77 protein-coding genes (1 of these 77 running past the window's edge) are annotated in these 83,218 nt (G+C 46.1%); 57 read left to right on the top strand and 20 right to left on the bottom strand.

Annotated elements, in window-relative coordinates:
- From glyS to M0P91_RS07100, 7 genes are all read left to right on the top strand, one after another.
- A protein-coding gene (gene glyS / locus M0P91_RS07070) for a glycine--tRNA ligase subunit beta (protein WP_295066062.1) crosses the window boundary here: on the top strand, positions 1-605 show its 3' end. It extends 1,432 nt beyond the left edge of the window; only the last 605 of its 2,037 coding nucleotides appear in the window; the start codon falls outside the window, past its left edge; its stop codon occupies positions 603-605.
- A gap of 192 nt (positions 606-797) precedes the next feature.
- On the top strand, positions 798-2,087 hold the full coding sequence (locus tag M0P91_RS07075; RefSeq protein ID WP_295066063.1) for an AAA family ATPase: 1,290 nt from the start codon (positions 798-800) through the stop codon (positions 2,085-2,087).
- A 7-nt stretch (positions 2,088-2,094) separates the two neighbouring features.
- Entirely contained in the window at positions 2,095-2,757 is a 663-nt protein-coding gene (locus M0P91_RS07080; protein WP_295066064.1) for a hypothetical protein, read from the top strand.
- A gap of 66 nt (positions 2,758-2,823) precedes the next feature.
- Positions 2,824-3,117, top strand: coding sequence for a DNA-binding protein (locus tag M0P91_RS07085; protein WP_295066065.1), 294 nt, complete (start codon positions 2,824-2,826; stop codon positions 3,115-3,117).
- 68 nt (positions 3,118-3,185) lie between these two features.
- Positions 3,186-3,500 (top strand): nucleotidyltransferase domain-containing protein, encoded by a 315-nt coding sequence (locus M0P91_RS07090; protein ID WP_295066066.1) that lies wholly within the window; start codon positions 3,186-3,188, stop codon positions 3,498-3,500.
- Positions 3,490-3,900: a HEPN domain-containing protein gene (locus M0P91_RS07095; protein ID WP_295066067.1), complete on the top strand. Its 411-nt coding sequence runs from the start codon at positions 3,490-3,492 to the stop codon at positions 3,898-3,900. The genes M0P91_RS07090 and M0P91_RS07095 overlap by 11 nt, the downstream gene beginning before the upstream one ends.
- Positions 3,890-5,017 (top strand): FAD-binding oxidoreductase, encoded by a 1,128-nt coding sequence (locus tag M0P91_RS07100; RefSeq protein WP_295066068.1) that lies wholly within the window; start codon positions 3,890-3,892, stop codon positions 5,015-5,017. The genes M0P91_RS07095 and M0P91_RS07100 overlap by 11 nt, the downstream gene beginning before the upstream one ends.
- On the opposite strand, the gene M0P91_RS07105 is transcribed toward M0P91_RS07100, so the two are convergent.
- Both M0P91_RS07105 and M0P91_RS07110 read right to left on the bottom strand, forming a co-directional pair.
- Complete coding sequence (locus M0P91_RS07105) at positions 5,008-5,472, bottom strand: hypothetical protein (RefSeq protein ID WP_295066069.1); 465 nt, start codon at positions 5,470-5,472, stop codon at positions 5,008-5,010. The genes M0P91_RS07100 and M0P91_RS07105 overlap by 10 nt on opposite strands.
- An 11-nt stretch (positions 5,473-5,483) precedes the next feature.
- Complete coding sequence (locus M0P91_RS07110; protein WP_295066070.1) at positions 5,484-6,257, bottom strand: C40 family peptidase; 774 nt, start codon at positions 6,255-6,257, stop codon at positions 5,484-5,486.
- A gap of 136 nt (positions 6,258-6,393) precedes the next feature.
- On the opposite strand from M0P91_RS07110, the gene hemH reads away from it, so the two are divergent.
- From hemH to M0P91_RS07145, 7 genes are all read left to right on the top strand, one after another.
- On the top strand, positions 6,394-7,341 hold the full coding sequence (hemH, locus tag M0P91_RS07115) for a ferrochelatase (protein ID WP_295066071.1): 948 nt from the start codon (positions 6,394-6,396) through the stop codon (positions 7,339-7,341).
- A gap of 201 nt (positions 7,342-7,542) precedes the next feature.
- A complete protein-coding gene (locus M0P91_RS07120) occupies positions 7,543-8,184 on the top strand; it encodes an HAD family hydrolase (RefSeq protein ID WP_295066072.1) in 642 nt (213 codons plus the stop codon).
- A 3-nt stretch (positions 8,185-8,187) separates the two neighbouring features.
- Positions 8,188-9,432 (top strand): hypothetical protein, encoded by a 1,245-nt coding sequence (locus M0P91_RS07125; RefSeq protein ID WP_295066073.1) that lies wholly within the window; start codon positions 8,188-8,190, stop codon positions 9,430-9,432.
- Between the two features lie 70 nt (positions 9,433-9,502).
- On the top strand, positions 9,503-10,213 hold the full coding sequence (locus M0P91_RS07130) for a DUF695 domain-containing protein (protein ID WP_295066074.1): 711 nt from the start codon (positions 9,503-9,505) through the stop codon (positions 10,211-10,213).
- Entirely contained in the window at positions 10,213-12,045 is a 1,833-nt protein-coding gene (locus M0P91_RS07135; protein ID WP_295066075.1) for an MFS transporter, read from the top strand. Before M0P91_RS07130 ends, M0P91_RS07135 begins: the two co-directional genes overlap by 1 nt.
- Positions 12,032-12,400 (top strand): diacylglycerol kinase, encoded by a 369-nt coding sequence (locus M0P91_RS07140; protein ID WP_295066076.1) that lies wholly within the window; start codon positions 12,032-12,034, stop codon positions 12,398-12,400. The genes M0P91_RS07135 and M0P91_RS07140 overlap by 14 nt, the downstream gene beginning before the upstream one ends.
- A gap of 59 nt (positions 12,401-12,459) precedes the next feature.
- A complete protein-coding gene (locus M0P91_RS07145; RefSeq protein ID WP_295066077.1) occupies positions 12,460-13,644 on the top strand; it encodes a saccharopine dehydrogenase family protein in 1,185 nt (394 codons plus the stop codon).
- Positions 13,645-13,713: 69 nt separating this feature from the next.
- On the opposite strand, the gene amrB is transcribed toward M0P91_RS07145, so the two are convergent.
- The 3 genes from amrB to amrA form a co-directional block, all read right to left on the bottom strand.
- Positions 13,714-14,526, bottom strand: coding sequence for an AmmeMemoRadiSam system protein B (amrB, locus tag M0P91_RS07150; protein WP_295066078.1), 813 nt, complete (start codon positions 14,524-14,526; stop codon positions 13,714-13,716).
- A 19-nt stretch (positions 14,527-14,545) separates the two neighbouring features.
- The gene (locus M0P91_RS07155) at positions 14,546-15,775 is read right to left on the bottom strand and encodes an EAL domain-containing protein (protein ID WP_295066079.1); all 1,230 of its coding nucleotides are present in this window, start codon (positions 15,773-15,775) and stop codon (positions 14,546-14,548) included.
- 71 nt (positions 15,776-15,846) lie between these two features.
- On the bottom strand, positions 15,847-16,395 hold the full coding sequence (gene amrA / locus M0P91_RS07160; RefSeq protein ID WP_295066080.1) for an AmmeMemoRadiSam system protein A: 549 nt from the start codon (positions 16,393-16,395) through the stop codon (positions 15,847-15,849).
- A gap of 139 nt (positions 16,396-16,534) precedes the next feature.
- Between amrA and M0P91_RS07165 the strand changes: the two genes are divergently transcribed.
- Both M0P91_RS07165 and nspC read left to right on the top strand, forming a co-directional pair.
- Positions 16,535-17,290: a D-alanyl-D-alanine carboxypeptidase family protein gene (locus tag M0P91_RS07165; RefSeq protein ID WP_295066081.1), complete on the top strand. Its 756-nt coding sequence runs from the start codon at positions 16,535-16,537 to the stop codon at positions 17,288-17,290.
- An 89-nt stretch (positions 17,291-17,379) separates the two neighbouring features.
- A complete protein-coding gene (gene nspC, locus M0P91_RS07170) occupies positions 17,380-18,525 on the top strand; it encodes a carboxynorspermidine decarboxylase (protein WP_295066082.1) in 1,146 nt (381 codons plus the stop codon).
- A gap of 2 nt (positions 18,526-18,527) precedes the next feature.
- On the opposite strand, the gene M0P91_RS07175 is transcribed toward nspC, so the two are convergent.
- The 4 genes from M0P91_RS07175 to tgt all read right to left on the bottom strand — a co-directional run bounded on the left by M0P91_RS07175 (position 18,528) and on the right by tgt (position 22,616).
- Positions 18,528-19,604 carry a PilZ domain-containing protein gene (locus tag M0P91_RS07175; RefSeq protein ID WP_295066083.1) on the bottom strand — a complete coding sequence of 359 codons (1,077 nt, stop codon included), beginning with the start codon at positions 19,602-19,604 and terminating at the stop codon, positions 18,528-18,530.
- 2 nt (positions 19,605-19,606) lie between these two features.
- Positions 19,607-20,533 (bottom strand): 4-hydroxythreonine-4-phosphate dehydrogenase, encoded by a 927-nt coding sequence (pdxA, locus tag M0P91_RS07180; RefSeq protein WP_295066084.1) that lies wholly within the window; start codon positions 20,531-20,533, stop codon positions 19,607-19,609.
- Positions 20,521-21,303 carry a pyridoxine 5'-phosphate synthase gene (locus tag M0P91_RS07185; RefSeq protein ID WP_295066137.1) on the bottom strand — a complete coding sequence of 261 codons (783 nt, stop codon included), beginning with the start codon at positions 21,301-21,303 and terminating at the stop codon, positions 20,521-20,523. The genes pdxA and M0P91_RS07185 overlap by 13 nt, the downstream gene beginning before the upstream one ends.
- 191 nt (positions 21,304-21,494) lie before the next feature.
- Positions 21,495-22,616 carry a tRNA guanosine(34) transglycosylase Tgt gene (tgt, locus tag M0P91_RS07190; RefSeq protein WP_295066085.1) on the bottom strand — a complete coding sequence of 374 codons (1,122 nt, stop codon included), beginning with the start codon at positions 22,614-22,616 and terminating at the stop codon, positions 21,495-21,497.
- A 109-nt stretch (positions 22,617-22,725) separates the two neighbouring features.
- On the opposite strand from tgt, the gene hemL reads away from it, so the two are divergent.
- Genes hemL through M0P91_RS07205 form a run of 3 tightly spaced genes read left to right on the top strand, consistent with a single transcriptional unit; the run spans position 22,726 to position 24,858 of the window.
- Complete coding sequence (gene hemL / locus M0P91_RS07195; RefSeq protein ID WP_295066086.1) at positions 22,726-24,009, top strand: glutamate-1-semialdehyde 2,1-aminomutase; 1,284 nt, start codon at positions 22,726-22,728, stop codon at positions 24,007-24,009.
- A gap of 41 nt (positions 24,010-24,050) precedes the next feature.
- A complete protein-coding gene (locus M0P91_RS07200) occupies positions 24,051-24,350 on the top strand; it encodes an AtpZ/AtpI family protein (protein WP_295066087.1) in 300 nt (99 codons plus the stop codon).
- Positions 24,328-24,858, top strand: coding sequence for a hypothetical protein (locus tag M0P91_RS07205; protein WP_295066088.1), 531 nt, complete (start codon positions 24,328-24,330; stop codon positions 24,856-24,858). Before M0P91_RS07200 ends, M0P91_RS07205 begins: the two co-directional genes overlap by 23 nt.
- Here M0P91_RS07205 and M0P91_RS07210 read toward each other — a convergent pair.
- Both M0P91_RS07210 and rpoD read right to left on the bottom strand, forming a co-directional pair.
- Entirely contained in the window at positions 24,833-25,519 is a 687-nt protein-coding gene (locus M0P91_RS07210; protein WP_295066089.1) for a hypothetical protein, read from the bottom strand. The two genes, M0P91_RS07205 and M0P91_RS07210, sit on opposite strands and share 26 nt — an antisense overlap.
- Positions 25,519-27,384: an RNA polymerase sigma factor RpoD gene (gene rpoD, locus M0P91_RS07215; protein ID WP_295066090.1), complete on the bottom strand. Its 1,866-nt coding sequence runs from the start codon at positions 27,382-27,384 to the stop codon at positions 25,519-25,521. The genes M0P91_RS07210 and rpoD overlap by 1 nt, the downstream gene beginning before the upstream one ends.
- A 185-nt stretch (positions 27,385-27,569) precedes the next feature.
- Between rpoD and M0P91_RS07220 the strand changes: the two genes are divergently transcribed.
- The 5 genes from M0P91_RS07220 (at position 27,570) to M0P91_RS07240 (ending at position 34,791) form a co-directional block, all read left to right on the top strand.
- Positions 27,570-27,752, top strand: a complete 183-nt coding sequence (locus M0P91_RS07220) for a hypothetical protein (RefSeq protein ID WP_295066091.1) — start codon at positions 27,570-27,572, stop codon at positions 27,750-27,752.
- A 3-nt stretch (positions 27,753-27,755) separates the two neighbouring features.
- The gene (locus M0P91_RS07225) at positions 27,756-28,577 is read left to right on the top strand and encodes a flagellar hook-basal body protein (protein ID WP_295066092.1); all 822 of its coding nucleotides are present in this window, start codon (positions 27,756-27,758) and stop codon (positions 28,575-28,577) included.
- Between the two features lie 13 nt (positions 28,578-28,590).
- Positions 28,591-29,379: a flagellar basal-body rod protein FlgG gene (gene flgG, locus M0P91_RS07230; protein WP_295066093.1), complete on the top strand. Its 789-nt coding sequence runs from the start codon at positions 28,591-28,593 to the stop codon at positions 29,377-29,379.
- 356 nt (positions 29,380-29,735) lie between these two features.
- Positions 29,736-32,714, top strand: a complete 2,979-nt coding sequence (locus tag M0P91_RS07235; RefSeq protein WP_295066094.1) for a chemotaxis protein CheB — start codon at positions 29,736-29,738, stop codon at positions 32,712-32,714.
- Complete coding sequence (locus M0P91_RS07240; protein WP_295066095.1) at positions 32,707-34,791, top strand: HD domain-containing phosphohydrolase; 2,085 nt, start codon at positions 32,707-32,709, stop codon at positions 34,789-34,791. The genes M0P91_RS07235 and M0P91_RS07240 overlap by 8 nt, the downstream gene beginning before the upstream one ends.
- Before the next feature lie 18 nt (positions 34,792-34,809).
- Here M0P91_RS07240 and M0P91_RS07245 read toward each other — a convergent pair whose 3' ends face one another.
- Together M0P91_RS07245 and M0P91_RS07250 are read right to left on the bottom strand one after the other, a co-directional pair.
- Complete coding sequence (locus tag M0P91_RS07245; protein ID WP_295066096.1) at positions 34,810-36,906, bottom strand: EAL domain-containing protein; 2,097 nt, start codon at positions 36,904-36,906, stop codon at positions 34,810-34,812.
- Position 36,907: 1 nt separating this feature from the next.
- Positions 36,908-38,395 (bottom strand): extracellular solute-binding protein, encoded by a 1,488-nt coding sequence (locus M0P91_RS07250; RefSeq protein ID WP_295066097.1) that lies wholly within the window; start codon positions 38,393-38,395, stop codon positions 36,908-36,910.
- A 233-nt stretch (positions 38,396-38,628) separates the two neighbouring features.
- Between M0P91_RS07250 and M0P91_RS07255 the strand changes: the two genes are divergently transcribed.
- The 9 genes from M0P91_RS07255 to M0P91_RS07295 all read left to right on the top strand — a co-directional run bounded on the left by M0P91_RS07255 (position 38,629) and on the right by M0P91_RS07295 (position 44,663).
- Positions 38,629-39,132 (top strand): 3-isopropylmalate dehydratase small subunit, encoded by a 504-nt coding sequence (locus M0P91_RS07255; protein WP_295066098.1) that lies wholly within the window; start codon positions 38,629-38,631, stop codon positions 39,130-39,132.
- Between the two features lie 2 nt (positions 39,133-39,134).
- Positions 39,135-40,211, top strand: a complete 1,077-nt coding sequence (leuB, locus tag M0P91_RS07260; RefSeq protein ID WP_295066099.1) for a 3-isopropylmalate dehydrogenase — start codon at positions 39,135-39,137, stop codon at positions 40,209-40,211.
- A complete protein-coding gene (locus tag M0P91_RS07265) occupies positions 40,199-40,447 on the top strand; it encodes a tetratricopeptide repeat protein (RefSeq protein WP_295066100.1) in 249 nt (82 codons plus the stop codon). Before leuB ends, M0P91_RS07265 begins: the two co-directional genes overlap by 13 nt.
- Complete coding sequence (locus M0P91_RS07270; protein WP_295066101.1) at positions 40,438-40,770, top strand: hypothetical protein; 333 nt, start codon at positions 40,438-40,440, stop codon at positions 40,768-40,770. The genes M0P91_RS07265 and M0P91_RS07270 overlap by 10 nt, the downstream gene beginning before the upstream one ends.
- A gap of 10 nt (positions 40,771-40,780) precedes the next feature.
- Entirely contained in the window at positions 40,781-41,620 is an 840-nt protein-coding gene (gene purU, locus M0P91_RS07275) for a formyltetrahydrofolate deformylase (protein ID WP_295066102.1), read from the top strand.
- Positions 41,621-42,091: a tRNA (cytidine(34)-2'-O)-methyltransferase gene (locus tag M0P91_RS07280; protein WP_295066103.1), complete on the top strand. Its 471-nt coding sequence runs from the start codon at positions 41,621-41,623 to the stop codon at positions 42,089-42,091.
- The gene (locus M0P91_RS07285) at positions 42,091-42,243 is read left to right on the top strand and encodes a hypothetical protein (RefSeq protein ID WP_295066104.1); all 153 of its coding nucleotides are present in this window, start codon (positions 42,091-42,093) and stop codon (positions 42,241-42,243) included. Before M0P91_RS07280 ends, M0P91_RS07285 begins: the two co-directional genes overlap by 1 nt.
- Positions 42,244-42,475: 232 nt before the next feature.
- A complete protein-coding gene (locus M0P91_RS07290) occupies positions 42,476-43,135 on the top strand; it encodes a LexA family transcriptional regulator (protein ID WP_295066105.1) in 660 nt (219 codons plus the stop codon).
- Between the two features lie 61 nt (positions 43,136-43,196).
- The gene (locus M0P91_RS07295) at positions 43,197-44,663 is read left to right on the top strand and encodes an SH3 domain-containing protein (protein WP_295066106.1); all 1,467 of its coding nucleotides are present in this window, start codon (positions 43,197-43,199) and stop codon (positions 44,661-44,663) included.
- Here the strand turns inward: M0P91_RS07295 and M0P91_RS07300 are convergent.
- Positions 44,653-44,958: a hypothetical protein gene (locus tag M0P91_RS07300; protein WP_295066107.1), complete on the bottom strand. Its 306-nt coding sequence runs from the start codon at positions 44,956-44,958 to the stop codon at positions 44,653-44,655. The two genes, M0P91_RS07295 and M0P91_RS07300, sit on opposite strands and share 11 nt — an antisense overlap.
- A 138-nt stretch (positions 44,959-45,096) precedes the next feature.
- The gene (locus M0P91_RS07305) at positions 45,097-46,296 is read right to left on the bottom strand and encodes a tetrahydrodipicolinate N-succinyltransferase N-terminal domain-containing protein (protein ID WP_295066108.1); all 1,200 of its coding nucleotides are present in this window, start codon (positions 46,294-46,296) and stop codon (positions 45,097-45,099) included.
- 153 nt (positions 46,297-46,449) lie between these two features.
- Between M0P91_RS07305 and mnmH the strand changes: the two genes are divergently transcribed.
- The 6 genes from mnmH to M0P91_RS07335 all read left to right on the top strand — a co-directional run bounded on the left by mnmH (position 46,450) and on the right by M0P91_RS07335 (position 51,061).
- Positions 46,450-47,460, top strand: coding sequence for a tRNA 2-selenouridine(34) synthase MnmH (gene mnmH, locus M0P91_RS07310; RefSeq protein ID WP_295066109.1), 1,011 nt, complete (start codon positions 46,450-46,452; stop codon positions 47,458-47,460).
- 127 nt (positions 47,461-47,587) lie between these two features.
- Positions 47,588-48,622, top strand: a complete 1,035-nt coding sequence (gene selD / locus M0P91_RS07315; RefSeq protein WP_295066138.1) for a selenide, water dikinase SelD — start codon at positions 47,588-47,590, stop codon at positions 48,620-48,622.
- A 47-nt stretch (positions 48,623-48,669) separates the two neighbouring features.
- The gene (locus tag M0P91_RS07320; RefSeq protein WP_295066110.1) at positions 48,670-49,761 is read left to right on the top strand and encodes a transglutaminase family protein; all 1,092 of its coding nucleotides are present in this window, start codon (positions 48,670-48,672) and stop codon (positions 49,759-49,761) included.
- On the top strand, positions 49,758-50,369 hold the full coding sequence (locus tag M0P91_RS07325; protein WP_295066111.1) for a mercuric transporter MerT family protein: 612 nt from the start codon (positions 49,758-49,760) through the stop codon (positions 50,367-50,369). The genes M0P91_RS07320 and M0P91_RS07325 overlap by 4 nt, the downstream gene beginning before the upstream one ends.
- On the top strand, positions 50,357-50,620 hold the full coding sequence (locus M0P91_RS07330; RefSeq protein ID WP_295066112.1) for a heavy metal-associated domain-containing protein: 264 nt from the start codon (positions 50,357-50,359) through the stop codon (positions 50,618-50,620). Before M0P91_RS07325 ends, M0P91_RS07330 begins: the two co-directional genes overlap by 13 nt.
- 102 nt (positions 50,621-50,722) lie before the next feature.
- A complete protein-coding gene (locus M0P91_RS07335) occupies positions 50,723-51,061 on the top strand; it encodes a hypothetical protein (RefSeq protein ID WP_295066113.1) in 339 nt (112 codons plus the stop codon).
- An 18-nt stretch (positions 51,062-51,079) separates the two neighbouring features.
- On the opposite strand, the gene M0P91_RS07340 is transcribed toward M0P91_RS07335, so the two are convergent.
- A complete protein-coding gene (locus M0P91_RS07340) occupies positions 51,080-52,003 on the bottom strand; it encodes a class I SAM-dependent methyltransferase (protein ID WP_295066114.1) in 924 nt (307 codons plus the stop codon).
- A 147-nt stretch (positions 52,004-52,150) separates the two neighbouring features.
- Between M0P91_RS07340 and nifN the strand changes: the two genes are divergently transcribed.
- The 6 genes from nifN to M0P91_RS07370 all read left to right on the top strand — a co-directional run bounded on the left by nifN (position 52,151) and on the right by M0P91_RS07370 (position 56,114).
- Positions 52,151-53,449: a nitrogenase iron-molybdenum cofactor biosynthesis protein NifN gene (gene nifN, locus M0P91_RS07345; protein ID WP_295066115.1), complete on the top strand. Its 1,299-nt coding sequence runs from the start codon at positions 52,151-52,153 to the stop codon at positions 53,447-53,449.
- Positions 53,439-53,990, top strand: coding sequence for a nitrogen fixation protein NifX (nifX, locus tag M0P91_RS07350; protein ID WP_295066116.1), 552 nt, complete (start codon positions 53,439-53,441; stop codon positions 53,988-53,990). Before nifN ends, nifX begins: the two co-directional genes overlap by 11 nt.
- 92 nt (positions 53,991-54,082) lie before the next feature.
- On the top strand, positions 54,083-54,529 hold the full coding sequence (locus tag M0P91_RS07355) for a NifX-associated nitrogen fixation protein (RefSeq protein WP_295066117.1): 447 nt from the start codon (positions 54,083-54,085) through the stop codon (positions 54,527-54,529).
- Between the two features lie 167 nt (positions 54,530-54,696).
- On the top strand, positions 54,697-55,212 hold the full coding sequence (locus tag M0P91_RS07360; protein ID WP_295066118.1) for a flavodoxin: 516 nt from the start codon (positions 54,697-54,699) through the stop codon (positions 55,210-55,212).
- Between the two features lie 37 nt (positions 55,213-55,249).
- Positions 55,250-55,624 carry a nitrogenase-stabilizing/protective protein NifW gene (locus M0P91_RS07365; RefSeq protein ID WP_295066119.1) on the top strand — a complete coding sequence of 125 codons (375 nt, stop codon included), beginning with the start codon at positions 55,250-55,252 and terminating at the stop codon, positions 55,622-55,624.
- Positions 55,581-56,114 (top strand): nitrogen fixation protein NifZ, encoded by a 534-nt coding sequence (locus tag M0P91_RS07370; protein ID WP_295066120.1) that lies wholly within the window; start codon positions 55,581-55,583, stop codon positions 56,112-56,114. Before M0P91_RS07365 ends, M0P91_RS07370 begins: the two co-directional genes overlap by 44 nt.
- Position 56,115: 1 nt before the next feature.
- Here M0P91_RS07370 and M0P91_RS07375 read toward each other — a convergent pair whose 3' ends face one another.
- Entirely contained in the window at positions 56,116-56,247 is a 132-nt protein-coding gene (locus tag M0P91_RS07375) for a hypothetical protein (protein WP_295066121.1), read from the bottom strand.
- A 48-nt stretch (positions 56,248-56,295) separates the two neighbouring features.
- On the opposite strand from M0P91_RS07375, the gene M0P91_RS07380 reads away from it, so the two are divergent.
- The 3 genes from M0P91_RS07380 (at position 56,296) to rpoN (ending at position 58,738) form a co-directional block, all read left to right on the top strand.
- Entirely contained in the window at positions 56,296-56,676 is a 381-nt protein-coding gene (locus tag M0P91_RS07380; protein ID WP_295066122.1) for a 2Fe-2S iron-sulfur cluster binding domain-containing protein, read from the top strand.
- A gap of 229 nt (positions 56,677-56,905) precedes the next feature.
- Positions 56,906-57,196, top strand: coding sequence for a 2Fe-2S iron-sulfur cluster binding domain-containing protein (locus M0P91_RS07385; RefSeq protein WP_295066123.1), 291 nt, complete (start codon positions 56,906-56,908; stop codon positions 57,194-57,196).
- Between the two features lie 276 nt (positions 57,197-57,472).
- On the top strand, positions 57,473-58,738 hold the full coding sequence (gene rpoN / locus M0P91_RS07390; protein ID WP_295066124.1) for an RNA polymerase factor sigma-54: 1,266 nt from the start codon (positions 57,473-57,475) through the stop codon (positions 58,736-58,738).
- 45 nt (positions 58,739-58,783) lie between these two features.
- On the opposite strand, the gene M0P91_RS07395 is transcribed toward rpoN, so the two are convergent.
- Together M0P91_RS07395 and M0P91_RS07400 are read right to left on the bottom strand one after the other, a co-directional pair.
- Positions 58,784-59,059: a plasmid stabilization protein gene (locus M0P91_RS07395; protein WP_295066125.1), complete on the bottom strand. Its 276-nt coding sequence runs from the start codon at positions 59,057-59,059 to the stop codon at positions 58,784-58,786.
- On the bottom strand, positions 59,043-59,291 hold the full coding sequence (locus M0P91_RS07400; protein ID WP_295066139.1) for a type II toxin-antitoxin system prevent-host-death family antitoxin: 249 nt from the start codon (positions 59,289-59,291) through the stop codon (positions 59,043-59,045). Before M0P91_RS07400 ends, M0P91_RS07395 begins: the two co-directional genes overlap by 17 nt.
- A gap of 96 nt (positions 59,292-59,387) precedes the next feature.
- Between M0P91_RS07400 and M0P91_RS07405 the strand changes: the two genes are divergently transcribed.
- Complete coding sequence (locus tag M0P91_RS07405; protein WP_295066126.1) at positions 59,388-59,519, top strand: hypothetical protein; 132 nt, start codon at positions 59,388-59,390, stop codon at positions 59,517-59,519.
- 159 nt (positions 59,520-59,678) lie between these two features.
- Here the strand turns inward: M0P91_RS07405 and M0P91_RS07410 are convergent, their stop codons facing one another.
- A complete protein-coding gene (locus M0P91_RS07410) occupies positions 59,679-64,637 on the bottom strand; it encodes a papain-like cysteine protease family protein (RefSeq protein WP_295066127.1) in 4,959 nt (1,652 codons plus the stop codon).
- 603 nt (positions 64,638-65,240) lie between these two features.
- Between M0P91_RS07410 and M0P91_RS07415 the strand changes: the two genes are divergently transcribed.
- The 8 genes from M0P91_RS07415 to M0P91_RS07450 form a co-directional block, all read left to right on the top strand.
- On the top strand, positions 65,241-65,543 hold the full coding sequence (locus M0P91_RS07415) for a hypothetical protein (RefSeq protein ID WP_295066128.1): 303 nt from the start codon (positions 65,241-65,243) through the stop codon (positions 65,541-65,543).
- Position 65,544: 1 nt separating this feature from the next.
- Entirely contained in the window at positions 65,545-66,837 is a 1,293-nt protein-coding gene (locus M0P91_RS07420; RefSeq protein WP_295066129.1) for a type II toxin-antitoxin system HipA family toxin, read from the top strand.
- Between the two features lie 129 nt (positions 66,838-66,966).
- Complete coding sequence (locus M0P91_RS07425) at positions 66,967-67,188, top strand: hypothetical protein (protein WP_295066130.1); 222 nt, start codon at positions 66,967-66,969, stop codon at positions 67,186-67,188.
- 265 nt (positions 67,189-67,453) lie between these two features.
- Complete coding sequence (locus M0P91_RS07430) at positions 67,454-68,782, top strand: hypothetical protein (RefSeq protein WP_295066131.1); 1,329 nt, start codon at positions 67,454-67,456, stop codon at positions 68,780-68,782.
- A gap of 102 nt (positions 68,783-68,884) precedes the next feature.
- A complete protein-coding gene (locus M0P91_RS07435) occupies positions 68,885-69,418 on the top strand; it encodes a transposase (protein ID WP_295066132.1) in 534 nt (177 codons plus the stop codon).
- A gap of 74 nt (positions 69,419-69,492) precedes the next feature.
- On the top strand, positions 69,493-71,478 hold the full coding sequence (locus M0P91_RS07440) for a Calx-beta domain-containing protein (protein WP_295066133.1): 1,986 nt from the start codon (positions 69,493-69,495) through the stop codon (positions 71,476-71,478).
- Complete coding sequence (locus tag M0P91_RS07445) at positions 71,475-72,461, top strand: ankyrin repeat domain-containing protein (RefSeq protein ID WP_295066134.1); 987 nt, start codon at positions 71,475-71,477, stop codon at positions 72,459-72,461. The genes M0P91_RS07440 and M0P91_RS07445 overlap by 4 nt, the downstream gene beginning before the upstream one ends.
- Before the next feature lie 13 nt (positions 72,462-72,474).
- Positions 72,475-83,218, top strand: a 10,744-nt coding sequence (locus M0P91_RS07450; protein ID WP_295066135.1) for a calcium-binding protein, incomplete at its 3' end; no start/stop codon positions are given.

Consider the following 83,218-nt stretch of genomic DNA (forward strand, 5'->3'; position numbering starts at 1 on the left):
CCGTCAACGGAATCATCAAAATCGCCGTCGCACACCAAATCCCGCTCAATTTCTCTACTCTGATCGATCAGCTATCGTCCCTGTATCCGCAAGGAAAAGAGTTTAAAAAGAACATTGAGACGTTTATCATCGAACGTCTAGCGGGAGCGTATGTCTGTGTTAATCCATCCATTATCCAATCGGTTATGGCGAAAGATGCTCACGTAGAGCTCGATGTTCTCGAAATCGACCGTAAAATCCGCGCCGTCAACACCATCGCATCCTCTGAGTCGTTTGTCGAAGCATTTTCCACCTTTAAACGGGTCAGCAATATTCTCAAAGACGAAGCGATGGACAAAGGGTTCAGCGTCAACGAAGCGTTGTTTGAAAACGATGCCGAACGCCATCTCTACGTATCGGCGAAAGCGGCTATGGATGCAGAGTATGAAACCCTCGAAGAGCGTTTGGATGCTCTCTTCGCCCTCAAAGCTCCGCTTGATACTTTCTTCGACAATGTTATGGTTAATGCCGAGGATTTGAGCATCCGTGCTAACCGTAAAGCGTTGGTCGGAATGATCTATGCAGAGATTTATTCGATTGCCGACATTAAAAATATTACCCTTTAATTCTTCGTATCATAGCTAAAGGGCGTAAGAATCTCGAAGAGGTTCCCGACTCGATCGGGAATCTAAAAAAATCATTTTTTTGCTATTATATGTATAAGTTTAGAAATATTTTTATTTTTGTCGTTAAAAAAACGTATAAAAAATCTTTTAAAGAATAAGCTTTGGATTTTAAAATGATTGAAAAGGATATACATGGCTAGTATTCAAGGATTTAGTGTAAAAAACTTTGGCCCACTAAAAAATATTAGTATGGGTAAACTTTGGAATACACAAAATGCAGAAGCGTTAACTCCTTTAACGGCTGTTATTGGCAAAAATGGAGTAGGTAAAAGTACCCTTTTTGATGTATTTGGATTCCTTTCGGATTGTTTAAAATACGGTGTTGAAGAATCATGTGATATGAATGGTAGAGGTGGTTTTGAAAAACTAAGATCACAAGGTAGTACTGAGCCAATTGAATTTCAAATTTATTATAAACAAGAAACCAATGCAAGACCTATTACGTATGAATTAGCAATTGATTTAGACAAGGAACTCAGACCATATATCAAATATGAACGTTTAAGACAAAGACGAAAAGGAGAAAAAACAGGAAGACCTTTTTCCTTTTTACTCTTAATTGAAGGAAAAGGATTTGTATGGAAAGGGGAACAGGGGGGACGTTTAATTACTGAAGATTCCAGTACTTTATCATTTGAATCACTTTTAAAATTATTAGAAGAAGACCAAAATGAAATCGAAGGTTCTGAAACGGAGTCAATTGAACTTTCTGACAAAAGGAAATTGGGTATTGCGACTTTGGGCTCACTGACACAACATCCAAGAATTTCTGAATTTAGAAAATTTATTGAAGATTGGTATTTAAGTTATTTTACCCCTGATGCGGCACGTAGTTTACCAATGGCAGGTCCGCAAAAACATTTGAATATACATGGTGACAATATTGGAAATGTTGTTCAATACATGGAGAGAGAGCACAAACCAAAATTTAAAAAAATTTTAGAACGTATTGCAAACAAAATTCCAGGTATTGAAAAAATTGACACTATAAAAACAGCAGATGGAAGATTATTGCTACGATTCAATGATAAAAATTTTGAAGATCCATTTTTTGCACAAAAAATGTCGGATGGTACACTCAAAGTTTTTGCATACCTTTTACTTATGGAGAATCCTACACCACCTCCCTTTATTTGTATTGAAGAACCTGAAAATGGTTTATATCATAAGCTTCTTGAAACACTTGCTGAAGAATTTCGAGAACATGCAACTGGTAAAAAAGGGGGATCGCAAGTATTTGTTACAACACATCAGCCGTATTTGGTTGATGCACTCAAGCCAAATGAAGTTTGGATACTGGTAAAAGGCAATGATGGGTTTTCGCGAATACATCGAGCGAGTGATAATGTATTATTGAATAATCTTGTTGAAGAAGGATTACCTCTTGGTGGGCTGTGGTACAGTGACTATCTGGAAGTATGAGTAAGCAATGCATATTGAAATTTTAATTGAAGATTTATCTGGTAAAAAAATGCTTGAAATTCTTATGCAGCGCCTTGTTGGTGCTGACATTACGTACGATATTCATAAATATAAAGGCATTGGTCATTTACCGAAGAATATATCTGATGCAAGAAATGCAGGATCAAAAGCTTTATTAAATAACTTGCCAAAGCTTTTAAACGGTTTGGGTAAAACATTCCAAGGATATGAAGAAAATTATCCAGCTGTTGTATTTGTAATTATGGATTTGGATAAAAATAATTTTTCAATATTTCGTAATCAATTATTAGAGGTTTTAGATGCTTGTGATACAAAACCAGAAACAAAATTTTGTATTGCCATAGAAGAGGGTGAAGCTTGGTTACTTGGTGATATAAATGCAATAAGAACAGCCTATCCAAATGCAAAAACTTCCATCTTAAATTCATATGAGAATGATAGTATCTGCGGAACATGGGAAGTGTTAGCTGATGCTATTCATCCATTAGGTTCATCTGGCTTAAAATCTGGAGGCATTCAAGTATCTGGTACTGCTAAATGTGAATGGGCCGAAAAGATAACACCTTATATGGATTTAGATAACAATCTATCACCAAGCTTTAATTATTTTTATTCCAAGATGAATGAAATAGTTAAAGATATATCCTAATTTAAGATGAATATTTTTCCAATCTGAACCGAAGCCGATTATGCAAAAGCACTATCTCGTATCGAAATGCTGATAGACGCGGAATATGGTACGCTAGAGGGGAATGAGCTCGATATTTTTACAACCCTTGTCGAGAATTACGAAACCAAACATTTTCCGATCCCCGCGTGTGATCCCGTTGAGGCGATCCGATTTCAGATGGAGCAGATGGGACTTGAGGCAAAAGACCTGATCCCCATTATCGGTTCGCGATCCAAAGTCTCTGAGATTTTAAACCATAAACATCAGCTCTCTATTTCTATGATTCATAACTTGCACGCTCAATTGAATGTGCCGTATGAATCACTGATCGGTGCGTAATTGGATATTTTCCAATATAAAACAAAGTTCATGTTATACTTTCTACAAAAAAAGAGGAGGGCGACAAAGTGATTAATATCAAAGAACTACAACCGCTGATCGTTGAGCGACTCCTCTCACTAAACCCTGAAAAAATCATCCTCTTTGGAAGCTACGCATACGGAACACCTCGTAATGATAGTGACATCGATCTGTTTTTAGTCAAAGATAACGCCGAAGAGAATATCGAAGCATCCGCATTGATGAAACTCAGAGATTTGATGAAAGAATACAAAATTGGGTTTGATGTTTTATCCGCTAGCAGCCGATTTTTATCGGAGAGAAGCGATCCGTTTTACAAAGAGGACATTTTGTCCAAAGGGTTAGTCATTTATGGCAAATAAGCCTCATGCGATAGAGTGGGTAGAAAAAGCGTACCACGATCTCGATTCGGCTAAAATTCTCTACGAAGCGGGTCATTTTACCGATACGATAGGGTATATTCTCCATCAAAGTATCGAAAAGCTGTATAAATCATGTTTGGCGTATGAAAACGTCGCTATTGTAAAAACGCATAACCTCGTTGAGTTAAACGAGCTTGTAGAGGATTGGATAGAATTGGTAGATGCTGAAATTCATCTCCTCGCCATCGCTACAACTTATCATACGAAGCAACGATACCCATCACCGCATAAACGCCTCCCCCCAAGAGAAGAGATAAAAGAGATATTGGATTTGAACATTCAACTATTTATGACTGTTTGTCAAAAATTAGGCATCGAAGCAGGTATGTTTGGAGTATGATGTCATCATCATCGGTGCGGGGATAAACGGCTGTTGTAGCGCCTATACGCTCGCCCAAGCAGGTTTAAACGTTGCTCTGATCGATCAGGACGGTATTGCCTCGGGTGGCAGCGGTGCGGCAGGGGCGTTTATCTCCCCGAAAATCTCCAAAGCCGGTGCGCTTAAAGAGATCATGGAGCGTGCGCACGCTGAAGCACTCGAATTCTACACGACCCGTTTTCCCCGATTTACCCTCACCAAGCCTCTTTTGCATATCGCAAATAGCCCCCAAGAATCTGACAAACTCGAACATTTTAAACGCGAAACCTCTTTGCAGCACTCACCGATTGATGATGCGTTACAGTCGCTCCTAACCGAGGAAGCGTCAAATGACAGCGCTGTGTATTTTACCGAAGGGGCGGTGGTCGATGCGCAGGGGGTTTGCCGCTCGATGGCGGAGGGGATCGATTTTTATCCACTTAAAGTAGAACAGCTGATCCATAGGGATGAAGTGTGGCAGGTCGGTGATTTGAATGCCAAACATCTTGTTCTCGCACTTGGTGCGTATCCGAAACTTTTACCCATTGATTACGTGGGATTACGGGGGATTTGGGGTCATCGGATCGATATCGAGACCTCTACCCACGTCCCCTGCATCCTGCACCACCATGTCTCTATCTCTCCGACGACCAAAGAGGGGATTGTCGCCATCGGTGCGACGCATGACGTCCATTACTCCCCCTTTTTAGGGGAATTGTACGACGTAGAGCAGGGGAGAGCGGTACTGTTGGAAAAAGCGTCCAAAACATTAACATTAAATAATATTAATATCATCAACGACTATACGGGGTTGCGGTCGGGTTCAAACGATTATCTCCCGATGCTCGGGAATTTGGTCGATGCGGATGCGACTTTGCTTTGTTATCCCCATCTGCGCCACGGAAAAGCGGTTGATCCGGCAGACTACGTCTATTATCCCCAACTGACGATGATCAACGGCTCCGGCGGATACGGATTCGTACTGGCGCCGTATCTGGCAAAACGGCTCAAAGAGTACCTTGTCGATGGAAAAGCGCTGAATCTTGCACTCTCTCCGTCACGCTTTTTTCCGCGATGGGCCAAAAAACATCAGTCGTAGACGACGACTCCGTAGTGGTCATCAATCCGGTAAAAACGGGAATCGGCCGTAATGATCAAATCATCCAGCCGTCCCAAACGGGCATAGTTGCTTTTTTCGATTTTAATCCCGTTTTCGAGAAAAAAACGTTTGAGATTGACGAATTTGATATCGTTGACAAATTTGTATTCAAACTGGTTGTACAGCCGCATCTTTTTATAGCTAAAAATATGACTGTCCATATTGAGCTGCGAAGCGGCGTATTGGGTCGGGAGATAGCCGGAGAGATCGGTAAGATCGTTTTGAATATGGGCGTATTTCGGAGGAAGGGTATTTTTTTCGATAAAAACATAACGGTTCACTTTAATATGATGACTCTCATTCCAGTAGGAATAGGCCGGAGCGCTGAGACCAAGCTTATGGCTCATCTCTTTCCAGAGCCAATGCTTATCCAAAAGTGAATAGAATGCGGACATCTTTGAAGAACCTATTCCATTCCTGCAGTATCATTAAATGCAAGCCGTTTGGCGTACAAAAAGCGCTGCTTATAATATCCTTTGTCGATGGAGTCGAATTGGACTTTTCGGGAGTTGTATGATGCATGGATAATTTGCCCCTCTCCCGCATAGATAGCAACATGGGAGGGATCGGATTTATAGGTTCGGTAAAAGAGGAGATCGCCTACCTGTAGATCGCCGAGCTCAACCTTCTCCCCGAGTTGAGCCTGTTCTGCAGCGCTGTGGGGCAAAGAGACACCGAATTGGCGATAAACTTGCTGGGTAAATCCGGAACAATCGGTACGACTGTCGTCTTTATCGCCGAATCCATAAGGCGTTCCGAGAAACTCTTTCGCCTTGGCCAGAAGATTTTCTTTGACGCTTTTGATATTCTTAAAGATGGTTTTTCGCTCAGCCGGTGCTTCGGCCGTTTTTTGGTCTGAACATAGATTCGGTGCGGGTGTCGGTTTGTTGATCACTAAAAAAGGGGTGCTGTCTGCACCAATCGTATCCTTATCGCTTACAACGGGTTTTTGCGGTAGCGGTTCTGTAGCAATGATGATTTTTGGAGGAGTGAGAGGTTTTACCGCAGTGATGGGAGCCATCAATTTTTTAAAAGCGGTTTCATCGATTTTTTGCGTTTCCGCTGAGCGTTTCAACTCTCGTTCATATTCTAAGAATAATGAAGGCTCACGCCTTTGCGTTTCCGCATGAGCGGAAAGGGTGAGTAAAATTAACGGTATGGGCATCCATGTTTTGACCATGCAGCCTCCTTACTTTTGTCTCTCTCTCAAGTATTATAGGTTAAAAAACTTTATGTTTTATTATAATCTTTCAAATTTATCGAAAGGATATGGTACACTTCTTTTAAAAACAGATAATGAATGGACGGTAATTTATATGCGTGAAGCAATCGTATTATTGAATATGGGAGGGCCGAACAATCTCAATGAGGTTGAGATGTTTTTGACCAATATGTTCAATGACCCGTATATATTGAGAATGAAGAGTAAGGCTTTGCGAAAATTTGTTGCCGGTCTGATCACCTGGACGCGTGTCGAAAAATCTCAGGAAATTTATCGTCAAATCGGAGGAAAATCTCCCCTCGTCGCCTTGACCCGTTCGCTCGTCGCCAAACTCAAAGAGGTGGTGGAGGAAGAGACTGCCGTCGATTTTGTCATGCGCTACACTCCGCCTATGGCCGAAGAGGTATGTCTGCGGTTAAAAGAGGGGGGAATCGATAAGGTGTATCTGATTCCGTTGTATCCGCAATATTCGTCGACGACTACCCAGTCGTCGATTGACGATTTCGAAATGACGGCACGCCGTATCGGATGGTCTCCGATTACGATCGAGATGAAACATTTTTTTACCAATGCCACGTATAACCGTTGTTTGTTGACGTTGATTCAGGATGCTCTCAAGAGCGATGATTCGCATGGATTCGAACTTATTTTTTCAGCACACGGTTTGCCGCAAAAAGTGGTTGATGAGGGGGATCCGTACCAACGTCATGTCATTGCCCATGTCGAATTGATGAAAGATCTGTTTCACGAAGAGGGGATCTATTTTCGGGGGGTCCATTTGGCGTATCAATCTAAAGTGGGGCCGATGCAATGGCTTGAACCTTCGTTGGAATCGATGCTCCGTTCCCTTAACGGGAAAAAAGTGATTATCGTCCCGATCGCTTTTTCCATCGATAATTCCGAAACCGATTTTGAGCTCTCTATTGAATACGCCGAGGTAGCCCATGAACTCGGTTTTGAAGATTATCGCGTATGCCGATGTCCGAACGACCATCCGTTGTTTGTTCAAACGCTCAAAGAGATTTATCAGAAGATGCGATAGTGAATCGTACACGGAGCAGTTTTAGTGTGAAACGTTTTTTAAAAATTTACCTTACGCACCTGATTTTAGCAAGTACGTCAAAGGGAGTTTTCTCCCGCATTCGACAGATGCGGGAAGCTTTAGGGGGTTGTAGGGACTTTAGTCCCTGCCACTTTCCGGGCTTTGCGCGAAAAGTGCGTAACATCAGTTAGGAACAGATAAATGGGCCGAATAGCTATTTTCGACATGGACGGGACATTGATCGATTCGGGACGGGATATCACCCTCTCGATCAATTATGTTCGGGAACGATGTTACGGTTTGCCTCCCCTTAGCATTACGGAGGTAGTAGATGCGATTAATGCCCCCTGTCGCAATCTCTCCGAAATTTTTTACGCGACGACGACGTATGAAGCATCCGCGCGCAACCGTTTTGAAGAGCACTACTACGATCAGTGTATCCAAAACGTCACTTCTTATGAGGGGATTGAGGATGTCTTGAAATATTTGACGCAGCAGGGATTTTCGATGGGGGTGGCTACGAATGCTCCTGGGATCTTTGCTAGACGGATGTTAAACCATTTAGGGCTGAGTGATTTTTTTTCATTGATTGTCGGTGCGGATGATGTCCAGACCCCTAAGCCTCATCCGCAGATGCTCCAAAAAATATTGGAGTATCACGCGTTTGATTCGGGTACGGATTATGCTTGGATGATCGGCGATAACTCCAAAGATATGGAAGCTGCCGAACAAGCGGGTATTCTGGGGATCTTTGCCGGATGGGGGTTTAGTTCGCAAGGGGCGGGGGATTATTTCGCCGAACATCCCAAAGAGCTGCTGCGCATCATCACAGAAGGGAAATAATTAATGTTTTTACCGGATATTTTATTCGTGATCGGAGTTATGTCTCTCCTTTTTTTACGCTACATTAATATTTACAAGGAGCGCACTAAAATCAATTATACCCCTATTGTTCTAGCTGTCGGTATGATCGGAGGGCTACTCCATTTTATCCTTTTTGCCGAAGAGCCCGTCTGGCTTCTAATACTCAAAGAGTCATTGATCCCCTTGTCGGTAGGGATTGTTTTATCCGCCATCATGACGGCAATGTATCAGGCTCAGAAGGGGATAAATTCTCAGGAAAATCAATTCCGTCTTGAGACGGTGGTAGAGGGCATCGAAGCGCAGGCCCATATGCTCAGAGAATATGATAAACATTTAGCGGCCATAGCGAGAATGGAAGACTCTACCCACGATCAGCTTCGCATTATCTTTAAAGAGGAAGTGGATGCCCTGCATGTGATCCAGAGCAATCAGAAACATTTCATCAGCAAGATTGAAGCACTTCTCGCCCAGCAACAGCTCTCTATGGAAAAATTTGAGGAGTTTACCCTCACCGAACTTCCGGGACTGGATAATATTGTTCACCGTCATATTGATTTACTACGGGTTGCGGAGCAGGACCATTTTAATCAATTGAAACTCGTGACAAAATCGACGTGCGAAGGGAATAAAGAGGTTTACGTACAATTGAAAGCCATGGAAGAAAGCATCCGCCTCCTCCGGCAAAATCAGGCTCCGGACCGGACCGTTGCGCTGTTGCAAAAAGAGCTCAATGCTATTATTACCGAGTTTGCACGCCATATACAGGCATTGGGGTCAAAAAGTGAAGGGATTATGACGACGCTGCTTGAAAATGATGCCCTTTTGAGAGGTTCGCGTGAACAAAGTGAATTGATTATGCAGCAAATGGTCCTCTCCTCGAAACAGATGCGAGAGATGAGCTTCCATTCCAAAGAACTGTATACCACTTTTAAGCCGCTTGGAACGATGTTTGCCTCTGCGGAAGAGCTGTATCGTGATTTTTTGGGGGCTCGCGGCAAATTGGGGGAGTTGATCGTAACGTTAGAGTCATATGAAAAGCAAGAGCATCGTGTTATGCGTGACAATCTGGAGCGTTTGGCATCCGAAGTGGGGCAGCAGCTCTCCCTTTTATCCCAGGCTCTTCCCAAACGTGAAAAATCGGAGCCGTTTGATCCCAGAAATATTCATGAACTTTCCGGAAAAGTAAAACTGCATCGGAGTTATATGGAAGATCTGAACGAACATTAAGGAGCTTTTCCCTTTTGAAGCCGTTGAAAACCCAATTTGGGTACAATGTCAAAAAATACAAAGGTGCGGCATGGTGGAATTTTACGAGATGCGCGATGATGAAAATACACCGTATCGATGCGAGGTTGAACTGGAGCTGATAGAGGAGGCTCCACTGGAAGAGAAACCGTGGCTTTTATGGTTTTTTGTTAAAAGCGACGAGCCCTTTGGGAGCCGTTTTAGCGCTTTCAGAGAAGAGCTGATCCAGACACTCGATAGCTCATTGAAGGCTCAATTTGCGGGGGCGCTGATCAAAGAGGGGTGGATAGAGTTTTATTTTTATGCCTCTTCCCCCAAACGATTTGAAAATTTAACCTCCGAAGTGCTTGCACGCCACGGCAACTATCCCTATGAGAGGGGCTCTTCCAAAGATGCCAAATGGGAGATGTATCTGGAGCGGCTCTATCCCGACGGTTATGCAATGCTCCGTATCCAAAACCGCCGCACGATTGAATCGCTGATGGAAGCGGGTGATGATTTGAGCCTGAAGCGTCCGGTAGAACATTACCTCTTTTTTCAGACGAAAAGTGCGATGGAGCGTTCGGTCTCCTTTTTGGCCGCACATGGTTTTGAACTCAAAGAGTCCCTTAAAGATGATGAGAGTGATTATGCCTACGGTGCTGTTTTGACAAAAGTAGACGCGATTATCCCCGAAGAGGTCGAAGAGACGACCGCCCTTATTTATGATAATTCTCTTCAGGAACACGGCCATTATGAAGGGTGGAGCACGGTACTGGGCTAATGGCGGGTATCTGGAGAGAAAAAGGGGTGATCCCTTATGTTATTGCCCTTTTTTTGAATGCCCTGACCGATTTGGGGCATAAAATCATTATTCAAAATACCGTTTTTAAAATTTACGACGATCAAGAGCAGATTATCTATACCGCTATTTTGAATGCGTTGATTTTACTCCCCTTTATCGCTTTGTTTACCCCCTCCGGATATCTATCGCACCGATTTTCAAAAGTACGGGTCATGCGCTACGGTGCTTTGGGTGCCGTAGTCATTACATTACTGATAACCGCTTCGTATTATCAGGGGTGGTTTTGGGGAGCATTCGCCCTTACGCTGGTATTGGCGGCTCAAAGTGCCCTCTACTCCCCCGCTAAATACGGATACATCAAAGAGCTGGCCGGAGAAAAAAAGATCAGTGCCCTGAATGCGATTGTTCAGTCGTTTACGACGGTGGCGATCTTGTCGGGGATTATTGTGTATACGGTATTGTTTGAAAACGCCCTCACTTCACCATACGCTAGCGAAGCCGATATCCTCTATCAGATTGCCCCGTTGGGATGGCTCTTGGTAGGGGGGAGTATTGTCGAATGTTTACTCCTTTTACGTGTCAAAGAGGTTGCGGCTTCATCGGACGTCACCTTCGATTTTCATAAATATCTTACAGGGCGATATTTCGGCAAAAACTGGCTTCTGCTCCGCCGAAAACGGGAAATTTTTGAAGCGATCCTCTTTTTGTCCCTTTTCTGGTCTATTTCTCAGGTCATTCTGGCCTCTTTCGGTGCCTATGCCAAAAGTACTTTGGGGATCCAGAATACGATTGTCGTTCAGGGGCTTATGGCGCTGGCTGCGGTGGGCATTATTATAGGATCGGTGATAGCGACTCGGATTTCACGCCATTATCTTCACAAAGGTCTTATTGTCCTGGGAGCGATGATCCTTACCGTGACATTGATGATTTTACCGAATACCCACGATTTGAGGATGATCGGCGCGACATTTTTTGGTTTCGGTATCGGGGGAGCAATGCTCATCGTCGCTTTGAACGCCTTGATCCAGTCGGATACGCCGAGTGCCCATTTGCCGTTTGTTCTGGCCGGGAACAATTGGGTCCAAAATGTCTGTATGGTCGCAGCCCTTCTTCTGACAACCCTGTCGGCGTATTTCGGATTTGAAGCACTCTGGATCTTTTATGGGATGCTGGGTGTTTCGCTTTTGCTGAGTATCGGGACCGTGATTCGGTACAAAGATTACTTTATCTGGCTCCTTTTTGAATGGCTCCTTGCGTTGCGTTACAACATCATTCCGCTCCACCCTCATAATGTCCCCCGGACGGGAGCCGTACTGATGCTGGGGAACCATATCAGCTGGATCGACTGGATACTGGTACAGGTAGGGGTAGAGCGGCGTATCCGCTACCTGATGGAGCGTTCCATTTACGAAAAGCCGTTTATCCGTCCGGTCATGAAAATCGGAGAGGTGATCCCCATCTCCTCTACCGGAGCAAAAGAGGCCTTTAAACATGCCCGTATCCGTTTGCAAAACCGTGATATCATTGCTCTGTTTCCCGAAGGGTCCATCAGCCATGACGGAGAGATCGGGAAAATATATCCCGGTTATCGGGTAATTGCCGCCCATCAGGAGGGGGTGATTGTCCCTTTTTACATCGACGGGATTTACGGAAGCGTTTTTTCACGATCAGCGCACCGCCATAGCCCCTCACGATCCTGGTTTCGGCGCAACGTTCGGGTCATTTACGGCGATCCGATTTCGATTCAAAGCGATCCGGAAACGGTGTATAATGCGATTATGACTCTAAAGGAGAGATATGGCACTCAATAAGCCCAAATATACGTTATTTAAAAACACCGGCTACGCCCTCGAAGGGTTGGTCGAAGTGACCCGAAATGAACCGTCGTTTCGTTTGCAGATTCTAGTATTTCTGGGGGGATTGGCCGCTGCATGGATTTTACCTTTGAGCTATATCCACAGTGCGGTTTTAACCGCCTCCCTTTTTATCCCCGTCATTGCGGAGATTATTAACAGTGCCATAGAGCGGACCGTCGATTTGGTGACCTTTGACCATCATGAACTGGCCAAGCGTGCCAAAGATGCGGGTGCGGGACTGGTCTTCATCGCGTTGGGGATGATGGCGACGATCTGGGGATTGACCCTTTACCACGCATTTTTTCTGTAACATTTTCGTAAGAGATTTTTACCTATAATTACACTATCTTTATTTTCAGGGGTTTTGCAATGGCAACAGCACTCATTATCGGCGCCGGCGGAGTAGGGCGCGTCGTGGCACATAAATGTGTCATGAACAACGATGTATTCGATCGTATCATTTTGGCAAGCCGAAGTATCGGACGCTGCGAAGAGATCCAAAGCGAATTGCCCGAAGGTGCACTCGAAATCACAACCGTAGATGCGGACAATACACAAGAGGTCATCGATCTTATCCATAAATTCAATCCCGATATTCTGATCAATGTCGCTCTTCCGTATCAGGATCTGACAATTATGGATGCGTGTATCGCGACAAAAACCCCTTATCTCGATACCGCTAACTACGAACATCCGGACGAAGCGAAGTTCGAATACAAACTCCAGTGGGAGAGAGACACCGCGTTCAAAGAGGCGGGAATCATGGGACTGCTCGGAAGCGGATTCGATCCCGGTGCGACGAACGTATTTTGTGCGTATGCCCAAAAACACTATTTTGACGAGATCCATACGATCGATATCCTCGACTGCAACGCGGGGGACCACGGCTACCCGTTTGCGACCAACTTCAATCCCGAGATCAATCTGCGCGAAGTGAGTGCAAAAGGGCGCTACTGGGAGAACGGCGAGTGGATCGAGACGGCTCCGATGGAGATCATGCAGGTGTGGGATTATCCCGAAGTGGGACCCAAAGACAGCTACCTCCTTTATCACGAAGAGATGGAGTCATTGGTCAAACATATCAAAGGGCTTAAGCGAATCCGCTTTTTTATGACGTTCGGACAAAGCTATCTGACCCATATGAAATGCCTTGAAAACGTCGGTATGCTAGGGATTGAGCCGGTCATGCACAAAGGGATGGAGATCGTTCCGATCGAATTTCTAAAAACCCTCCTCCCCGATCCGGCATCACTGGGCCCTCGTACCAAAGGGAAAACCAATATCGGTATCGTAGCCGAAGGGCTCAAAGAGGGCAAAAAGCGTAAAATCTACATCTATCAGGTGAAAGATCACGAAGCGTGCTACGCCGAAGTCAAATCGCAGGGGGTTTCGTACACGACCGGTGTCCCTGCGGTGATCGGTGCGAAGCTGATGGTCGAAGGAAAATGGAGCGGCATCGGTGTGTTCAATATGGAACAGATGGATCCCGATTTCTTTATGGACGAGATGAATACCCAGGGGCTCCCTTGGAACGTTATCGAGATGGACGTTTAAGCGTTCTTCTCCCCGCAGCGGTGTTGCACCGCTGATCTTCTTTCCTCCTCCCATTACTTTAAATCGTGATCACCACAGTTTTTCCTGAAACAACGCACTCATATACCCGACAACACGGGACGTCTCCCCGGAGGCATCGGCACTGGTGCGGTAATCAAGCACCGCACTTTCCAGATTCCCTTTTTGTGCCGCCAGCAGCATCGCTTCCACACCGATAATACCGCACGCTTCACACCCTTCGCCAAGCAGAGCGGTATCGATCCGCTCTACGGCGCTCAGACACCGCTGATCGATGACATTAGCCGTATGAAGCGGATGAAAATGGCTTAAATCGGTACTGATAACCACACCGTATTTTTGATATTGCAGCAGGTAGGAGATGATCGGTTCGATTAAAGCGGGATCGCAATCGCCGTAAACCAATTCCACTATCTTCACCTCCGGAAAATAGTGCCGGATAAAGGGCATTTGAACTTCGGTACTGTGCTCATGATGGGCTTGAGGATAGCTGATGACACCGAATCGCTCTTGCAATAATCCTACCAAATCACGGTCGACGTTCAAATCGCCCAGCGGAGTCTGATATTTATCGCTATCCGATACGCTGATCCCTCCGAATCCGACACGGTGGGAGGGACCGATAACGACAATGGTGTCCACCGGTGAACCGGCGAGGATCCGATAGGCTATGTTCGCGGTAAAGCCTGAGTAGACCCATCCGGCATGGGGGACGATAACGGCATAGGTGACGAGGGTATTATATCGCCATACCGCTTCTTGTGACTGCTCCAGAATGTGATTAAAACGGCGAATCATCTCTCCGATGGATTCCGTGTCGGCAGGGTAAAAGCTCCCGGCGACGCTCATGGTTCGATTTTTCATCAGTGTTCCTCCAATTGGTTTATGTCTCGACAACATAGCGGGTGGCATTCAAATAGATGGTATAAAGTTGCTGAGAGGTGAGATGGACTTTAGGGGCCAAATACTCGATAATCGTTTGAATTTTCTCACTGGTTTCCAATTTTTCGGTTACGCTCAGTAACCGTCCCAGATAGCCCTTATGCGATAAAAGGGCCTCATTGATCGGATGGCTGAGCTGGATATTTTCAATAATGGATTCCATGGGAATCTGCAAATAGGTATCGATCAAAGAGAGGCTTCCGGTCAAGAACGCCTCATCCGCCAATTCGGGCTTGCCGCAGGCCTTGGCCAAATCGTGCATCATTTTTGCTCTGAATTTGGCAGCATCAAAAATAGCCTCTTTAAAGAGCCGATTTTCGGTTCCGGCGTACAAAAACAGTCCCAGCCACGAGCGCAAACGTGAGGGGCCCAATAAGATGAGAATCTGTTTGATACTGGTAATCTCATGGGAAAAGAGGAAAGCCGCCGAGTTGACGTATCGTAATAGATTGAAGGTTACTTCAGGATAAAGCGAAAATTTATGGGTGAGGGTGTCGATATCGGAGGTATCATGAAAGGTATTGATCAGATCGATAACATTTCCCAAGGAGGGTTCGATTTTCTTGCCGGTGATAACGGTCGGCTTTTCAAAAAAATAGCCTTGATAATAATCGAATCCTGATTGCTTGCACCGCTCAAACATCTCCATGGTTTCAACTTTTTCGGCCAGCAATTTAACGTTATACGATTTAAACTGATTGACAATCTCCTCGATGCTGTAATCATGGATGAGCAATAGATCAATTTTAATAATATCAATGTAGGGAAAGAGGAGTTTGAAATACTCAAAGTTCTCACTCTTGCAGCAAAAATCATCCAAGGCGAAGCGGTACCCCATCTCATACAGACGCTGAACCTTTTCGACAATGGCTACGGACATTTTCGTATACTCTAAAATTTCAAAGATAAAGTTCTCTTTAGGGAGGGAGAGGAGGGCGTCACTGAGAATCGTATGGTCATCGATATTGATAAATCCAATTTTTTTCCCGATGATGGAGGAAAATCCCAAATTATGGATCAGATTGATGATCACGCGGGCCGTTGCTTTGGCATCATCCGAGATTACCGCGCTGTTTGACCCTTCGTTACGATAGAGAAGTTCGTATCCGAAACAGCTCCCTTCGTTATTGAAAATCGGTTGTCTCCCAAGAAAAACATCTGTTTCAATCATTATCAACCCTTATATATTGTCATTGTAGGTAAATATTTCTTAAAGCGACTTGCACCCTTGTTTTCTTTCGATCAATTTTCTTTTATCTTATCAACCTGATAGGTATAAATTTCCGGATGGTACGCTATCGGATTAGCATTTATCCCCGCTTTCATCCCCAGATGGGCAAAAAACGTTTCAAAATCATTTAGCTCTTCCCATACCTGCGGCAAGAAAGTGGCTTGATGATTTCCATACCGGAGTATAACGCCGTCAATTCCGGGTCGAATAATCTTTTTGAGTTCATCTTCATCCCGGTATTCTACCGATTGAGGATCAGTGAGAAGGGAAACTTCGATTTGTATCGCATCGGCTTCCGCTGAATTCAGAGGAGGGAACCTCGGATCATGAAATGCGGCAGACTCGGCATTGGAAATCAGATCGTCCAATAACGGGCGATGGGCTATCAGAGACCCGATGCATCCGCGCAAATGGCCATGGAGGGTCAGGGTGACAAAGGTGGCTTTTTTTTCAGAGAGTTCGGGATGGATAGAGAGGAGAGAACCTTTATCGATTTTTCGACCCTCCAAACAGGCTCCGATAGCATCTTTTGCGATTTGAATACAGTATTGAGGGACCATATTAGACCTTATTTAACGATTTTAGGTATGTGGGCTCTATTTTACACAATTTTTTCCCCATAATCGCTACAAATTAAGGTAATATTTTACGATATAGAATAAATTAGACAATTTTGATAGATAAAGAGCAACAGAAAAGATGGATAGACGATCATTTTTAGCCTACACCGCGCTATTTGGCAGCAGTATTGCCTTTGGGATGACGGAAGAGTTTGACGATACGATAGTACGCAGCGGAGCGACCCGAACAACCGTTTCGTTGTTGGATAAACTGAATACGGTCCAAGATCGGGTGGGGTACGTTCAGTTCAATGCGATCAGTTTTGATGAGATGCTGAAAGTGGCACACTATTGCAACAAGCCCCTGAACCAATCCGAAATCGGCTACATTGAAGCCATTTTTTACGGTGATCCCCGCCGTTACGGGTTTTACGGCGAACGTACAGTCCCCAGTCTCACCGCCGTCACCCCCAAAAGCGATTTGCAGTACATCAGTAAAACGGGCCATTTTCTCCTAAAAGGTGCCGCGATAGAGAAATATACGAGCATCAAAAAACTTCTGGGCAACGACGTCATTCTCACATCCGGGGTACGTGCACCGGTAAAACAGCTCTACCTTTTTATGAAAAAGATGGTCAATGAAGGGGGAGATCTGCGCGCCACTTCAACGTCCATTGCCCCTCCCGGATTCACTTTCCACAGCGTCGGGGATTTTGATATCGGCAAAGCGGGCTACGGACAGTACAATTTTACCGAACGGTTTCAAGAGACCGATGTCTTTAAAAAACTGTACGATCAGGGGTATATCACGATACGCTATACCAGCAACAACCCTTTCGGTGTCCGCTATGAGCCCTGGCATATCAAGGTGACCGGAGGAAATGAAACAGCCTGAAAAGCGTAAGCTCTCCTTTTTTCTGACTTCAAAGTTTCTGCCGAAATAACTCTATGGTACAATCACGCGAATAAAACAAGGATGAACCGATGAGTACCATTGATCTTACACAGTTACCCCACACGCCGTGCTATATTTGCGAAGAGGCTCTTTTAGAAAACAATCTTCAACTTTTACAGCGCGTGCAGCGCGAATCGGGAGCCAAGATCATCCTTGCGCTCAAAGGGTTCGCCATGTGGTCAACTTTTGATCTTATCGGCCAATATCTTCACGGATGCACCGCCAGCGGTCTTCATGAGGCAAAACTGGCCCGAGAGAAGATGAATAAAGAGGTGCACACCTATTCGCCGGCATTCAAAGATGAAGAGATTGACGAGATCGCCCGTATCAGCGACGATATCGTTTTTAATTCCCCCAGCCAGTTCCACCGCTATTATGATCGGGTTAAAGCGCTCAATCCGAAAATTTCGGTCTCGCTGCGCGTCAATCCGGAGTACTCCTCCTCTCCGGTCGATTTGTATAACCCTTGCGGACTTTTTAGCCGATTGGGGACAACGGCGGCCAATTTTGACCCCTCCATCGTCTCCAAGCTTGACGGATTAAATTTCCACGCACTGTGTGAACAAAATGTCGATGCACTGGAGGGGGTTTTGGCGGCGTTCGAGGAGAAATTCGGCGCTTATATCGATGGGATGAAATACATCAATTTCGGCGGAGGTCACCATATCACCCGAGCCGATTATGATGTGGAGCGTTTGATCGAAGTGATCCGGGAATTTAAAAAGCGGCATAACGATATTACCGTCTATCTGGAACCGGGTGAAGCGGTGGGATGGCAGACGGGGCCGCTGGTGGCATCGGTCCTGGATATCGTCCATAACGGGATGAGTGTGGCGATTTTGGATTCTTCAGCCGAAGCGCATATGCCCGATACGCTAGCGATGCCTTATCGGGCCGCCGTTCGCGGTGCCGGTGAGCCCGGAGAGAAACCGTACACGTACCGATTTGGCGGAAATACCTGTCTGGCAGGGGATATTATGGGAGACTACTCGTTTGATGCGCCGTTACAGGTCGGGGATAAAATTATTTTTGAAGATCAGATCCACTATACGTTTGTAAAAAATACGACGTTTAACGGGATCAAGCTCCCCTCCCTCGCCATCTGGACCAAAGAGGGGAGATTAAAGATGGTTCATGAATTCGGATACGAGGATTATCGAGACCGTCTCTCTTAAGGTTATACAATCTCATCGCGCAACATTTTGATGATTTCATGCTCTCTCTTGGCAATGTATTTGCCAAGCTCATCCTCTTGCTGCGGGGTGAGATTCATTTTAAAATGGTATTTGTACCCGCTCTCATAGGAAGATTTGAAAATAAACTTTCCGCTGATCGCATTGGCATGTCCCATTACCTCTTGAGGGAAATGGAGGATCACATTGGAATCTATCGCAAGGGGATAGAGCTCTTTTCCGATTGCGGCAAGACCGCCGAGTGAAATATCAAACAGCTCAAATTTGAGATGGGTGCCATTGGAGGTGAGGAGAATATCAAAAGGCTTTGAGGGCTGCACGCGGATGCTTTGCCGATGGAAGAGGGAGGTTTCAAGCTGATCAAAGCGGTTGAGTTCAAGAAACCGCTCCCCGTTGATCATCTTGGTGCTAACGGCGGCATACACATCATTCACAAACTGACCGTTTTTAAGGAGATAGATGCCGTTTTGCAAAAGGGCGGCTGTCTCCTGAATCGGATGCGTTTTAATAATAACGCTTTGGGTATCCGTATGGACAATTTTGGCTTTATATTGGATCGGAACACCGTAATAGGTATTTAACACCATAATCGGTTCATTGTGTTGCCGGAGCGTTTCCAAAGCATTGATAAGGGTGTCTTCAAAAATAAACAATGTCTCATCATGGCCGCTCTTATCGACAACATAGGCTATAAATCTTTCGATTGTATTGGTGAATGCGATAATTTTCCCCCATTCGCCGCCGGTACCGTAAAAAGATTTGACATAATAACTCAAGACAATGTAAAAAACATCGCTCAAAAACGGTTCGATCGCTTCAGAGGTTTGGAGGAGATTGTGAACCCCTTTCATCTCTTCTAAAATTTTTTTCTCTTTAGCAAAAAACAGGGCATCAAAGAGCGGCACTATGATGAGTTGAAACTCTTTGATGGGTACAGGATTCTTTACGGATTCAGTATACACTTTCCAGGCAGCTTTTATAAAAATACTCCGAAAGGTCTGTGTATCAAAATTCGGATGGACTAAATTCGTAAAAAAAGAGAACTCCCCGCTCTGTTCCATAGTTACTCCACTACCTGAAATGTAAGTGCTGCTTTAATCGCATTGGTATAACTTAGCCCGAGGGCTTTGTTCTGATACGCAATATCAAATGCCGTCCCATGATCGACGGAAGTTCGGATTAGGGGGAGCCCAAGCGATACATTGATCCCTTCGTCAAAATAGAGCGCTTTAAGCGGAGCAAGCCCCTGATCGTGGTACATCGCCACGACCGTTTTAAAATAGGCACGGCTTCTGGGGGTAAATGCGATGTCCGGAACGATAGGTCCCTGGAAAACCTCTTTTCCGATAGCGCTATTTGCCCGCTCTATCGCCTCCTCAATGAGACGCTCTTCATCTCCCAGCACACCGTTGTCTCCGGCATGGGGATTTAGGCCCAAAACCGCAACGGGGGAACGTTGAAGGGTACGGTTTAACCGGAGTAAAAAATCGTATAGTTTATCCGTCTGAATGTGCTGTGGAACCTCACGCAAAGGGATGTGTTCCGTAAAAAGGGCGACGTAAAGCTCTTCACATCCCAGCATCATGATCGCATCGGAGTGGAGTAAATCACGTAAAGCGTCGGTATGTCCGACATACGGGAGACCGGCCATCATCCACGCCTCTTTATGGATCGGAAGGGTAGTGATGGCGTCTGCTTCTCCCGAAGTGGCCAAAGCAATGGCACAGAGAAACGAATCATAGCTGTAACGGCCGCTTTGCGGACACACTACCCCCGGACGGATCGTAAACTCACCGGCAACCTCGTGACAAACAAAGGTATCCGGCAGCCCTCTTTCCAGTAAATGGGCAGCCTGCTGCGCCATTGCACGACTGATACAGTAGAGGGGACGGCACACTGCAAGGATAGTTTCATGCCCCTTTAAGAGTATTTCAAATCCTACGCCGTTGAGATCTCCGACGCTGATGGCGATGGTTTTTAACGTTTGCATAATACTTTCATATCTTTGATAGCAGTGGCGAGTCCGGTAAACACCGAACGCGCAATGATGCTCTGACCGATATTGAGTTCCTCGATCGTATCAATGCCGACAATGGCGGTGACGTTTTGATAATTAAGTCCGTGCCCTGCAGCTACTTTAAGCCCAAGCGAACGGGCATAATTGGCCGCTTCCACAATATCTCCGTACGCTTGTTCCAGCCGTCCATCCAACTCGGAGCGGCTAAGGTTCAGCGATTCGATCGCATGGTGGGAGTGGGGAAGAGAGCTGTGGCGCATCGCATAAAGATTTGCATAACTTCCGGTATGCAGTTCTACCCACTGAACCCCTAAGCGCTCCGATAACGTTATCGCATCACGTGTCGGATCGATAAACAGGGAGATCTCAATTTCTGAAGCTTTGAGCTTTTCGATCGCACCGGCTATGGCATCAAAACTCCCTGCGATATCAAGCCCCCCTTCGGTGGTTACCTCTTCGCGTTTCTCAGGGACTAGGGTGGCACGATGGGGACGTAATGCAGAGACGATATCGATGATAGAGGGATCAATGGCACATTCGAGATTGACCGGAAGGGGGGAAGAGGCGATGATCCGACGGGCATCTTCATCATGGATATGGCGGCGATCTTCGCGCAAATGGATCGTAATCTGATCGGCTCCGTTTTGGGCACAGATGGAGAGAGCCATTAACGGATCGGGATCATTGATTTTACGGGCTTCGCGCAATACGGCGATATGGTCGATATTGACTCCGAATAACATATTGGGGCGATGATTGGGCATGAGAATCCTTTGCTATATAGTTGATATGTCTAATTAAAACAGCTTATAGGTGTTGAGCCTATTATTGTACCCCAAAATAGATGATTCAGGAATTCAAAGAGGCCCGACCTGCTAAATCATAGGTGTTTTTATGATACGGCAGTTTCGTTTAAATAAAACCTAATCAAGGGCTATTTTCCCCGTTTTGCGTAAAACTCTTTTTTAAATTCGAGAAATTTTCCGGCAATGATCGCATCCCGTGCCTGAGCGACCAACGACAGGTAATAGTGGAGATTATGGAGCGATGCGAGGCGAAAATAGGTGATCTCACGCGATCGGAAAAGGTGGTGAAGATAGGCGCGGCTGTAGCGGCGGCAGGTGTAGCAGTCGCAGGCGGGATCGATCGGCTCGCTGTCGAACTTGTAGGCGGCCCCTTTGATGTTGACTTTTCCGAATGAGGTAAAGAGGGTACCGTTGCGGGCGTTGCGGGTCGGCATGACGCAGTCGAACATGTCGACCCCCCGCTCGATGTTTTCGACGAGGTCTTCGGGAGTTCCGACCCCCATCAGATAGCGGGGCTTATTGGTCGGCATCAGCGGCGTTGTATGCTCGACCGTGTCGTACATCAACTGATTTGTTTCACCGACGGAGAGTCCGCCGATCGCAAATCCGTCATAATCCATCGCACAGAGCTCTTCGGCGGACCGGGTACGGAAATTGAGATCGGTCCCCCCCTGAATGATCGCAAAAATATTTTGGTCGATCCCGATCCCCTTGGTCTGATTGTTACGATGGTAATCGATGGACTGCTTCGCCCACTGGGTCGTCCGCTCGATCGATTTTTTAATCCGTTCCTGCGTCGCGGGAAGGGCGACGAGATCATCGAGTATCATCATAATATCGCTGTTCAGGTTGTTTTGGATATCGATCACTTTTTCGGGGGTGAAAAAGTGCTTGCTTCCGTCGATGTGACTGCGAAACTCGATCCCCGTTTCGGTCGGTTTGGAGATATCGCTGAGGCTGAATGCCTGAAATCCCCCGCTGTCGGTCAGAAAGCTGTTCGGGTAGGTCGTATAGCCGTGCAGACCTCCCAGTTTGGCTACTGTCTCATCTCCGGGACGCAGGTACATGTGATAGGTGTTGGCAAGGATGATCTGGGTTCCGAGGATCTCGGTCATGTCGGCCATGTCGAGTGCCTTGACGCTCCCGACGGTCCCTACGGGCATAAAGATCGGCGTCTGTATCGTGGAGTGTGCCGTCGTGATGGTGCAGGCGCGCGCGTTGCCGCAGGTGGCGTCGATGTGAAATTCCATAAAGAACCTTCGTTTTTACGCAATTTTATCGTACATTGGCCATATAGGCAACTCCAAAGCATTTAGATATTATAATATCGAATAACTTTAACGTATCTAGGATTGTCTTATGAGCATTGAACACTCTCAGAGCGCTTTTGAAAAAGCCCAACAATTGATTCCAGGCGGCGTAAACTCCCCTGTTCGTGCCTTTAAAAGTGTCGGCGGTATCCCCCGCTTCATTGCAAGCGGAGAGGGTGGATATCTGATTGATATCGATAACAACCGTTATGTGGACTATGTTCAGAGCTGGGGGCCGTTGATTTTCGGTCACCGCGACGAAAGCATTGAAAATGCCGTTATTGATGCGGTTAAACGGGGATTGAGCTTTGGAGCGCCGACGGAAGCTGAGAGTGAGCTGGCCGAGTTGATCATCTCCATTTACGATTCCATCGAAAAAATCCGCTTTGTGAGTAGCGGTACCGAAGCGGTCATGAGTGCGATCCGTCTTGCGCGCGGTTTTACGGGGCGTGACGATATCGTGAAATTCACCGGGTGCTACCACGGTCACAGCGATGCGCTTTTGGTTCAGGCAGGTTCGGGGGCGGTGACGTTCGGTACGCCGAGTTCACCGGGGGTTCCGGCCGATTTTACGAAGCACACCCTGTTGGCCGAATACAATAACATCGACTCGGTTCGCCAATGTTTCGCCGACAGCCCGGGAATCGCCTGTGTTATCATCGAGCCCATAGCCGGGAATATGGGTCTCGTTCCGGCAACCAAAGATTTTCTCGCCGAGCTGCGCGCGGTGTGTAACGAATACGGTGCCCTTTTGATTTTTGACGAAGTGATGAGCGGATTTCGTGCCTGCTTGCACGGAGCCGAGAGCATCACGGGGACCAAGCCTGATCTTGTAACGCTGGGCAAAGTGATCGGCGGCGGTATGCCCGTCGGCGCATTCGGCGGCCGTCGCGACATTATGGCTCACCTCTCACCCGAGGGGGGGGTCTATCAGGCGGGGACACTCAGCGGCAATCCAGTAGCCATGGCGGCGGGGCTTGCGGCGATCCGCAAACTCAAATCCAACGCCCGCCTTTACACGGTTCTCGAAGAACGGGCCAAGCGGTTGACGGAGGGGTTTGCCAATGCGGCAAAAGAGAACGCCATCCCCTTACAAACCGATGTGCGCGGTTCGATGTTCGGATTTTTCTTCGCGGAAAATCATATTGCCAATTTTGCCGATGCACTGACGAGCGATACGGACCGTTTTGCCCGTTTTCATGCAGCGATGCTGGATGAAGGGTTTTATTTTGCCTGTTCGCAGTTTGAGACCGGATTCATCTGCAGCGCAACGACCGACGCAATGATCGAAGAGACCATTGCCGCAGCGGACAAAATTTTCAAAGAATTATAAAAGTGTCGGAACCTTGTTTCGACAGTGTATAAAGGATGTCAATGGAAAGTGAAGAACAAAAGCCGAGGATAAAACCGATCATCGAAGGGGCAGAGAGCCTCTCTCTGGGAATTTCGATGGTAGTGGCCGTATTGATCGGTGTGGCTATCGGCTTGGGATTAAAAAAACTTTTTGGTATCGACTGGTTATTGTGGATCGGTGTTGCCATCGGTATTGCCGCCGCATTTATGAATGTATTTAAAGCCTACAGCAAGCAGTACAAAGAGTTCGAAAAACTGGCTAAAGATCCGCGATACAATATGGGGAAAAAACAGGACGATGACGATGATGACGAGGATTAAAAAACCTCTTGCCCTTTTTCTAGGGGCACAGGGAGCCGCTTTGGCGCTGCTACTCCTTTCGACGCAAAGTTATCTCAATTTTACGGTAGCGATGATGTCGTCGATGCTTATCGTGGCCGGTTCACTCTACTCGTACCGGAATATGATCCGACAACGCACTGAAGAGGTCGATCTCGAAGATAACAAAGACATAATCGATATGATGGACGATCCTTACGATCTCTACGAAGAAGAGCGGATGGAAGAGATCACCGATATCAAAGCCATGATCAAAGCGGAAAAAGCCCGCCAAAAGGGCAACGTCATCCAAAATACGACAAAAAACGTTTCGGCATGGGTATCGGTTTACCGTCTGATTCCGTATGCGTTTTTAGTTTTGGGATTTATTGCGCTGCAAAACAATCATGCTTTATCGGTATTGCCCTATCTCGTAGGGCTTGCGGCGGGAATAGCCCTCGGTTACCTGATCGCGCGAGACCTTTTTATTTCACAATCATCGGAATATTGATCATAATTTTTGTCTCTTTGACATCGGTAAAGAGATTATTCTTTTCCGCAAGCTGGCTGATTTCGGAGAGGTATTTACGGTTGATGGATTCGGAAATCACCTCAATGGAGAAGAGGGAGTGTTTTTCCCCTTCATATTTAATATGCTCCCCGACACGGAAAAAGAGACGCGTAACGATCTTTTCATTTCCGGACATAGAGAGGTATATTTTGTTCAGCAGTTTGATGAACAGTTCCGTTTGAAGACGAATCTCCGGAATGGTCGGGTCAAGCTCTTTGGTGTATTTGGTTTGGCTTCCGATAGAGTTGGAGCTGATACACAGGTCGATTAGGGTGTAAATATTGACCAATTGCCCTTCGGGCTTTTGTTTGGTAAACTGAAAAGAGGGGAGCTGATAGAGACGGATTCCGATCTGCTCTTCGTCCTCGTAACCGACCGTTATCCCGAAAAACTTGAATCGGCCGAATTCCAGTTCCAGAAATGTGGTTTTAAAACCGAAGGAAGAGTTGGCATACGTCGTGGCAATCTTGTAAATCGCGGAGCCATCAATCGCACCGAGAAGATACTGTGCTTCGGTGTTGAGTGAGACAATTTTACCGCTTGAGTTAAATAGGATAAACGGATTGAAATCAAATTCAATCCATTGCTGATCGAATGTCATTAGTCCTCGATATAGTTTTTCAGTTTACGACCCACTTTCGGGTGTTTGAGTTTCTTAATCGCACTGCTTTCGATCTGACGAACACGTTCGCGGGTCACATTAAGCTCTTTGCCAATCTCTTCGAGGGTTCGGTCACTCTCGTCTTCCATAATTCCGAAACGCATTTTGATAACCGCTTTTTCCCGCTCGTTGAGCTGTTCGAGTACCCCTTCGATTTGTACCTTAAGGTCGTCTTTGAGTACGGCATCGGATGGAGAGATCGACATTTTATCTTCGATGAAATCCCCGAAACGTCCGTCTTCTTCATTTCCGATCGGGGCTTCAAGAGAGATCGGCTCTTTGGTTATTTTGATAACGTTTTTAACTTTCTCGACCGATAAACCGACCTCTTCCGCGATGGTTTCGACATCCGGCTCTTTTCCGTGTTCCTGGAGATGTTTGCGCATAATCTTGTTGATCCGGTTGATCGTCTCGATCATGTGAATCGGGATACGGATCGTTCGCGCCTGATCGGCGATGGCCCGGCTGATCGCCTGACGGATCCACCAGGTCGCGTAGGTCGAGAACTTGTACCCTTTTTGGTATTCGAACTTATCGACCGCTTTCATCAAACCGATGTTCCCCTCCTGAATTAGGTCAAGGAACGGAAGGCCTCGGTTCGTGTAGCGTTTGGCGATCGAGACGACGAGACGGAGGTTTGATTTCGCCATACGGGTTTTGGAAACTTCGGAGATGTTTTTCCCCCGTTTGATCTGCTCGAGGATATCGGCCAATTTCTCAGGCTCCATATTGAAGCCCCCCTTGGAAGCCTCTTTGGTCTGGATCAGCTTTTTGATCTCCATATAGGTGCTGACCATGGTGGCTTCGGGGACTTTGGTCGCGATCTCTTCTTTCGTCAAATCACAGATTTTGGCCAAAATCAGGGTGTGATTTTTTTTCAGCTGATCGTTAAAGAGGGGAAGCTTGTATTCCAGACGTTTCAGCTCACGGTCAAATCCCTCGTCGCTTCGAAGCGCCGTCTCCATTGAACGGACAAGCTCATTGATCAGTTTGGAGGTAGGTCCCAGATCGAGAAGGGCATCTTTGAGCATTTTCTTCTTGAAACTGACATTCATAAAGAAAAGGACATATTCTCCGTCCATCTCATCGATAGAACACTCTTCAAGCATCTTTTCGGTTGCTTTGACCCAATCTTTTTTCGCTTTTTCAAGCGCTTTAAAAGAGGTTATGACTTTTTCTACCCGTTTTCGGTCTTTTGCGGAAGGGGCTTTGTCAGTAGCGTCCGTATCGTCGCTGTCATCATCATTTTCATCATCATCATGATCGTCCCCTTCCTCTTCTTCGAAGCTTTTGAAAAGCTCTTTGACCCGTCGTTCCCGATTAATAAGGGGATCTTTGTAGTCTAGGATAAAATCGATCAGATAGGGGACGGAGCAGATTGCATCAATAATGATCCCTTCTCCCATCTCCATCCGCTTGGAGATCTCAACCTCTTCTTCTTTGGTTAAGAGAGGGATCTGTCCCATTTCACGCAAATACATCCGTACGGGAGAGTCGGAACGGGACCACTCAAGCAATTCATGCTGCTTGAGAATGTCAAACTCCTCATTGCTCGCTTCTTCGATGTATTTGAGCTGTGCGGCCCGTTTGGCCGCTGCCTCTTGCTGATTGAGCATTTTTGCATGTTCAGAAGAGGTGAAAAGGCAAATTTTATGTTTTTGAGCCAATTTTAAAACGCTTTTGGCTTGGGCAAGGGTCGGTTGTTTATCGAACGGTTCAACGATTGTCTCATAGGTGATACAATTTTTGGATTTGTGTTCGGTAAATAAGGTTTCGAGATGTTTATTTAGATCTTTGGCACTCATGATTGTCGGAGGACTCCCTTGCGGTTTAAAAGAGGTGGATTATACCGAAATATTTCTTAAGATAATGTTTGGGATTTTCCAATGTTCTTAAGATATAAACTGACCTTACGCAGCTTGTCTAAACAAGTGCGAAAAGGTTAGTAATCTCCCGCATCCGGAAGATGCGGGTAGCTTTAGGGGGTTGTATGGGTGAAAAGCGTCAAAAAAGCCAACTGCTTGGCTTTTTTAGCTTTGGAACCCAAGCCGATGCACGAAGTGCCGGCTGGGCCGTCCCTGCCACTTTACGGGCTTTGCCCGGAAAGTGCGTAATATCTGATATAAAGATGGAACAAAGTTTGCTTTATTCTTCCAATATTGCCGAAGGATAGAGAATGCAGACCGGATATTATGCAGCAACAGGTGGAATGGTAACGCAATTCAACCGTATGGATACCATCGCTTCCAATCTTGCCAATGCAAACACGACGGGGTTCAAGCGCGATCAGCTCATTGCGGGGGACTTTGCCCGTTTGTACAAAGCAGCGCAAGATGAGCTGCCGTTGGCGAATAATACGAAGGAAGCAGCCCAATATTTCAATCGTTCTTTAGCCCGTGTCCCGATGATCGTAGACGGATATACCGATCATACCCTCGGTTCGATGCAAAAAACCGACAATACGTTTGATCTTGCTTTGAGCAAAGAGGGGCAGTTTTTTGCGGTAAAGACCCCGCAAGGGATCCGTTTGACACGTGACGGCTCATTTACGCTGAATGACGAAGGGAAACTCGTTACCAAAAAAGGGTATGAAGTTCTTCCAAGCGATTATGTGCAAACCCAGGCAACGATCACCCTTAATCCGCAGGACGAAACGGTCACGATTGATAAAAACGGCCAGCTCGCTACCAATCTTCCCGGTTCGAATCAGATGGTTGCCGGTAAAAAAATCATGGTGGTTGAACCGCAAAATGTCCGAATGCTGATCAAGGAGGGGGAGAATCTGTATCTCCCGGATCCGAATGATCCATTGACGCCGGCGACGCAATCCGGCAGTGTTATGCAGGGGTTTGTCGAAAAAAGCAATGTCAATACCGTCAACGAGATGGTTGCGCTGATCGAGGCCAACCGTCTTGTCGGAATGTATCAAAAAGCGATGGACGCGCAGATGAATGATATGAATAACGATGCTATTCAAAAAATAGCCGGTAAAAACTAAGGAGACCTGAACCATGATGCAATCACTTTATACGAGTTCTACCGGAATGTTGTCGATGCAGACTCAAATCGATACAACCGCCAATAACATTGCCAACGTCAATACGATGGGGTATAAAAAATCGCGTGCCGAATTTGCCGATTTGATGTACAAAGTCATGACCTATGCGGGTACCTCTACCAGCGATACGACCCGCTCGCCCACCGGAGTTGAAGTGGGTCTGGGGGTACGCCCGACAGCTATTAACAAAATTTTTTCAGAAGGGAGCCTGAAACAGACGGAAAATCCGCTGGATATGGCGATCACCGGAAAAGGCTTTTTTAAGATTCAACTCCCCAGCGGTGCGGAAGCGTATACCCGTAACGGTTCGTTCAAGATCGATCAGAACGGTACATTGGTGAATTCAGACGGTTATACCATTATTCCCGAAGTGGTCATTCCGGAGGATGCGGTCAATATCAGTGTCGGAGCGGACGGGATCGTGAGCGTTACCCAAGCCGGCCAGGCACAATCGACACAAGTCGGACAAATTTCTCTGACAAACTTTATCAATCCGGCCGGTTTGCATGCGATGGGAGACAATCTCTTTTCCGAAACCGACAGCTCCGGGCAACCGGTAGAGGGGACCCCCGGGATTAACGGGTTGGGGACGGTTCGGCAGGGATTTGTCGAGTTGAGTAACGTACAGCTTGTTGTCGAACTGACCGACCTGATCACGGCGCAACGTGCTTATGACGCCAATTCAAAAGTTATTACGACCAGCGATGAGATGCTTTCAACGACCAACAGTCTTAAACGCTAGTAGCGGATCTTTTGTATGAGGATACGCCATAGCGCTCTTTCCTGAGAAAATCGTAACCATCTGATCTCAAAACTGATGTTACGCACTTTTCGGGCAAAGCCCGTAAAGTGGCGGGGACAATTTGTCCCCTGCACCCCCCCAAAGCTACCCGCATCTGTCAGATGCGCGAGAAAAACTGCCTTTTAAGCACTTGCTAGGGCAAAGTGCGTAAGGTCAGATCAAAAATATTTCTGCACATTCGATTGCCGTATAAAGCTATTTGCAGTATAATGAAGCGAAAAAATATTATTTATTAATTTTTTTTAATCTATAATCTTGATTATGTGCATGAGACATTTTCTCAAAACGGAGTAGGGGTGCCAAAACGCAATAGAGCCAAAACGACACGGGTTACACCTGCCGTTGTTTCCAACTTCCCCATTGTCGGTATCGGTGCATCTGCCGGAGGGTTGGCCGCGTTTGAAGCGTTTTTTTCGGGGATACCCTTAAACATCGACCCCGGTATGGCGTTTGTACTGGTTCAGCATCTCTCTCCCGATCACACCAGTATGCTGGCGGAACTGGTTCAGCGTTATACCCGTATGGTAGTGGTAGAAGTTGAAGACGGGATGAAGGTGGAGCCCAACTGTGTCTATATTATCCCTCCGGGGCGTAATATGGCTTTTTTAAACGGCTCCCTCCAGCTGTTGGAACCTACAGCCGGTCATGGTCATCGTCTGCCGATCGATTTTTTCTTTCACTCTCTGGCGCAGGATTTGCACGAACGTTCCATCGGTATTATCCTCTCCGGAACCGGAAGTGACGGTACTCAGGGGATAAGTGCGATTAAAGAAGAGGGGGGGATGGTCATGGCTCAGACACCTGAAACGACGGAGTACGACGGTATGCCGCTCAGTGCCATCGCAACGGGTCTTGTTGATTCTATCCTCTCTCCCTCTGAAATGGCCAATCAGCTCATCGTTTATACGGTCAATACGTTTGGAAATCATGAGGGCTACCAAACCGGATCGCAACCTAAATTTCACAATATGATGGATAAAATTTTTATTCTACTGCGTTCCCAGACCGGACATGATTTTTCCCAATACAAACCCAGTACCATTGGGCGACGCATTGAGCGGCGTCTCGCCATCCATCAGATTGAATCGATTGACGAATATGTCAAATACCTCCAGCAAACACCTCTCGAAGTAGAGGCGCTGTTTCATGATTTATTAATCGGCGTCACTAATTTTTTTCGTGATCCGGAAGCGTTTGTTGTATTGCAAGAGGTGATCCTCCCCAAGCTTTTTGCCCTCAAAGCTGAAAGAGAAGTACTTCGCATCTGGTGCGTCGGATGTTCAACCGGTGAAGAGGCCTATTCGATCGCTATTTTGCTAAAAGAGCACATGGAGACGCAGCAGTTAAACGTTCTTGTACAACTGTTTGCCACCGATATCGATGCGCATGCGATCGCCATTGCCCGAAGCGGCATCTATCCCGCCGCCATCGCTGCGGATATTTCACCCGAAAGATTGAAACGTTTTTTCATAGCCGAACCCGATGGCAGCTACCGTATCCATAAAAGCATCCGCGATATGTTGATCTTTTCGGAACAAAACATTAGCAAAGATCCCCCGTTTTCCAAACTTGATCTTATCAGCTGCCGTAATCTTCTGATCTATATGAATTCCGATTTGCAAAAAAAGATTATCCCCCTTTTTCACTACGCCCTCAATCCGGAGGGGATTCTTTTCCTGGGATCGTCTGAAAGCATCGGAGAATTTAGTAATCTTTTTACCATTTTGGATCAAAAATCAAAATTCTTTCAGTGTAAAGAGGAGATGAACACTTCACAGCGCACCCTCTTGGATCGGACACTTCTCAATGCCGGAATTACCCGCACCTTTGCTATGCGAACGGTCGAAAAAAACAATGTTGCCGAGAAACTGCCGCTACGTGAGCTGATGGAACAAACACTGTTACGGCGAATACCGCTTTCAGGCGCCATTGTCAATGAGCAGGGGGATATCGTCTATTTGCATGGGCGAACGGGGATGTATCTGGAACTTCCAACCGGCGAAATGGGTGTCTATAATATTTTGAAAACGGCTCGTGAGGGGCTACGCCGTGATTTGACCATGGCACTGCATGCCGCGATCTCATCCCATGAGAGCGTTAGCTCCAACTTTTTGCACGTACAGAACCTGGGGATGACTCTGACGCTTCATCTGAGTTCGAAAACAGCTCTGAGGGAATCTCCGTTATACATTGTCATTTTTGAGGAAGTCATACCCGAGCACTCCATCACCGAGGGGGCGATTGAGTATCCGGCCCTAGGGACAAAACCTACGGATGAGGGGAAACGGATTGCGATGCTGCAGCAAGAGCTGTATGAGCAAGAGGCGTTTCTTCAAATTGCCAACCGAAAACTCGAAACCTCAAACGAAGAGCTAAAATCCTATAATGAAGAGATGCAATCGCTCAACGAGGAGCTCCAATCGACCAACGAAGAGCTCGAAACCTCCAAAGAAGAGCTTCAATCTCTCAATGAAGAGTTATCGACCGTCAACACCGAACTCCAAACCAAAGTGGCCGATTTGTCGCATGCCAATAATGATATGAACAACTTGCTGGCGGGGACCAATATCGGTACAGTTTTTGTCGATCATAAACTGTGTATTCTCCGTTTCACCCCCGCCGTCACGAACATCATCCACCTGATCCTCACCGATTTAGGGAGACCTGTAGGGCATATCGCCTCCAATATGATGGGGTACGACACCTTTGTTTCTGACATACAGTCGGTTTTAAATACTCTGATCCCCAAAGAAGCAGAAGTACAAACGCGCGAAGGGAAATGGTATTCGATGCGCATCCAGCCTTATCGCACTATCGAAAACGTTATTGAGGGGGCGGTGATATCCTTTATCGACATCTCCGAAATTGTACAGATGCGCGAAGAACTCCAAAAAGCCAATAGATTGAGCCGATTGGCGATTGTTGTTCATGACGCCATCGATGCCATCACTGTGCAGGATTTGGATGGACACATGCTGGCCTGGAATCCCGGTGCCGTACGGATGTATGGCTGGAGCGAAGAAGAAGCTTTGCGTATGAATGTGCGGGATCGGATCGCAGGAGCAGATCGGGAAGAGGAGATATTTAAAATAAAACAGTTGAGCCGTTCGGAGATTTTGGAACCCTACAGTTCACAGCGGATTTGCAAGGACCGTTCCGTTTCCGACGTTCGGATAACATCAACGGCTTTGGTTAACAGTGCCGGAGAGATGTATGCCATTGCGACGACGGAACGTTTGATTCCGAAAAAAAATACAAAGAGAACGGATGCCTAAATATCTCTCTGTCGCTGATGAGACTCAAACCCTGCGCCATAAAGCAGAAGAGATCGTCAGTGCGAACGAACAGCATGATAGCAAAGCCATATCACCCGAAGAGACATCTCGGTTGCTCCACGAATTGCAAGTTCATCAGATTGAATTGGAGATGCAAAACGATGAACTGTGTCAAATACAAAATAAACTGGATGATGAACGGAATAACTATTTCAATCTCTACGATTTGGCACCGGTGAGTTATTACACGCTTTCGACAGAGGGGATTATTTTAAATGCCAATCTTGCAACATCAACACGCTTGGGGATCAGCCGAAACAAACTGATCGGCAGACCCATTTCACACTACATCTACAAAGAGGATCAGGACAACTACTATTTCTATCGACAAAAATTAATTCAATCATCGGAAGAGATATCCTGCGATGTACGAATGGTAAGGGCGGATAAAACCCTATTTTGGGCCCATTTGGTGACGGTTAGACGTGAGAATGAGCACCATATACCTGAATACCGTGTTGTACTCTACGATATTACGGAAGAAAAAAAGCAAAACGATTTGATTGCAAGAGCCGAAAGAGAGTGGACGGACGCGTTTGACGCCATCCAAGACGGCGTGATGCTCCATGATAAGGAGAACAATATTATGCGTGCTAATCAAGCGTATAAAGAGCTTTCCGGTGCTAAAAAGTTCAAAGAGATTATCGGAAAACCGTACTATGAAGTTTTCCCCAAACGCGACGGAGCGATGGATGAGGGGATTCAGGAACATGGTCAATTTTCAGAAGAAGAGTTTACCCTCGATAATGGCCATATTTTTAAATCACGCACCTACCCGGTATTCAATAATGCCGGAGATTACAGTTTCGGGATTCTTCTCTTTGAAGATATCACCGACTTGCGGCACAAAGAAAACGAGATTGTACAATTAAATTCTACCTTGAAACTGATCAGCCGTTGCAATGAGCTTTTGGTGCGCAGTACGAGTGAAAAAGCGTTGCTGACGTCGATTTGCACCGAAATTATCAGTTCAGAGAAGTATGATTTTGCCGGTGTCTATGTCAAACATGACCAATTGATAAAATGCGACTATTACTCATTTTCGGAGCAGCGGATCTTGCAGCTTGAAGAAATTGATTTTACCAGTGACATCTACCGTGGATGCCCTATCAACATCTGTATCAATCAAAACAACATTATTACTATCAATGATATTGATAACGATCCGAAATGGTCCGAGTATCTCAAAAGCCATCGGGAGGTTTGCCCCGCAACACCTTATGACATGAAAGGATCGATGCTGATTCTTCCGCTCACTCATAATACCGTTAGCCTGGGCGCCGTCGCCATCTATTCGAAATCCCCGCAATTATTCGACAACCAAAAATCAAGCCTTTTTAAAGAACTTTCGGACGATATGGCGTATGGTATACATACCCTTCGACTTCGTAGAAATTTAACCGAATTAAATCTTGATCGTGACAAGATGATAATTCAGCTCCATGAAAGTCTTGAAGGGACGGTCCGTTCTATTGCCATGATGGTAGAAGCACGTGATACCTATACGGCAGGGCACCAAAATCGTGTGGCCCAATTAGCCGTTGCTATTGCCAAAGAGATGGATTTGAGTGAAAGTAAAATTGAGGGTTTAAGCTTGGCCGCATCCATTCATGATCTGGGAAAAATAAAAATCCCGGCCGAAATATTGAGCAAACCGGGACAATTAAGCACGATTGAATATCTGTTTATCCAAACCCATCCCGAAGTGGGCTATGAAATTCTCAAAGAGGTTAAATTTCCATGGCCGATTGCTGAAATTATCCGACAGCATCACGAAAAGGTGGACGGATCAGGTTATCCAAGCGGGCTCAAAGGGGAGAATATTTTACTTGAGTCTCGAATTTTAGCGGTTGCGGACATTGTCGAAGCGATGGCCTCTCATCGTCCCTACCGTGCCGCATTGGGAATCAATGCGGCGTTGGATGAGATTAAAAAGGGACGTGGAGTCAAGTTGGATGCTGCCGTGGTCGATGTGTGCGTCTCTCTTTTCGAAGAGAAACACTTTGATTTTTTGTAGAGAAGCTTTTGAGCAGGGTTAATCGTACGGTTTCTCCTTCTCTTCACTTTTTTCCCCTTTGTTGCCCCCCCATGGAGAGTCTAACAACGCCGGTATTTGCGAAGCAAGAAGCGGTCTAAAATAATAGTACCCCTGAGCGATTGGACACCCCTCTTGAAGTAAAAACTTCCCTTGTGCTTCGGTTTCAATCCCCTCCGCTACGATTTTAAGTTGCAGCCCTTTGCAAAGGTGGATAATGGATTTGACGATTTCACCGTCTGCCTGATTATAGGGGAGATTATCGACAAACGATTTATCGATTTTGAGTTTATTGATGGGTAGATTTTTCAGATAGGCCAACGAGGAGTATCCGGTACCGAAATCGTCAATGGCCAATTTCAAACCGCTCTCAGAAAGCTGTGTGAGGATATTTTTAGAATATTCCGGGTTGTTCATAATAATACTTTCGGTCAATTCAAGTTCAATCCAATCGGGATTGCATCGGTATTGTTTCAAGAGAGCGGGGACCACTTTTTCCAAATTACCGTGGATCAGCTGTTTGGCTGAAATATTGACGGCAATGTATCCCGGATTCAGCCCTTGAGATCTCCATTGCATCATTTGTCGGCACGCCTCTTCGAGGATCCATTCACCGATTTCGATAATCAAACCGGTCTCTTCGGCAATCGGAATAAATTTAAGAGGCGAGATCAGCCCGATCTCCGGATTATTCCATCGTATCAGGGCTTCAAATCCGATGATTTCTCCGCGTGACATATCCACCTGCGGCTGATAATAGAGGATCAATTCATCATGGGAGAGTGCTTTGCGTAAACTGTTTTCGAGTGTTAACCGTTCATAAACCCGCTGCGTCATCTCCTGCGTGTAAAACTTATAGGTATTTTTCCCTTCTGCTTTCGCCTGATACATGGCCGAATCGGCATTACGAAGCAACTCCTCGGCATTATGGGCGTCTTTTGGAAAAAAGCTGGCTCCTGCGCTGCACGTGATAAAAATTTCATAACTATCAATCATTAACGGATCACTTAGCATTTTCAAGAACCGTTTGATAATCACTTCCGTATCGTGAAAATTCTGAGCATTTTCAACGATAATGGCAAATTCATCCCCGCCGAATCGGGCAATGGACTCCTTTCCGATGGCTTCATTGAGCCGGATCGCAACCTCTTGCAAAACGCGGTCCCCGATACTGTGTCCGAAAGAGTCATTGATCTCTTTAAATCGGTCTAAATCGATAAACCACACGGCAAACGGTTCAGATGTATCCTTATGGCGTCCGATCAGCTGCGTCAGTTTCTCTACAAAATGGAGCCGATTCGGTATATCCGTCAAAGAGTCATAGTGGGCGGAATACTCCAGAATATCTCTTTGCGATACCAGTATTTTTTGTTTCTCTTCGAGTTCGGCAAGGGCAATTCTCAGGTTGACCTGTATCCCCAGCAAATTGTTCTCCGCTTTTTTAATCGTTCGAGAGACGATATACGCCAAAACGATGAGGAGTAAAAAAGTGATAGCGATGACCCATATGATCATCAATTTTGCTTCGGCGATATGTTTGTCCGCTTGTGAAGTGTTATTGAACTGAAAGGTGTAGAGTTCATCCAGTAAAAAATCTTCATATTGTTTCAGATAAGCGATATTATTGTTCAAATCCCGTATCTTGATATAATATACACTGTTCTCGTTGGCGTTCAGACCTTCCCCCAAACGTCTTAAGAGTGATTTTTCCATCATATTTTGTTTGGAAAAATTTTCATCTTTCAACAGAATTTCTATTTTTTCAAGTTCTGACAACACGATATTTCGAAATTGAAACCACTCTTTTTTATCTCCGATTGAAGGGGTTAACACAGCAAAGCGTTTATTGAACTCCTCTTTGGATTGGATGAGCGTATGGGTCTGTTTTTCCAGATCTGAGGTGGTCAGGAGCCGTTCCGTATCGTATTTCAGAACAAACAGGGCTTCATACGCCGATTTGCTCAACTGTTGATCGGCGATGATCTGTTCATAATCGCGCAGCAGCAACAGTAACAAGGTGCCAACGGCAATAGAGCCCCCCAATATGGCTGCAAAACTGAAATTGGCGATTTTCCGAAGCGTTAGGGTGTTGAACATATTAGTTGAGTGAGGATTTATAAAAGGCGCTTTGTTTTCGGCGCCCCATTTTATCCGTAATGTTTTCCCATTTTTCAGCAGCACGGTTGAGTGCTTCTTGCGGTGTCAGCTCTCCCATTACCGCTTTGTAGGCGTAGCTGTCGATCGCTTGGTAATATTCTCCGGCCCCCGGTATCGTAATGTCGTAAACAACATTCGGATTGGAGAGCGAAACGGTGATCGCATCGAGATACGCTTTGGCCGACGGTGTTGAAAAACCGGCACGGTTCCATGCGGAGGGGTCATTGAAATGGGAATAGCGGGAGGGATTGACGGCCGTACCGTTCGTTGCCGTCAGCACTTTTGTCATCTGCTTCGAAGTCATGTGCGCCGCAAAGGCAAACGCAAGCTCTTTGTTTTTAGAATCTTTATTCACTAGGAACATCCAGTTTCCGCTGATGGACGAGACACGGTTCGGACGCTTTTCCCATGTAAAGGTTTTCGAATTGTATACCGTATCGGAGCCCGGTATCTGAGCATAGCCGACTTTCTCTTTGACAATCGAAACGGGCGAGTTGGCGGCAAAAATACCCATGTCTGCCCAATCCATTGCCATTGCCACTTCCCCGGAGACGAAACTGTTACGGACGTCATGCCCTGCAAAACTTGCCATACCCGGAGGGCCGAAACGGATAAAATCGACATAATCATTCAGGGCTTTGACGAATGCGGGATTGTTGATACGCGGCTTCATCGTTTCCGGATCGAAATAATAGGCTTTGTCGTCGGGATGCTTCGCATACGCGGCAGCTTGTGCCAAAAACTGAAGCATGGAGATATCATTTTTGACCCTGAGCCCGGCCATTCCATACTCGATTTTACCGTCTCCGTCCCAATCCCATCCGTTAAAAAATTCGGCGACCTCTCTGAATGCTTTCCAGGTTGCGGGAGGGGCCAGAGGATATCCGTATCGATCTTGAAAAGCGGATCGATTCTTTGGATTTTCAAAAATATCTTTTCGATAATAAAGATTGATACAATCGCCGTCATAAGGGAGTCCGTAAGCTTTGCCGTTCCAGGATAAAACGCTATTGCGGTAAATGGGTAAAACGTCTTCCCAGTCAATCTCCTTTTTGATCGCTTCGGGGATGGGTTCAATGTGGTTATTTCCCAATAAAGTTCCGTTCCACATTGAGATAACGACAAAAATATCATAATTCAGATTTGGATCCTTTAGGGATTGATCGATTTTTTCGATGGTTTCATTCCAACTCGGGGTGACAACGCGAACTTTCCCCCCCGTTTTTTTCTCAAAAGCTCCGATTTCATCCAAAATCGGCCCTCGGATCAATCTCGCTTCCAGAGTCGGCACAATAAGGACAATGGATTGCCCTTCATACGGTTTTTTGACCGAAGAGGGTGACCCCTTCTCCGTCTCTTTCGTAGAATCGCATCCCGTTAAAAAAAAGAGGGCACTGACCAAACCGATCATAACGACAGCAATCTTCATCCTCGTTGGTAGCTCCGATACTTATAATTTCATTAAAAGAATAAAATATTCTGAAAAATATACTAAACACGTAGAATATAATAGAGGTGATTTTGTTTACCTTAACAAATTCAAAACAAAGATCTTAGATCACGCTATTTGGTAAACGCAACCAAAGGAGGAGCCGCGCTTTAAAACTCTTTCAACTCTTATAGGCTATAATCCCTTTAATTTTACGTACCAGAGGAAGTTTGATGCAAAAAATTGAAGGGAAAGTTTGGAATTTCGGTAAAGATATCGATACCGACCTCATTATTGCCGCCCGTTATCTGAATACTTCGAATCCGCAAGAGCTTGCTAAACACGTCATGGAAGATGCCGATCCGACATTTGTAACCAAAATGGCTCCGGGTGATATTATCGTTGCCGATGAAAACTTCGGATGCGGTTCATCGCGCGAACATGCTCCGATCGCCCTTAAAGCTGCCGGGGTTGCGGCTATTATTGCGCCGACGTTTGCCCGAATTTTTTACCGCAACGCGTTTAATATGGGATTGCCGATTTTTGAGCTTCCGGAGAGTTTGGAAATCAAAGAGGGGGAGAGTGTCAGTATCGATATGGATGCAGGGACAATCACCAATACTACAACGGGCAAACATTATCGCTTTACCCCCATTCCGCCGTTCATGCAAGAGTTGCTGAGTGCCGGGGGATTGATGAACTACGCAAATGCAGAAATTGCCGCACAGGAGAAATAAGGATGAAAAGCTATACGATTGCACTGATCAAAGGGGACGGTATCGGCCCTGAAATTATCGATGAAGCGGTAAAAGTTCTCGATGCCGTGGCCTCGTGCGAAGATATCGAGTTCAATTACAAAGAAGCATTGATGGGGGGGTGCGCTTTTGATGCAACAGGCGATCCGCTCCCCCAAGAGACCATCGATATTTCATTGAGCAGCGACGCCGTCTTATTCGGTGCCATCGGCGGCCAAAAATGGGACACCCTCCCCAGAGAAAAACGTCCGGAAAGCGGTTTGCTCCGTTTCCGTAAAGAGCTCGGCGTATTTGCGAATCTCCGTCCGGCAACCGTATATGACGAACTAATCAATGCCAGTTCATTGAAACCTGAGATCGTTAAAGGGGTCGATTTGATGGTGGTACGTGAGCTTATCGGCGGCATCTATTTCGGTGAGCCCAAGGGGCGCGACGAAAACAAGGGATGGAACACGATGGTCTACAGCCGTGACGAAGTGATCCGGATTGCTCACGTAGCCTTTAAAATTGCGATGGAGCGCTCCAAGCGTGTGTGCTCCGTCGATAAAGCCAATGTCCTAGACGTAAGCCAGTTATGGCGCGAAGTGGTTGAAGAGGTGGCAAAAGAGTATCCGGAAGTGGAACTCAGCCACATGTACGTCGATAATGCGGCCATGCAGCTGATCCGTGATCCGAAACAGTTTGACGTCATTCTGACCGGGAATATTTTCGGAGATATTTTGAGCGATGAAGCCAGTATGCTTTCGGGTTCGATCGGTCTGCTTCCGTCCGCTTCGGTCGGTTCCGCGATCGGTGTATACGAACCGATTCACGGTTCAGCTCCCGACATCGCGGGGCAGGGGATCGCCAATCCGATTGCGACCATCGCCAGCGCATCGATGATGCTCCGGTTTGCATTGAATGAGCATCGCGCTGCTGACCGTATTGATTACGGTATCAAACAAGCGCTGGCTGAGGGGTATCGCACAAAAGACATCGGCAATTTTGATGCCAAAGAGATCTGCTCTACCAGTGAAATGGGTTCAATTATCGCTAATTTTGCTGCAAAATGCAAACTCTAACCCTTGCCAATATTTATGAACTTCAGGGGCTTAAAGAAGATGCCCTTGAAATTTACAAAGAGATTTTAAAAAAAGACCCCAGTAATACCGATGCAAAAATTGCGGTGCGCCGCCTTTCGGGGATGCGGAAAAAATTTCTCGGGGTCAATAACGAAATGAAAGCTTTTTTTGTCCAAATGGATGATGAAGCCGAGTTTATTCAATTTGAAAGGTGGTTGATGCGCGCATGGAATTAAAAGATGTCATTTTATCTACATTAGCCGAAATCGAAGAGATCACGACCGCTCCCGAACCGATTGAATCCCCCATATTCGTCAAAAAAGATGAGCCTCTAGCGTATCGTCATGAAAAAGAAGAGATATTCACCGAACCCGAGCCGCACGTACGGGATGATGAAGCACGGATGCTTGAAGGGATACGGGAACGGTTGCTTGTTTTGTTTGAAGGGTTTCAGTCTCCTAATAATGTTCAGATTGAAGCCAAAGTCGATTTGACACTGAATTTTTTTGAATACCTTTTAGCGACCATCGACAACCGATTAGATACCATTAAAAAGTGATGATTGACGCATGAATGAACAATACCGGATACTGATCCATTGCAATGATGAAAAAGGGCTCGTTTATAAAGTATCGAGTATCTTATTTCACCGGAATCTCAATATTATCTCGAATAACGAATTTGTGGACAAAGGGCAAAATAAATTTTTTATGCGCAGTGTCGTCGCCGGTGAAATCGATCCCGACGCCCTTCGAAACGAGCTTGCCGCCGCACTGCCAAGCGGTGCTAATCTGGAGGTGATCGTCCCCCGTAAAAAACGGATTGTCCTGATGGCTACAAAAGAGTCCCATGCCCTCGGTGATATTTTGATCCGTTACGAAGCGGGAGAGCTGGACGCGATTATCGTAGGGGTCGTCTCGAATTACGATCTTCTTGAGCCGCTGGTCACCAAATTCGATATTCCGTTTTATACCGTCTCGCATGTAGGGTGCGACCGCGATGAACATGAACGGCGGGTATTGGAACAGCTCTCTTTATTCGGTGAAATCGATTATATTGTCTTGGCCAAATACATGCGTATCTTGACGCCGCGCTTTGTCGAAGCGTATGAAGATAAAATCATTAATATCCATCACTCGTTTCTCCCTGCATTTATCGGTGCCAATCCGTATAAACAAGCGTATGAGAGGGGGGTGAAGATTATCGGTGCCACCGCCCATTTTGTCAATAACCATTTGGACGAAGGTCCGATTATCGCGCAAGACGTTATCCATGTCAATCATGCCTACGGATGGGAAGAGATGCAGCGTTCGGGACGCGATGTCGAAAAAATCGTCCTCTCCAAAGCATTGAAATTGGCACTCGAAGACCGGATTTTTGTCCACACCAATAAAACGATAATTTTTTAAATGTTTCATATTGTTTTAGTTCATCCCCAAATCCCGAACAATACCGGAGCAATCGGTCGCCTTTGCGTCAATACCGGCTCCTCGTTGCATCTTATCAAACCCATCGGTTTTGATATCGATGAAAAAGCGGTGCGACGCGCCGGACTTGATTATTGGCATAAAATCGATTTGCATGTGTGGGAGAATCTTGAAGCGTTTTTTCAAGCACATCCTCCAAGCAAAAAATGCTATTTTGCCACGACAAAAACCGATACCCCTTATTTCCAGATGCCGTTTGCTCCGGGAGATTATCTCTTTTTCGGAAGCGAAACGGCCGGTATACCGGCTGAAGTGCTGCAACAGTTCCCCGATCAGTGCATGACGATCCCCATGACGAGAGAGGGGCGCAGCCTCAATCTCGCCATCAGTACCGGCATCATCGTGTATGAAGCGATCAAGCAAAATTTTGAAACCTACAAAGAGGAGATGTAATGCTACAGATACTCGATTCCCTTATGCTCCTTTTATTTGTCCTTTTCCTCATCTATATTTTTCGGGGATATCACCTCTCCAAACGTAAACAAGACGCAAAGGATACGACGGATAGTTCCAATCCATCCGATAACAGCGGGGAGAAAAGTTAAAAAAGCTTTTCCGCCCACTCTTCCATTTTCGATTCAAATCTCTCCATCCAGCCATTTGCTCTACGAATAACCTTTGCCATTGCACGCTCCTTTTTGGTTTTCTCTTTTTATATGTGACAAATCGTATAGAAAATGGTGCGATAGAGAAAAAAATATTTCATTTTGACATATTAAAGCCAATTATGTGTCATAATTCCTACAATACCCTATCCATACGAAGGAGGAGTGAACGATGAAAACATTTTCCGATATCGTCGAGACGATTAAAGATATCGTTTCCGGAGAATTTCCGGATAAAAAAGTTTTTGATAAAGATATTGCTGAATTATTGGAAATTTCACAAATGAATTTTGCAACGATGAAAAAACGCAATAAAATTCCTTTTACCGAGTTGCTCGATTTTTGTGCCAAACGTTCCATTGCGATCAACTGGCTTTTGTACAACCAATCCCCCGAAAGTTTGATTGAACCGACGAATCGCTTTTACATGGTCCGATATTTTTCGTCGGTCAATGCTTCAGCCGGAGGCGGTGCCGAAAACGATGAACTGGAGTTCCAGCCGTTAATGCTGGAAGAAAGTTTTGTCCTCTCATTGGGGGGCGAACGGGAACTGCGCAACATCGAAGCGATTAATGTCAGCGGTGATTCGATGGAACCCTCATTCAGTTACAGCGATATCGTTTTTGTCAACCGATCGAAATGCGATGTCAGCCGTGGCGGAATCTTTACGATACGTACCGAACACGGCCTTTTTATTAAAAGAGTACAAGTGCGGATTGATGGTAAACTGGATATTATTTCGGATAATAAAGACTATCCCGTCTACGTCGCGCGTAAAGATGAAGTAGAAATCATCGGCCGTGTCGTAGGACGTTTTGGCGGTGTGGAATAGGGTATCGTACCGCTCGTATCCTATCGTCTTAGTTGTTGTTGAATATGCCCATAACGGATGAATGGAAAATATGCTGTATAAAATTGGAATCGTAGGAATTCTGGTATGGTTTGGCGGATGTGCTCAGATCGAGTCGCCGAAAGAGAAAGAGCCCCGTGTTGCTTTGCCGCCGGCCCCTTTTTGCAAAGAGAATAATGTAACCGAAGAGTTACTTTTGCAGGAAATGGAGATCGATCTCCCCGAAGTGACCAAAAAGGTAAGCGATCTTGAGTATTATCCGCAGAGTATTGAACCTTATGTGATGCACAACGACTTTAATCAGACGGAACCCTACCCGATTCAGAAACATTTCGAAGAGAACTATTACCGTCCCTGGTCGTATACCGCCGCATCCATCTGTACACAGGATGTACAATGGCCGATTCGCGCTTTTCAGGGGGGGTATGGCAGTAATCTAAAACCGATCGATCCGCAATGGCTCAATGAGATGTCGGTACAAAGCAATTTTCAGGCCTATTCTACCGTTAATCAGTATGCCCTGACGACCAAATGGATGAATCTTCGGACGTTTCCGACCCACAAACCTCTCTACCGCAATCCGGCTCTTCCGGGAGAGGGGTTTCCGTTCGATCTGCTCCAAAACAGCAGTGTTGCGTTTAATGAACCCCTCTTTATTTCCCACTATTCTCAAGACGGAGGGTGGGCCTATGTTTTTACGAATAATGCGTCCGGATGGGTAGAGAGCAACGGAATTATTCCGGTTACGGCCGCGCAAATCCAATCGATACGGGAAAAACCCAAAGTTTTTATGACGGAAGACAAGGTCCCGCTCTACGATAAAAACAACCGCTTTATCGTCTATTCGCGGGTGGGGATGCTCCTCCCGTTATTGCGAGAAGACGATCACTATTTTTATCTCCTCTTTTTTTATCCTGACGGCAATCGCGGCGAGCTCACCGTTGCGAAACATTCGGCACACGTCGGATTTCATTTATTCAATAAAGAGGATATCATCAAAATAGGGACGCAAATGTTGCGCAATACCTACGGATGGGGCGGCATGTTTGAAGAGCGCGATTGTTCCTCTATGATTCGTGAAATGTTCACCCCTTTTGGGATCTGGCTGCCAAGAAATTCAGCGTCACAGGCTAAAAAAGGGGAAGTTATCTCCCTGAAGGAACTAAACAATAGCCAAAAAATCGCTCTTATTAAAGAACGTGGGGTCCCTTTTGAAACGATTCTGTACAAAAAAGGGCATGTGTTGCTTTATATCGGAACGCTAAACGATACCGTCATGGTGATGCATAATATCTGGGGAATCCGTACCATCGATCCAAACGGGAAAAAAGGGAGAGTTATTATCGGTAAGGCGGTGATCAGCACTCTTGAATTGGGTTCAGACGTAGAAAGCTTTGACCGCAATACCATGCTGCTGACATCGCTTCTCAGTATGAATATCTTTACCAAAGAGCCCGCTCTCCCCCCCATCGTACTGGCAAAGAAGAAGGGTAAGCGGGTTAAGCTTTAATATCCAATAAAGAGCCCATCACATTATTCTGGGTCTGAATTGCTTTTACATTGGCTTCATTGATGTTCTGTATCATCATTTGATCGGTGAGCTCTTTGGTCAAATTGGTTTGAGACTGCGCCGATCCATTATCGGTTGCCAACGTTGTGTCGGCTTTTGTTCCGCCGTCTTTGGTTTCATTGACGGTTGTATTTCGCGGTACGTAATTATCGGTATTGACATTCGCTACGTTCGCGGCACTGTTATTCATGTACGTCTGATTTGAAAGCATCGAAGAGACATTTGAACTAATCATAATGAACCCCTTTTTTTTAATACCTGATGTTATGCACTTTCTAGGCAAAGCCCAGAACCTATTAAGGCAAGGCGCGTAAGACCAGTTAATATCTAAAGTATAAGCTCCACTCCCTTAAAAGGGAGTATCAGAAATAAATTAGTGAAGATCGGCGTTCAGTTTGACTTCACGCGTAGATCGACGGGCCAAAAGGGCTCCGTTTTGGGAATCTTGACGGAAATGGAGCCCGTTAAGAGCGGAGAGTTCCGAACCTTTAAACGTATCGCTCTCTTTTAATTGAACGTCCGGATTTGCGGCCTGAATCAATGCCAACTGATCCGGGGCAATTGAAATTTTTGTCCCTGCGAGAATTGCGATTCCGGCGTCAAGGATACATCCGTCACCCAACGGGATACCGCATACACTGTTTGCCCCCAGCAAAGAGTTCTTACCGATGGTAATCGGGTTGCCGTCGGTGCCGCTGAGAACTCCGAGAATGGATGCTCCCCCGCCCACATCGGAACCGTCACCGACAACCGCTGAACTCGAAATTCGCCCCTCTACCATACTGACTCCGGTCGTTCCCGCGTTGAAATTGATATAGCTTGCTCCGGGCATAACGGTTGTACCGGCATGCAGCTGTGCACCGAAACGGACTTTTGAATCATCCAGAATTCGGGTATTGTTGGCAGGGATAATGTGTTGCAGGAAGCGGGGAAATTTATCGACGAAATCGATTTTCGGGTATTCATCGGCAAATTTCAGTTCGATCTCATTGGCCCGCAACCACTCCAGTTCGATCGGTTGCCCATCAGACCATGCTACGTTGGTCAATGCACCGAATGCGCCGTTGAGATTTAAAGAGCGCAAAGGCGCTTTGGAAGTGGAGAGGGCATACAATTTCAAATAGGTCGCCTCAGCGCTGACGCACGGTGCATCGGCGAAAATAAAGACCAAACGAAATTCCCCCTCACGCATACCGTACTCTTTGATCCGGGTGTAAAGGGCTGAAACAACCTGAATATTTTTATGTGCCTCTCCGTACGCTTCATCGGAATAGGGGGTGAATGCGTTCAGACACCCCTCCAAAAATTTCAAAGTGACCGGAACGATCACTTCATTGGCGGTAAAATCGATCGTGAATCCCTGTTCCTGTGCGCTTTTGATAAAAATTGCGGCACTCCCGAAATTTTCATTCCAGTTGATATGGGGGTAGGTCGCTTGAAGAACCTTATCCGAATTGAGTTGTCCGACATCGACACGACAAATTCCGAATCCAAGAGGATTTTTGTACCCACTGCTGTTTTGAATCTCTTGTACACAGGCTTTAAATGAAGTTTCAGTCTCTAAAATTTCCATACGTTACTCTCTCTTGACAAAATTTAGTGTGGAATCTTATCATAAATTCAGCAGTGCTTTATCCACAAAGCCGAAGGTGTAACCGGAGTGTTAGGTGTTCCGTGGTAAGATTTGCATTATCTCTATTACAGAACGGTTCCCTAAAATTAAAGCATGATTCAAACGATACCCATCGAAAAATTTCTTGATACCTTCAATGGTTATGATCTGATCATTGATGCCCGCAGCCCGCGTGAATTCGGAGAATCGCATATCCCGAACGCCAAAAACTTTTACGCTCTGAATGATGAAGAGCATCACGAAGTGGGGAGCGTGTACAAGCAAAAAACCCCTTTTGAAGCACGGGTACTCGGGGCATCTTATGTCTGTGGCAATGCCGCCCGTCATATCCATGACATCTATCCCTCCTTCACCCCGAATTCAAAAATAGCGATCTATTGTGCCCGTGGCGGGATGCGTTCTTCATCGTTGGGGATTATCCTCTCAAGTATAGGATATCCGATCGATCGGGTGATCGGGGGATACAAAGCGTATCGGACCTACATCACCCGTTCTCTTGATGCACCCCCCGCCGTGAATTTCATCACCCTCTCCGGAAATACGGGATGCGGCAAAAGTGACCTGCTGCAGGAACTGGAAAATGTCATCGACCTCGAAAAAATGGCAAACCATTACGGCTCCGTATTCGGAGACGTCAACGGGGAACAACCGACCCAAAAAGAGTTTCAAAATCGTCTTGCGCACGCTTTGTTCGGATTGAATCCGGATCAGGGGGCATTTATCGAAGCGGAGAGTAAACGGATCGGGAAAATCAGTTTGCCCGGAGCCCTTTATAAGCAGATGGAAAAAGGGTTCCGTATTGAGATTACCGCCCCGATCGAGCAACGGATAGAACGGATTATGCGGATGTACGATACGATGGATGAGCCGTTTTTTAGCGCACGGATGGAACGAATTTCCCCTTACATCAGCCGTGATGACAGAGCATCCGCTATGGCCGCTTTTGACAATCGCGAACTCGATCGTGTAGCTGAAATTTTATTGACACGCTATTACGATAAGGTCTACAAAATCACCCTCAAGCCGGATATGACACTCTGCAATGATGACCTATTGAAAACCGTTGAAAGCTTAAAAGCCCTTCAATCGGAGCAAAAAATATGAAAGAAAAAATCTCCCTGATAGAGGCAACCGTTTTAGAGAAACATCGACAAAGTCGAACGCTTCGCTTGTTTTGTAGCGCAGCGGCTAGCGGAGGCAAGGGGATTTTATCCCCTTGGCGTTTATCATGATGAACAACAGCGCCCAATTAACCAAATTTGTCCGTGCCTCAGGGTGCGCCGCCAAACTCTCTCCCGGATCGCTTGAAGATGTCACCTGCCATCTGAAATCGTTTCATAAAGATTTGATTGTCGGATTTGAAGGAAACGAAGATGCCGGAGTCTATCGGATCGATCAAAATCTGGCAATCGTACAGACGGTTGATTTTATCACCCCGGTGGTGGACGACCCTTTTATCTACGGACAGATTGCGGCGGCCAATTCACTCAGCGATGTTTTTGCGATGGGCGGCGATCCGAAAACGGCCCTCAACGTTGTGGGGTTCGACGGTAAGAACCAGAATACCGAGGTATTGAACGAGATATTACGCGGCGGGGCGAGCAAGGTGCACGAGTGCGGAGCGGTAATCGTCGGAGGGCATACGATTGAAACTCCCGAGATGATTTATGGCCTCTCGTGTACCGGATTCGTCCATCCGGATGCGATACTGCGAAACAATACGGTGAGGGAAGGGGACCTGATCGTTTTGACAAAACCTCTGGGACTGGGGATTTTGATCACCGCGATCAAAGCCGATCTCTTAGACGATGCAACAACGATGCGCGTAGCGGAAACGATGCGGACCCTCAACTACAAAGCCTCTTTGATCGCACGCGAATTTCATGCCCATGCGTGTACCGATGTGACCGGATTCGGATTTCTGGGGCATCTAAAAGAGATGGGGGGAAAAAACCACACGATCGAAGTGGAAGCGGCAGCGGTCCCCCTCTTTTCTGAAGCTCTTGAAATGGCGGCTATGGGGATTATCCCGGCCGGAAGCTATGCAAACAAAGAGTATCTGGAATCCAAAGTACGCTTTACACGCACTATCGGACCGGATCTGGAGATGATTTTGTTCGACGCGCAGACATCGGGGGGGCTTTTGATCTCGGCAACGGCTGAAAATGCTCGCCGTATTGCGCAACGCTGTATCGAAGAAGGGGTTCCTGCTTCGATTGTCGCGCAGGTAATCACCAAAACGGATGCCGATATTATCGTACGTTGAGCCATCGGCCTTATACAAAATCATTTTGATCTGCCAAAGGGGAGTAAATGGAAAGACGTGAATTTTTAACCAAATCCGCCGTTGCGGGGGCCGTATTGTGTTCCCCCTCTTTTTTAAGCGCCACGGCGGCCCAAACGATTACAGAGAATTCGGCCGTGTATGCGATCGGGTTGCAATGCGATCTCTCTCACTATACCGGTAAAGAGTGCGCGGTGTGGATTCCGATCCCCTCCGATATCACCGGATTTCAACGCATCCTTGAATTCGGGACGAGAACAGATGCCGAGCGTGCTTTTGAAACAGACGCCAACCGCTATGAAGCCCGTACATTTTATGCCCATTGGGACAAAAAGAGTCTCCCTAAGACCCTAGAAATAGCGATGAAGGTGATGCTGAAGGATCGTCAATGCGATTGGAGACGCAAACGGATCTCTCCCGATGCCGTTAACAAAGCGGCTCTCTTTCTGGCACCGACGGCCCATCTGCCGACCGACGGGGCCATTGCGAATGTGGCTAAAAAAATCGTCGGGAATGAAAAAAAGCCTCTCGCAAAAGCGAAGAGAATTTACGATTGGGTTGTGGCTAACAGTTACCGGGATGAGAGCGTGCACGGATGCGGGGTAGGAAGTCCCAATGCAATGCTTGCCGAATTGGAAAAAAACGGACATATGGGGGGGAAATGTCTGGATATGTCGGCGTTGTGCGTCGCATTGATGCGTGCGTCGGGTATTCCCGCACGCGAAGTGTTGGGGATTCGCGTCGGGCCGTCACGGTTTTCTGCCGCATTCGGATCGGGTGAGACTATCACCAAAGCGCAGCACTGCAAGGTGGAATTTTTCATTGCGACGATGGGATGGATACCGTGCGATCCTGCCGATATCACCAAGCTGGTACTCAAAGAGGGGATCGATCGCACCTCACCCCGTGCCCGTGAACTGAGTGAGAAGTTTTTCGGCTTTTGGGAAAACAATTGGCTGGCTCTGAACCATGCGCGTGATTTTGATCTCTACCCCGCCAATGCCCAAGGGATGCTTGATTCGTTCGGTTACCCCTACGGTGAAGTAGACGGCGAATATCTCGATCCGTTTGATCCTGCCGCCTATCGCTATACGATCTCCTCCAAAAAAGGGGTGGAATGATTCTCGATTGTCGTGATATGGATTGTCCCCGGCCGGTATTGGAGACGAAAAAAGCCCTTGATGCACTCCCCGCCGATGCAGTACTGAACGTGGAGGTCAATACCCTCTCAGGGCGTGAAAACTGCAAACGTTTTGCCCTCTCGCAAAAATGTACCTATACCGAAGAGCCTCTGAGTGACGGTGCGACGCGTCTGATCATCGTCAAAGGGATGGGATACCAAGAGCGCCCCCGGGAGGAGAACCCTCTGGACGCAATGATGCAGCAGGAGCGGCGCGGTGCGGTACTGGTCTTGACCGGTGCGCTGGTGACGGCACTCTTATCCGCCTCCTGTTGCCTCGTTCCGACCCTGTTTATGGTTTTCGGGATCTCGTTTGCCGGGATTATCAATGTTGCCGCACTGGAGGGGTACCGGTGGATTTTTACCGCCATTGCGGTCATGATGCTGAGTATCGGCTTTTATCAAATGGTGATCAAAAAGCAGATCGAATGCGACTGCGAACCGAGTCTCACCTCCAAAATTCTGGTGGTTCTCTTTTGGATACTCTTTTTGATCAGCCTTGCCGCACTCTCTTATCCTTATTATGAGGGGTGGATATGGGGAGAATAGCGGCACTCTTAGTCGTATGCACAACGCTCCTTTGCGCAACAGAGTGGACCCTCCGTATCGGAGGGATGCACTGCATCGCCTGTACGCTGGCGGTCAAAAAGGCACTGTTGGGTGTCCCCGGTGTCCAAAAGGCAAAAGTCAATTTTAAAAACGAATCGGCAACCGTGAGCGCCGATGAGAGCGTTACACTGCGGATGATGCAAGATGCCGTGGCGCAAACGGGATATACGGCCAAAGCAATCCTCCCTTAATACCCTTTCGCGTAAGCCCGCCACCCTCCTCACCATCGCCTTTTTGATGAAAATTCGGGAAGGGAGAAAATATTTTGAAAAAAATTGCCGATATAGACAACTATGGAATACAATGACACGATGAAACACTCTATGGAACAAGCGGAGATCATGGCCCTTTTTTTTAGAAGCTATTTTCTTTACACCGATATTGCCGGCAAACACGGTTTATCGGAGGAAGATCGGCTTCGCATTCGCGGATACCGGATGCTCATGCGTATACTCGGCCACTACAGCAAAGAGAAGCAGATCCGATCTGAGATTCTCCTGGACGCGTTGAGTGCTCTGCTGGAACATTCTCAGGGGGCACTTTCCGAAGTGATCGAGGAGAGTATCCGTTTTATCGAAAGCCGGCTGCAAAGTGAGCCGGAGAAACAACCGCTTCTTGTCAAATATGCCTGAGATTTTTGCCCCAAACCGCTACCGATTAGCGCTCTCTTTTTTAAAAATCAGATTTTTAAGGCTTCGCTCTTCATCGCGTGAGGGGAAGCTCTCCAGATTTTCAAGCCGCTGAATATAATGAAACTCGGGGGCATTTTCCCGAAAAAGTGTTTTGATGAACTCGGTACCCAGCTCGGGTGCATTGAGCGCGGAGAGGACGATACACTCCTGCGCCGCGAGTTCATTAAGACGACGGATGATTTTTTCATAATCGGATGTTGCCGCAAACGACCCTTTCTGAAAACTGGGGGGATCGATGATGATAAGATCATACGGACCCCCTTTGCGGATACGGCTCCACGATTTTAGGATATTATAGGGCATGAATTGAACTTTTTTCGTATCAAGTCCGTTAATACGGTGGTTTTCCCGGCCGATAGAGAGAACCCCTTTATTCATATCAACATTGACGACCGATGCCGCACCCCCCTGCATCGCGGCAACGGAGAAAGAACAGGTGTAGGCAAAAAGGTTCAATACCTTTTTGCCTTTTGCATTCTGACGAACGAATTCTCTCCCCTTTTTCATATCGGGGAAAAAACCGATATTTTGGCTATTGAGGAAGTTAAGGGTATATTTGAGATTATTCTCGATTGCAAACGTCTCTGGCGGAAGTGCTCCGGCAACCACTTCGGAAGGGGCTCCGTCGCGGTAGCGCTGCTGGATAATCAGCGCGTCCCATTTTTTTTCCCTCTCAAACACCTTTTGCAATAAAGCGACAATCGCGTCCTCCTCGCCATCTGCGGAATAAAAAGTGGCAAAAAGGACCCGATCCGCACTCTCAACACTCAAAAAAGCGTACCCGTCATAAAAATTTCCCCGTCCGTGGAACAATCGGATGTATTCGTCCGTTTTGTTCTGTATATTGCCTATTAACAGCTGATGTAAATCGTCTAAGTTCATTTAAATATCTTTGGTAAAAGTAGTGCAATTATAGTGATATTTTCATTCAACGGATTGCAAAAATACAATAGGGATAAATAGCTTACTCATTCCTATTTACCTCTCCTCGCACAAATCTTGCAATGCTCCTTATAACAAGGAGTTGTCATGGAATTTTCCCTCAGCAAACATGAACACAAACCGCTTCAGGTCAACCCGATCAAACACTCCCAGCCGATGGGGGCGACCCTCGCCTATCTGGGGGTCAAAGATTGTATGCCGCTGATGCATTCCGCACAGGGGTGCGCTTCGTATACCAAGGTCTTTTTTACCCGCCATTTTAATGAGCCGATCGCCATCCGCAACACGTCGGTCAGCGACATCACCGCCGTGCTCGACGGAGGGGATTACTCCATCCTGATGGCGATTGAAAATATCCAGAACAAAGAGAAAAATCTAAAACCTTCAATGATCGGACTGCATACGACCGGTTTGACCGAAACCAAAGGGGATGATGTCCGTGGCGTCGGAAGCCATATCGAAATCCCTTATGTCTTTGTCAACACCCCCGATTATGAGGGGGGAATGGAGAGCGGATGGGGACTGACCGTCAAAGCGATGATCGAACAGCTCACCGAACCCTCTTTGAGCGTCAAACCCAACAAACTGGTGATCTTACCCCATCTAAGTATGCAGCCGATTGAAGTGGAGAAGATAAAAACACTCTGCGAGGATTTCGGCTTTGAAACCTATGCCCTTCCGGACCTCTCTACCTCACTGGACGGCTATTGGGATGAGGGGCAGGGGAAACTGGCCAACGGCGGGATAACGGTCGATGAGATACGTACACTGGCCACATGCGCAACGGTGATCACCATCGGACAATCGATGAAAAAATCGGCCGTAGCGCTTCAGGGCAAAAACCCTCAAATCGAACATCTCCATTTCAATCATGTCATGGGGCTTGATGCGTGTGACAATTTTGTCGCTGCATTGATGAAAATCCGACAAACTGAACCCAAACCGCTGATCAAGCGATGGCGCGCTCGGCTCCAAGATGCGATGCTAGATTCTCATTTCCTAATCGGGAGCTCCCATTTCGTCGTGACGGGGGAACCCGATATGCTCAGCGGGATATGTGCGCTGCTGCGCAGTGTCGGCGGAACGATCACGGCGGCGGTTTCTACGACGTTTAGTGATGTTTTGCATACGATTGAGGCGGAGAATGTTTTTGTCGGGGATCTGGAAGACGCACGCCGTTTCTTTGGTCAAGCCGACATGGTTATCAGTAATTTCCATGCAGAACGAATCTTGCATATGTATCACAATACGGCACTCGTGATCCGAGGATTTCCGAATTATGAAGAGCTTGGGAATCAGCTCAAAAACGATCAGCTGTATGAAGGAAGCGCTTACTTTTTATTCGAAATCGCCAATGAACTGAGAAAGGCAAAACATGAATCTTGAAAATTCCGCTCCGGAGGGAGCAAGCTTTAGTGCCATAGCGGCTAGCGAAAGCGAACTGGGCTTTGCTCAGGTCGCGACTAAAAAAAATGATAGCACTAAAATCAAAGTAGAGGGGAACGGAACAATGGATAGCGCTTTGAAAGTTGCTTTTGCGACCAAAGATATGGAAGAGATCAATGCCCATTTCGGCGGTGCAAAAGAGTTTGTCGTTTACAACGTCTCAAAAGAGGGATTTGAGCTTTCTGAAGTCATTAAGACCGATACCTCGGATAAAGAGGATGATGATAAGACCGATTTTCGTGTTCGTGCATTGAAAGGGGTCAATATAATGTATTCTGAAAGTATCGGCGGAACGGCAGCGGCAAAAGTGATTCGAGCCGGTATTCATCCGATGAAAGTGAACGAACCGACATTGATCGTTGATGTTCTCAATAGCCTCGTCACAATGATCAATGGTAATCCGCCCCCATGGGTAAAACGGATTATTCAGATGAAAACCGAACACGACGTTCGACAGGATAGATGGGCCGAAGGGGAATAGAGAGATGGATCCCCGGATCAAGTCCGGGGATGACGGGATTTGTCATTCCCGCGAAGGCGGGAATCCAGCTAAAAAATTAAAGGATTTTCAAAATGGAAGCAGAAAACAAATTAAGTGAATTCGGATTAGAGATCGTACGCCAGATTCGGGCACTCGATCAGTTCGGCAACTGGGCAAAGATGAGCGATGAAGAGTTGTTGATCAAAAAATACGTCAAAACCAAAGAAGAGTTAAAACTGGTCCCTTTGATCGCCGACATCGATGAAATGATGATCAACGATATCAAAATGATCTACAAAGCCGTTGCCCTCTCTTATGAGCGTAAAACCGGTGTCGTGTGCAATGTCATTATGGAGATGAGTCATGAGGGATTCGGCCGATGTGCCGTCATCGCCGATCGCATCTGTATCGTTAACAAATATTTCAAAGACGCCCACCGCTTCAGCTATCGAACCCTCGAAGCACTTTTCGAAGACGGTGACAAAACATTGGCAAATGCGATCGAGATTTACGAACAATACAAACCGTGCATTAAATAACTGACCTTACGCACCTTGTCTAAACACGTGCGAAAAGGTTGATAATCTCCCGTATCTGACAGATACGGGAAGCTTTAGGGGGTTGTAGGGACTTTAGTCCCTGCCACTTTACGGGCTTTGCCCGAAAAGTGCGTAACATTAGTTAAATAAGATAAAGGAGAAATCAAATGGCAAAGATAGGGATCTTTTTTGGAAGCAGCAGCGGTGTGACACGCGGTGCGGCAGAGTTGTTGGGAGAACAATTTCCGGGTTCGGAGCTGATCGATATGGAAGAAGATTATGACGGAGTCGATCAATTCGAGGATTTCGATGTATTAATTCTCGGGTCTTCTACATGGGGACAGGGTGATCCGCAACGCGACTGGGTCGATCCTCTGTATGAACTTGATAACGACCGTCCTGATCTAAGCGGTAAAAAAGTAGCATTTTTCGGTGCGGGGGACCAAAAAACCCATGGAGAGCATTTTGTCAGTGCTTTGGGAAAAATGCATGACCTTTTTGTCTCTTTGGGGGCGGAAGCGTACGGATATACCTCCACCGGCGGATTTGATTATGAACATTCACTGGCGGAACGTGACGGAAAATTCTGCGGGTTGGCCTTTGATGATGTCAATCAGGAAGAGTTAACGGAAGAACGGGTTATAAGTTGGGCTTCACAGCTCAAAAGCGAAATGGGATTGTAGAGCAAAAATTGCACTGCACATACAAAAGGAGTACAGAATGGGAACATTAGCCGAATTTCAAACGATTACCGATACCGAAGATTTTTTCGATTTTTTTGATCTTGCCTACGATGAGCGTCTGGTCCAGGTCAAGCGATTTCATATGATGAAAAAATTTGGCGAAATGGTTGAAAAAGCCAAAGGACATGATATGGGAGGCGACGATAAATTGCTTGAATATTATAAATTTGCTCTGATCAGTGTCTATAAAAATTTTGAAAACGGCTATAGCCCATCGGCTGCGGATGTGTGGGATATGTTTGATAAACCGAGCGGTTGCGGTACTTGCAGTACTTCAAGCAGCTGTAATGATATTGAGGAGGTCAGTCATGGAGTCCACGCCTGTGTCAGCCAAGCCCCAATCAGTTTTTGAACACAAGGGGAGCGAAGCCCCCCATGTTACGCTGGCCGCTGAGGCACTGAAGCTTGCCTCTGACGAGGCAGATCTAAATCGATCAGATATTGAACTGCCGATTAACAATGAAGCACGTAAAACGAATCTCTATAAAATGTCCACCAAAGATGAGATCCTTTCGGTTTTCAGAGTCGGACAAAGAGTGCGTCTTGTAAAAGCAATTCGAAACGACGGAACCTATCCGCACGCAAAAGTCGGTGATGTTCTTGTTGAAGCCGGTTCGGAAGGGTATGTCCGTAAAATCGGCGATTTTTTGCAGACCATACGGGTGTACGAAGTGAACTTTATTGAAGAAGGGTTGACGTTCGGATGCCGTGAAGCGGAGCTGGAAAGTGCCCTTGAAGATGACGGTTATGACGAAGTGGCCGAAGAGCTTAAATGGCTTAAAGAACATCGTGCCGCGAGAGCCGCTGAAAAAGCGGCGCAATCTCAAGAAGGGGAGGGGTAATTCACTTTTTGAGATTTGTGCATCCTTTATCGATACGAAATGCCATGAGCGTATCGATAAAATCGAGTTCGTAGATATCGGAAAGCTTTGAAAAGGGATGCCCCCTTCCAAAGCCGGATGGTAACGTTGCCAAAGGGGCTTTGCCTCTTTGAGTGAATCATAAATCTAGGGAGGAGTCAAAATGGTAAACGTCATTTTTTGTGGATTCGGCGGAGGCCAGGACAAACGTGTTTTTGCAAAAGCCGGAGATTTGTTGTTACGCGTTGCCGAAAGCAACGGGATCAAAATACCGACGGATTGTACCGACGGAATGTGCGCGAGCTGTGCCGTACGGATCGAAGATATCTCAAATGATGAGGCAATCGCTTCGACGGAAGAGGACTATTCATCCAAAGGGCAAGCAGTCTATATGGATGATAAAGAGCTTGAAACATTGATGCAAATGGGTGCAATCAATAAAAAAGAGGCGGAAGTCGCACAACAGTTCAATCGTCCGACACCGGTACGCCTTGCGTGCCAATGCGTCATTAAAGAGTCTATTCTGGTTAAACCGTATAACTAAAATCGGCTGAGTTTGACTTTACGCACTTTGCCTTAACAGGTACTTCAAGGGGAATTAATCTCCCGTATCCGAAAGATACGGGTAGCTTTAGGGGGGTGCGTAACATCAGTAAGTACTAAAAGTACATGCGAAAGTGTGTACGGGTTTCTTGCAAAAGGAACTTAGCGTTAGCGTAGTTTCATCCGTTTACGGATGAAACATAAAAAATAATATAAAACAAGGGGTTGAGATGACAACACGCGTAGAAATTATAAATGACTTTTTGGCTATCAATGTCAAACCGGGCAAAACGATTCAAGATATCGTAGAAGCTTCAGGAAGTGCTTTACCATTCGGATGCCGTGACGGTGAGTGTGGAACCTGTGTCGTAATGATCGAATCGGGGATGGAATTTATGAGTGAAATCAACGAAAAAGAGAAAACGGTATTGAAAACAGTCGGCGAAACGAGTCCGAAAGCACGTTTGGCATGCCAAATGAAAGTTGTATCGCCTAACGGTTTGGTACGTATCAAATATTAAGTTCTATTGGTTTCGAGTGCCGAAAGTGTCTAGCCCGCAGTGGTTTGACCGTCAATAGAACGGGCCCTTTGACTCCAAGTCTCTATAAGTGAGGAAACTCACTTGTAAGAGCTTTTCATCCTGCCGCATATGGCACTAAAACCTCTCTCCCGAGGCACATTTCTCTATATTGCCTCTTTTTTAATCATGTTAATGATGATAATTTAACTATAATTTTGATTAGAACAAAATATGCTGTAAGTTTTGAAAACAAACTTATTTAGATAGGTGATTATCATGCGAACGACACTCTCTTATAAACAAAAACAATTACCCCGACTCTCGATGCAGACATGGCTTCCGCTGCTTCAATGTTCCTTAAACGATTTGGAAAAGCATCTTCAGGTTATTACAAACGAAAACCCGTGTATTGATATGAAATCGGGATTTGAAGAGTCGAATGCCCAGGCAGGCGGTACATCGGCATACGGTGCATTTCAAAACTACGTCTCCAATGCGTCAAGCGAGCAGATCGAGTGGCTCAGTATCGCATCAACCTCTTTATATGAAAAACTGGACGATCAGATCGTCGCACCGCTCTTTCCGACGCCGATTTCCCAGAAAATAGCCCGTCAGATCATTTATTACATTAACGATGAAGGATATTTTGAAGGGAGCGTCGAAGAGGTTGCTGAGCAATGCGATACCGACCCCCATACGGTGGAGCGGGTACGCCAGCGATTTGCCCATCTTGAACCTTCCGGCGTAGGGGCGGTGGATTACAAAGAGTCGTTTTTGTTCCAGCTGGGCGATTATGATCTCGACGATGAGTTGAGTATTCTACTCGGGGCGATGATTTTACAGTTTGACAAGATGGAAAAGTTTATCAACCACCCCCGCCTTGCCGATGCCAAACATATTTTGCAGCATCTTAAAAACCCTCCCGCATTGGAGTACATGGAGCCTGAGACCCAGATCACTCCCGACCTTTTCGTCGAATTTGTCGGATCGGAGCTCAATATCCGTATCAATCACGCCTTTTATCCCGATTTGCAGGTAAACATGATCGATAAATACGACAATTTTGCCAAACAAAAATTCAAAGAGGCGCGGGAGCTGGTCAAACTTCTCGATCTGCGCAAAGCAACCCTCTACAACATAGCGCTGGTCCTCATCGAAAAGCAGTATGCTTTTTTTATGGGGGGAGAGCTCAAACCGCTCCGTCTTCAAGACGTCGCCGATGAACTGGGATTTAACGAATCGACGATCTCACGGGCTATTTCGGATAAATACATTCAGACGGAGCGGGGGCTTTTGGCATTCAAAGAGTTTTTTTCAAACTCCATCGGAGAAGTATCCACCTCGGAGATAAAACATTTTCTCCAGCGCCTCGTCAGCAGTGAAGAAAAAGAAAATCCGTTCAGCGACAAAGATCTGCATGAAACGATTGAAGAGCGCTTCGGGGTCAAAATGGTCCGTCGGCTCATTGCCAAATACCGTCAGGAACTTGACATCCCCTCGTACAAAGAGCGGCAGTTTTTGTATAAACTGGAGCTGATTTAAAATAATCACGGATGTTACGCAAAATAATAATTATTTTTGATTCCATTAATATACCTCGTCGTGGGTTCCGATATCCATCGGGATAATCTCTTTGTCAGTGATGATAAACTCAATAATCATGCGATAACTCATCGTGATTGAAACCGAATGGTAATCCGACTTTTTCCCTTGCAATTTGTGTAAACGTAAAGAGGGATGAAAAGGATTGTCTTCCAGTATTACCATCGTTTTTTTATAACGCTCATAAACATCAGGATGACGTTTGAAACATTTCAATGCTTTTGTCTTGAAATCATCGGTCAGTTTAATCGTGTAGGGCATTTTCTATCTCTTTAAAATGCGCCTCTAAATCGGTGGTGTATCGTCCTGCCGCAATATCTGCCATGGCATTGTCATACGCTTTGTCGAGTTCCATTGCCCGGAGTTCTTTATAACGTTCGATATCGATTACAACGTATTTGTTTTTACCCCGTACATTGATGATGACCTCTTCAGCTTTCTCGAACAGTTTATCGAAGAGGGAAACCCCTTTGGTCTTTACTTCGTTTGCCATTACTACCACAATCGTCTCCTTAATAGTACTATTAATTATATTATATAGAGTATTTTATAATTTGCCCTTAAATGCGCGGTCGAGATATTCGACACTATGGGTTTGGATGTCGAGAGGTGGGAGGGTAATTTCAAACTCATACAGAATGAAGCGATGATGATAGAGCGGATCGGATATATTCACAATAATCCCGTTAAACGGGGATATGTGGATGAAGCGTCACACTGACGTTACAGCAGTGCACGGAACTATGAAGGCAAGGAGGGACTTATCGATGTTGAACGAATGTGGTAACCGAAAAAAGGTTTCAGATATCAGTATGCAACGTGGACGTTGGGAACGTTGGGAACGAAATGATGCGAAGCAGTGCTTCGCATCGACATAAGATCAGTAATGCATGATTTGCAGACGGGGGGCGTAGGCTACCTCTTCGAATTTTTTCGCAAAAGCGCGAAACGATTCGGTGTATTGGCGCCCCCCTGCGGGATCGTTGATTCGCAGGAAGGTCCCATCTACCGTCCCGTCTCCGTAGATACCGCGAATAACACGGGCATGGATTGCCCACAGAGCGCCGGGTGCTTCGTCGGCGACGGCGATCAGGGGGCCGTGATTTTCGATCAGTGAACGCAGTCCGCTAATCGTATAGCTCATCGGCGGCTCTGCGGTTAGGCCACAGGCTGAGGCGAATGCGTCGTGTTCCGCACCGGGAAGACCCACATTGTTGTCGAACATGGTGCGGTATTTGGCACCGGCTGTGTCCATGGCCGTCTGGATCGTATAGGTGGCGTTATCGTGCCATGAGAGCATCATCGTAGCCACTGTCGCCCAGCAGGTCATGTTGGAGGGTTGCGCAATGATGGGGACCAGTCCGGGGACGGTATAATCAAAGGAACTGCCGCTTCCGGTGGTGGCGGTCTCTTTGATCTGGATACTGGCACCGGCACCGTCTTGCAGCATAATATTCGACTGGGATTTGGCTCCTTGCGCTTTAATGAGTTCTTTGACTTCGGGTTGTTCGGTCAGAGAAGCGGCTTTGTTTGTCGGCTCTCCGACGAGAGAGCTCAAGGCACTGTAGGAGAGTTTATTGGCCTGATCTTTCGAGATTTGCTGCTCAGTTTCGGCCTGCTGGATCGTTTTGAGGGTTTTGCCAATATCTTTTTTCATCCCCTGCTGTTTTTGGATATCGGCGGCGATATTGGCCAGATCGGTCACACTTTTTGAGGTGGTCTCCAGCGCTTTGATCGCGTTGGACTGTGTTCCCGCCAAGCCTGTCATGTCTTTAAAAGCGTCGCTTTTGCCCAGCAGCGAGTAGGCTGCGGCGAGCCCGGTCGGATCGGGAGCTGAGGGGGCATTTTGCATTGTTATGATGCTGGTAGGGAAGTCTTTGACCTGTAGATTCCCCGGATCGCTGCGGCGGCTGTCGGTCGAAACGGTGCCGATCGCGGTCGGTTTGGTTCCGCAGGGAGCATCCTCAAATCGCCAGTGGCGGCTGTCGTCGATCTCTTCGCAGCTGTTGCAGCGTCCCATGACCGATTCGGCATAGACCCCTTTGGTCGGGACACTGATACGGAATGGATCGGGTTTGGCAGTGGGTTGATAAAAGCCCATAAGGTCTTCAACTCCTCGGAACACCGGATCAAGCCGCTCTCCGGGAACCACTTTAAGGATCAGGTTGTTGCCGACGATCCCCATAATTTTGTTCTCTACGACGCTCGCGACGCTCCGCCCGCCCGAGTTGGGGGCGATGTATCCATCAAGCAGTCCGAAGAGGCGGCTGCCGTCCATGCTTCCCCAGATCAGTTTGTGCGACATCTCCATATGTTCGTTTAAAAACGCAATCAGCGCAGCTGCGGCTTCGCGGTCCTCTTTACGCGGGTTGCGTTGTTCGTTGGTATTCATCGGGGTGTAGAGGAGGGCCGCATCGGTCGTGTAGACGATGGTGAATCCCCCATGGATTTCGACGCTATTAATGATGTCGTTGTTGATGTGGGCGTTTCGTAAAATATACTCACTCATGTGCACCGTGCGATAATGGAGATAGCCGGAACGGAGGATGATTTTCGATGCGGCTGTCACTATCGTATTGGCTCGGAAACGGAGATGTTTGATTTGGCGTCGGGTGATGTTCTGGAGGCTCTTGCTGGCAATACTCACCTGCAAAGGAGCGCGTTTGCGGTAGGTGGAGAGGATCGTATAGTCTAGATCGAGTCTCACCTCCGCACCGTTATCGGCGATGGCGTCGATTTGAAGGGTCTCGATAAACGAGCGGACGATGGCGGGGGCATACTGCTCCTCGAAAATCGCGTCTTTCTCCGCCTCACTCAGAGGAACTTCCTGTTCGAGATGAAAGACCATTTTACCGATAAACCACGGAAAAGGGATCGAGAGATCGTATTCTTCGGTTTTGGTCGCCTCTTCGACACTCTTGATATAGGGGCGTTTGAAGTCGAAAGTGATCGTAAAATTTCCGCTAAACTCTTCGATAGTTTCGTCGCAGTAGCTTCCGACCGGAAAATCGGAGTTGGCATAATTGGTCTCGATCCTCTCGATCGCATCGAATCCTCTGCGCAGTTTGGTTCCATAGATGCCGCGTCGCAGAGTATTGCTCCAGCGGAGTACTTTGGCGTGATCAAAATGGCTCATCGGCAGCGGCACGAACAGACACTCCTGTACATCGGCGAGGTTCTGCTCGATCGCATAATGGCGGAGCACTTCGAAATACTCCACCGTCATCGCGTGACAATGGTTGTTGTTTTTGATCACTTCGGTCTGGACGCTCAGGTTTTCATTTTGTCCCACCGTCTGGATGACGGTGCTTCGCTGCCCCCGTAGCGACGAGGCGGACTGGGAGACGTTATCTTGCAACCGGTTCAAAGAACTTCCCGAGAGATTGCGGGCCGAGTTTTGGCTGGCGGTCGAGGTGGACGATGCCCCCGAGTGGGAGACGCCGCCGGCGATACCGAAGGCGATACCGGAGATAAATCCCCCTACACCTCCACCGATCCCGCCGCTGGTGGAACTGGTTTTATTGGTGGAGCGGGCATTAATGTTTTCGCTGAAGGAGGAGTTGATGATCTCACTGATATCTCTATCGCGGGAGATCTCGGCTTCGAGCGACTCGTAAACGCTCTGGTTTTCACTCCGCCCGGCACGCTCATTGCGGTCCCAGTCGAGAATAGCGATCTGTTTTTCCTGGCATGGGGCGAGGGGGAGACTGTAGAGGAGGTCCCCGAGCGAATAGCCGTCGGCTTTCCATTGCTGTTTAAAATGGAGGAGATGGCCGTGGGCAATCGTCGTATTTTCGTAAACCGTCGGCGTTTCGTCCCAGTCGATGCTGTTTTCGACACTGAGTTCGCGGCGTCCGGGATGGTTGGTGATGTAGGCCCGTTCGATCTCTTCGATTTTGGTAATGGCACGGTAGATTTGTCGTTTGGTCGAAATCAGGGAGTCTTTGATCGTGCTGTAATGGCGGAGGAAATAGTCGTCTTCGAGTGAAACCATAAAATTAGCACCGGAACGGTAAAAGCTATGAAACTCTTCGAGAAGATTCAAAAATGCCGTGATGCTGTTGAGGAAAATGTCGTAATACGACCGGATCGACATAATCTCTCCCAACGAAAAAATCGATTGGTTCCGCAGGGTCTCTTTGATCTCGTCGTACTGTTTTAAGAGGCACATGATCCCCATATTCTGTTGCTTTTCGGCGGGTGGACAGGGTTCGAAGTTATGGGAGCTCTCCTCTTTTGCCTGAGAAAGTTCGCTCACCGTGCGGCGAAGGTATCCCAGAAACTCTTCTTGGTTTTGCGATTCGGGGGTCTCCTTATCGATGGCAACGATCAGTTTTTCGCATTTGTTCTCCACCAGGGTAATGACGGTGTGATCGGCATAGGGTTGGGCGATCATCTGGTCGAGTTCGGAGATAAACGTGGAGAGTGCCCGGGTGAGCTTGGCGCTGTCTTTCACAAATTGGGCATATTCGCGGATATGCCCCAGCAGGGACTGCAGGCTTTTACGGTTGAGGGTGTCGTTGGCCGTGAGGGTTTCGCAGTAGCTTTTTACCTCCTCTACACCGTATTTTCCGCAGTAGGCCGAGGCAAGTTTGGCATGCAGGGTTTGGAGTTTTTTCTTCCGTTTTTCCTGTTCGGCGAGGATTTTGAGGATGTCGGTAAAATCGATCCCTCTTTTTACTCCGAGAAGGTCTCTGGTGTTGACTTTCAGCTCCCGTGCGCCCAATGCGACTTTGAGATGATAAACGGGTGCGGCGGTAAAGGTTGTTTGAGCCGTAACGGACGAAGCATCGCTCATTTTGTACATTTTTACCTGCTGTTCTTCCTGTGCAGCCGTTTTCTCTTCATCGATCGTATAGGGGATTAGCGAGAGGGTGCTCAGGGAGTTGTTGAGGTTACTGAAAAGGGTGAAGAGGCCATCGGAAATACTAAAGAGCTCTTCACGGATTTTTTTGCTCTCTTTGGTCGTGATGGTGAGCCCTTTGATCTCGGGTTCGGTGGTGCGGACACTATGGTAAAAGCTGAACTCTTCGAGGGTACGGTTCGGGATGGTAAAATCGATGCATTTCCCCCCAAGATCCTGTGAAAAAGCCGAAGAGCCTACCAGCTCGTCACTATCGGGGAGGGCCGGGACACAGCACTGTTCTGCCAAATCCTCCGGAAGAGCCGAGAGATCGGTGACAAGGAGGACGTTTTTAGGGAGTTTTTTCTCCTCCAGAGGGATGGAGAGGGGTTGCGATTCGAGGCCGGCAATAACGCCGTAAGCCTGCTGATGGGTAAGCGAATCGATTTTTCCGTAAAAATAACCCTGTTTATCGGTGATGGCCGAAAAGACGGGGCGGAATGTTGCCGTACTGAACGGAGCATTGGGATCGTCGCTGACCATAATGATGACGTGCAGCCCGCTCCCCTTTTTTTCGCCGGAGAGGTCGATTACCTTTCCGTTAATTTTCCGTAAGGACTGGGTAGTCGGGCTGGAGAGGTTGAAGACGATCACCTTGGGATCGACTTTGATCACCAGAGGCTCAGAAACATCCGGGGCGCTTTCGGTAATCAATGCCGCCTGGAGACTGCCATAAGAATAAATCTGTTTCCCCAGCATCGAACCATCAGGAGCGTAAACTTCGAGGGTAATGGACTCTTCGGTGATGAGATTCTGCATCGGCAAGAAAAAACGGAAGGCCCCGTTTTCTTCGACGTCGATACGGTCTTTACTGTAGACTGAGCTGCCGCTGATGAGCTGGATGTAGCTGACTTTGAGAAAATGGCCCTGATATTCGTCGTGGATGGTACGACTGTCGGTTGGTTTTAAAACACCGTTAATGCTGTAACGTTTCATACTAAACCTTTAAAATGTGATACGGCCACTTTAGCATATCGTTGTTTACTATTTCTTAATGGTAAAAAAGAATATCACAAAATGAAATGAATCAAAGTCGACAAATACGATCAGGACATATTTTGCAAGAGGAAAAATAATTTGGGAAAAATATGAGTAAAATACTCAGGTAAGAGAGATGAATAATCGTTTTTTCTTATTTTCTAAAAATAAAGTTATTCTAGGGTTGATTTTGGAGGATGAAAGCGGTAGTTGTCAGACGCGGAAACCTTCAAGGCCACGGATGTACGCTATGCGATCATTTTTGAGCACTAAAACGATCAGGAGAATACAGAAAAATGAATCTTTACGAAAAACTCAGTAAAAATATCCATCTGTTTACAGATTAACTGATGTTACGCACTTTACGCGCATAGCCCGTAAAGTGGCAGGGACTAGGGTCCCTACAACCCCCTAAAGCTTCCCGCATCTTCCGGATGCGTGAGAATAATTCCCCTTTTCGCACTTGCTAAAGCAAGGTGCGCAAGGTCAGATATTAAAATAAACATACTATAATATGCCCTATATCTAAATATATTAGATAATACATACTATAGGATGTTTATGCTTGAACTAAAAACACCTTTCGAATTCATCGAAGAACTCATTGATACTATCGAAAAAACGCGTAAGCGGAAAAAACTGAGACAACAAGACCTTTGTGAGCTTGCCGGTCTTTCGATTGCTACTTATCAAAAGTTCATCTATCAGAAAAAGATCGCTCTGATCTCACTGGTACAGGTATTATATGCGCTGGATATGATAAAAAATTTGGAAGGGTTGATAGCCTATGATGAGATCCAAAGTCTCGACGACATCCGAGATGCTGCCAATAAAAACCCTCTACCAAAACGGGTAAGGAAATAATATGGAAAAACCATTAGAAGTCGTTGCTTATCTTTATGAGCATAAGATTGGAACCATGATCATGCATATGGGTCGAATCTATTTCGAATACGACTCTGTGTTTACATCTCTCGAACTTGAAATATCCCCTCTGAAATTGAATACCAAAAAAATTACCGGTGCGTATACCAATCCTGATTCACCCGATTACTATCATGGGATGAGTGGTGTGTTTTTCCACTCTCTTCCGGATAAGCATGGAATGCCATTTATTGACCGCTACTTTGAGCGACAGGGAGTTGCTTCCGATAAAGTGACATTACTACAAAAGCTAACGTTCATCGCTGATCGCGGTATGGGTGCCATAGAGTATGCACCGAAAGAACATCAAGACGTTATTGATGCAGCAATCGCTCTTAGCGCAAAAGAATTATGTGAAGAGATGCGATATGTACTTGAAGATGATAATAAGGGTTCCATGGTCGCAGAGTTCATGAACATTATCAATAATGCTTCACCCATCGGTGGTGCTCGACCTAAACTGCTGATCACTTACAGTAAACAAACCGGTGAAATCCGTAGCAATAGTGCCAAGCTTGATGATGGATTTATCCGTTCTATCTTAAAATTTGATGAGTCATACCCCAATGGCTCTGGAATAAATGAAAGTATTGAGTTAACAAAACTAGAACACCTGCACATGACTCTCGCGCGTGAGTGTGGAATCACGATACCCGACATGATCCTAATTGAAGAAAGTGGGGAACACCATCTCGTCTTTGCACGATACGATAGAGATGAAAACGATAAAAAAATCCATGTGTGCAGTGCGGCCGGTTTGCTGCATAAAGATATCAGCGTTCCTCAAGTCATGTCGTATGAGGAACTTCTTAAACTAACCAATTTGATATGTAAAAGCCAAGCTGACGTAGAGGAAATGTATCGGCGTATGGTATTCAACGCGTTATCCTTTAATGTCGATGACCATGCGAAAAACTTTGAATTTATGATGGATCGAAATGGAAAATGGCGTCTTGCACCGGCGTATGATGTCACTTATTCTAAAGGAGCCGTAAAAGAACACCTTACTACAATCAACGGTAAGGGTTCCAATTTTACTATTGATGATTTTTTGGCAGTCGCCAAGAAAAATCTTATTGATGAAAAGAATGCGAAAAAGATTATCGATACTATTGCTGAAAAACTCTCAACATACGAAAAAAGAGCTCAAATAGCCCAAATCAGTCAATCTGAAGCAACCAAGATCGGTGAGGAAATCCGATTGCAGTTAATTGGTATGAAGCTTATTATTTAATATACCAGTGAAATCAGTTTTTCTGAACTACAGTCCGCCGCATCGACAAGCTTAAAACTTCGCGGATACGATGTCGTCTATAACAGCGAGATCGCCTACAATGTCAACCTCCGCTCCCTCACCCTCACTATGTCCGCCGATATCACACACTTATCAAATAATAATTATTTAAAACAAAATATATTTACTTATATATCTAAAAGTGATACTATAAATAATTATTTTTATTTATTAAATTTAAATCAAAGGGAAGCAGCAGCTATTGGCTACAAAACTCCCAATGAGGTTTACTATCAAGCTGACAATAATCTAGTCTCTAAAGGAGTAAAACTGTTACCACTGGTATTGTAAAGAGGTGGAATTAAAAAACTTGATTTATTGGTCTTGGAAAAAGGGTTCATTATAGGTGGAGATGACTCTCCAAATTGCAGAGGGTTCAGACCCGAAGAGTTTGAAAAATCCATTACCCCTAATATTGGAAAAAATGGAACGTTACAAGATTCCTCCAAGGTCAATATTAAGGGTTATTTAAACAAATATTAGTGGGCTATAGTTGACATGTGGCCTTGGCGATTCTTAAACTAAAAAGGAGAAGTAAAAAATGAAAAATACTCTAATGTCAACCGTCATGGTTATTGCGGGGACACTATCACAAGCTCATGGCGAAGAGACACTGATCGATTACTTTATGAAGAAAAGTAAAACTATGTATGTGATTGCGGAAACTCCAAAAGAGGTGATTTTAAAGGTTCCGGCTACTGGAGAGATACTATTTTTCGGAACCGCTAAAGATCAAGAGGCCATGGTGGATTATTGCAAAGACATTAACGGAAAAGCGGTACTTTCTTCGGTCGAAAATGAAGTATTTGAACCTATTTATAATGATCGTCACGTTAATGCAACCTGCATATCCGATAACGGGAAAGGTTTCGTAGCAAAATTTTATCAACCCGAATACTCATGGAGTATGATTTATGATCATGCATGGCTTGATATCAAATTCGATTCTCCTCAGCCAACGGGAAATTTCATGAAATACCTCATTAAAAGGAAAGGGTTAGACCAATTCAATAATCTTGAGGATTTTGGCGGCAAACGTGCAAATTTCACTAGATTGGAAGATGGGATTGGGTATTGCACCAACAAGGGGGGAAAATACTTGATGAGTACCGATGAGACTCTGGGGTATGCTTTGGATGTCAGCAGCTATTATATTGCAATGGCCAATAAACTCGGAAATTTTAAGAATGAGTATTCTTTTGGGCGACATTGGTGTGTGGATACAACCCATAAAGAGGATGAATTCAGCGTAACCGTTTCTCAGGACAACATAGGTCGATATTTTAAAGTGAAGCCCGGAGCTGATCGCAGCGAAATAAAACTCTTCGATGGCCCCCTTCCTCCTTATTTTGAAAAAGTATCGGATTCACAAAATAGAGAGAAAAATACGCTGCAACGTTCTATCAATAACGATGTATCAATGTCAAAACAGCCAGGACAAAACGATAACGACCTTGCCAAAAAAGTATTTTCTGCAAAAAACAACGTTCTCGCCCGACAAAACGGAGCGGTGATGGAAGGAATTTATCTGGGGCAAAACGATCAAGGGTGCCATCTTGCCGCCTTGACGAAATCAGTCGATCGCCCCTATGGCCACCAATATCTTTACGGAAATAAAAACATGCCTGAACGAATCATGGGATTTAAACAATGTCGTGATGAAACAATTGAATATATCGGAGAATCGTTCGAAACCAATTTTCCAGTATCCATCGAGAGTGAATATAATCGCGTGTTAAACTCATGTAAGATACGTGGAATGGCAATGGGAAGCTATTTAGGCTACAACATTGATTGTCAACGACAGGGGCCAACTAATGAACCATTGTATGAAATTATGATCGTTAAGAAAGACAAGCTCGTTACTAGAGTCATTGAAAAATAATTGCGTCATAGCAATTCGATGTTAAATGGTTCTTTCTTTTCCTCGTTCCCAAGCTCCAGCTTGGGAATGCATATGAAAGCTTACCTGTAAGGAGTGTGTAAAATGGGTCGAAGCCGTTACAAAGTCTATGAACCGACACATCCGCATTTTATAACATGTACCGTACTGCACTGGATACCGCTCTTTACCCGGACGGAGAGTGTAGGGATTCTTTTTGATAGCCTGCGATATTTGCACCAACATGACAACTTTAAACTCTTTGCCTACGTCATTTTGGAAAATCATCTGCACATGATCGCCGGTAGTGATAATATTTCCCAAAGTATGAAAAGGTTTAAAAGCTATACCGCCAAGGCACTGCTCGAACTCTTGCATGTAAACCGCGCCAAAACCATTCTCGATCAACTTGCCTTTTATAAAAAAGCCCATAAGAGTGAAACCCACTATCAAGTATGGCAGGAGGGATCAGGCTTCAAACTCATACAAAATGAAGCGATGATGATAGAGCGGATCGAATATATTCACAATAATCCCGTTAAACGAGGATATGTGGATGAAGCGTCACACTGGCGTTACAGCAGTGCACGGAACTATGAAGGCAAGGAGGGACTTATCGATGTTGAACGAATGTGGTAACCGAAAAAAAGTTTTAGATATTAGTATGCATTCCCAACGTGGACGTTGGGAACGAGGGGAACGATAGACTCGAATTGAGAATCCTGACAACCGGTGCAATCGAATCGGATGGGAATATCAGCGGCAGTGTTACGCTAACGCATCCTTATGACAGTGATCTTACTATCATACTGCATACTGAGGATGGAAGCGCAACATCGGCAGAGGATTATTATGCCGATTCGGCTATCACGGTACGCATTGCGAAAGGGGAACGGCAGGGAAACTTCACGGTTAAACTCAAAAATGATGAGAAGAGTGAACCGACGGAAGCCTTTACCGTAAAAATAGACAGCGTTAGTACATCGGGTGAACCGGTTGCCTATACTCTTCTTCAGGATATACAACCGTTTGTGATCAAAGATGATGATAATACAATAAAAATACGATTTAGCGATGCCCCTCAGACGGAAGAAAAAGGGGAGAAACTGATTTTTGGCGTGACCCTTGAATCAACAATACCGCTGGATGAAGCGTTAAGTATTCAAACAAATCTGGGGGCAGTAACGTTTGAAGCAGGGGAAACCTTCAAAACCATCGACCACACTTGGCAAGACGACCTCAAAGATGAACCGGATGAAATCATAGAACTCTACCCTGCCGGAAGCTACTCACCTGAACATTTGAAGGTATCTTTTGAAAACACCGCCACCGGAACCATCCTCGATGATGATGAGCCGATCGAAGTGACCTTTTCCGATGCACAGGCGGGTGAGGGGGACGGTGAGATCGTTTTTACCGTTACGCTCTCTAAAGCACTGAGCAAAGATGATCTCACCATCGACTACGAAACCTTCGACGAAAGCGCTACATCCGGAGAAGATTACAGCGGTCAACGAGGGTCGATTACTATCCCCAAGGGGCAAACCACTGCTCAAATCACCCTTCAACTCCTCGAAGATACTATGCCGGAATATTTGGAATCGTTTATCCTGAGTCCATCGGGACGTGATTACAGTGCAATCGCTGAAACCATCCTCTTTAAAAATCAGGGGATGGGAACCATCACCGATAACGATGAACTAGGGATATCGGTATTCGGCTCTATCGTCAAAGAATCCGATGGGATAGCTAAGGGGGCGATCACTCTGACACAAACCTTCGATCATGATATCATCGTCCGACTCTATACCCAAGACGGCAGCGCAACGGAGGGGGAAAAGTTCGATTACCTCTCCCCCGGACATGATGATCCGGAAGGTCTCTTTGAGGTGATAGTCGCGGCCAACACCGATTATGCATCCTTTGATATCAAAATCAATCCAGACGGGTTCATCGAACAAAGCGAAGATTTTAACGTCCTTGTCAAAGAGGTCGTCACCTACGATACCAAAACACCAATCGACTTTTTAATGATCGATACGCAATCTACCTTTATCGAAGGGGACGATAAAATAAAGATCATCGTCGACGATGCACATGCCGTAGAGAACGAGGAGCTTATTACCTTTACCGTTCGACTCGAAAACGAGTTGCAAGACGATATCACGATCAACCTTGCCATGCTCGACGGAAGTGCAAAATTAGGATTGGATTATTACCGTAATCCTGAACTTTCCGTATTCATTCCCAAACATACCAAATCTCTCACCTATTCCGTCCCGCTGAAAAACGATGAATCGGCAGAGCCGACTCTCCGAGAGCACTTTACCCTCGTACCCGTATCGTATCGGGACAAAGCGGATAAAGATATCCTCCTAACCAATTCCGTATCGGGAAAAGGGACCATTACCGATGATGACGGGACACTCACAATCACTATCTCCGATAACTGGGCATGGGAACGCGAAAAAGAAATGAGCTTTAAGGTTTCGATAGACTCCGATTATCCGTTGGAGAAACCGTTGAGTGTTTGGCTTAATGTAGGTAATTCTCCTCAAATGGTTGTTTTTAACAATAATATCACACAGTTGTCAAATAATAATATATTTAAACTAAATACGTTTACTTTTACTTCAAAAAGTGATACTATCAATAATTGTTTTTATCTATTGAATTTAAATCAAAGGAAATCAGCATGAAAAAGTGGCTCATAGGAATAGTTTTTCTCTTAGGTGTCGTTATCGCGGCAAAACAGTTAAGTCAACACGACTACTCATCCGCTAAGCAATTAGCCGATACGGGAAATTATCAGGCATTTTATTCTGGAATCAAAGAAGATGTTGCTAAAGGGGATGAAGAAGCAACTAATCTTTTGATGGATTATTTTCTTAAAGCGGTTCAAGATGGAGATATTGCTGAGGCTAAATATTATTTAGATCAGGATCGAAGTCTTATTAATAAGACTGATAAAGATGGCGTAAGAGCAATGGATGCGGCATTGGTTGGAAATGTGATTCAAGTTGAAATGATGAAATTTCTTTTAGCATATCAGCCTGAATTGAACTATAAAATTCCATATTTCAAGAATATGAGTTTGCTCCAAATGATCGCTACAAATAATAACCTGTCCAGTGGGGATGTATTAGCTAAGTATTTAATTGACCATGGAGCAAATGTTAATTTTTATAACGTAGAAGGGGATTCAAGCAATTCCCCACTTTTATTGAGTTATTCGTCAGATAATTTTGAAGTTTTTAAAGTACTGATCCAGTATGGTGCCAATATAAAGGATGATAAATTCGCTGATGACAAGCATCATCTATTAGGTTTAATTGCTGGGAGTTATGTATTAGAACTGAAGAAAAATATTCAAAATTTAAAAGCAATATATTCTACTCCTTTGTCACCCGAAGTTGTATCTATTGTACAAAGTCAAGCTTATAGAGCAATAGATTCAAGAAATATGACATATTTGACGCTTATATTTCAGACAAAAAAAATCAGCGATATGGATCCACGTGGGTTATCAAAGCTTGCTCAATACTATGCGGCAACGAATGAAATAGATGGAATGAAACTTTTAATAGATCATGGATTATGTCAATATAAAGAAATTTGTGTTGATGCAATTCAAAAAGCAACATTCAATAATAACCGTGCAATTTTATCCATAATCAAATAAATAGGAGTTTTAGATGTCTATTAAAATAAATCCTCAGTGGTCTCAAGAAGAAAAAGATGCAGCTGAAAGAATCAACAAATATAATGATACTTATGAAGTTTTGTCAGTAGAAAATGAACATGCCCTTATTGATGCATTGGTAGATTGGTTTAGTTTTTTGCCCCAATTATGGGGACCAAATGGTGATGCAGCAAAAGAAGCACTTCACTCTACTCTAAATAATGTACTTAATCACAAAAATGCACTCGAAGAAGCCATGAAACAATTAGAGCCTGAAAATGGCGGTGGAACTGGTGGGCATCCCGTCCCCTATGACCCAGAGACTCCCCAACCTCACGATCCCCTCGTCCTCGACCTAAACCAAGATGGAAAAATCTCTACCATCGCACTCTCAGATTCCCAAGTCTACTTCGACATCACGGGTGATGGTGTTAAAGAGAGAGTAGGGTGGATAGCACCCGAAGACGCCCTTCTCGTCTATGATAAAAATATGAACGGCAAGATAGACGGAGTGAGTGAAGTCTTCGGTAAAGACGGTCTGAGCGGTTTCGCAGAACTACGCGCCGTTGCCGATACCAACTATGATAACATCATCGATCGCCGTGACGCACTCTTCAGCCAGCTCAAAGTGTGGCAAGACCTGAACCAAGACGGGATCAGCCAAGCGAATGAACTAAAAACTCTCTCCCAATCAGGGGTAAAAAACATCGAACTCAACGTCATCGGCACCAACATCAATCTTAATGGAAATATTCTTTCCGAAGCGGGACGCTACGGTGACAGTGCAGGAGATCGTGAACTCGCTGCCGATATACAGCTCCTCACTATCGAACGTGCAGTCATTTCCAATACCCCAGATACCTATGAGATCGATCCGATCACCGAAACACTTCCTGGGATGAGAGGATACAGCTATGTAGACAATAGCTTCAAATCCTATAACCTCGATCCGAAGCTAAAAGAGTTAGCGCTCACTTTTATGAACGACAAAGAGACTGCCAGTGCTAACTTCGGAGAATTTATCCTCCGATGGTCTGGGTTTTACGATATGGCAAAAAGCAAAGGGATTAGCGAAGAGCAGTTCTCCCCTTATCTCTCAGATCACTCCCCGATCAAACTGTGGATACTGGAACGGTTCGTAGGATCGAAAAAAGAGGCATGGAGAACCGAAGCCCATATCCGTGAAAACACCAACGGAGGCTACCATACCCAAAGCTTCGGAAACGAAGCATACATCACCGAACATTTCAATCTCCTCATGGAACGCTACGAAGCAATGTTCGCCATCCAAGCCTATTACACCGATGTGTTCAGCGATACTCACTACGATATAAATATAGATGAATTCGTGATCAATGATAACACTGCATTTGCCACTAAATTCACAGAGTATCTCAATAACACCACAATCCCTCAAACCGATAAACTCTACCTAGCCTCGATGATGAACAATCTGGAGGGAACATTCATGCATTTCGATGCGGCGGCAATAATTGACTCGATCAGCGATACAACCCTTAAAAGTACCGTATCCGATATCATGGAGGAGAAGATACACTTTCAGTTTGCCAAAGAGAGCGGGATTTACAGCTATGCCAATACTCTCGTATACGGTGATGATTCAGCGGAGATGCTCACGATCAATTCTAGCGGTGCGGTGACGATGATCGCTGGCGGTGGAGACGATCTCATACGGGACAATGCGGGGGAAAATACTACCTATATCTACCGTAAAGGTGACGGAAGCGACACGATCTACGATACGGGTGGAGTCGATACTCTAAAATTGGAAGACATTACGCTAGATGATGTGAATATCGAGGTGAAATATACCGATCTCATTATCACTTTCAAATCCAATCTCACTGATCAAATCCGAATCGTGGATTGGAAAAAACTCTCCAACCGAATCGAGACGATCCGATTCATAGGAGAGAACCAAGTCGATCTTAACGAACTGTTGTTTCCAAAAACCGAAGGAGACGATTACATCGAACGGACCAACGGCAACGATACCATCGATGCACTGGGAGGAAACGATACTGTTTACGCATTTGCCGGAAACGATACCATCATCGCAGGGGAAGGAAATGATACCGTCTATGCCGGAGATGGAAATGATATGATCAAAGGAGACGGTGGAGCCGACAAGCTCTACGGGGAAGCGGGCAATGACACTCTCATTGGCGGAAGCGGAGACGATCTGCTCGATGGCGGTGCGGGTAACGATACGTATATTTATAACCTCGGAGACGGACATGATATGATTATCGATGCGTCGGGGAGTGACACCCTCCGATTCGGTGAGGGGATCAGTGCAGATATGCTCACAGTGCACACACTAGCCAATGGCGATAGAATCATCGGTATCCAGGAGGAACAAAAAACATTTGAAAACTTAAGTGATACGATCAAGATACGAGGATGGAACAATGCGACCAACCATATCGAGACGGTTCTTTTGAACGATGGTACAGCCGTCAATCTCGATGCTCTTCAGACCGCTACCGAGGGTGATGATACGCTGACTTTCGGAGATGGAGGCATAATATTGGATGCTCTAGCCGGAAACGACGTCATTACTGCCGAAAATGGAACCAATCAAATCATCGCAGGTGAGGGCAATGATACTATCACTACGGGAGGCGGAGCAGATACGATTATAGGTGGAACGGGTAATGACACGATAAATTCTGGAGTCGGTAATGACACGTTAAACGGTAATGAAGGGGATGATACCCTCATAGCAGGTGAGGGCAATGATACTCTATCTGGTGGAACCGGAGTCGATACCTTGCAAGGAGGGATGGGTGATGATCTCTATCTCTACAATCGAGGAGACGGCAAAGATACCATTATCGATGAATACCGTTACGGCTATAACGGCTCCTCTCAATCTAATGCCGGAAATGATACAGTGACATTCGGCACAACTATCGCTATTGAAGATCTGATCGCCCGTGTTGTCGGTGATGATCTGATTATCGGTATTAAAGAGGGAACTAAATCGTTTGATAAGCTAAGTGATCTCCTCACAATCAAAAACTGGGTCAACACCAACAACCGTATTGAAACAATCACCCTTAATGACAAAAGTATCGTCGATTTAGCAACTATTCAATTCGCGACTGAAGGATCGGATAATCTCATTTATGGTGACAATGCAACGACACTCGATACATTTGGCGGTGATGATACGGTCGTTACAGGTTCAGCCGCCGATACGCTCCACGCAGGTGTGGGCAATGATACGCTACGCAGTGGCGGAGGCGATGACACGCTATATGGTGATGGCGGAAATGATACCCTCATTGCAGGAAGTGGAAATGATACACTTAATGGTGGTGAAGGTAATGATACGATCACCGGTGAAAACGGAAATGATACATTAGCAGGTAATACAGGTGAGGATACTCTGCTCGGTGGGCTAGGGGATGATCTCTATCTCTTTAACCTCGGAGACGGACGTGATACGATCATCGACGAGTATACCTACGGTTCAGGAGGAAACGACACTCTGAGATTCGGTGAGGGAATCACCAAAGCCGATCTCGTTGCTCGTTCGGTGTCTGGAAGTAATGATCTGCAAATCGCCATCCGTGAAAGCGGCAAAGGGTTCGATGCCCTCAGTGATATCGTGACCCTCAAGAACTGGTTTGATGCTAACAAGCGTGTTGAGAACCTCACCCTCTTTGACGGTACGGTTGTTTCTCTTAACGAAATGCAAGGGGGAACCGATGGGGACGATTATCTCGTCTTCGGTGACGGGGATACGGTGATTGATGCCATGGGCGGTAACGATACGGTGATCAGCGCCAATGGTAATGATACGTTGTCTGGCGGAGCAGGAAATGATATTCTTATCTCCAATAACGGCAATGACACTCTAGAAGGCGGTGAAGGCAACGACACCCTCAAAGCGGGAGCCGGAAACGATACCCTAATCGGCGGGACAGGAGCGGATGTTCTGGAAGGGGGCGCAGGAAATGATACCTACCGCTTTGGTCGCGGTGACGGCAAAGATCGAATTATCGATTCTACCGGAAACGATACGATCAAATTTGCAGACGGGATCACAAAAGATAATCTTATCGCACGCTTCGTTAGCGGAAGCGATGATTTGCAAATCGGTATCAGTGAAGATGGGAAAACCTTTGATCAGCTCAGTGATGTTATCACACTCACCGGATGGCGTAATGGTGGACAGCGTGTTGAAAACTTCTTGCTCAATAATGGCACCATAATAACGCTAACCGATATCGAACGCTCTACTACGGGAGATGATTATCTCGTATTCGGGGATGAAGGGGTAAGCGTTGATGCACTCGCAGGAAACGATACTCTTATCTCCGGTGAGGGTGCTGATGCACTGAACGGCGGAACAGGTAATGACACTATACTAAGCGGCAAAGGGAACGATGCCCTAAGCGGGGGTGCCGGCAGCGATATTCTTAAAGGGGGGAATGGTAATGATACGTACCTCTATAATCGAGGGGATGGAAGCGACACGATCTTCGATGAATTAGGAACCGATACCCTCACGTTCGGAGAGGGGATCACTAAAGATGATCTGATCTTTAAACAAAAAGGGTACGATCTCATCGTGATGCTCAAAGAGACGGGTAAAACTGCGGGGCAGCTTACCGATGTTATTACACTGACCAACTGGTTCTCCGACAATCCGGTCGAGACGTTTAGCTTTGCGGATGGAAGCACATGGAGCAACTCCGAGATCGCAGCCAAACTGGTCAATATCAACATGCAAGATACTCTGTTTAGTAAAATCGGCTCCGTGATGCGCGGCGGTGCGAGTGACGATATCTACGTCTATAATCAAGGTGATTTTACCGTGGTCGTGGATGATCAATATTTCAAAAACAACATTGCAATTGATGCGGGGCACGATAAGCTAGTATTCGCGTCAGGGATCAATCGAAGCAATGTCATTATCGGTGTAAACGGTGATAATCTAGTCCTTAAAATCCAAAGCATTAGTACCAATGAGCAGCTTCAAGACATCGTTGTTATCAAAGATTGGAAAAATCCACTCAGAGGGATCGAAGAGATCATTTTTAGTGATGGAGAAACACTGATTATTGACAAGACAGCGACCTATCCGGAAATCACACTCAGTACCGCATGGACTAATAATCGCTATTACATCTACGGAAATGATAATGATACGGTAACAGGCACCAATTATGATGAAGTGTTTGAAACCAACGGGGGTAATGATACAATCAATGCCGGTAGCGGAAACGACCGAATTTACGCAGGCGAGGGCAATGACACGATTGAAGGTAATGCCGGAAACGACACGATCGTGATGGGAACAGGTGATGATTACGTCACTGATGCTTCTGGCGATGATGTTTATCTCTTTAGTCGTGGTGATGGCAAAGATATCGTAAGTGATTTTGCGGGTAATGATCTCGTTTACTTTGGTGAGGGGATCAAAGCGGATGATTTAATGCTTCGTCAATACGGTAACGATCTTGTAGTCGGTCTAAAAGACGGACTGAAAAGTTTCTATAACCTTTCAGATAAATTGACGCTGAAAAACTGGTTCACTGCTGCAAACCGAATCGAGACGTTCAAATTTACCGATAACTCCACGATCGATATGGATAGTATTGTCAGTCGTATCGGAACCGATAACAATGACACGATCAGCGGTATCGACAGTCGTAACGACACGCTTAACGGTGGAAAAGGCAATGATACGCTCAACGGACTCGATGGTGATGATACATTAAACGGCGGAGCGGGTAGCGATACCCTAAACGGTGGAAATGGAAATGATATCTACTTGTTTGGACGTGGCGATGGCAATGACATCGTCACGGATACGGCAGGAGTCGATCGTATACGATTGGGCGAAGGAATCGGGAAAAACGATATTCGTATCGAGAGAGTTGCAAACGATCTCGTGATTTCGATTCTGGAAATGGGTGGAACGGGTATCGTTACCGATAGCATGATCCTCAAAGATTGGAGTGATGTCAATAAACGGGTCGAGATTATTGAGCTTTATGACGGTATGAAAATTCAGCCGGAAGATATTTTACCGTTTACTGATGGGATTGAAAGCTATAGTTTCGGCGCGGAGGACAACGTCATTCATGCATTAGGTGGAAATGACACGATTATAGCCGGAGCAGGTAATGACACGGTTTACGGAGATGCTGGTAATGATACTCTTTACGGTCAATTGGGTGATGATATTCTCGATGGCGGAGCGGGTAACGACAGTTTGCAGGGGCGTAGCGGAAACGATACCTACCTCTTTGGACGAGGAGACGGTAAAGATACCGTTCGTGAGAATGATTTCGAGAACACTTCGTATGGCAATGATACTTTAAAATTCAAAGAAGGGATTACAGCGAATGATATCCTAATTAAGCAAGTTGGACATCATCTCGTCATCGGGCTCAAAGAAGAGGGGAAAACCTTTGCGCAGCTAAGTGATGTGATTACCCTTGAGAATTGGTCAGGAAATGACCTTAATTATCACGAAAAAGGATACAACTATAATGCTGTTTATGGAATTGAGAACTTTACTTTCAGTGACGGAACAATATGGGCGACTGCTGACATCGTAGCCCACATTAGTACCGATGAGAATGATGTAATCTTAGGGCTCGATGGAAATGATACCCTCCATGGAGGTAAAGGAGATGATACCCTTTACGGTCGTCTAGGCGATGACACCTATCTCTTTAATCGTGGAGACGGTAAAGATACTGTTTATGACAGCATGGGGAACTACTATAATAGTTATGCGGCTGGCAATGATACCTTGAAGCTCGGCTCAAATATCGATAAAAACAGCGTCGTATTCCTCATGAGCGGCGGAAATCTAATCGTCGATACCGGTAACGGTGATACCATCACTATCCAATCACAAACATCTGTAAATAACCGAATCGAAACCATCGTTTCTGATAATGCAGCTTATATGACCTATATCGATATCGAACGGGTCATTCAGGATGCGCAAATCTATGCGGATGAAAACGGCATTACGTTAACAGCCGATAATATCCGTACTAATACGCAGTTGATGAGCATCATGTCCAGCCTCTGGCGTGATACCCTTCCAGAGATGGGTTACGGTGCACCGATCGTACTGGATCTGAATGGCAACGGAAAAACCTCCGTCTCCCTCACCGATTCCCATACGTATTTCGACTACGCAACGGACGGTCTCAAAGAACACACGGCATGGATTGAAAAAGGAGATGCACTTCTAGCCCGTGACATTAACAACGACGGACTCATCAATGACGGAAGTGAACTCTTCGGAGACAAGACCAAACTCGCTGACGGTTCATTGGCAGCTGATGGTTATGCCGCATTAGCACAGCACGATACCAACGGTGATAGTGTGATCGATAAAAACGATACCGATTTCCGCAGTTTAAAAATCTGGAAAGATGCTAATACCAACGGTAAAACCGATGCAAATGAATTGATTGATCTCACAGTGGCAGGAATCACGTCGCTCTCACTTAACCGTACTGATGGCAGTGTCTATGCGCAAACCACCGAGAACGGTAACATCGTCACCAACGAGACCAATTACACCAGTATCGGTGCTACGGGTACGATGCGCGATGTATGGTTTAAAATTGATGCAACCGATACGATTACCGATAACGATACTGTTCATGGAACAACAGATTCCGAAACTCTCAGTGGGGATGTTGGAAATGATACCTATGTGATCGCCTATGGAGGCGGTGCAGATATTATCGATGATAACGGTAACGGTGCCGATACGATCAAATTCCTAAGTGGCATCACGGCTGATCGCCTGATCGTCCAATGGGTACGCGGTACCGATGATCTACGTATCGGTATACGTGAAAACGCTGAAGATGATACCCCAATTACTGAACTTGCCAATACTATTACGATCAAAAACTGGTTTAATGAAACAGGGTCTATCGAGCAGTTTGGTTTTAGTGACGGAACAACGCTTAACCGCCAAAAAATATACGATCTGTTGTTGAATGCCGAAGGGGATTTAACATTACGTGTCCTTGACAAAGACAGCAGCCTTAGCGGTAATGCCGGTAATGATGTGCTATATGGTGTAGCAGGCAACGAACTATTGATCTCAAAAGAGGGGGATGATTATCTACGTGGTTTAGCGGGCGATGATTATCTTAATGCAGGAGCAGAGGATGATACACTCGAAGGTGGCATCGGAGCCGATACCTTAGAAGGAGGAATCGGTGATGATTATTACCTCTTTGATAAAGGGGACGAAAAAGACCTTATCATCGATGCTAATGGCAATGACACTTTGTATTTCGGTGCAGGTATTAAAAGCCGTGATGTGCTTATCAACGAAGTGGGTGAGGATTTAGTCCTAACCTTCGGGTATGATGAAGGAAAAGGTATCGATGATATCGACCAGATCACAATCAAAAACTGGAATGTAACTGATTTTAAAATCGAATCATTGAGTTTTAGCGATGGTAAATCTTACACTGTAGCTGCATTGATCGAAAAAAATACTAACCATGCACCGGAGATGTTCTTCGAAGAGGGCGAACATAATCTCGGTAAAGAGCGCAGTGCGAAGGGGATATTGCTTGCTAATGATATTGATGAAGATAGTTTAACCTATAGCGTTGTTGATGTACCGAGCATGGGGACAATCAATATTAATCAATATGGCATTTGGAGTTACGAAAGTACGTCACGCGAAGCGGGAACCGATACGATTACGATTGCGATTCAAGACAGTCGCGGCGGAGAGGTGAGAACAACTTTGAGTTTTACAATGGAAGCGCTCAACCTTACCCCCCAAGCCCCAACCGAAGTCACCAACACCCTCCACGACATCCGAACCCTCAGCGGCAATGTCGGTGCGACGGATGGTGAGGGTGACGTATTGACCTACACCGTCAGTACCGCCTCAGCACACGGAACCCTCAGCATCAATGAGACTGGGGTTTGGAGTTACGCGGCAGCCGATGGCTATATGGGTAGTGACAGTGCCGTGATCACCATTGATGACGGCAACGGCGGCACAGCTATCCAAACCCTGAATTTCGACGTCCGAGTATCGGCTCCGACATTGCTAGAGTGTACGTCCGATCTTCTTGAAGATACAGAAACATCCGGAGCTCTCAATGTTGTAAACCCAATTGGCGGAGCATTAACCTACGAAGTTCTAACTGCAACCACTAACGGAGACTTCACCCTCGATGTTGACGGAAACTGGAACTATAACCCCAGTCAAGACGACAACGGAACTGACTCTGTACTCGTTAAAGTAACCAACGAATACGGCCTCAGTACAACCGCAACGCTCAACCTCTCCATCGAAGCGGTGAACGATACCCCGATTCTCTCAACTCCAATAGCCGATCAGCGGATTGAGTCCGGTAAATTATTCAGTTTTACGGTTCCGGGTACACCCTTTGTTGATGCGGATGGTGATGTATTGAGTTATACGGCGTCATTGAGCGATGGAACGGCTCTTCCCTCTTGGCTGACGTTTGACAAGGATACCCGAACCTTTCAGGGGACGGCACCGAGTACCGATGCCGGTAAAATCCATACCGTTGCCCTGACTGCGACCGATGCGGCAGGGGAGAGCGTAACGGACACTATGGATCTTAAAGTGATTCTTCCGATTGTCCGGGGGAGTGCATCCCTAGATTATCTCTACGGAACCGACGGCGGGGAGGATACGCTGTACGGACTGGGCGGAAACGATTATATGTTCGCCTTTGCCGGAGACGATACCATGGACGGAGGGACAGAGGCTGACTTTTTATACGCCGGGGACGGTATCGATACACTCATCGGAGGAGAGGGAAATGACTATATGTTCGGTGAGAACGGAGACGACACCCTCTACGGCGGTGAGGGAAATGACTATATGCTCGGTGAGAACGGAAACGACACTCTCGACGGCAATAGCGGAAATGACCGAATAAGCGGCGGAGCCGGTAATGACCTCTATCTGTTCGATATCGGATCGGGTCAGGATGTGATTAATGACATTGCCGGTACCGGAGCAAATGTTAATATTGTTCGAATGGGGAGCGGTATATTAACATCGGACATCATTCTAGAGCGTGTTACCCAGTCCGGCGTCACCTTGCGGATTGCAGGGACGAGTGATCAGGTGACCTTGGAAAACTGGTTCTTAAATCCTATGTATCGAGGCACCAATATCGAGTTTGCCGATGGAACGGTATGGGATGATACGGTATTGTCCAGCGCACAATGGGGTGTCATTCCGGTGCAGACGGGTACTGCATCCCGGGATTATCTCTACGGAACCGACGGCGGGGAGGATACGCTGTACGGACTAGGCGGAAACGATTATATGTTCGCCTTTGCCGGAGACGATACCATGGACGGAGGGGCAGAGGCTGACTTTTTATACGCCGGGGACGGAATCGATACACTCATCGGAGGAGAGGGAAATGACTATATGTTCGGTGAGAACGGAAACGACACCCTCTACGGCGGTGAGGGAAATGACTATATGTTTGGTGAGAACGGTAACGACACACTCATCGGCAATAGCGGAAATGACCAAATGAGCGGCGGAGCCGGTAATGACCTCTATCTGTTCGATATCGGATCGGGTCAGGATATCATTAATGAGTCAACAGGGAGCGATACCGTTAAATTTGGAACCGGCATTGCCAAGAGCGATATCGCTTTTTTTATGGAGGGATCCTCACTTCTTGTGGATATCGGAGGGGAAGAGTACTTTACCGTGA

Source organism: Sulfuricurvum sp., from assembly GCF_023229695.1.
GTDB lineage: Bacteria > Campylobacterota > Campylobacteria > Campylobacterales > Sulfurimonadaceae > Sulfuricurvum.

Excerpts from the sequence above, each read along its gene's own strand:
- M0P91_RS07220 (WP_295066091.1), top strand. The coding sequence starts at position 27,570 with ATGGGTGAAAAGCGTCAAAAAAGCCAACTGCTTGGCTTTTTTAGCTTT.
- M0P91_RS07255 (WP_295066098.1), top strand. The coding sequence starts at position 38,629 with ATGCAAAAAATTGAAGGGAAAGTTTGGAATTTCGGTAAAGATATCGAT.
- M0P91_RS07395 (WP_295066125.1), bottom strand. The coding sequence starts at position 59,059 with ATGCCCTACACGATTAAACTGACCGATGATTTCAAGACAAAAGCATTG.
- tgt (WP_295066085.1), bottom strand. The coding sequence starts at position 22,616 with ATGGAATTTCACATCGACGCCACCTGCGGCAACGCGCGCGCCTGCACC.
- M0P91_RS07365 (WP_295066119.1), top strand. The coding sequence starts at position 55,250 with ATGGGAACATTAGCCGAATTTCAAACGATTACCGATACCGAAGATTTT.
- nifN (WP_295066115.1), top strand. The coding sequence starts at position 52,151 with ATGGAATTTTCCCTCAGCAAACATGAACACAAACCGCTTCAGGTCAAC.
- M0P91_RS07330 (WP_295066112.1), top strand. The coding sequence starts at position 50,357 with ATGGGGAGAATAGCGGCACTCTTAGTCGTATGCACAACGCTCCTTTGC.
- M0P91_RS07325 (WP_295066111.1), top strand. The coding sequence starts at position 49,758 with ATGATTCTCGATTGTCGTGATATGGATTGTCCCCGGCCGGTATTGGAG.
- flgG (WP_295066093.1), top strand. The coding sequence starts at position 28,591 with ATGATGCAATCACTTTATACGAGTTCTACCGGAATGTTGTCGATGCAG.
- M0P91_RS07280 (WP_295066103.1), top strand. The coding sequence starts at position 41,621 with ATGTTTCATATTGTTTTAGTTCATCCCCAAATCCCGAACAATACCGGA.
- M0P91_RS07305 (WP_295066108.1), bottom strand. The coding sequence starts at position 46,296 with ATGGAAATTTTAGAGACTGAAACTTCATTTAAAGCCTGTGTACAAGAG.
- M0P91_RS07245 (WP_295066096.1), bottom strand. The coding sequence starts at position 36,906 with ATGTTCAACACCCTAACGCTTCGGAAAATCGCCAATTTCAGTTTTGCA.
- M0P91_RS07205 (WP_295066088.1), top strand. The coding sequence starts at position 24,328 with ATGACGATGATGACGAGGATTAAAAAACCTCTTGCCCTTTTTCTAGGG.
- M0P91_RS07145 (WP_295066077.1), top strand. The coding sequence starts at position 12,460 with ATGGCAACAGCACTCATTATCGGCGCCGGCGGAGTAGGGCGCGTCGTG.
- amrB (WP_295066078.1), bottom strand. The coding sequence starts at position 14,526 with ATGAAAAATCGAACCATGAGCGTCGCCGGGAGCTTTTACCCTGCCGAC.
- M0P91_RS07120 (WP_295066072.1), top strand. The coding sequence starts at position 7,543 with ATGGGCCGAATAGCTATTTTCGACATGGACGGGACATTGATCGATTCG.
- hemL (WP_295066086.1), top strand. The coding sequence starts at position 22,726 with ATGAGCATTGAACACTCTCAGAGCGCTTTTGAAAAAGCCCAACAATTG.
- M0P91_RS07295 (WP_295066106.1), top strand. The coding sequence starts at position 43,197 with ATGGAAAATATGCTGTATAAAATTGGAATCGTAGGAATTCTGGTATGG.
- leuB (WP_295066099.1), top strand. The coding sequence starts at position 39,135 with ATGAAAAGCTATACGATTGCACTGATCAAAGGGGACGGTATCGGCCCT.
- M0P91_RS07370 (WP_295066120.1), top strand. The coding sequence starts at position 55,581 with ATGGAGTCCACGCCTGTGTCAGCCAAGCCCCAATCAGTTTTTGAACAC.
- M0P91_RS07335 (WP_295066113.1), top strand. The coding sequence starts at position 50,723 with ATGGAATACAATGACACGATGAAACACTCTATGGAACAAGCGGAGATC.
- nifX (WP_295066116.1), top strand. The coding sequence starts at position 53,439 with ATGAATCTTGAAAATTCCGCTCCGGAGGGAGCAAGCTTTAGTGCCATA.
- M0P91_RS07285 (WP_295066104.1), top strand. The coding sequence starts at position 42,091 with ATGCTACAGATACTCGATTCCCTTATGCTCCTTTTATTTGTCCTTTTC.
- hemH (WP_295066071.1), top strand. The coding sequence starts at position 6,394 with ATGCGTGAAGCAATCGTATTATTGAATATGGGAGGGCCGAACAATCTC.
- M0P91_RS07435 (WP_295066132.1), top strand. The coding sequence starts at position 68,885 with ATGGGTCGAAGCCGTTACAAAGTCTATGAACCGACACATCCGCATTTT.
- M0P91_RS07265 (WP_295066100.1), top strand. The coding sequence starts at position 40,199 with ATGCAAACTCTAACCCTTGCCAATATTTATGAACTTCAGGGGCTTAAA.
- M0P91_RS07225 (WP_295066092.1), top strand. The coding sequence starts at position 27,756 with ATGCAGACCGGATATTATGCAGCAACAGGTGGAATGGTAACGCAATTC.
- M0P91_RS07320 (WP_295066110.1), top strand. The coding sequence starts at position 48,670 with ATGGAAAGACGTGAATTTTTAACCAAATCCGCCGTTGCGGGGGCCGTA.
- M0P91_RS07340 (WP_295066114.1), bottom strand. The coding sequence starts at position 52,003 with ATGAACTTAGACGATTTACATCAGCTGTTAATAGGCAATATACAGAAC.
- nspC (WP_295066082.1), top strand. The coding sequence starts at position 17,380 with ATGAGTACCATTGATCTTACACAGTTACCCCACACGCCGTGCTATATT.
- M0P91_RS07420 (WP_295066129.1), top strand. The coding sequence starts at position 65,545 with ATGGAAAAACCATTAGAAGTCGTTGCTTATCTTTATGAGCATAAGATT.
- M0P91_RS07110 (WP_295066070.1), bottom strand. The coding sequence starts at position 6,257 with ATGGTCAAAACATGGATGCCCATACCGTTAATTTTACTCACCCTTTCC.
- pdxA (WP_295066084.1), bottom strand. The coding sequence starts at position 20,533 with ATGCAAACGTTAAAAACCATCGCCATCAGCGTCGGAGATCTCAACGGC.
- M0P91_RS07360 (WP_295066118.1), top strand. The coding sequence starts at position 54,697 with ATGGCAAAGATAGGGATCTTTTTTGGAAGCAGCAGCGGTGTGACACGC.
- M0P91_RS07430 (WP_295066131.1), top strand. The coding sequence starts at position 67,454 with ATGTCAACCGTCATGGTTATTGCGGGGACACTATCACAAGCTCATGGC.
- M0P91_RS07085 (WP_295066065.1), top strand. The coding sequence starts at position 2,824 with ATGCTGATAGACGCGGAATATGGTACGCTAGAGGGGAATGAGCTCGAT.
- M0P91_RS07240 (WP_295066095.1), top strand. The coding sequence starts at position 32,707 with ATGCCTAAATATCTCTCTGTCGCTGATGAGACTCAAACCCTGCGCCAT.
- amrA (WP_295066080.1), bottom strand. The coding sequence starts at position 16,395 with ATGGTCCCTCAATACTGTATTCAAATCGCAAAAGATGCTATCGGAGCC.
- M0P91_RS07290 (WP_295066105.1), top strand. The coding sequence starts at position 42,476 with ATGAAAACATTTTCCGATATCGTCGAGACGATTAAAGATATCGTTTCC.
- M0P91_RS07105 (WP_295066069.1), bottom strand. The coding sequence starts at position 5,472 with ATGTCCGCATTCTATTCACTTTTGGATAAGCATTGGCTCTGGAAAGAG.
- M0P91_RS07355 (WP_295066117.1), top strand. The coding sequence starts at position 54,083 with ATGGAAGCAGAAAACAAATTAAGTGAATTCGGATTAGAGATCGTACGC.
- M0P91_RS07200 (WP_295066087.1), top strand. The coding sequence starts at position 24,051 with ATGGAAAGTGAAGAACAAAAGCCGAGGATAAAACCGATCATCGAAGGG.
- M0P91_RS07080 (WP_295066064.1), top strand. The coding sequence starts at position 2,095 with ATGCATATTGAAATTTTAATTGAAGATTTATCTGGTAAAAAAATGCTT.
- M0P91_RS07250 (WP_295066097.1), bottom strand. The coding sequence starts at position 38,395 with ATGAAGATTGCTGTCGTTATGATCGGTTTGGTCAGTGCCCTCTTTTTT.
- selD (WP_295066138.1), top strand. The coding sequence starts at position 47,588 with ATGAACAACAGCGCCCAATTAACCAAATTTGTCCGTGCCTCAGGGTGC.
- M0P91_RS07400 (WP_295066139.1), bottom strand. The coding sequence starts at position 59,291 with ATGGCAAACGAAGTAAAGACCAAAGGGGTTTCCCTCTTCGATAAACTG.
- M0P91_RS07165 (WP_295066081.1), top strand. The coding sequence starts at position 16,535 with ATGGATAGACGATCATTTTTAGCCTACACCGCGCTATTTGGCAGCAGT.
- M0P91_RS07185 (WP_295066137.1), bottom strand. The coding sequence starts at position 21,303 with ATGTTATTCGGAGTCAATATCGACCATATCGCCGTATTGCGCGAAGCC.
- M0P91_RS07125 (WP_295066073.1), top strand. The coding sequence starts at position 8,188 with ATGTTTTTACCGGATATTTTATTCGTGATCGGAGTTATGTCTCTCCTT.
- M0P91_RS07415 (WP_295066128.1), top strand. The coding sequence starts at position 65,241 with ATGCTTGAACTAAAAACACCTTTCGAATTCATCGAAGAACTCATTGAT.
- mnmH (WP_295066109.1), top strand. The coding sequence starts at position 46,450 with ATGATTCAAACGATACCCATCGAAAAATTTCTTGATACCTTCAATGGT.
- M0P91_RS07405 (WP_295066126.1), top strand. The coding sequence starts at position 59,388 with ATGGGTTTGGATGTCGAGAGGTGGGAGGGTAATTTCAAACTCATACAG.
- rpoN (WP_295066124.1), top strand. The coding sequence starts at position 57,473 with ATGCGAACGACACTCTCTTATAAACAAAAACAATTACCCCGACTCTCG.
- rpoD (WP_295066090.1), bottom strand. The coding sequence starts at position 27,384 with ATGAGTGCCAAAGATCTAAATAAACATCTCGAAACCTTATTTACCGAA.
- M0P91_RS07300 (WP_295066107.1), bottom strand. The coding sequence starts at position 44,958 with ATGATTAGTTCAAATGTCTCTTCGATGCTTTCAAATCAGACGTACATG.
- M0P91_RS07075 (WP_295066063.1), top strand. The coding sequence starts at position 798 with ATGGCTAGTATTCAAGGATTTAGTGTAAAAAACTTTGGCCCACTAAAA.
- M0P91_RS07425 (WP_295066130.1), top strand. The coding sequence starts at position 66,967 with ATGTCCGCCGATATCACACACTTATCAAATAATAATTATTTAAAACAA.
- M0P91_RS07130 (WP_295066074.1), top strand. The coding sequence starts at position 9,503 with ATGGTGGAATTTTACGAGATGCGCGATGATGAAAATACACCGTATCGA.
- M0P91_RS07380 (WP_295066122.1), top strand. The coding sequence starts at position 56,296 with ATGGTAAACGTCATTTTTTGTGGATTCGGCGGAGGCCAGGACAAACGT.
- M0P91_RS07210 (WP_295066089.1), bottom strand. The coding sequence starts at position 25,519 with ATGACATTCGATCAGCAATGGATTGAATTTGATTTCAATCCGTTTATC.
- M0P91_RS07175 (WP_295066083.1), bottom strand. The coding sequence starts at position 19,604 with ATGGAACAGAGCGGGGAGTTCTCTTTTTTTACGAATTTAGTCCATCCG.
- M0P91_RS07135 (WP_295066075.1), top strand. The coding sequence starts at position 10,213 with ATGGCGGGTATCTGGAGAGAAAAAGGGGTGATCCCTTATGTTATTGCC.
- M0P91_RS07095 (WP_295066067.1), top strand. The coding sequence starts at position 3,490 with ATGGCAAATAAGCCTCATGCGATAGAGTGGGTAGAAAAAGCGTACCAC.
- M0P91_RS07155 (WP_295066079.1), bottom strand. The coding sequence starts at position 15,775 with ATGATTGAAACAGATGTTTTTCTTGGGAGACAACCGATTTTCAATAAC.
- purU (WP_295066102.1), top strand. The coding sequence starts at position 40,781 with ATGAATGAACAATACCGGATACTGATCCATTGCAATGATGAAAAAGGG.
- M0P91_RS07140 (WP_295066076.1), top strand. The coding sequence starts at position 12,032 with ATGGCACTCAATAAGCCCAAATATACGTTATTTAAAAACACCGGCTAC.
- M0P91_RS07270 (WP_295066101.1), top strand. The coding sequence starts at position 40,438 with ATGGAATTAAAAGATGTCATTTTATCTACATTAGCCGAAATCGAAGAG.
- M0P91_RS07410 (WP_295066127.1), bottom strand. The coding sequence starts at position 64,637 with ATGAAACGTTACAGCATTAACGGTGTTTTAAAACCAACCGACAGTCGT.
- M0P91_RS07445 (WP_295066134.1), top strand. The coding sequence starts at position 71,475 with ATGAAAAAGTGGCTCATAGGAATAGTTTTTCTCTTAGGTGTCGTTATC.
- M0P91_RS07385 (WP_295066123.1), top strand. The coding sequence starts at position 56,906 with ATGACAACACGCGTAGAAATTATAAATGACTTTTTGGCTATCAATGTC.